Raw genomic sequence first — 115,343 nt, forward strand, 5'->3', positions numbered from 1 at the left:
CAAGGGGTGGAGCTGACCGGTACTAACGGGGGAAAGGCAATCACACAACACGCCATGTTGTTTTTGGCGTTGCCCGTATTGCGTCCTTCGGCTTGTTCCCCCGGCAGGGAGCATCCGTTTGGTCCACGGAACGAATTCGCGTCCATTGTCCGGTTCCCGAACCGCCATATGCCACCGTCCCCCCGGCGGGGTGGTGATAGGTTGAAGATTTGCGGCGACCATAGCCAAGGTGAGACGCCCGGTCCCATTCCGAACCCGGAAGCTAAGGCCTTGCACGGCGATGGTACTGCACCTGAGAGGGTGTGGGAGAGTAGCACGTCGCCGCTCCACACGATACGGTTCCCCCCGGTCGAGCCCCCACGGGCTCCCGGGGGGTTCCTCGTTTTTCCCCCCCCGCACGCACGCGCGGGCGGGCGCCACGGTACGGGACACGGGCGTCCCTCCCTCCCCTCCCCATTCGTCTTCGTCCACTCGTATTCCCCGTTCGCATCCATTCGAGCGTCCATCCGTTCCTTCCCTTCCCTCATCCCTTCCCTCCCCGTGTTCGTTCGCATCCGCTGGACCGCGTCCCGACCGTCGGACCGGGGGGGGGATCCGGATTCGATGATCGGGGGCGCGGTCCTTCCGCATGCGGGGGATCGGGAGCGCCATGACGACGGGCCCCGGCGCGAGGCGCCGGATCCCCATCGGGGCCGGGGGCGCGCCCGCCGGACGGCCCGCCGCGCCCGGGCAGGCCGCGGAGAACGGGGCCATACGGGTCCGGCGGCGGGGCGGACGGGCAGGGAAAACAGGGAAGGCCGCAGGGCGTCGTCCCTGGTTTATATAGGTGAGGATGGTGGTGGTTTGTCTATTGAGAGTATGTTCCATAACGGAATCCTCTCGGTGGGGTGAAAGCTGTGTCGTTGATCCTAGGGCACATGGCTTATGTGATTCGGAATGGGCGCAACGATGCGTCGCTTCTGAATTATGATATCGAGCTTCTTGTCATCTATGATGTTTTGCTGGCACTTGTCACAGTAGTTTAAGGTCTTGTTTTGAAGATATGTTTGCGCTGTTGTTCGGCGTGTTCGGTTGGCGGGGGCAGCGTAAATAGTTTTCGCAGTTAATCATGTTTGGGCGGAAGTCTGTAATTTCCTGCGTTTGGAATACTTAAATCTATTCGAGAGTTTCGCAAATATTTGCATATAGAACTTTCGCAACAACAATTTTAAGTATTTAGTTAAGCGATTTGACTTTCTTGAAAGTTAAACCATATAATCAAACAGTGCTTTGACTGAAATGCTAAAGCATTTACGAAACATGAAGATGTGTGTTCGTGCATGTCGCCAAAGGAGGAAGACTTTTGTATTCCCACATCCGATATTGAATAAGGAGATGCAGCAATGAAGTTTGAATACCATGTCAAACCAACCGGCAACGATGCTGCGTGCGGCGACGCGGAGCATCCGTTCGCCACGATTTCCAAGGCCGCGCAGATGGCCTCTCCGGGTGATACGGTAATCGTGCATGAAGGCGTATACCGCGAACAAGTCGATCCGAAACGCGGCGGTCTGAGTGAACATGAGCGCATCACCTACTGCGGAGCCGAAGGCGAAGCACGGCCGGTTATCAAAGGCTCGGAATGCGTGCAGGGCTGGACGGAATTGGCCGATCACCCGCATGTGTGGACGGTGATGCTTGATAATACGATGTTCGGGGATTTCAATCCATTCGCGACCCCGATTTTCGGTGACTGGCTGGAAATGCCCAAGTTCGGCAAGGATCCGGACAAACATCTTGGCGATGTGTATCTCAATGGTGTTTCCTTCTTCGAATCGACGACGTTGGAAGGCGTATACGATCCGCAACCGCGTGATACGGATGAGGATTTCGCGTTGAAGATTCCCTGCCCTGTGCCGGATGTGGACCGTACACGTTATGTATGGCATGCCGAAGTGGACGAGAATGCCGGCACCACAACGATCTGGGCGAATTTCCAAGGTGCCGATCCGAATGAGGAACTGGTGGAGGTCAGTGTTCGTCGCGCATGCTTCTTCCCCTCCCGCAACCATGTCAACTACATCACCGTGCGTGGCTTTGAAATGGCGCAGGCCGCTGGAGATTGGGCGCCGCCTACCTCGCAGCAGTGGGGCATGATCGGCCCGAACTGGTCGTATGGCTGGATCATCGAAGACAACGTGCTGCATGACGCCAAATTCTCCGCGGTGTCATTGGGCAAGGAAATCTCATCCGGCGACAACGAGTGGACGAAAACCGAGCGCAAGACCGGTTACCAGTACCAGTTGGAGGCCGTGTTCAAGGCCCGTCGCATCGGCTGGGAAAAGGGGCTGATCGGCGGTCATATCGTACGCAACAACGACATCTACGAGTGTGGACAGAATGCCATCGTCGGACATATGGGCAGCGCATTCTGCCGTATCGAGCATAACCATGTCCATCACATTGCGTTGAAGCGTGAATTCTTCGGATGGGAAGTCGCTGGCATCAAATTCCATGCCGCATTGGATACGGTCATTGCCAACAACAACATCCACGACTGCTCGCTGGGCATGTGGATGGATTGGCAGACGCAGGGCACGCGCATCACGTGCAATGTGTTCCACGATAACGTCCGTGACCTCATGATTGAAGTGAGTCATGGGCCGTATCTGGTGGACAATAACGTTTTCGCCTCGCCGGTGATGTTCCAGAACTGGTCGCAAGGTGGCGCCTTCGTCAACAATCTGATTTGCGGCGGCATTGAACCGCATACCGTCCCCGACCGTTCCACGCCGTATCACTATCCGCACACCACCGAGGTGGCCGGGTGCGCTGTGGTATCCGGCGGCGATGAGCGTTGGCTGAACAACATGTTCGCGCCGCAACCGGTGAAACCGACCGTCGGTGAATATGGTTTGTCCGCCTACAGCGATTGCCCGATGTCGATGCATGAATACCTGGAACGCCAGCGGGCCATGTGGGCAAATCCTTCGCAGGGTGGTGACGAGCACAATCCTCTGCAGTCTCTATACGCGGGCGGCAACATCTATCTGTCCGGCGCACAGGGGCTGAACAAGCAGGAAGGTGCGGCCGACGATTCGGAGCGCATGCAGGAGGACGCCCCGTTCTTCGGCGGCACCGCCTCCACGAGCGTTGCGTGCGATGAGCCCATGCCGGTGACATTGGTCGAAGAACCCGATGGACTGTACCTGCAGTGCACTGTGCCACAGGCCGTCGCCGATACCAGGATGCAGGTCGTCACCAGCGATATGCTCGGCGTGCCTCGCATCGTGGAGGAACGCTATGAACAGCCCGATGGCAGTGACTATGTGCTGGACACCGACTTGCTGGGACAAGCCTTGACCGCAACGGAACGCAAAGCCGGGGCGTTGAATGGTCTTGTCTCCGGAAAGAATCGCATCCGAATCTGGGAATGGAACAACTGATATGACAAATGCAACCGATACCAGCAAGACATTGGGCGAGTCCATGTTCGCACAGTGCGGATATGCCCAGGACGCCATCGATAAGCGCGTGTCACAGGTCTGGTATGAAATTTTCGAAGGTCCGAACAAATTCTATTGGGAGAACGACGAAGGTCTTGCCTATGTGATGGACACCGGCAACAACGATGTACGTACCGAGGGTATGAGCTATGCGATGATGATCGCCCTGCAATACGACCGTAAGGACGTATTCGACAAGCTGTGGGGCTGGGTAATGCGTCACATGTACATGGAGGACGGTCATCATGCGCATTATTTCGCATGGTCGGTCGCGCCGGACGGTACGCCGAACTCGAATGGTCCTGCACCTGACGGCGAGGAATATTTCGCGATGGACCTGTTCCTCGCCTCCCGTCGCTGGGGTGATGGCGAGGATATCTACGAATATTCCGCATGGGGACGCGAGATCTTGAGATATTGCGTTCATAAGGGCGAACGCTACGACGGCGAGCCCATGTGGAATCCCGACAACAAGCTCATCAAGTTCATTCCGGAAACCGAGTGGAGCGATCCGTCCTACCATCTGCCGCACTTCTATGAAGTATTCGCCGAAGAAGCCGACGAAGAAGACCGTCCATTTTGGCATGAGGCAGCCGCCGCAAGCCGTCGCTATCTGCAGGCGGCCTGCGACGAGCGGACCGGCATGAACGCTGAATACGCGGATTATGACGGAAAGCCGCATGTCGACGAGTCCAATCATTGGCATTTCTATTCCGACGCCTACCGTACCGCGGCGAATATCGGACTGGATGTAGCCTGGAACGGTCTGCAGGAAGTGCTGTGCGACCGCGTCGCCGCGCTGCAGCGATTCTTCCTGACCCACGACCGTACTAGCGTCTACGCCATCGACGGCACCGCCGTGGACGAGGTCGTGCTTCATCCGGTCGGATTCCTGGCCGCGACCGCGCAAGGCTCACTTGCGGCGGTGCATTCGGCCCAGCCCGACGCGGAGCATAATGCCCGTGAATGGGTGCGCATGCTGTGGAATACGCCGATGCGAACCGGCACGCGTCGTTACTATGACAATTTCCTCTATGCTTTCGCCATGCTGGCGTTGAGCGGAAAGTATCGGTATGAATGATGATTACCTCAACTAATCCTATGGTCTACACTAATCCTGTGGTCTACACGGATTTTCCTGATCCGGACATCATCCGGGTCGGGGACGTGTATTACATGGCCACTACGACTATGCATTTCACACCCGGGTGCGATATTCTGCGCAGCTATGACCTGGTGCATTGGGAATTCATTGCGCACGCATTGAATATCGTGGCGGATACCCCTGAAGAACGTTTGGAATGTGAAGGTGCCAACGCCTACGGTCGAGGCATGTGGGCGCCGTCACTGCGTTACCATCGAGGCACCTGGTATGTGTTGTTTGCCGCCAACGATACGCATACCAGCTATCTGCTGACGGCGGACGATCCATGCGGCCCATGGCGAAAGCGTGAGCTTGACGGCTTCTATCACGACAGCGGACTGTTCTTTGACGACGATGATCGAGCCTATGTCGTATATGGGCAGTCGACATTGCGCATCACGGAGTTGAATCCTGAATTAAGCGGGCCGATGCCGGGTGGGCTCGACCGGGTCATCGCACAGGACGATCCGCAGGCTGACCTTGGTTATGAGGGCAGTCACCTATACAAGCATGATGGACGCTATTACGTCTTCACCTGTCACTTCCCGAAAGGCAAGGGCAAAACAGAAGCCTGCTTGATAGCCGAATCCTTGGATGGCGCTTTCGAAGCGCGTGAAATTATCGACGACGACCTGTCCTTCCACGGTTACGGAGTCGCGCAAGGCGGTATGGTGGACACTCCGGACGGTGACTGGTATGCATTCATGATGCAGGACCGCGGCGGTGTGGGACGCGTGCCGACACTGATGCCGATGCGGTTCGGCGAGGACGGATTCCCCGTCATCGGCGAGAACGGCAAAGTGCCGCAGTCGGTCAGCGTGCCGGCTGCAAGCTGTGCCGAACCTGTCGCGCCCATCAACGGCAGCGAATTCATAGCCCGGCATAACGCCGAAGGCGGAGTCGATGCCAACTGTCTGCAGCCATACTGGCAGTTCAATCACATCACACATAACGAATACTGGTCACTGACGGAACGTCCGGGAGCATTCCGCCTGCATTCCGGACGCATCAGCTCGAATCTCAATCATGCATGGAACACGCTGACGCAGCGCACGATGGGGCCGGTGACGGTGGCCGAAGTCACCGTCGACGCGTCGACATTGCATGATGGCGACTTCGCCGGATTGGCGGCGTTCCAAGGATGCTATTCCTACATCGCGCTTACGCGAAGGAACGGCCGCACGATGCTGACCGTCCAATACAAGCCGGTGAATGACGATTCCATCTTCTCCGACGATGATTGGGACAGTCCAGCCGTAACGGATGCGGAAATCATGGCGAATGCGGATTGCATGCGCCTGCGCGCGGTATATGATTTCACCGATTGCAAGGATGAAGTGACGTTCTTCTACCGCGATGCGGATACGCCGGAATCCGAATGGCGTCCATTGGGGACAGCGCACCGGATGGTCTTCAAAATGGATCATTTCACAGGTTGCCGTATCGGATTGTTCCTGTATTCGACAAAAGAGACCGGTGGAATCGCCGATTTTTACGACTTTGCGTATTCGACGCCGAATACGAAGGAAGGAGGGCGATGAAGCGACAGGCCATAGTGGCGCAGGGAACTGTCGAAGGCTTGGCGGCTGAAGATCAGGGCATCACCGTGTTCCGAGGGGTCCCGTTCGCTCAGCCTCCCGTCGGCGGTCTGCGCTGGCGTGCGCCGCAGCCGGCCCTGCCATGGGATGGTGTGCTGCAAGCCTTCGATTTCGGGCCTACCGCGATGCAGCCGACGCCGGGCGCCTCCGATGATTTCTATGATCGTGAATGGGGCACCGATCCGGCCGTGCCGATGAGCGAGGATTGCCTCTACCTGAATATTTGGACTCCGGCATTACGCGGATATGGCGCGGATAGCATGGTAGCCTCCGAAAAGCTGCCGGTCATGGTCTGGATCTACGGCGGGGTCTATCAATGCGGCGGCACATTTGAAAAGGAATTCGACGGCACACATCTTGCCGCGAACGGCGTCGTTGTGGTCAGTGTGGCCTATCGTCTGAATGCATTCGGGTTTATGACGCACCCTTTGCTGCATGAGGAGGCCGTAGAACGCGGCGACGGCGAACCATATGCGAATTTCGGATTCCTGGATCAGCGTGCCGGAATCCAATGGGTGAAGGAAAACATCGCGAAGTTCGGCGGAGATCCGGAAAACATCACGGTTTTCGGTCAATCGGCCGGTGCCGCCAGCGTCTTGGCCCAGATCTGCTCGCCGATGAATCATGGCCTGTTTCAGAAAGCCATCATGCAATCCGGCTCAGGCCTAGGGCATTTCAATGCGCGGCAGGACACGCTGGAGCATGCGCAGGCCAACGGAATCCGTCTGTTCGAAGCATTGGGTGTCTCCACGCTGGAGCAGGCCCGTGCAATCCCGGCCCGAACAGTATTGGAAGCCGCCGAGTCCCTGCCTGTTCCACCGGACAGCGGACGTGAAGATGACTGGTCGATGATCGTCAATTGGGTGCCATGCGTGGACGGCCTGTTCCTTCCCGATCAGGAGGATCGTATTGTCGAGGGCTGCAGGGCCAACAACGTCGACATGCTGGTCGGCAACACGACCAATGAGTTCATCGTTTCGACTGAAGATGGGAAGCCTGTGCGTGTCGGCCAGCTCGGCAATCTCACGCTGATCCGCAAATGGACCGCAAGCGGTGGGACCACGCCATACTACTATCATTTCGATGTCGCTATGCCGGGGGATGATGCCGGAGCCTTCCACTCGTCCGATCTGTGGTTCTCCTTTGGAAGTCTTGCGAAATGCTGGCGTCCGTTCGTTGGATGGCATTACGATCTGGCAAGGCGAATGGGGCTGTACTGGACCAATTTTGCCGCCAATGGCGATCCCAACGGAACGGACCGTGACGGAACGCCGCTTCCTGTATGGGATCCTTGCATCGGTGAGGAATGCCCCGCCATGCATTTGTGCCAAGAACCGGGCATGCGGACGGATTGGCTTACCGAAACGGATCGAAAAGCATTCGGCATGTGACGGCATGCCGTTGATGTATACATACTGATATGTAAACAGGGACGGTCTTTGTGGATTGTCCCTGCCGCATAATGGGTTGCCGGCAAATAGACATGGTCGCCTATTACCGGCTGTAAATCCTGAAAAAGCATCTGATGAAAGAAACGTCATGCGCAATGATATCGGTAGTGCCCGAAGGGTTGCGCATTGTGGATCATGGCCGTCCATGGCGCGATGATCAGTTCGCTTCCATGAGGCTGCCACCGAGCCGGGGCGTGTCCGGATAGCGGCGGGTCGGCCATCCGTTCGCGGTGACGTAGCGGATTCCGGCGCATACGGGCATCAACGCGCCGTTCCCGTCCGGGAAGCCCGAATCACAAAGCGCGCAGGATTTCGGGCCTTATCACCATATGTTATTATTTCTTGAATAAAGGGGTTAATTTTTCATGCTTAAGGATGTGCGCTTCGGCACGCATCCAAACAAGCGCATCCGTTGCGGTTATTGTCTCACGATGGTTCGCGCGAAGCGATGAACCAGTAACATGTGCGGAGTTCTGGCATGGTCATACGTTTGACGCGGCTGATGACGGCGATTGCGCGTGATGTACGCCGTCGCGGGGATTTTGATCGCCGTGGCGATGGTATGCACGGTGGTTCCGCTGCTGATGCAGTATGCGTCGCAGACGTCCATGTCCACGTCGGCGTCTTCCGTCGAACAGCAGGTGCGACTGTGGCCGGAAAGCCGGATCGACGACGAACTGCGGGCGGCGCGTGCCTACAACCGCGATCTCGTCCGATCCGGACAGCCGGTGCTGGGAGCCCAGGCCGACCCGTTCAGTAATGGGGAACGCCTGTCCTCCCAGTCGGCGCAGGATCAACGCTACGGCAGGCTGCTCAACGAAGGTCACGGCATCATGGGCCGCGTGTCCATACCGAAGATCTCAGTGGATCTTCCCATCTACCATGGCACCGGAGACAAGCAATTGTCCTTTGGCTCCGGGCATCTGTGTGGCACGAGCCTGCCGGTCGGCGGCAACAACACCCATGCGGTCATCACCGGCCATCGCGGCATGGTGCAGGCGCAGATGTTCACCAGATTGGATGAAATGCGCGAAGGCGATTTCATCTACATCTCAACGATGAACAGGACCCTGGCCTACGAAGTCGATCGCATCACCGTAATCGAACCGACCGATACCTCGCAGCTGCGCATTGTTCCCGGGCAGGATCGGCTGACGTTGATGACCTGTACGCCATACGGCATCAATTCCCACCGGCTCCTGGTCTCCGGCCATCGTGTGAGCATGCCCGTTCCCGCCCCCGATCCGACCGATCTGCATGACGGCCGGACCGTCGGCGCATGGGTGTGCGGGTCGGTGCTCCTGTGCGGTTGGGGCGGCATTGTGGCGGTCCGTCGGCGCAAGCGTACGCCGGAAGGGCCGCCGCGCCATGCCGTTCGGGTGTGATTGGCGATTAAGGTCCGGCATGGTGATGCCGGCCATGTCTAACAATCTGGGCGCAGTTCAGTTTTTCTCGTTCAGTTTTTGGGGGCTTACCTGTGCATGCTTGGGGTATGACAAAGGGCCAGTCGGAATCGGCTGGCCCCAAGAGGAGATGTATGTGACGGGGAGTCGTCAGCGGTCAAGCTTGGACAGGCCGGCGGCGGTCAGTGCCGCGACGCAGACCTTGATGATGTCACCGACGACGAATCCCATGGAAGCGATGGCCACCACCTTGATGGAAATGCCGGTGAGCGCGGACTGCACCATGAAGCCGAGCGCGTAATCAAGCACGACACAACCGGCGAACGCGGCCAGCAGATACCGTGCGGCGGTCATCGCGGCGTGCTTCGCGGTATCGGTGCGAGCCTCGCCCTTCAGCACGGCGGTCAGCATCGCGGCCGGAAGGAAGCCGATCAGGAAGCCTGCGCTCGGGCCGATCAGAGCCAGGGTCGAAGCGCCACCGGCGAACACCGGCAGGCCGACCGCACCGGCGGCGAGATACATACCGACTGCGGCGCCCGCCTGACGCCAGGTGAGCATCAGACCCGCGAGCATGACCACGAAGGTTTGCAGGGTGATCGGCACGGGCGTGCCGGGAATCGGAATGCTGCCCGCGGCGCTGGCGGCCCACAGCAGCACGGCGAACATCACGGACTTGAGCACGGAACCGATACGACTGCGGGACAACGTGGTGAAACGCGCAGAAATCAAAGCGAACGTATTACGCATGAAACAGCCTTTCTAGGCGTGACAGATTAGGGGAATTCGTCAATTCCGAGTACAGGATACGGCTGTTTACCTACGGTAACGTTTGTGCAACCTCACAAAAGGCACGTGTCGATTTTGTGTTGTGTCAGATTGTTTTGACTTGCATACCGGCGTAAATAATTAACACTATGGCGTCAATTGTCAAAAAACTACTGATTGCAAACCGCGGCGAAATCGCTCTGCGTGTGGTGCGTACCGCTCGTGAAATGGGCATATCCACTGTCGCGATATATTCCGAGCAGGATCGCGAATCGCAATATGTCGATCTTGCCGATGAAGCGTTCCTGCTGAGCGGCGATACCTACAAGGACACGTATCTCAACGAGGATGCGCTGATCGACATTCTTCAGCGTACCGGTGCGAACGCGGTGCATCCCGGGTACGGATTCCTGTCCGAAGTGCCGAGCTTCGCCAGCAAGGTCGCACAAAGCGGTGCCATTTGGGTCGGCCCGAGCCCCGAAGCCCTGATCGAGCTTGGAGACAAGATCAGCGCCCGCCGCGTGGCGGCACGAGCCAAAGTTCCGCCGGTTCCCGGCTTGTCCGAACCGGTGAGCAGCGTCCGCAAACTGTTGGACTTCGCGCACACCTACGGCTATCCGGTCATGATGAAGCGCACCGATGGCGGTGGCGGCCATGGCATTACCGTCGTGAACGACGATGAGGAGCTGCGGAGGTTCTTCGCCAGCCATGATTCCTTGCAGGGCGGCGATCTGAACGCATATTTCGTAGAAAAGTTCGTGCGTGCCGCACGTCATGTCGAAACACAGTGCGGACGTGACTCCCACGGTAACTTCACCGTGTACTCCACCCGTGACTGCTCGTTGCAGCGTCGTAATCAGAAGCTTGTGGAGGAGGCGCCGGCGCCGTTCCTCAGCGACGCCATTATCGACACGCTCGGCGAGTATTCCCGCAGACTGTTCGAAACCGTGGATTATGTAGGGCTCGGAACCTGCGAATTCATGGTGACCGAGCAGGGCAAGGTCTACTTCCTTGAAGTCAACCCACGTTTGCAGGTCGAACATACCGTCTCCGAAGAGGTAAGCGGTCTCGATCTGGTACGAGAGCAGCTCACCATTGCAGACGGCGGCGAGCTGACCCAGGCACCGGCACCGCGTGGGCACAGCTTCGAACTGCGTATCACCTCCGAGGATCCCAACACCAACCTGACCCCGGCTGCCGGCGCGCTGGAACGCATCATGTGGCCTACCGGCCCAGGCGTCCGCATCGACACCGGTGTGGTCGAAGGCGACTCCGTATCGCCGAAATTCGATTCGATGATGGGCAAGGTCATTGTCACCGCGCAGGATCGCGAAACCGCAGTAGCCCGTGTGCGCCGCGTACTCGATGAGCTCGTGATCGAAGGCGTTCCCACACCGGTTCCGCTGTTCAAGGAGATCTTCCGCAACGACGATTTCACCGCGGAACATGGGCATGCCTTCGCCGTGCACACCAAATGGTTGGAAAGCCATTACCTCAATCGTGAGCCGGCGTCAGCCAAAACCGGTCAGCCGGCATCAGTCAGCGGTGCCGCAGCCTCCGAACCGTCCAATACCGGGCGTTCCGAAAGCTTCGTCATCGAAATGAACAACCGTCGCGTCACACTCACCGTTCCGCTCGATATCGTCGAAAATCTTACCGGTTCGGCGCGGTCTCGCGACGCCAAGCGCATCACCCAGCCGTTGCGCGGCGGCGTGCTGCAGCATGCCGGCGAAAAGAACAAGGGCGATAACGGCGACGCCGCCAAGTCCGGCGTCATCGCCTCCCCGATGCAGGCCGTCGTCACCCGCATCAACGTGGCGGAAGGCCAGGAGGTCGCCAAGGGCGATCTTATCGTGGTGCTCGAATCCATGAAGATGGAGAACTACGTGTACGCCCCCGCAGCCGGCACCGTGAAGAAGATCTTCGTCGGGCCCGCGAACGGCGTCGAAGCCGGAGACACGCTGGTGACGTTGGATGTGAGGGGAGGCAAGCAGTGAGCGACATTCTCGAAATCGCCGCCGCCCAGGCACAGGCCCGGCAGCCGTTGCGCCCGGCCGTGGCCAAGGCCGCGGAACTGGCCCGGAACGCCGAAGAGCGTGCTCGCACCAAGCAGCACGCCAAGCATAAGAACACTGCGCGCGAACGCCTTGATCTACTGTTCGACACCGGCACCTTTGAAGAGATCGGCAGGTTCCGCGGCGGCAATATCAACGACGGCAATGCCGGGGCCGCCGTTATCACCGGATTCGGTGAGGTCTATGGGCGTAAAGTCGCCGTGTATGCGCAGGACTTTTCCGTCAAAGGCGGTACGTTGGGCGCCGAGGAAGGCCGTAAGATCTGCCATCTGATGGATATGGCATTGGATCTGAAGATTCCGATCGTCGCCATCGTGGATTCGGGCGGTGCACGCATTCAGGAAGGTGTGGCCGCGCTGAACCAGTACGGTGAGATCTTCCGCCGCACCTGCCGTGCCAGCGGTTTCGTACCGCAGATCAGCCTGATCCTCGGCCCGTGCGCAGGCGGCGCAGTGTATTGCCCGGCGCTTACCGACTTCATCATCATGACCCGTGAGAACTCGAATATGTTCGTCACCGGCCCGGACGTGGTGAAGGCGGCCACCGGCGAAACGATCTCCATGGACGAACTCGGCGGCGGCGAAGTGCACAGCACCGTGTCCGGTGTGGCGCATTACCTGGCGGACGGCGAGTCGGACGCCATCGACTACGCGCGAACCGTGCTCGCATACCTGCCGTCCAACGCCGGACAGAAGCCTCCGGTGTACGCCTATGCGCCGACCCGTGCCGAACGTGATGTCGCCAAACGACTTGCCGGCATCGTGCCGGACAACGACCGTCAGCCCTATGACATGCTCGACGTAATCCGCTGCATCACCGATTACGGCGAATTCGTACAGGTGCATGAACTGTTCGGTGCATCCTCGATCGTCGGATTCGCCTGTATGGAAGGCAAACCCGTGGGCATCGTCGCCAACCAGCCGGCTGTGAACGCGGGCATCCTCGACGTGGACGCCTCGGAAAAGGTGGCACGTTTCGTGAGACTGTGCGATGCGTTCAACCTGCCCATCGTCACTTTGGTGGACACCCCCGGTTACAAGCCCGGATCCGATCAGGAGCACGCAGGCATCATCCGTCGCGGCGCAAAGGTGATCTACGCCTATGCCAACGCGCAGGTGCCGATGATCACCGTCACCCTGCGCAAGGCGTTCGGCGGCGCATACATCGTGATGGGCTCCAAGTCGATCGGTGCGGACATGAACTTCGCATGGCCCAACTCGCAGATCGCGGTGCTGGGCGCGGCCGGCGCGGTGAACATCATCCACCGCCATGATCTGAACAAGGCGAAAGCCGCCGGGCAGGATGTGGATGCGCTGCGCGCCAAGTATGTCGACGAATACGAGAAAAGCACGGTCAATGCAAATCTCGCGCTCGAGCTCGGTGCCATCGACGCCATGATCGACCCGGAACAGACACGCGAATCCATCGTGAACTCGCTGAAGCTGCTCGCCAACAAGACGCATGTGCGCCACACGGAAAAGCACCACGGCAACCAGCCGCAGTGACCGAGCGGAGAGCAACACCCGCATACGAGGACAGAGCCTTCGCATGAACGGCAGCACTCCATATCACGACTGAAGAATTTTGGAACACAAGTAAGGAAACACCATGAGCAACCCCTTCTTCCTCAACCGCCTTGCCAGCGAGCCGCACGCGCTTGCCTTTGCAGGCCAATCCACCCCATGGCCGGTTGCGCTCGCCGACGAGACGGCCAATCCCGTGCTCGACGAGCAGCTGCATGCCCACGTGCGGCAGGCACAGAACCTGCTGTACCCGGTAAGCGCCGACCTGCTGGCCACCACCGGCCGACCGGTCGATCTGTTCGGCTTTACACCGAACCCCGCCAAACTTGGAGCGGCGGCCAATGCGTCCGCCAGCGTGCCGGGCATCGCCTTGGCCCAGCTGGGTGCGCTTATCGATGCCGAAGAGCTCGGGTACAATCCTGCCGAAGCCAAGCCGGTGGCCGTGCTTGGCCACTCCCAGGGCATTCTTGCCGTGCACATGGTGCAGGCCATTCGCGAAGCCGGCAGCGTTGAGGCTGCCGCGCCTAGCATCGACGAGATTCTCGCCATCGCATCCCTGATCGGCATCGCCGGTACCCGCCAGGCACGCCAGCTTGGTCTGGCAGCACGCCATGGGGATGCGACCCCGATGCTGTCCGTCAAGGACATCACGCGTGCGCAGGTTGATGCGCTGATCGAGCGCGTGGACGGTGCTCGCGGCCCGATCGCCGTGGCCGTGACCAATTCCGCCACCCACTACGTGCTGTCCGGATACCCGGAGGATCTGGCCGCCTTCGGCGTGGAAGTGGCCAAGGAGCACAAGCGCCAGGCCAAGCTGCGTGAGGAGAAGGTGCGTGGCGGCCGCGTGTTCGACCCGGTGCTCGAATACCTTGACGTGACGTTGCCGTTCCACAGCCCGCTGATGGCCGACGCTGTTTCACAGACTGTTTCATGGGCTGAATCCTGCGATATCGACGCCTCCCATGCACGTGAACTTGCGGCTGAAGTGCTGCTTAACCATGTGGATTGGGCGGCTCGCGTCCGTGCGCTGATGAGCTCCACCGATCCGAGCACGCTGTGGGTGCTCGACTTCGGCCCGGGCAACACCGTGGGCAAGCTGTTCTCCACCGTTGCCCAGGGCACCGGCGTCGGCGTGGTGGAAGCCTCCACCGTGGTCGATCGCGCCAAGCTCGCCACGCTGGAATCCTCGCCGGAACGCACCCAGAATTGGACGCGTTTCGCACCCAGCATCATCCACACCTCCGCAGGCGACAAGGTGCGCACCGCATTCACCGAGCTCACCGGCAAGGCTCCGGTGCTGCTGGCAGGCATGACCCCGACCACCGTGGAACCGGAAATCGTGGCCGCGGCCGCCAACGCCGGCTACTGGGCGGAACTCGCAGGCGGCGGCCAGGTCACCGCCAGCGTGTTCGACCGTCATGTGGCCAAGCTCGAAGAGGAGCTCGAAGAAGGCCGCACCGTCGAATTCAACGCCATGTTCATGGACCGCTACCTGTGGAACCTGCAGTTCGGCTCCCAGCGCATCGTGCCGAAGAAGCGTGCCAGCGGCACCCCGATCGACGGCGTGGTGGTTTCCGCAGGCATCCCCGAACTCGATGAGGCCGTGGAACTCATCCACAACCTCAACGCCGACGGCTTCCCGTACGTGAGCTTCAAGCCGGGCACCGTTGACCAGATCCGCCAGGTGGTGCGCATCGCCAAGGCCGTCGCGCCAACCAAGGTGCTCATCGAGGTCGAAGGCGGCTCCGCAGGCGGCCACCACTCTTGGGAATCGCTTGACGATCTGCTGCTGAGCACCTACGCCGAAGTGCGCGAGCAGTCCAACCTCGTGCTCGTGGTCGGCGGCGGCATCGGCACGCCGGAACGCGGCGCCGACTACATCACCGGCGAATGGGCCACCGAATACGGCCGTCCGCTCATGCCTGTGGACGGCGTGCTTGTCGGCACCGCCGCCATGACCGCCAAGGAAGCCCACACCAGCCCCGAAGTCAAGCAGATGCTCGTCAACACCCCGGGCATTCCGGCCAAGGGCGATGGCAACGATCCGTTCGCCCCGCTGGGCGAGCAGTGGGTGCCGTCCGGCCAGGCCAAGGGCGGCGTCACCTCCGGTCTGAGCCACCTGCACGCCGACATCTACGAGCTGGAGAACTCCTCCGCCCGCTGCGGCCGTCTGCTGGTGCGCGTCATGAAGCACCCGGAGGAGCTGGAAAGCCGTCGCGACGAGATCATCGCGGCGCTGAACGCCACCGCCAAGCCGTATTTCGGCGATCTGAAGACCATGACCTACCTCCAGTGGGCCCAGCGTTTCGCCGACCTCTCCTTCCCGTGGGTGGACGAAACCTACGCCGATCGCTTCCTGCATCTGCTGCAGCGCATCGAAGCCCGCGTCACCACGCAGGAAAGCGGCGAATTCGCATCGCTGTTCGCTTCCCGCGCCGACGTCGAAGCCGATCCGAACGCCGCGATCGCCAAGCTTGCCGAAACCTACCCGCAGGCTGGCAAACTGACCGTCACCCCGATGGACGAGGCATGGTTCCCGGTGCTCGTACGCGAGTATCCGAAGCCGATGCCGTTCGTGCCGGTCATCGACAACGACCTGCTGCGTTGGTGGGGCCAGGACCAGCTGTGGCAGTCCGAGGACTCCCGCTATTCCGCCGATTCCGTGCGCATCATCCCCGGCCCGATCTCCGTGGCCGGCATCACCACCGTGGACGAGCCGGTGGCCGACATCCTCGGCCGCTTCGAAGCCGCCATAGTCAAGCGCGTGTCCGCCGAATCGGCGAGCGCCGACAAGACCGCCTTCGCCCAGTTGGGCGCGGCCGTCTCCGCCGAGGAATTCATCCGCAAATCCCCGAACATCTCCTGGGTCGGCCATCTCATGGCCAACCCGGCGTACGGCACCGCCAACGGCGACGCCAACTATGAAATCCGCAAGGTGGCCGTTGAAGGCAGCGTCGAAAAGTACGACCTCGACATCCATCTCGACACCTTCTGGGACAACGATCCGGACGGCGGCGCCTCCAAGCACGCCGTACGCGACATCGTCATTCCGCTGAACGTCGACGGCAACGAATCCGGCCTGTTCCCGGTCGTGGACCGCGACCGTCTGCCGGAGCACGTCTACCGCATGCTCGCCGACACCGCGGGCATCGGCAATACCGCCATCACCGGCGACAAGCTCACCGCCATGCCCGTTATTGAGCAGGTGGCAGACAAAGCCGCCCATCCGTTCGGACAGGCGCATACCAGCTACACGCTGTCCGCCAACCTCGGCTTCGACCATGAAGCGGCCACCGGCGGCGCGCTGCCGAGCAATCTGGTGCCGTCGCGCATCGCACCGGACGCACTCGTCGGACCGGCATGGCCCGCCATCTACGCGGCCCTCGGATCCGTATACGTCAACGGCTTCCCGGTGATCGAAGGCCTGCTCAACGCAGTGCATCTCGACCATCTCATCGAACTGGAAGTCAGCGAAGACGAGCTGCTCAAGCACACTGGCGAACAGATCGCACTGACCAGCTGGGCCGAAAACTACTTCGAATCGGCATCCGGCCGTGTGGTGACCATTCATGTGCAGCACGCCACCGAAGACGGCACCCTGCTGGCCAACGAAACCGAGCGTTTCGCCATTCGTGGCCGCGCATATTCCGACGCACTGCCGCCGGAAGCGCCGGACTACGGCGGAATCGAAGCGGAAATCGAAAGCACTCCGCGCCGACTGCTGCGCCGCGTCAAGGTGACCGCTCCGCACGAGATGACCGCCTTCGCCCGTACTTCCGGCGATTTCAACCCGATCCACACCTCGCATCGTGGCGCTGCCGTTTCCGGTCTTGCGGCACCGCTCGTGCACGGCATGTGGCTCTCCGCAACCGCGCAATACGCGGTGCAGGCGCTTGACGGCAAGGGTGCGCACTACGAAATCGCAGGCTGGACCTACAACATGTACGGCATGGTGCAGCTCGACGACGAAGTGGAAATCTCCGTCGAGCGTGTCGGACGCGTGGCACACTCCGGCATGGTGCTCGAAGTGACCAGCCGCATCGACGGCAATATCGTGTCTCGTGGCACCGCCATCGTACGTGCGCCGAAGTCCGCCTTCGTCTACCCGGGCCAGGGCATACAGCAGCAGGGCATGGTGCTCGACGAGCGTGCCAAGTCCCCGGCCGCACGAGACGTGTGGGAGCGTGCCGACAAGGTGACCTGCGAGAAGCTTGGATTCTCGATCCTCGCCGTCGTGCGTGACAATCCGAAGGAACTGACCGCCAACGGCGTGACCTACCGCCATCCGGAAGGACTGCTCAACCTGACCCAGTTCACGCAGGTGGCGCTCGCCACCGTGGCATTCGCCCAGACCGCACGTCTGCGCGAAGCCGGCGCCGACATTTGGCCGGCCTATTTCGCGGGTCATTCGCTGGGCGAATACAACGCCCTGAGCTCCTTCGCCGGCGTGATTCCGCTGGAAACCGTGATCGAACTCGTGTTCCATCGCGGTTCCACCATGCACCACCTCATTCCGCGTGACGAGAAGGGTCGCTCCAACTACCGCATGGGTGCGCTGCGCCCGAACCAGTTCGGCGTGGGCGACGACGGCGTGCGCGAGTACGTCGAATCCGTGTCCAAGGCGTCCGGTGAGTTCCTGCAGATTGTGAACTACAACCTCGCCGGTCAGCAGTACGCGGTCGCGGGCACCATCGCTGGTCTGAAGGCGCTGAAAGCCGATTCCGCCCGCCGTGTCGCCGAATATGGAGGCAAGCCGGCATTCATGCTGGTGCCGGGCATTGATGTGCCGTTCCATTCCACGCTGCTCAGGAAGGGCGTGCCGGAGTTCCGCGACAAGCTCGACGCCCTGCTGCCGCAGTACATCGACTACCGTGGCCGCCTGGTTGACCGTTACATTCCGAACCTGGTCGCCGCGCCGTTCGAAATGACCAAGGAATTCGCGGCCAAGATTCTTGAGGTCGTGCCGTCCGAGCGCATCAAGGCCGCGCTGGATGATCCGAAGGTGTGGGATTCCTATGCCGAAGACGATCAGAAACTCGGCCGACTGCTGCTGACTGAACTGCTGAGCTGGCAGTTCGCGTCCCCGGTGCGTTGGATCGAAACCCAGGCTCTGCTCTTCAGCTCCGCCGAACAGGGTGGCCTCGGTGTCGAGGAATACGTGGAGGTGGGCCTCGGCAATGCGCCGACGCTGGCCAACCTCGGTGCCAAGACCCTGCGTCTGCCGCAGTTCTCCGGTCGTGACGTGACTGTGTACAACGTCGGTCGCGACGAGGGTCGTGTATACATGACCGATTCCGATTCGCTGGTTGCGGAAACCGACGACGAGCCGATCGCGGAAAGCACGTCTGCCGCTGCAACCCCTGCCGCAGCCGCGTCTGCAGCTCCCGCTGCGGCTCCGGCTGCTGCCGCCGTGCCCGCCGCCCCCGCTGCGCCGGCAGGTGCGCCGTCCGGCGCCGCCGTCGCGGATATCGCGTTCAACGCATCCGACGCCATCGCCATGCTGCTCGCATACTCCGCCAAGGTTCGTCCGGATCAGATCGGTGATTCCGACACCACCGATACCCTGACCAACGGCGTCTCCTCGCGTCGTAACCAGCTGCTCATGGACATCAGCTCCGAGCTGGGTGTGGCCAGCATCGACGGTGCGGCCGAAGCCACGGTGAACGCGCTGAGCGCGTTGGTCGACAAGGTCGCCCCGAACTACAGGGCCTTCGGCCCGGTGCTGTCCGACATCGTGCGCGATCGCATCCGCGGTCTGTTCGGTGCCGCAGGTTTGAAGCTCGCACAGGTCGAGAAGCGCGTGATCGACACCTGGCAGCTCGGCGAAGGCTGGGCTTCCCACGTGGTCGCCGCACTGGTGCTCGAAACCCGTGACGGTGCAAGCTCCCGTGGCGGCGACCTGGCGTCGCTGCCCACCGAAGCCGCATCCAACGCCGCCGCGGCGAACGCCCTGATCGACGCCGCCGTGCAGAAGGTCGCCTCCGACAAGGGCGTGGCCGTCGCCATGCCGAGCGCCGGTGGTGCCGCAGGCGGTGCCGTGGTCGATTCCGCGGCGCTCGACGCGTTCGCGGCCAAGGTGACCGGTGCGGACGGCGTGCTCGTCTCCACCGCGAGGTTCGTGCTGAACCAGCTCGGCGTCGCTGCCCCGGTTGCCGAGGAGAACGGTGACGAGAACGCTGCCGTGGTCGCCGCCGTCGAAGCCGAACTCGGCTCCGACTGGCCGAAGCAGGTCGCCCCGCGCTTCGACGCGCGTAAGGCCATCCTGTTCGACGATCGCTGGGCGTCCGCACGTGAGGATCTGGCCCGCGCGTTCTACGACGGCAACGCCTCCGTGCTGTCCGGCAGCTTCGTCGGACTCGGCAAGGCAGTCGCCGCCGAAGCCGCATGGTATGCGGACAAGACCGAGGATGCCGAACTGAAGGCCGCTTACGGCCGCGTGGCATCCGAAGCGCTGGAACCCGTTTCCGACGATGCGGCGAGCAGCCGTTTCGCGGGTGATGTCGCCATCGTGACCGGCGTGGCCCCGAACTCCATCGCCGCGCAGGTCGTCAACGGCTTGCTTGCCGGCGGCGCGACCGTGGTCGCCACCTCGCACAGCTTCAAGCCGAGCGTGAAGGCATGGGCTAAGCAGACCTATCGCGAGCATGCGGCGGGCGATGCCAAGCTGTGGCTCGTCCCGGCGAACCTCTCCAGCTACCGTGACGTGGATGCGCTGGTGGATTGGGTCGGCAACGTCCAGAAGAAGACCTCCGGCGCGACCACCACGATCCTTAAGCCGGCCTACGAGCCGAGCCTGTTCTTCCCGTTCGCGGCTCCGCCGGTCCACGGCACTTTGGCCGATTCGGGCGAACTGTTCGAATCCCAGGCGCGTCTCATGCTCTGGGGCGTCGAACGCGCCATCACCGGTCTCGCCAAGATCGGCGCCGACACCGACGTCCAGCACAAGCTGCACGTGATCCTGCCGGGTTCCCCGAATCGTGGCATCTTCGGCGGCGACGGTGCCTACGGCGAGGTGAAGAGCTCCTTCGACGCGATCGTGAACCGCGCTCGCGCCGAAAAGGTGTGGTCCAGCCGTGTGACCTTCGCTCATCCGAAGATCGGCTGGGTGCGTGGCACCGGCCTGATGGGCGGCAATGATCCGCTGGTCGAGGTCGTGGAACGTCACGGTCTGAAGACCTATTCCACCGCTGAAATCGCAGTGAAGCTGCTCGATCTGGCCACCCGCGAATCCCGTGAAGCCGCAGTGTCCGCTCCGCTTGACGTGGATCTGACCGGCGGCTTGGGTTCCGAGCCGATCGATATCAAGGCGCTGCGTGCCGAAGCCATGGCCGATGCCGCTGCGGCGGCCGACGAAACGACCGTTGCCGACGAGGCCAAGCGCTCCGGCGCGACCATCAAGGCATTGCCGACGCCGCACGTTCCGCAACAGGCCCCGGTCGATCTGGCCGATTGGAAGAACGTCACAGCACGGCCGGAGGACGAGATCGTGATCGTCTCCGTCGGCGAACTTGGCCCGTGGGGCTCCGGTCGTACCCGCTTCGAAGCGGAACTCGGCATCCATTCCGACGGCGAGGTCGACCTGTCCGCCGGCGCCGTGCTCGAACTGGCCTGGAACATGGGTCTGCTCACATGGAACGACAGCCCGAAGCCGGGCTGGTACGACACCGACGGCAACCTGGTGCCCGAAGAGGACATCGCGGAACGCTACCACGACGAGGTCGTGGCACGTTCCGGCGTACGTCCGTTCGACGAGGGCATGGGCAACGACTACAAGGACGGCACCGACGAGGAGGAAGCGGAAGTCTTCCTCGACCACGATGTGACCTTCTCCGTGCCGACTCGTGAGATCGCTGAAGAGTACGTCAAGCTTGACGAAGCGCATACGAGCTTCGCAGCCGACGCTGAATCCGGCGAATGGAACGTGACCCGTCACGCCGGCTCCATGATCCGCGTGCCGCGCCGCGCCGCTATGACCCGTATCGTCGGCGGCCAGTTCCCGAAGGGCTTCGATCCGGTCAAGTGGGGCATTCCGGCCTCCATGGTCGGCGATGTGGACAAGATCGCCCTGTGGAACATCGTCACCACAGTGGACGCCTACCTGTCCGCAGGCTTCACCCCGGTGGAGATCCTGCAGGCCGTGCACCCGTCCATGGTCGCCTCCACTCAGGGCACCGGCTTCGGCGGCATGGCCTCCATGAGGAAGCTGTACCTCGACCGCTTCCTCAACCATGAGATTCCGACCGACATCCTGCAGGAAGCCCTGCCGAACGTCGTCGCGGCACACGTGATGCAGTCCTATATCGGCGGCTACGGCAACATGATCCAGCCGGTTTCCGCCTGCGCCACCGCAGCCGTCTCCCTGGAGGAAGGCACCGACAAGATCGCCCTCGGCAAGGCCGACTTCGTGGTCACCGGCGCGATCGACGACATCGGCGTGGAATCCGTGATTGGCTTCGGCAACATGAACGCCACCGCCAATTCCGAAGAGATGTATGCCAAGGGCATCGACGCGCGCTTCTTCTCCCGTGCCAACGATCGTCGCCGCGGCGGCTTCGTGGAATCCCAGGGTGGTGGCACCATCCTGCTGACGCGTGGTGACATCGCGCTGAAGCTCGGCCTGCCGGTCGCCGGCGTGGTCGGATTCGTCCACTCCTACGCCGACGGCGCGCACACCTCCATCCCGGCTCCGGGACTGGGTGCGCTCGCCGCAGGCATGGGCGGCAAGGACTCCAAGCTGGTGCATGATCTTGCCAAGCTCGGTGTCGCGCCGGACGACATCGCCGTGGTTTCCAAGCACGATACGTCCACCAACGCCAACGATCCGAACGAATCCGAACTGCACAACACGCTGGCTCACGCCATCGGCCGCACCGACGGCAACCCGCTGTTCGTGATCTCCCAGAAGTCGCTCACCGGCCACGCCAAGGGCGGTGCCTGCATCTTCCAGGTCAACGGCCTGACCCAGTTGTTCAAGTCCGGCGTGATTCCGGCGAACGCTGCCCTCGACTGTGTCGACCCGAAGCTCAAGCGCGACGACCACATGGTCTGGCTCAGGAAGCCGCTGCATGTCGGCTCCATCAAGGCGGGCCTGACCACGTCGCTCGGCTTCGGCCACGTCTCCGGCTTCGCCGCGATCGTGAATCCGGGCGCCTTTGAAGCCTCCGTGGCCAACACCGCTGGTGAGGAAGCGCTGAACGAATGGCGCGAACGCGCCAACGCGCGCTTGGCAGCCGGTCAGCGTCGCCTTGAGGAAGGCATGATGGGTCGCGCCGCGCTCTACGAGCCGATCGACAACCGCCGCTTCCACGAGGACAAGCGCGGTTACGACTCGCACGAGGTGGAGAAGGCCATGCTGCTCGACCCGGATGCGCGACTTGGCGCTTCCGGCTATTTCGAGGCCTGAGCACCGCCGTCGCCGGCTAAATCGGCTCGGTGACGCATAATGCGCTGTGGGCGCCCGATTCCGAGGATTCCATGGAATCCAACGAGTCGGGCGCCCACAGCGTATGTTTGTTTCATAGACGCCCGATGATCTGCAGCGTAAAAGCTCGGCAGGGCCGTGCAGGCGGGTGTGGGAAGTACATATTCAAGGAGAGAGACGAAATCATGTCACTGATGGGTCTTGGCCATGATGTGGTCGATATCAGTGGGTTTTCGCAACAATTGAACGAGCCGGGGGCACGGTTGCGTGCTTTGTTCTCCACGCGTGAACTACGTCAGGCGGCTTTGCGCGCGCGGATGAAGCATGATGACGAATCCCTCCATTTGGCCGCACGGTGGGCCGGCAAGGAGGCGGTGCTGAAAGCCTGGTGCGAGGCGATTGCGCAGCTGCCACGGCACACGAACGCGGGGGAGGGGAGCGCTCGGGCCGGCGAATACCCGTACACGCTTGATGATTTCCCGTGGCGTGAAGTGGAGATTCTCGACGATTCGCGAGGATGCCCACGGGTCATTCTGTCTGTGAAAGCATCCACGGCGTTGACGGATTCGTTGGGTGTGAACGAGCCGGGACCAGGGCAAAACCGCATGCCGGTATTCCATGTGTCTCTGTCGCATGACGGTTCCGTCGCATCCGCCGTGGTCATACTGCAGATGGAGGATCGGCCGGAAATCGACGGAATATAGGAAATATAGGGAGTGTAAGGGACACGTGAAACTACAGTGGGGGAACGTATGAACGCATTATCGACAGCATCGGAACCTGCCATGGGTTCAAGCCACGGCGCGTATAACGTCGACTCGCGTATGCCGCGCACCGAGCGCGTGACCAGTCGGGTCATCGTATACCGCAGCATCGATTCGACCAATATCGAGGCAGGCAGATTGCTACAGGACGGAACCCTGCAGTTGAACGGTGATTCGGTGGTGGCGATTGCCGCCGATACGCAAAGCGCAGGGCGTGGCAGGCTCGACCATGCATGGGTGAGCAGACCGGGCGAATCCTTCGCCGTCACCTTTGTGACGGCGGTGCCGCGCTGGCTGGCCTTGGATGCTTCCGTGAACGGCTGGCTGCAAATGATCGCCGGTCTTGCCGCCGTCGACGGATTGCGTGGCGCGATGCGGGAATGCGGCGCACAGTCGATCGCAACCGTGAACGACGATGCCGATGGCGCGGGTTTCATGCTGAAATGGCCCAACGACGTGTTCCTAGGCGGGCATAAACTCGGCGGCATTCTTTCGCAGATGGCCTCATTGCCAGTGGGTTCCATGACGGAAGGATATAACGACGACAACAAGGGCGCTGATCGTATCGCCATCATCTTCGGTATCGGGCTGAACCTCGCCATTGATGCCGAGTATCTTCCCACAGCCCAGTCCACATCGTTGCAGCTGCATTATGCGCCGCTGCCGGACGCCGAATCGTTGCGCGACATCATCGCGGCCGGCATCGTCGAATCGTTGCGTGCGCGGTTGCGTGGTTTTGCGGCGGACCCCCACAGGCAGGCGCAGGATCTGCGTGATGAAGTGGAGAAAATCTGCTACACGCTTGGGCGCCACGCCGTAGCGCATTATGTTGACGGCAGTGAAATGGAAGGTGAGGCGGTGGCTCTGAACGCCGATGCTTCGCTGGATCTACGCACTGCGGACGGTATCGTACACACCATTCGCACCGCCGATGTGGGCGTATTGCCCAAACCTTGTGTATAATGGCACACGTCTTTCACTGTCGTTATCGGCAGCCACAAGGCAACGCGGATGTAGCTCAATGGTAGAGCCTCAGTCTTCCAAACTGATTACGCGGGTTCGATTCCCGTCATCCGCTCCATTCGAACCCACCGACTGCGGTGGGTTTTGTTGTATGCGGCGACCATGCGCATGCCGGCACAGCCCGCCGATCGCGCACTTTCCGGTGGGAGCCGTTACTATGCTGGTGGTAAACGCAGAATACAAGATTTTTCGGGGGCGGCATGGCTGAAACCACACACGCTGAAACCACCAGTTCGGCTAATGAGGCGACGGAAATCATCGGCGGCAAGGTCGAGACCGTGGAGGTATCGAAGCATCCCGATCCCACCATTCCCGAAACCGAGCTTTCCCTAGCCGACATCGAACGCAGCAAATCGCACCCCAAGCGGTGGATCGCGTACATCATCGGCGTGCTCATCGCGGTGGTCGCGCCATACGGTGCCGGGCGCATGCTCGCCGTAGGACACACCGCATGGGTGGTCGAGCATTTCAACGTGCTCACGCCCCAAGGCATGGCATTCGTCTCCTGGACGGCCACGCTCGCGGCCCTGACCTGCCTCGGCTTGGCGGTGGTCGACTCCGCGCATTGGCTGTGGCGCATCCTGTTCGCGTTCGCGCTCGCCGCCGAACAGTTCATCGCGGGGCTCGCATTGCTGCGCTTCGACTTCTGGTATTCCACGTACGTGGTGTACGGTTCGGTCTCGCCGATCGCCAACGCGGCGAACCTCGGCATTATCGCGGCGGGCCTCGCCGTCGCGGCGTTCATCGCGGTCTGGATCGGGCTGCTCGTGGTGATCAGGAAGGATTCCCCACTCAACGTGCTGACCCGCTGCTGGGCTTCGTTCATCATGTTCTTCGCGTTCGAGGCGTGCGCACTGCTGATCGTGCTGTTCGGCGGCCTGCTGGGCACCGTCTGATCGGACCTGATCTGCGGTGCGATGCCGCGAATCGGCGGGCGCCCGGAACTCCCGACGGCAAGGTATGCTGTGATGTTGCGCTCAGCGCTGACGAGTTCAGCGTATTTCACGACGTACTCACATGAGATATGGCAAACTAGAGAGCGGTGTTTTGGAGTCACTGCAAACGCAAGAGAGGTTGATTCGTGGCTGAGAACAAAGAAGACGTGCTGCACGTCGAAGGCGGTCGCCCGCTGAACGGCACGATTAAGGTGCGTGGCGCGAAGAATTTCGTCAGCAAGGCCATGGTGGCCGCGCTGCTTGCACCCGGTACGAGCGTCCTGAAGAACGTTCCTGAGATCCGCGACGTGTACGTGGTCTCCGATTTGCTGCGTCTGCACGGCGTTGACGTGGCGTTCGACGGCAATAACGGCACCGTCATCATCGACGCGACCAACGTCAATCTGGCCGATGTGGCCGACGTGGACACCCTGTCCGGCTCGTCGCGTATTCCGATCCTGTTCTCCGGTCCGCTGCTGCACCGTCTGGGCGAGGCCTTCATCCCCGCGCTCGGCGGGTGCAACATCGGCGGCAGGCCGATTGATTTCCATCTGGACACGTTGCGCAAGCTCGGCGCCGACGTGAACAAGGAGCATCGCGACGGCATCCACATCACCGCGCCCCACGGCCTGCACGGCGCGAAGATCCATCTGCCGTACCCCTCCGTGGGCGCCACCGAGCAGACCCTGCTCGCCGCCGTCCTGGCCGAAGGCAAGACCGAACTGTCCGGCGCCGCCACCGAACCTGAGATCATGGACCTGGTCGCCGTCCTGCAGAAGATGGGCGCGATCATCTCCGTCGACGTCGACCGCACCTTCCGCATCGAAGGCGTCAAGGAGCTCAAGGGCTACACGCATACCTCCCTGACCGACCGCATCGAAGCCGCCAGCTGGGCTTCCGCCGCGCTGGCCACCCACGGCGACATTTTCGTCAAGGGCGCCACCCAGCCGGAGATGATGACCTTCCTGAACGTGTTCCGCAAGGTCGGCGGCGAATTCGACATCACCGATTCGGGAATCCGCTTCTGGCATCCGGGCGGCGATCTGAAGCCCGTCGCCATCGAAACCGATGTGCATCCCGGTTTCATGACCGACTGGCAGCAGCCGCTCGTGGTGGCGCTGACCCAGGCCAAGGGTCTGTCGATCGTGCATGAAACCGTGTACGAGAACCGTTTCGGCTTCACCAAGCCGCTGGTGCAGATGGGCGCGACCGTGCAGCTGTACCGTGAATGCCTCGGATCGCTGCCGTGCCGTTTCCAGCAGCGCAACTACAAGCATTCCGCGGTGATCTTCGGGCCGACCCCGCTCACCGGACGCGACATCGACGTGCCGGATCTGCGTGGCGGCTTCAGCCATCTCATCGCCGCACTGGCCGCCAAGGGGCCGTCCGACGTGCATGGCATCAGCCTGATCGACCGCGGTTACGCGGACTTCCGTGGCAAGCTCGAAGCGCTGGGTGCGAACTTCGACTGATATTCTCCGGGTCCGTGCCGTGCGGTACGGGCCCTCAGCATTGATGCGGATTAATGCGTAGCCATAGTGAACCCGTGGATATACGGGTTCCTGAATCTGCGAAGGAACCAACGAATCGAATCGGTCGCCCGCTAGGGCACCGTGTGGGGCACAATAGTAGGCATGGCATCCAAAGGAAAACCCTCGCCGCGTTCGGCGGTCAAACCGTTGAGCGACGAGCAGGTAGCGAAGCTCGCGCAGCAGCATCATCTCGTGGAACCCTTGCATGATCTGCCCAACGAGCCGCGCACCGTCAATGAAGCGGAGATCGCCGCGCAGAATCCCAAGGCGACCAGGCGTCTGCTCACCGGATGCGACGTGATGTTGCACAATCGCAGTAAGGTGCGCGCATGGGGATTGGAGAACATCCCCGAAACCGGCCCGTTCATCACCGCGGCCACCCATGTGACCATGTACGACGTGTTCGTGCCGATGGTTTCGTTATTCCATCAGGGCCGTCGCCCGAGGTACATGGCCAAAGCCGAGATGGCGACATGGCCGTTGATCGGCAAATGGTTCCAAGCCGTGGGCATGCAGCCCGTACGCCGCCGCAGTGGTCAGGCGCGGGCAATCGAGGAAACCTCCGTCGACATTCTCACCTCCGGCCGTCCGCTCACCGTATGGCCCGAAGGCACGGTGACCCGCGACCCGCAGAAGTGGCCGATGAGCATGAAGAACGGCGTGGGCATGATCGCCTTGGAGGCGTCCCGCCGCTGTGGCAAGCAGATCCCGCTGTTCTGCGCGGTGACCTGGGGCGCCGCGAGCATCAATCACCTGTGGCCTTGGCCCCGCAAGAACGTGGTCATGTGCTACGATGCCCGTCTTGATTACTCGGATCTGCTGGAGCATCAGGAGTCGTGGGGCGAATGGCCGAACGCCGAGGATGCCGACGAACTCACCCGTCGCATCCGCGTGCGCATGACCCGGATCATGGAGGAGATCCGCGGCGAGAAAGCGCCGGACGGGTATTGGGATTTCCGCACGATGAAGCGGGTCACCGACTGAGCTTGATTCCGCTGCCATGTGTGACGCCGAGCCGGTGGTTCACGCATGGGTCCGGAACGACGTATCGAATCATCCACACGCAAGGATAAGGAAGTGCGCAAATGACGAATGTTACCGTGCTGGGCGCCGGAGCATGGGGCACCGCCTTCGGGCAGGTGCTCGCCGACGCGGGCAATGACGTGACCATGTGGGCCATCGAGCCGGAGATCGTGGAGGGAATCCGCGACCATCACCGCAATGCCGTGCGTCTGCCGGTCGTGGACCGTCTGCCGGACAATATGACCGCGACCGGCGACCGTGCCGAAGCCGTGCGGAACGCCGAGATCATTGTGGTCGCCATCGCCGCGCAGTTCGCCCGCGTGGCGCTCGCCGAATTCAAGGGAATGATTCCCGAAAACGCGATCGTGGTGAGCCTGATGAAGGGCATCGAGCGCGGCACCAACAAGCGTATGGATGAGGTCGTGCGCGAATCCCTCGACCTGGATGCCGCGCATTTCGCCGCGGTGTCCGGTCCGAACCTGTCGAAGGAGATCGCCGTGCGCCAGCCGGCGGCCACCGTGGTCGGCTGCGCCGATCTGGGCAACGCCGAAAGAGTCGCCCGCGCCTGCACCACCGACTATTTCAAGGCGTTCGTCACCACCGATGTCATCGGCCTGGAAATGTGCGGCAGCCTGAAGAACGTGGTGGCTCTGGCCGTGGGCATGGCTCGTGGAGCCGGGTACGGCGAGAACACCGCCGCCATGATCGAGACCCGTGGTTTGGCCGAACTCACCGCGTTGGGCGAGGCCGCCGGCGCCGATCCGAAGACCTTCGCAGGTCTTGCCGGCGTGGGCGATCTTATCGCCACCTGCGGTTCCCCGTTGAGCCGCAACTACACTTTCGGCGCCAATCTTGGCAAGGGCCTGACCCCCGATGAGGCAGCCAAGGTCAGCAATGGTGTCGCCGAAGGCGTGCCGACCACGGCCGCCGTGGTCGCGCTCGGCGAACGGTACGGCATGCCCACGCCGCTGGCCAACGCCATGAACCGTGTACTTGAGGAAGGCATCTCCTGCGCCGACATGCTGGCGCAACTGTTCGACGGCAACATCACCGCCGAGTGAAAGGACCAAGAAGAATATGGCTAAGCAACGCATCATGGTGCTGTACGGTGGCCGTGCCGACGAGCATTCCATTTCCTGCATCTCCACCGCCGGCGTGCTGAAGGCGATTGATACCGAGCGTTTCGATGTCGTTCCCGTGGGCATCACCAAGACGGGCCAGTGGATCGTCGACGGCGAGGATCCGCGCGGTTGGAGTCTTGAGGGCGGTTCCCTTCCGGAAGTCGTCGCCACCCCCGGTTCGCGTGCGGTCACGCTGGACGTTTCCCGCGGCCAGGACGGTTTCTTCGCGGATGACCCCGACCAGCCCGGCCACGTGGTCTCCCTTGGCCATATCGATGCGGTGTTCCCCGTGCTGCACGGCGTGTACGGCGAGGACGGCACCGTGCAGGGGTTGCTGGAAATGATGAATGTGCCGTACGTCGGTTGCGGTGTGTTCGCGTCCGCGGCGTGCATGGACAAGCATTACGCCAAGATCGTGCTGAACTCCGCGGGCATCCCCACCGCGCCCGGCATTATGGTCGATGCGCGCAAAGCCACCGGCGAATCGGCGTATGAGGCGGTGAAGGCGGCCAAGCTCGCCTACCCGCTGTTCGTCAAGCCGTCCCGCGCCGGTTCCAGCTTCGGCGTGACTAAGGTCGAGCAGGTCGAGGATGAGCAGGCGCAGATCGCCGCCCTGGGTGCCGCCGTGGCCGAGGCGGGCAAGCATGATTGGAAGGTGCTGGTCGAGCAGGGCATCGATGCCAGGGAGATTGAATGCGCCGTGCTGTGTGCCGCTCCGGGTGACGAGCCCGAGGTCAGCTGGCCGGGTGAGATCGTGCTGGATCATCGCGATCAGGGTGATGATCAGTTCTACGATTTCGACTCCAAGTACATGGATTCCTCCGCGTCGCATGTGGAAGTGCCGGCGAACCTGCCGGTGAGTGTGCTCGAGGATGTGCGTGAGGTGGCCCGTCGCGCGTTCAAGGCGGTGGACGGCGCCGGCCTGAGCCGTGTCGACGCCTTCGTCACCCCTGACGGCACGGTGATGGTGAACGAGATCAACACCATGCCGGGATTCACGCCGATCTCCATGTACCCCAAGGCCTGGGAGGCTTCGGGAATCGGCTACACCGAACTCATCACGCGTCTGATCGAAGGCGTGCTGCGCTGAGTCGGCTGAACATACCAGCGGAAACAACAGTGGGGGGTCGTCCAACTATTCGGATGACCCCCCACTGTATATGTGCGGTGTGTGTTTTCTTGCGGTTTTCACGGTTTCCGAGAATCCTGCGTTTCCCGCGATTTTCGGACCTATGGGATCAGCGCACGGCTTTCCGCCCGGTCGGCAGGCAGTTCTCCAACAGCAGGGCGTAGACGCGGACGGCAAGCGCTGTGGCGTCATCATCCGTCAACGGACTGGTATCACGGTCCTCATTCATTTGCAGCCAGCGGTTCAGCATGCCCAGAATACCGCCGATGATGAAATCGAGCATCAGGTCGGTGCGCGAATCCACATCCTCGGGTGTGAGCCCCAACACGAGCAGTAGGGCTTCGCGCTCGTTGTCATGGAAGGCCGAATACAGTACGGGGTCGGTGTGCGGGCCGACGATCATGGTCAGACGGCCCGTGCGTTTGCGTTCCTCGTCGGTGGAGATGAGTTCGCCGACGTGTCTGCGCCAATGCTGCAGATCTGGCACGTTGCCTGCGCCGCCGCTTTGCAGCAGCGGTGAGCGGCTCACCTCATCATGGATAGCGCGGTAGGCCAGTTCGTCGAGCTTGTTGAAATGATAGTAGAACGAGTTTCTGTTCACGTTCGCTCTACGTACGATGTCGGTGACCGTGATGCTCCGGTAGTTGCGTTCGGTGAGCAGCTGCCAGAAGGTGTCGATCATGCGTTGGATGGCCGAAGGTGTGTCGCAATCAAGGCGAGGACGGGGCATCGTTGCTCCTTTGACAAATGTCCGATTAATGTTTCCAATAACTAGACATCAATACTACTAGCTGTTGAGACTATCTGGTGATATTTCGGTTTCGTGCCGTGGCGGCGGCCGCGAGCATACGCATGGCTTCCAGCAGATGTTTGCGCTCGTCCGGGGTCAATCCGACGATTGCACCGATCATGCTCGGCAACGACAACGGCATCGAGGCGATAAGCCCGGAGAACGTGGTGGCCCCGCTGGCGCGGATCACCTGGAAGAGTGCATCCACCGCATGTTCACGCTCCTCACGGGTCAGGCCGGTCATCCAACGGTTGAATGAGGAATTGAATTCGTGGGAGCTGGGCGCGATGTCGTTCACGCGCACGAAAGCGTCGCCGTCGACCTGCCAGGTGAACGCGAAATGCTGCATCAACCCTTCGCAGTCGGCCTTGACCACGACGCACGGTTCCGGCGTTTCCAACACCATGCCGATGATCGAGGAATCGGGCACGATCTTCGACACCCGTTCCACCGTGGACAGGTAGCGTTCGCCCGTCACCACGTATTCGGGGAATCCCGGACCGTCCAGCGAATACACCGCGCTGATGCGCTTGCGCACCGGCTCCGGGGCCTCCATCGCCGCGTATACCGCGGAGTTGCCGCCTTTGGAATGCCCGGTGAGGATCATGTTCCCCGGCCAGAGCTTCGCCACCGCGCACACGTATTCGGCGGCCATCCGCTGTGCGGGAACCGGATACTGGAAGGCCATGTTGAAATCCTCCTTCCAGCCGACCAGCGAATCGTCGGTGCCGCGGAATGAGAGGACGAGCGTGCCATCGGGCAGCAGGAAGGTGAGCGCCGCCGTCTGCGTCTGTTCTTCGGCGTCGAACCGTTCCGCGAACGCTCCCACGCGCAGGCCGGAGAACCGCGGGTTGTCGGCCACGGTGCGCACGAACGAATGGGTGATCGCCGGATCGGTGAAGTTGACGGCGTGCACCTGATGCTGGCAGGCGATGTCGGCGCCGCCGTGCAGCACCTCGTCCATCTGCTTGAGGGTGATGGGCGAGAACGGCGCACGGAACAGCGCCTTCACGGATCGGCCGACATGACGCCGGTCAAGGCGGAAGTTGCGCAGCCTGGCGAGCGGTGTGCCGTAGGCGTTCTGCTCGTCGTCCAGATCCGGGACGAGCGTGGGGATGTCCTCGTATGCCAGCTGCGCCAGAACCAGGGCGTCCACTTCGTTGAACGGGAGTTCCTCGAACGAACGCTGTTCCTCGCGCGCGTAATCGATGATATTGCCCACGACCGCTCCTTCAGCTTGCGTACACCGTTATTCTACGGTCGTCGAGTCAGACCGTGTGTCATTGCGCTTCCAGCAGCGCCATGGTCTCCCGGTAGCTGGGGCATACCGGGACGCCGTAGTCGCTGTTCTTGATGGCGAGCGATGCGGCCGCGTTGGCGATACGCACCGCGTCGGTGAGCGACCAGCCCTTCGCCAGCATCGCGCACATCACACCCGTATGGCAGGCTCCGGCGGAACGCGTGTGCACCGCTTTGGTGGGGAAACCTTCGATATGCTCCACTTGGCCACCGGGCTGGCGCACCCATGCGCCCCTCGACCCGGCGCGGACCACCAGCGGCGCGCGCAACGCGTTGCCGAGTTCGTCGCACAGCAGTTTCATCGACTTGTCGAAACCGCCGCCCACCGTCATCGTGGAGCTTTCGTCGATATGCACGCCCAGCCTGTCGGCGAGGGTACCGGCCTCCTGCCTGTTGCACGACCAGATCGGGCGGGCGAGCACCAGATCCTCGATCATCTTGTCGCTCACCTGGTTGAGCGCGTTCGTGGAGTTGAGCACCAGCGTCCAGTCGCGTTTGCGTGGATCGTTGCCCGCGCGTCGGATGAATGCGTCAAGACCGGCCGCCGTCTGATTCATGAGGGTGTTGCCGCCGATATGCACCACGGCGCCGTGGGGAGGATTGATGGCGTCGAAGGTGTGCTCGTCGCCATTCGCTTCGGCACCGTAATGCGCGATATAGGTTTTCCGGCCTTCCTCATCTTGGAACACCAGCCGGAATCCGGAATCCTCGCCGTCGAGATTCTCGCCGATATGGTCGATGCCGTTGCGGCGGAGCAGCATCCTGATCGCCGTCGCCCACACGCCGTCGCCGATCACGCCGGCATGCTGCGCCCTGACGCCCATACGACTGGCCGCGTCGAGGGTGCGGTAGCTGCCGCCCGGTGTGGGCTTGGTGTGGCTGGTCATCGCGAAATCGCCCGCCTGTGGCATATCGTCCACATCCAGCATGACGTCCATCCATACCTGTCCCAACGAAATCACGGTTGGTTTGTCGGCTGCGTTGCCGCCGTCGCGTCGGGGAATGATCGTGCCGAGTCGCATACTATCCTCCTTGATGGAATGTCGAGGAACAATCGGGTTATCCCAAGATATTGTCCAGAATTCTAAAACCGGAAACTGGAAGCTTGGTGGGAGCTTGCGCTGTGGACGAACAGGCGCGGCGATGTCCCGAGCTCATGACCTCATGCTCATTTGCCAATTGTCTGGGGTGGTTGTATAGTTGAGAAGTTGTGTGTTCAACCGCTCGGCAACGTGCGGTCTGAATTACGCAGACTTGCAAGTCAATGTAAATGTAGGGAGACCATCATGGCAGCTCGTTGTGCAGTGTGTGGCAGGGGTCCGCAGGTCGGATACTCCGTGTCCCATTCGCATATCCGCAACAAGCGCACCTTCCGCCCGAACCTCCAGCCGGTGCACACCACCGTTGACGGCGAAAACGTTCGCGTCCGCGTGTGCGTCAAGTGCCTCAAGGCCGGCAAGGTTCAGCGCGTGGCCGCGTGAGTGCGAGATACATCGCGTTGAAACCCCGTTCGAGTTCTGACTCGGCGGGGTTTTGCTTTATCTGACGGCAGTTGCGTGCGGCGACGGGCCCGTGAATGGCCGGGGCGGCCGGCATGGGTGTGGATACCGGGTGCGGATACTATGGGACGTATGAGTATTTCGTTGGACACCCCCATCAATTCGCTGCTGAGCAACAAGCGACGGGTATCCGCGTTGAAATCGTTCGGCATCGTCAGCGTCGGCGATGCGCTGACCTACTACCCGTTCCGCGTGGGCGATCCGGTGCCGCCGCGAGCCATCAGGGAGGCGCGTCCGGCCGAAGCCATGGCGTTCGCGGCCGTCGTGACGCAAAGCCGCGTCATCCCGATGAATGCGCGACGCGGCTACCGTCTCGAAGCGGTCGTTGAGGATTCCGCCTTCGCCGCCACCCGCCGGATGCCGGCGGGCATGGCCAGACTCGTGTTCTTCTCGAACCGCAGGAACTACGTTGATTGGATGGCCATGCGCCTCGCCACGGGCACGCAGGTGATCGTCAGCGGCATTCCCAGCGAATACATGGGCCAACTGCAGTTCACGCATCCGGATATCGTCACCGTCGCCCCCGCCGAAATCCAAAGCGTCGACGTGCAGCCGGGCGCGGCGACGCAGCCGCAGGCGCACACCAAACATTACGACGTGTCCTCAGTGAAGGAAGGACTTGATCACGTCTGCCGGCCACGGCCCGTATACCATGCGTCGGCGAGACTGTCGAGCGACCGCATCCACGAAACCATCGTCGGAATACTGAATATGGTGGGTGGTCGGGAAGCGGCCGACCCATCCTCGGTCGGAACCCCGCTGCAAGGTTTTGAAACCGAAGACGAGCAGCGCTTCGCCGCGGCGTTGGCCGAAGCCATCCCGGACATCCTCCCGGAAACCATCCGTGCGGAACGCGGCCTCATGCACCGCGCCGAAGCCTTCCGCGCCATCCACGACCCCATATCCGTCGAAGCCTTCCACAAAGGCATCAGCACGTTGCGCTACGAGGAGGCGTTCATCTGCCAGACGGCACTGCTGCAAGCCCGCAACGCCAGCGGCGCGACCCCGGCGCACCCGTGCGTCAGCGACGAGGAACAAGGCGAAGGGCTGGTAAGCCGATTCATCGCCTCGTTGCCGTTCCAGCTCACCGAAGGCCAGCGTCAGGTCATCGACAGCATCCGCGGCGACATGGCGAAGAACCACCCCATGCAGCGACTTCTGCAGGGCGAAGTCGGCTCAGGCAAAACCGTGGTGGCGCTCGCCGCCATGTTGCAGGCCGTCGAAGCCGGGTATCAGGCCGTGCTGGTCGCACCTACGCTGGTGCTTGCCGAACAGCACGCCGAAACCATCCGGTCCATGACGCAAGGCTTGGAATCACCGCAGATACCCGTCACGCTCATCACCGGAGGCATGAAATTGGCCGCACGTCGCAAGGCGCACGCCATGGCCGCCAGCGGCGAGCCCGGCATCATCATCGCCACGCATGCGGCGTTCTCCTCGACGTTCCAAGCCTCCAATCTCGCACTGGTGGTCATCGACGAACAGCATCGTTTCGGCGTGGAACAGCGCGAAAGTCTGCAATCCAAGCCGGTCGACGGCAGTACGCCGCACATGCTGGTCATGACCGCCACGCCGATTCCGCGCACCGCCGCCATGACCTGGTTCGGCGATCTCGACATCTCATGGCTCACCGAACTGCCGGGTGGCCACAAGCCGATCCGCACCTTCGTCATCAACGAGGATGACGGGCGCACCATGGCGAGCATGTTCTCGCATATCCGTGCGCGCATCGACGCGGGCGAACGCGCCTACATCGTGTGCGTCCGCATCGACGACACATCGAATGACGGGAAAGGCGGCACAACCGACGACGAGGCGACGCTTGACCCCTACGCCGTCGGCGATGACGAGGAGCAGGCGAGGCCGCCGCTGCACACGGTCGCGGAAATCGCGGAACGATTGCAAAAACTACCGCAATTCCAAGGCATTGGATTCGCCACGCTCACCGGGCGTGACAAGGATGAGGTCAAAACGCAGGTCATGGCCGATTTCGCGGCCGGCAAGACGCCCGTACTGGTGTCCACCACGGTGATCGAGGTCGGCGTGGATGTGAAACAGGCGAGCTGCATCGTGATCTTCGACGCGGACCGTTACGGGTTGAGCCAGTTGCACCAGCTGCGCGGGCGCGTCGGACGAGGCGGCACGAACAGCTGGGCGTTCCTTGTCTCCCGTGCCGAAGCGGGGTCTCCCGCCGAAGCACGATTGCAGGTCATCCACGATTCGCTCGACGGTGCGCAAATCGCACAGGCCGACTTGGAATTCCGCGGCGCGGGCGACGTGCTCGGCGACACGCAGTCGGGTATGCGGTCGAGTCTGAAACTGCTGCGTGTGGTACAGGACGCCGATATAATCGTCGACGCGCGTTCCCACGCCGAACAGCTGCTGGCCGCGGACCCGCAGTTGGAAGGCGACAAGCAGCTCGCCGGAGCCGTGCTCGACTTCACGCGCGGCAACGAGACATTCCTGACTAGCAACTAGGCTAAGGCGTATGCGCGTAATTTCAGGACGATTCAAAGGCATGGCGTTGGCGACGCCGAAACAGGGGACCAGACCCACCACCGACCGCACGAAGGAAGCGATCTTCTCGCATCTGGACTCGTGGGGCGTGCTGGACGACGCGAGGGTGCTCGACCTGTTCGCCGGCACCGGCGCCCTGGGCATCGAGGCATTGAGCCGCGGGGCACGTGAACTGGTGGCCGTGGAAGCATCGAAGCCCGCCGCGGCCTTGGTCGCGGGAACCCTGAAACAGTTGAAACGCAATCGGTCATGGACGGCTGAACTGCGTGCCCGGGTGCTGGTGCGCAAGGCCGAGGCGCTCGCGGCGGCAACGGCGGATGCGCCGTATGACGTGGTGTTCATCGATCCGCCGTATGCGTTCGAAACCGAGGCGTGCAACCGGTTGCTGGCCGATCTGGTCGCCAACGGATGGGTGGATGCGCGCGGCGTGATCATGCTGGAACGTTCCGCCCGATCCGACGATCCGACGGCACCTGAAGGCTGGGAAATCACCCAGTCGCGTGCCTACGGGGAAACCGCCGTGTTCTACATCGAAGCGGCGGAGAACGGTGAAGACGCGATATAGCCGTGTAAGGCACTACGGCGGAGATTGCCTATAGTCGCGGGGATATGGGAAGGCGTGACGGGGGATTGCCCGTCACGCCTTCGACGTTCATGCCCGATGGGGCCTGTGCCGCCTAACGTTTGCGCGGATGGTCGGCGCTGACCTCCCAGCCGAGCGCCATAAGGGTCTTACGGTCGGCCTTGTCGAGCTTCCTGCAATCCAACGCCTCGATCAGATCAGGGCGGATCTCGTTCGTCCGGGTCAACGCCTCATCGCGGCGGAACCGGTCCACCTTGCCGTGATCGCCCGACAACAATACGTCAGGCACACGAATGCCGCGCCATTCCGCCGGTTTCGTGTACTGGCGGTGTTCCAGCAGGGCATTGTCTCCCGTATAGGATTCCTCCACAATCGACTCGGCATTGCCCATGAACCCCGGAATCAGGCGCGTGATCGCCTCAAGCATCACCGATGTGGCGACCTCGCCGCCGTTGAGCACATAGTCGCCGATGGAATATTCGCGCACATCCACCCCACGCGTGCGGTAGTACTCGGGGATGCGTGCGTCGTAGCCCTCGTAGCGGCCGCAGCCGAACAACAGACGGTCGGCGTGGCTGAGCTCGGTGGCGTCGCGCTGGGTGAACAGGGGAGCGGAAGGGTTCGGGAAGATGAGCACCGGGCGCTTCGCGGCGGTCTCGGTTATCTCGGGCGCTTCGGTCGGCTCGGCGGATTCGTCGGCGGTATCAGGCTCGCCGCCGGTATCAGACGTATCGGACGTATCTGGCTCATCGGCTGTATCGGGCTCACGCAGATCCGCGCCCAACAGCTCATCAAGGCATTCCGACCACACCACGGGCTTCATCACCATGCCCGCGCCGCCGCCCACCGGCGTATCGTCCACCGAATGATGCACGTCATGCGTCCAATCGCGGAGATTATGCGTGTGCACTTCGAGGAGGCCCTTGGCTTGCGCCTTGCCGAACAGACTCAGGTTCAGCACGTCGAAATACTCGGGGAACACGGAAACGATGTCGATTCTCATAGTTTCCCAGAGTAACCGGAGTACAGGAATATGCGGGCGGCATCCGTGCGCCGGATGCCGCCCGCATAGGGATGATCGGGAGCCTGCGTATGTCAGTACACGCGGGTCAGATCGCGCGGATCGAGGATCGAGTCGAGGATCTCCGGGCGGATGCTTCCGTCACGGTCGGCGGCGGCACGTACCGTGATGCCCTTGGCCAACGCGTCCTTGGCGATCTGCACGGCCTTCTCATACCCCACGTAATCGATAAGCGACGTGGCCAGCGAGGACGAACGCTTCGCCTCCTCCAGGCCGACCTCCTTGTTCACCTTGATGCCGTTCACACAGCGTTCGCGCAGCGTGTCCATCGCACGGCCCAGCATATGCATGCCGTCAAGCAGCGCGTGCAGCATCACGGGCTCGAACGCGTTGAGCTGCAGCTGCCCGGCTTCCGCCGCGTAGGAGACGGTCGTATCCATGCCCATCACCATGAACACCGTCTGGTTCATGCATTCCGGAATCACCGGGTTCACTTTGCCGGGCATGATCGAGGAACCGGCCTGACGCGCCGGCAGTTTGATTTCCGCGAGTCCCGCGCGCGGCCCGCTGGCCAGCAGGCGCAGATCGTTGGCGATTTTGCCCAAGTGCAGCGCCGTGCGTTTGATCACGCCGGACAGCGTGACGAAATCGCTCACATCGCTGGTCGCGCCGACCGGATCGGCGGCCGGGCGGATCGGCAGACCCGTGAGCTTGGCGAGATGCTTGGCCACAAGTTCACGGAAGCGCACGTCGGCGCAGATGCCCGTTCCGATCGCCGTGCCGCCGAGGTTCACGACGCTCAGCGGTTCATGCTGGCGTTCGAGCATCGCGGCGTCGGAGCCGAGCTGGGTGGCGAACGCGCCGAACTCCTGGCCGAAGGTCATGGGCACGGCGTCCTGCAATTGCGTGCGGCCGATCGTGACCGCGGTCATCGTGCGCTGCGACAGGGAGGAGAACGAGGCGGCGAGCTTGCGGGTGCTGTCGATCAGGCCGCGCGAGGCGTCGATGAGCGCAAGGCGGGCGGCGGCGGGGTAGGAATCGTTGGTCGACTGCGACTTGTTCACCGTGTCGTTCGGGTGGATGATCTCGTATTCGCCGCGTGGGTAGTGGCCGAGCTCCAACGCCCGATTCGCGATGACCTCGTTGACGTCCATGTTGGTCGAGGTTCCGGCGCCGCCCTGGAGCACGTCGATGGGGAACTGGTCGTCGAGTTTGCCGGCGATCACGTCGGCGCAGGCGCGGTCGACGAGTTCGGCCTGATAAGCGTCGATGCCGCCGAGCTCGCGGTTGGCGCGTGCGCAGGCGCGTTTCACATTGCCGTAGGCGTGGATGATTTCCGGGTGGTCGCTGACGGTGATGCCGGAGACGGGGAAGTTGCTGATGGCGCGGAGGGTGTGGATGCCCCAGTAGGCGTTGGCGGGCACGGCCGCTGATCCGATGCAATCGTGTTCGATGCGCGTGGGTTGCGATTCGATAGCCGTAAGATCCGCGGATTCGACGGCCGTTGCGATACGTGCTGCGGTGTGCTGTGCTGCCAATGCCATGACGATGTCCTCTCGTTGCTTGTGGTTCGTTTTAGACGGATACCCAAAACACGGCTCACCTTAGGCGCAGGTTTTGTATCGTACAAGAGGTGGATATCCTTCGTATCCCATAGGATTACCCTATGACTATTACCCAGATACGAGCGTTCTACCTTGCCGCGACGTTGGGCTCCTTCACCGCAGCCGCGGAATACATGGGTCTCACGCAGCCGACGGTCTCCGAATTGGTACGCAAGGTGGAGGATCGTTACGGCATGGCGTTGTTCGTACGCCGAGGGCGAAGATTGGTGCTCACCACCGCGGGCCAGGCGCTGATGCCTTGGGCGAAACGCCTGCTCGACGCCGAACTGGGGGCGGACAGCACGCTGAACGCATTGGGCGCGGGCGAAGGCGGAACGGTGTCGTTCGGCATCCTGAAGAACGCCAACTACTATCATCTTTCCGAACTGGCGGCGGTGTTCCGCGAAGCGCATCCGAACGTGCGCATCCGGCTGCTGGGCCAGAACTCCTTCGAAGTGGCCGATGCCGTACGCAACGGCGTGCTCGAGGCGGGGCTGCTCTGCCTGCCGGTGCCGACCGAGGGACTGCATATCCAACCGTTGATGCGCCATGAGATCCTATGGGCCAGCAGCAAGCCCGAACGCTGCGCACAGCCGATGAGCCCGCTCGACATGCCCAAGGAGCCGTTGATCCTCTACGATGCACGGCATGGCGAGGAGGATCCGACACGTTTGCAGCTCATCCAGCAGGCGCAACGTTTCGGCGTGACGCTCGAACCCGATATCGAAGTCGAGTCGGTGGATGCGGCGATGTCGCTCGTCTCACGCGGTCTGGGCGATTCGATCGTGCCGCAGGCCGTGGCTCAGTCGGCGCATTTCCCGTCGAACATCCACGTCACAACGCTCCAATGCCCGATCTACGACACTTTCGCGCTGGTCCGGCGCGAGAATTGGGAGCTGTCGCCCATCGCCGCGCATCTCGCCGATCTCGCCGTCAACATGCTGCTTAACAAGGTGACCGGCGAAGCCGCCTGATGCGGGGCTTCGCCGTGCGTCACAGGCCGGGGATCAGCCCACCCGGAGGGTCGAGCGTCAGGTAGCCCTCCTCCAGATCGACCTGCGGCACCAATTCGTCCACGAACGGCACCAGCGCGGTCTTCTCCACGATTGGTGTGCCATCCGCCGCGGTACCGGTTTCGACCGGTTCCGCCAAACGGATCTTCAACAGCGATTGCGCGGGGGAGTCGATCACGTCGACCACCTTGCCGATCACCTTGCCCGCAGGCGCGCCGATCTCGTTGTCCTCCTCCATTCGCGCCTCAAGGCCGATGAGATCCTTCGGATACCATTCGTCGGCTTCGAGCATATCCTCCGGATCGTCGGCCTCGCCGTACAACTGGAGGCCGTTCAACGCCTCGGAGGCGTTACGGTCGTCGCACCCCTCCAGCTTGATGATCCATCGGTTCTTGAACGTACGGGAACGTTCCACCACATACCGCTGCTCGCCATCCTGCGAGAACAGTTCCGAACCGGGTGCGAAACGCCACTCCGGTTCGTCGGTGAACACCTGTACGGTGACCTCGCCCTTCATACCCTGGGCGCGGCCGATACGACAAACCCTCAGCAGCTCACGCTGCTGAGGGTTCTCATGCATGTTCTGATCTGCCATGCTGTGCAGTCTACCCCATCGGTACGGATGAGGCGCGGATTCGACGTGGAATCAGCGGCGCACATCCATGATGTCGACGCGGACCTTGTGGTCGCTCAACGCCTGCACCACCGTGCGGATCGCGTTGGCGGTACGGCCGGAACGACCGATCACACGACCGATATCCTCGGGATTCACGCGCACACGAAGCATTTCGCCACGCGCGTTCTCGCGGGACTTCACCGACACATCATCGGGAAAATCGACGACGTTCTTAATAAGGTGCTCCACAGCCTGTTCAAGCATGATCAGTCAGCCTTTCTCGTTTGCTTTGCGCTAGGGCTCAGCTCACTCGGCGTCAGCCGGGGCCTCTTCAGCGGCTTCCTCAGCCGGAGCCTCGGCTTCGGCTGCAGCGGCGGCTTCGGCCTCAGCCTTGGCCTTGGCCTCGGCCTCGGACTTGGCGGCCTTGAGCTTCTGGGCTTCAGCTTCCACGGCCTCGACGCGAGCGGCGGCATCCGGGCCGGCCACAGCGGTCTTCAGGGTGCCTTCGGCGCCGTCGATGCCCTTGAACTTCTGCCAATCGCCAGTGATCTGGAGGAGCTTCTTCACCTGCTCGGTCGGCTGAGCGCCGACGCCGAGCCAGTACTGGGCGCGCTCGGAATCAATCACGATGGTGGAAGGCTGGGTGTTCGGGTTGTAGGTACCGATCTCTTCGATGGCACGGCCGTCACGCTTCTGGCGGGAATCCATGATCACCACGCGGTAGAACGCGTAGAACTTCTTACCCATGCGCTTCAGACGAATCTTGGTTGCCAAAATGGCTCTCCTTATATGTAGGGGTGTGCGTTTCGTTTTCTGTGTGGGGCACGGAATCCGAAACCCACTCGTTCCTCACGGCACGGGGTGTAGAGGGCGCCGCGCGCACGTGAATAACTAGCCTATTATAGCGCGTGGGGGCGGACGTGGGCACCGGTATCCGCAGAGGCCGCGCCGAAGCGATTCAGTCGAGCGTGAGGGTCGCCGTGAGCGCGTAATGGTCGGTGCCGGGGATGATGAAGGATTCCACGTTGCTCGGGCGCAGGCCCGGGGTGAACAGGATGTGGTCGAGTTCGATGTGCGGCCATTTCAGCCAGCTGGGGAACGTGATGACGCGATGCGTCGCCTGGGTGCGGCTTGCGTCGCTGAAACCGGAGGCGAGCAGGGTGCGGAAGCTGGGGTGTTCGATGGAGGAGTTGAGGTCACCCATCACCACGACGATGCCTTGTGGGTCATTGCCTGTGGCAAGCTTCGCGACCGCTCCCAGGGACCTGATGCCCTTGGACCATTCCGGGCATCCGCGCATCGGCGACTTCGGGTGCGCCGACGCGAACGTGACATGGTGGACCCCGTCCGTGCCGGTATCGGGGGAGGGCAGCAGGTTCAACGTCATCGACGGCACATCCGCCGCGGGGATCTCGATGGCGCTGGCGGTGGAGCTGACGGGTGCGAACCGGGAGAACAGCATATTGAACCCGCCGTTGTCGGTGGGCTTGTCGTCGCCGGATTGATGGTAGGGCAGGACGCTGCCGAGGCCTGCCTCATGCAGACGGGAGATGAGTTCTGCGGTGGTCTCCTGGGTGGCGAGCACGTCGATGTGCCGTCTGCGCACCTCGCGCACGATGGCATCCGCATCGGCGCGGCCATGCCGGCAGTTCACCGTCATCACGCGCAGGGTCCTGACCGCCGCGTTCCGCCCGTCGCCATCGCCCAATGATGTTTCACAGAATGTTTCACGCGTGCTGGTCGGTTTCCAATACGGCCACAGCCGTGCCACCGATGCCACAGCGGCCAAGACGAACGCGTACATCGGTATCCACGCCTGACAGCATGCCGCCGCCACCGCCAACACCAGCGACGGCACCCATAGCAGCGGAATCAGCGCGATGAGATACGGCATCGGCATATGGGCCTCGGCTCTGGCGGGCAGACAGCTGAGCAGCAGCCAACACCACAGCAGTACGGCCAACACCATAAGCGCGATCGTCATACAACCCCCAGTCGGTCGGAATACGCGGACATTCTCGCCGCACGTCTTTGGGTATTCTAGCGGCTCGCTTGTGTGATATCTGTGTTCTCGGCCCGAAGAGGAACGATATAGGTGCTTTCGGCGTGAGATTGACCTGTCTGGAATACCAGGGGAATCGGGTGGCGAGGGTATGCAAAAGCCGGATGGAGAGTCGTTCCCCATCCAGCTTTTCCATACGCTACGGTCGTGCGGTCGATCAGCGACCAAACAAGCCCGCGACACCACCGCCAAGATTCGGCGGCAGATCAGGCATGCCGTTCTCGTCGGCATCGCCCATCAGATCCTGCAGGCCGGCGGGCAGCGCCGGGTTCTGCGGCTTCTTGGCGAACGCGGAACCACCGTTGCCGCCGGAGGGCTTGCCGGCCAGCTTGTCGCGCAATGCCTTCTCCTCGGCCTCGCGCTTCATCGGATTACCCGACTTGGAACCCTTCTTCTTCTTGCCCTTCTTGGCCTTCTTGCCCATGGCCGGGCCACCGAAACCAGGCAGTCCGCCGCCATTGTTATTCGACACGCGCTTCATCATCTTCGCGGCCTGCTCGAAACGCTGCAACAGCGCATTCACCTGGGAGACGGTCACACCGGAACCGAACGCAATACGGCGACGACGGGAACCGTCGATGATGCTCGGATCGCGACGTTCGGCCGGCGTCATGGAACGGATGATGGCTTCGGTACGATCGACCTCACGCTCATCGAACTGCTCAAGTTCCTTACGATGCGCCGCCATGCCGGGAATCATGCCCAGCAGGTTCTTCATCGGGCCGAGCTTGCGCACCTGCTGCAGCTGGTCAAGGAAATCATCCAGGCCGAAGGAACCCTCGGACAGCTTTTCAGCGGCCTTGCGCGCCTCCTCCTCATCGAACTGCTTCTGCGCCTGCTCGATAAGCGTCATGATGTCGCCCATATCGAGAATGCGCGACGCCATACGGTCGGGGTGGAAGACCTCGAAGTCCTTCAGCCCCTCGCCGGTGGAGGTGAACAGGATCGGCTTGCCGGTCACGGACGCCACGGACAGCGCCGCACCGCCACGGGCATCGCCATCGAGCTTCGACAGCACCACGCCGGTGAAATCGACGCCCTCATCGAAGGCCTTGGCGGTCTGCACGGCATCTTGGCCGATCATCGCATCGATTACGAACAGGATCTCGTTCGGCTGCACGGCATCACGGATATCGCGAGCCTGCTTCATCAGCTCCTCATCGACACCGAGACGACCGGCGGTATCGATGATCACCGTGTCATACAGCTTCTGCTTGGCCAGTTCCACCGCATCGCGCGCGACCTTCACCGGATCGCCCGTGGTCATGCCGGGAACCGTCACATCCTCGCCGCCATCGGACTGCACGCCCTTCTCCGGCGCGTACACCGGAACGCCGGCACGCTCGCCGACCACCTGCAGCTGCGTCACCGCGTTCGGACGCTGCAGATCGGCCGCGACCAGCAGCGGCGTATGGCCGGAATCCTTCAGCCAGTAGCCGAGCTTGCCCGCAAGCGTGGTCTTACCAGCACCCTGAAGACCGGCGAGCATGATGATGGTCGGCGGATTCTTCGCGAAATTCAGCGGGCGGTCCACACCGGCGCCCAGCACATCCGTCAGCTCCTCATTGACGATCTTGACGACCTGCTGAACTGGGTTGAGGGACTGGGAGACTTCGGTGCCGAGCGCGCGTTCGCGGATGCGGGCGGTGAAGGAACGGACCACGCTGAGCGCCACGTCGGCGTCGAGCAGGGCACGGCGGATCTCGCGGATGGTGCCGTCGATATCGGATTCGGAAAGCTTACCTTTGCTCTTCAGATGCTTGAACGCGCTGGAGAGCTTGTCTGTCAAAGAACTAAATGCTGCCATAATGTTCCCAAGTCTAGCCGCCGCGCGGGAAATATCCGGGCTGGGACGTGCCGGTGACCGGCTGCCGGCGGCATCGGGCGGACACGGTCGCATGCGGGATTCAGCGACCCATTTGGACGAAACCGATCATAAAGCGACCCATTTGGACGAAAAAGAGCCGGATTTCGTCCAAATGGGTCGCTTATTCGCGGGTGTCTGCCGCCCGCCGCTACTGCAGGGACCAGGTGGAGCCCTGCGGGCCGTCCTCGATGGCGATGCCGGCGGCGTTCAGCGCGTCGCGGATCGCGTCGGCCTTCGCGAAGTCCTTGGCCTTGCGGGCCTCGGCGCGAGCCTGCAGCTGTTCGGCGATCAGGGCGTCGAGCGCATCATGCTCGGAGGATTCGCCTTCCCCGGCGCCGCCCGCCGCGCCGCCGTTCGCCCACGGTTCGGCCAACGGGTCCAGACCCAAGGTGCCGAGCATCGCACGCACGTTGAGCAGCGCGGTGCGGACCTCGGCCTTGGCCTCGGCGGAATCGGCGTGATCGGCCAGCTTCGACAGCAGCGTGTTGCCGGAACGGATGGCGGTGAAGATGGCTGCGGTGGCGCCCGACACGTTGATGTCGTCGTTCATCGCGGCGACGAAATCGGCGGGCAGATCATCGGCGGGGACGGAGGCGACTTCGGCGCGCGTGGGCTGTTCGCCGACGGCGATGCCCGCACGTTCGATGAAGTTCGACACGCGTTCGTAGGCGGACTGCGCTTCGGCGAGCGTCTGATCGGACCATTCGAGCATGGAACGGTACTGCACGCCGCCCAGGGCGTAACGCACCACCCATGCGGAGTTCTCGGCCAGCACGGCCGGCACGGACAGGCCGTTGCCCAACGACTTCGACATCTTCTCGCCCTTGGCGGTCACCCAAGCCGAATGCATCCAGCGGGCGGCCGAGTCGTAACCGGCCGCGCGGGTCTGCGCCATCTCGTTCTCGTGGTGCGGGAAGCGGAGATCAAGACCGCCGCCGTGGATATCGAAACCGTCCTTCAGGTAGCGGTGGCTCATCGCGGAGCATTCGATATGCCAGCCCGGGCGACCCGTGCCGAACGGGGTGTTCCACCGTGCGTCGAGCGGATCGGAATCCTTCGGCGCCTTCCACAGCGCGAAATCACGCGGATCATGCTTGTCGGGAGACGCGTCCGCCGGATCGACCGGATTGTACTTGTCATCGCCCGCATTGTCGACGGACGGGCCCATCGCATCGGCCACTTCGGAGGCGGCGTCGGCCACAGCGGTCTGCTTCTGATGGGTCAGCTCGCCGTAATGCGGCCAGGATGCCACGTCGAAGTACACGTTGCCGGTCGGCTCTCCGTTCTCGTCGCGCACCACATAGGCGTGGCCGTTATCGATGATGCGCTGGATTATGTCGATCATGTCGGCCATGTGACCGGTCGCACGCGGTTCGACGGTCGGGGGCAGCACACCCAGATCGGCGTAGGCCTGGGTGAATTCGCGTTCGTAATAGTAGGCGCGCGCCCACCACTGCTGGCCGGCCGCGGCGGCCTTGTCAAGGATCTTGTCGTCGATGTCGGTCACGTTGCGCACGAACGTCACCTGATAGCCGAGCTTGAGGAACCAGCGGCGCACGATGTCAAATGCCACGGCGGCGCGGATATGGCCGATATGCGGCGAGGACTGCACCGTCGCGCCGCAGACATACATGCCCACTTCGCCCGGTTTGATCGGTGTGAATGCGCTTACAGCGTGCGATGCCGTATCGTACAGCTTCAATCCGGCGGCTGCCTTGGCCACGCGGGCCGAGACAAGCGTGCTCGGCATGACGGAAGCGTTGAAATCCTGCGGTTCCTGAGTGTTTGCCATAGCACCCCAGCCTAGGCACGAAACCAGACAAGGCCGGCAGGTGGTCTCACGTTACCATGGCAAACGTTTGCAGTTTACGTGGGTCGTGCCACAATAGGGGGTATGACGAAACCTCAGGTGTTGATTGTGCAACATGTCCCGTGGGAGAAGCCAGGTCGTATCTTCGACAGCCTGGACGACATGGAATTGCCCTATCAGATCGTGAACATCGCCGGGACGAAGAAGCCGGATCTGCCGAACTTCAACGACCTCGCCGGTGTGGTGGTCATGGGAGGCCCGATGGGGGCACAGGATTTCGACAAGTACCCGGGGCTCAAGGCGGAGGCGAAACTGGTACGCGCCGCGATCGCCGTGAACAAGCCGGTCCTGGGCATCTGTCTGGGGCATCAGATCATCGCCACGGCGCTTGGCGCCAAACTCAAACCGGGTAAGGAACCGGAAATCGGATTCGCACCTATCAAACGCATCGACAAACACGACTACTTCTCCATGTGGAACAAAACCATCGACGTGCTGCACTGGCACAACGACGTGGTATCGCTGCCCGAAGGCGCGCAGCCGCTTGCACGTTCCGCCAACACCAAGAACCAGGCCTTCAGATTCGGTTCCGCGCTCGGCCTGCAATTCCATCTGGAAGTCACCCCCACCCTGCTGGAGGAATGGCTCGACGAACCGAGCATGGTCAAGGAGCTGAAAGCGGCAGGCGGTTCGAAATCGAAACTGCGCGAGGACTTCGCCGCATACGATCCGCAGCTGCAGCCGCTCGCCGATCAGGTGTTCTCCGGTTTCGCCGCACGCTGCAACTCCTACGCCCATTCCCTGGCGCGGTGACGCATCGCCATCGCATATAGCCATCGCATATAGCCGCCGTACATAGCCGCCGTATATAAGGAGTACGGGGAATCGTCGGCGAATCGTAAGGCGTGGTGTTCCGCCGTACCACTACATTGGTGCATTATGCCGACTTATGATCTGGGACTTGAACACGTATCGCTTGCCTTCGCCACCAAAACCATCTTCACCGATGTGACGCAAGGTGTTTTCGAAGGCGACCGCATCGGCATCGTCGGCAGGAACGGCGATGGCAAATCCACGCTGCTGCACCTGTTCCGTGGCACGCAGGAACCTGATTCCGGCCGCGTGACCATGCGCAACGGTTTGACCTTCGGCATGCTCGACCAGCGCGATCCGCTCGATGACAACGCCACCGTGCGCGAAGCCGCGCTTGAAGGGCGTGAGGATTACGAATGGGCGGCGGAAACGAAATCGCGTGAAATCGTCGAAGCGCTGCTCGGCGGCATCAGCTTGGAAGCGAAGATCGGATCACTGTCCGGCGGCCAGCGTCGCCGCGCCGATCTGGCACGCCTGCTGCTCAAGGATTGGGACATCCTCGCACTCGACGAGCCCACGAACCATTTGGATGTCGTGACGATCCACTGGCTCGCCGAACATCTGAAGAACCGGTGGAGCAAAGGCCAGGGCGCATTGCTGCTCGTCACCCACGACCGCTGGTTCCTCGACGAAGTGTGCGAGTCCATGTGGGAGGTGCATGACGGCGAAATCGAGCCGTTCGAAGGCGGCTACTCCGCATACATGCTGCAGCGCGTGGAACGCGACCGTCAGGCCGACGTGCGCGAAACCAAGCGTCGCAATCTGGCCCGCAAAGAGCTCGCATGGCTGTCGCGCGGCGCTCGCGCACGTTCCACCAAGCAGAAATTCCATGTGAAGGCCGCGCGCGAACTCATCGCCGACGTGCCGCCCATGCGCAACACGCTCGAACTGAAGCAGATGGCCACGTCCCGCCTCGGCAAGCAGGTGGTCGACCTCATCGACGTGACGCAGATCTTCGAACACACGCAGGGCGAGGCATCCTTCGACCCCGACGTGGCCAGCATGGAGGAATCCGCGTCCCGTGTGGACGTGGTGCCGGCCATGTATGCCGAACCGCAGGTGCATGGTTCCGTCGAAGTCGCGGTCGACGATCTGGCCGATCCGCGACTGGTGGATGCCGGGGTGGCCGGCGCGCAGCAGGCCGCGGACAGCGCTCAGGCCGAAGCGGAGGAACGGCAGGACGCCGGGCATGAGGATGATGATCAGACCGCGCCCGAAGTCACTTCCGCCGCACAGAAGATCACCGTCACCGGGCGCAAGATCCTCGATGACGTGACCTGGCTGATCGGCCCCGGCGACCGTTTCGGCATCGTCGGTGCGAACGGTGCCGGCAAATCGACCCTGCTGAAGATCCTCGACGGCACGATCACCCCGACCGCGGGCCATGTGAATATCGGCAAAACCGTGAAGTTCGCGGTGCTGTCGCAACGCCTCGACGAGTTGGAGAAGCTCGGCAAATACAAGATCAAGGAAGTGCTGAGCCGTTACAAGCCGAGCTACATCGTGGACGGCAAGGAAACCACGCCCGGGCAGATGATGGAACGTCTCGGTTTCGAATCCGCGCAGCTCATGACGCCGATCAAGGATCTTTCCGGCGGTCAGAAGCGCCGTATGCAGTTGCTGCTCATCCTGCTGGACGAGCCGAACGTGCTCATCATGGATGAGCCCGGCAACGATCTCGACACCGACATGCTTGCCGTGATGGAGGATCTGCTCGACACTTGGCCGGGCACGCTGATCGTCGTCTCCCACGACCGGTATCTGCTCGAACGCGTCACCGATCAGCAGTTCGCGCTGATCGGCGGCAAGATCCGCCATCTGCCCGGTGGCGTGCAGGATTATCTGGATATGACCGAGGCCATCAAGAACGGCAAGGATCCGTTCGCGGACGAGAAGGCGGGCGGGCGCAGCAAGCGCAACGCTTCCGCCGATTCCAGCGGCTCTGCTGGTTCCGGCGACTCCAGTGACTCCGGCGACTCCGGCGAAACGGGCGCGGCGAAGGAACAAGGCAAGGCCCCCGCAACCCCGAAACTCAGTGGCAAGGCCTTTCATGAGGCTTCCCGCCGTGTTTCCGCAATCGAGCGCAAACTCGCCAAACTCGAAGAGCAGAAAGCCGATCTTGAGCAGCGGATGGCCGCCCATGATCCCAGCGACTATGAGGGCCTGAACAAGCTCAACGAGCAGCTGCAGGGAATCGCCGAAGAGTCTGAAACCCTGGAAATGGAGTGGATGGAGCTTTCCGAACAGCTGGAGTAGCCGTTACGCAGCGTTCTTCTTCAAATCTCGGCTGAAGGCTTTCGCGAAGTCGGCGGTCAGGCGACCCATCAGGACATCGTAACTGGTCTGATGGGGCGCCTGATGACTACCTAGCGAAGGAGATCGTCGAGTAGATTCTGTGCCAGATCCAGCGCACTGGTGATGCTGAATCCTGAGGGTTCGTGCGAGATTTCCATGACGTTGGTCGCCGGGTCGATGCTGTACCCTCCACGCGGCATGTGTTGGAACGTGCCGAACGTACAAGGTGCCACGCAACAGGAAATCGTGAATAAGACAACATTGCAGATGGTTCCAACACCGTATGCAACCAGAGGCCTGCCATCTTCCAACAGGAGAGCCGATGCGCCGTCGGCAATCAGCATGGGGCGGAACACGAACCACAGCAAGGCTAATTGCGCGATCGCATAGGAAAGGCCGGAGAGCAGCTCCTTGATAACGGACGGCGTTCCGCGGCGGAACATCATCGGGCGCGTGGGCGAATAGCTTTGCTCCCCGCGCAGTCCGGATCCGAGAAACGCATACCAGCAGGCGGCAGACGGAACGATTGTGAGAACGAACGCGAGTTTGGTATTCCAATCAATGCCATAAGACGCCGGCAACCCGGTTTGGGCGACGGTGTTTCCGATAATCAGGCAAGGCAATGCGCATTGCATCACGCAGATAAGGAGCTCAACGACCACAAGCAGCAGCTGAATGCGCGTATCGTGCGTGCGTGCGGTGAGGATGCGCGCATATCGCGGCCCGCTGGTTGCTGCGGAATCGGGTGTAAGACAAGCTGGGCATCCTCGTCGGTCATGGTGGCTGTATTGTTCGCGTCGGTTGTGTTGCTTGCATCATTCGCGGCGCCTGCGCAGCCGATGCAACACCCCAGCAGCATGAAGGAAAGCGCACAGCAGATGCCTCTTCGCAATGTGATGCATGTCTTGTTCATGAGATCCCCCTTGATCGTTTATCGGAACGGTCGGAACCGTTCTTGCATAACAGGGTATCACCGAGATTCTCGGAGATAAAACGGTTCTGGAATGCAGGGACTAACGGTTCCCGCGCCTGATCCCGGGGAGAAGCGGTATGCGCGGCCGAAGCCGCATGGAAACGTGAGGAGGGGCGCTTCCATGCGGAAACGCCCCTCCTCACGCAGACGACCGGAGACGGTCGGATGATCAGCGACCGGTGATCTCGGAGCCGAGCACCTTCTCGCTCAGCGCCTTCGGGCCGCGGGTCACGGCGACCGCGCCGGAACGCACCAGTTCGATCACGCCGTAATGTTCCAGCAGGCCGAGCAGCGCCTCGATCTTGTCTTCGGAACCGGTGGCTTCGATGGTCAGCGACTCAGGATTCACATCGACCACGCGCACGCGGAACATGCGCACGATTTCCAGCACGTCGGAACGGCAGGAGACATCGGCCGCGACCTTGATGAGCACGAGTTCGCGCTCCACGGTGGAACGCGGGTCGAGCTCCACGATCTTCAGCACATGCAGCAGCTTGTTGAGCTGCTTGATGATCTGCTCCAGCGGAATGGCGTCCACGTCGGCGGTCACCGTGATGCGGGAGATGTCCGGACGCTCGGTGGGGGAGACGGACAGCGAATTGATGTTGAACGCGCGACGCGCGAACAGGCCGGCCACGCGGGCCAGCACGCCGGGGCGGTTCTCCACCAGCACGGACAGCGTGTGGCGCTCGGAACCGGGCTGGGATGCAGGATATTGAGGCATGGGTTCTCTCCTCTCAGTTCTCGCCGGTGGTATCGTCGCGCAACGGCTTGATACCGGGCATGTACGTCACGTCATCATTGGAGGCGCCGGCGGCGACCATCGGCCACACCATGGCGTCCTTCCACACGCGGAAGTCAATCAGCACCGGGCGGTCGTTGATCTCGTTCGCCTTCTTGATGCATGCGATGGCGTCTTCCTTGCTGAACGCGCGCATGCCGACGCAACCGTATGCTTCGGCCAGCTTGACGAAATCAGGCACTTCGACGGGCATATCGCCGTTGGCTTCCATCTTCGCGCCATCCTCGCCGTGCGCTTCGCCGTCAAGCAGGTTGGTGGCGGAATAGTGCTGGCCGTAGAACAGCGTCTGCCACTGGCGGACCATGCCGTACACGGAGTTGTTGAGCAGGGCGATCTTCACCGGTGCGTGGTCGAAGAACGCGGCGGCCAGCTCCTCGGAAGTCATCTGGAAGGAACCGTCGCCGTCGATCAGCCACACCGGACGGCCGTTGCCACCGACCGCCGCACCGATGGCCGCGGGCAGGCCGTAGCCCATCGTGCCGAGGCCGCCGGAGGTCATCCAGGAGTTCGGACGCTTGAAATCGATCAGCTGTGCGGCCCACATCTGATGCTGGCCGACGCCGGTCACCCACAGCGTATCGTCCGCAGCCTGATCGGACAGCTGCTTGACCACCCACTGCGGTGCGAGCGAACCGTCCGTAGGCTCCTCCCACTTGATCGGGTACTTGGTGCGCCACTCGTCGATGGCGTTCCACCACGGCTTCAGGTTCGGCTTGCCATGAATGGCTTGGGAGCGTTCGATCTCCGGAATCAGATCCTTGAGCACGGTGGAAACGTCGCCCACGATCGGCACGTCGGGCTGACGGTTCTTGCCGATTTCGGCCGGATCGATGTCGATGTGGATCACGCGCGCGGCGGGGGCGAACGTGTCGAGCTTGCCGGTCACACGATCGTCGAAACGGGCGCCGATGGTGACGAGCAGATCGCAACGCTGCACCGCGCCGGTTGCCGCGATGGTGCCGTGCATGCCGAGCATGCCGAGCACCTTCGGATCGGAATCGGGGACGATGCCGCGGGCGGGAAGCGTGGTGACGATGGGAGCGTCGGTCAGATCGGCGAGCTGCTTGATCAGGTCGCCGGCCTTGGAACGGGTCGCGCCGCCGCCCACGTACAGCACCGGGCGGTAGGACTGCGAGAACAGCTTGGCGGCGTCGGACAGCACACGGCCATGCGCCTTGGTCGTCGGATTGTAACCGGGCAGGATCATGCGCTGCGGCCAGGAATAGTACATGTCGCCGGTCTGCGCGGTCTTGGTCACATCGACCACAACCGGTCCAGGGCGGCCGGAATTGGCTACGTAGTAGGCTTCGGTGAGCACGCGCGGAATATCCTGGGCGTTGGTCACCAGATAGGAGTGCTTCACCATCGGGTAGGTGGCACCCACGATGTCGGCCTCCTGGAACGCGTCGGTGCCGATGGCGTTCACGCCGACCTGGCCGGTGATGACGACCATCGGCACGGAATCCATATTCGCGTCGGCGATCGGGGTGATCATGTTGGTCGCGCCGGGGCCGGAGGTGACGATGCATACGCCCACCTTGCCGGTAGTCAGAGCATAGCCTTCAGCGGCATGGCCGGCGGCCTGCTCGTGACGCATCAGCATGAAGTGAAATTTCGTGTCGTCCTTGATTTCGTCGTACACCGGCAGGATCGCGCCGCCCGGAACGCCGAAGACATCGTCGACGCCCAGATCCTCCAAAGAACGAACCAGCGCCTGTGCGCCGGTCATTTTCTCACCATCGATAATGGTCTGCGTATCGTCGTGCGGTTCCTTGGGCACGGCGCTGAATGCCTGCAGAGGGGTAGGTAGAGCCATGGTTCCTCTCACATCTCTTTATGCTATGTTTCATGCGTCCGCCGGCTCGTGGCCGGACTGTTGCGCTTTGTCTTCCAAGTCTATTCAAAGAGCCAACATTTGCTTTGTGCGGCTTACGGTGTGGACATCCACGCCGCAAGCCGCACAAAGCAAAGGAAAATACGGGTATCTACGGGTGTCGGCTCAGTCGAGCTTCTTCCATGCGTCCGCCGCGGCGGCCAGCTGCGCCTTGCGCTTGGAGGTTCCCCTGCCCACGCCGAGGATCTCCTCCTCATCGCCCAGCGAGACGCGGGCGGTGAACACTTGCGCGTATTCCGGGCCGGAAACCGCCATATGGTATACCGGTTCGCCCTTGCCGAGCTGATGCGCCTTCACCGTCAGCGAGGTCTTCCAATCCAACGCGGGGCCTTCGGTGGCGACTTCGGCCAGCGTATCGTCGATCAGACGGTGCACCACCTCACGTGCGCCGTCGATGCCGTGTTCGAGGAAGGTCGCGCCGATCAGCGATTCCACGATGTCGCACAGGATTGAGCTTTTCTGCGCGCCACCCTGGGCCGCTTCGCCGCGTCCCAGCAGAATATACGGTTCCACATGCAGCTTGGTGCGGGCGATGGCGCTCAGCGCCTCCTCGCTCACGGCCTTCGCGCGCATCTTCGCCAGCTCACCTTCGCTCATATCCGGATGCAGACGGAACAGCGTTTCGGTGGATACGAGTTCCAGCACGGCATCGCCAAGGAACTCGAGACGTTCGTAATGCTTCGAACCGGGATGCTCGTGTGCGAAGGAACGATGGGTGAGAGCCTGGACCAGCAGATCGGGGCTGATGGTGGTGCCGAGCGCTTCCAGCAGTTCGCTGGTGGGGAGCTTGTCGTCGTCGCTGCGCCTGTAGGCGCGCACGGTCGGCTTGTGCTGTGCTTCGTCTGTCATGATCTTCTGTCTTCTGCTTCCTGCTATTTCCTGGGAGAAAAATGAAAAGCCCCGCCACCCGTCGATGGCAGGGCTTTATCCATGCTTGTCCAGCGTGACTCACTTGGTGTGGACCGACTGGATAGCCTCACGGTAGACGCGGCCGCGGAAGGAACCGCAGCTCGGGCAAGCAACGTGCGGCAGGGACGGAGCGCCACAGTTCGGGCAGCTCACGGTAGCCGTAGCGGTCGCCTTCCAGTTCGCGCGACGCGAATGAGTGTTGGCGCGCGAGGTCTTGTACTTAGGCAGTGCCATTTCAGTATCCTCTGTTTCGTTCGAACATTTGAGCTTAAGCGTTCAGTACTTTAACGCAACGTGCGTACAAATGCCGCTCGTACCCCTGCGTCGGCACGCGTGTCGCGCTCAGCCCTGCTGTTCGCTTTCCAGTTTCGCCTTGAGATCGGCCAGTCCGGCGAAGCGGATATCGGTCGTCTCATGGACATGGTCGGGGTTCTCGTTGAGATCCACGCCGCACTGGGAGCACAGGCCGCGGCAATCCTCGCGGCACAGCGGCTGCAACGGCAGCTCGTCAACCAACGTGTCGCGCAGCAGCGCTTCGAGGTTGGCGAACGCGCCGTTGTCGAACAGCGGGTAGGTGTCTTCGGACTCCTCCTCGCCGGCGATGATATCCACCTCATCCGGCTGGTTGCGGTTGTCACGCTCGTCCTTGTAGGGGAAGAACGCGGTGACGTGCGTGGTCCAATCGCGTTTGATGGGCTTCAGGCAGCGGGTGCATTCGGCGTGCACAGGAGCGTTGATGCTGGCGTTGAGAATCAGGCCGTCAACGATGGAATCGAACGAACCGTTGACGTGTACCGGCTCGCCTTCCTTCACGCCGATGACCTCGTCGCCGATGCCGCTGGGTGCGGGGAAATCGGCGTCGATCTGCTTGGATTGCCCGGGGCGCGACGCGACCTGCGCGACGGGAACGGTCCAAGGGGAATTTTCGATATGCGGCATGATGCTAAGCCTCCGGGTAGTCGTTCTGATCCACGTGCGGAAGTTGCTCGGCTGCGGCGCGCTGGCGTTCGTGCAGCACGTTCAGGCCGGCATCCACATCGCTGGTGAGTTTGGTCAATTGCTGGCGCAGGCCTTCCATCACCTTGGCGGAATAGTCGTCGGCGCCTTGCGTGAGATGATCCGCCTTGGCCTGGGCCGTGTTCAGTATGGTACGCGCCTTTTGCCGTGCCAAATCGGTCACGTTCTCCTGACCGGCGAGGAATTGCGCCTGGTCGTTGGCTTCCTTGATGGTGTCGGCGGCGCGGCTTTGGGCGGATGCGACGATGGCGTTGGCCTGGGTCTGCGCGCTTTCCAGACGGCGTTCCGCCTCGCGCATCAACGCGGATGCGCGTTCGAGCTGCACCGGCAGCATTTTCTTCAGCTCGTCGAGATTGGCCATGAGCGCATCACGATCGACCTTCACCAGACCGGGGGAGAAGAATCCGCCCTTCGCCTCGTTCAACGTGTCCTCAAGCTTGCCGATCACGTCGTATACGGTGGTGAACTCGTCGTGGCTCGGATCCTCATCGTCCTCGGCGTTCTCGCGCAGATCGGGCAACGGGAACGGCGATTTGAAGGAGGGTTCGCGATTCGCGGGCGCGTCGTCGTCGAACGCCGGTTCGGAGGCGACCGTTTCGCCCAACGGTGCACCCGTGCCTGCAAGCGGTGCGGGCACGGCTTCCGGCGCCGGCGCGGGAGGCACGGGTGCGGCGCCCGTCTGCGCAGGCGCGTTCTCGTTATCCGTCATGTCGACCACCGGATCACCGGTCAAATCCACATATCCGGTCGGGTGCTCGACATCGTTCTGCTCACTCATGGGAGATCCTTTCCTTCCGTAGCGCCTCTTCCAACATCGGTATCACGCAATCCGGCACCATGCCGGTCACATCGCCGCCGTGACGTGCGACATCCTTGACGATGGAGCTTGAAATATGCTCCAGCACGGGATTTGCCGGCAGGAACAGCGTTTCGATGCCGGCGATCTGACGGTTCACCAAGGCCATACCCAGTTCCGCCTCATAATCGCCGTTCTGACGCAACCCCTTCACGATCACGCTGGCGCCCACCTGTCTGCAATAGTCCGTGATCAGGCCGTCGGTGGACGAGACGACCACATTCCCGCAGCCTCGTTCCTCCAACGCCCTGCGGATGATGTCCACGCGGTCCTGCGCCGAAAACATCGGTGTTTTGGCCGCATTCACCGCGACCACCACATGCACTTCGTCGAAGAAGCGCGTGCTGCGCTCGATTACGTCAAGATGTCCGGCGGTCACGGGGTCGAACGAGCCGGGGCATACTGCTTTGGTCATACGAATAGCCTACCTCTTCATGCGGCAAGATACGGCGTACGCGACGCGGGAAGCGAGAAAACATTATGATGGAGTCGGAAATGGCCGAACGCGTAAGGAGCTTATCGCAATGAACACGTATCTCAATGGCGGCGATCCGCAGTCCACGCCGGATTCCGGCGCGGGCACGTCGGTTCTGGAGCGCCCCGAGGTCAAGGAGGAAACCCAGCGCTCCGACAATGGCGATGCGGACCGGTACGCGCACTACGTTTCGAAGGATCGCATCGCCGAATCGCGCATGACCGGCAGGCCCGTGGTGGCGTTGTGCGGCAAGATCTGGGTGCCGAAGCGCGACCCCTCCCAGTTCCCGGTGTGCCCGGATTGCAAGCGCATCTATGAGGAGATGTTCCGCTGAGATTTCCGGGCTTCCCCGGGTTGAGATTTCCCTCAGGACGAGCCGGGGCCCGTTCACGCATATGCCGTGCGTGAACGGGCCCCGACCGTTTGCGACAGTGCATGGTGCTGGACGATCAGCGCCGCGAGATCTCGTCGATGCGGGCGAGCTCCTCATCGCTGAACTCGGTGTTGCGCATCGCGCCGATGTTGTCCAGGATCTGCTGCGGCTTGGAAGCGCCGACCAGCACCGAGGTGACCGTGTCATCGTGCAGCAGCCAGGCCAACGCCATTTCGGCCAGCGTCTGCCCACGTTCGGCGGCGATGTCGTTCAGCTCGCGGATCTGCTGCAGACGTTCCGGCGTGAGTGCGGAACCTTGCAGGAACCGCGGGTCCAATGCGATGCGGCTGTCCGCCGGAATCCCATCGAGATACCGGTTCGTCAGCAGGCCCTGGGCCAGCGGTGAGAACGTGATCAGCCCCTTGCCCAGTCGTTTGGCGGTTTCCTTCAAACCGTTCCTCTCCACCGTGCGATCGAAGATGTTGTACCGGTTCTGGTTGATGACGAACGGAACATGCAGATCGTCAAGGATCGCGGTGGCCTTCTCCAACGTCGGGCCGTCATAGTTGCTCAGACCCACGTACAGCGCCTTGCCGCTGGTCACCGCCGTGGCGAGCGCCCCCATGGTCTCCTCCAGCGGGGTGTTCGGGTCCATGCGGTGATGATAGAAGATGTCCACATAGTCAAGGCCGAGGCGCGTGAGGCTCTGATCGAGCGAAGCAAGCAGGTATTTGCGCGAACCGAAATCGCCGTACGGTCCGGTCCACATCTCATAACCGGCTTTGGTGCTCACAATCAGCTCGTCGCGGTGATGGCCGAAATATTCGCGCAACAGCCTGCCACAGTTCTTTTCGGCGCTGCCGGGTTCCGGGCCGTAGTTGTTGGCCAGATCGAAATGCGTGATGCCGTTGTCGAAGGCGGTGAACACGAGCCGTTTCATATGCTCGTATGGGGTCAAGTCGCCGAAATTATGCCAGAAGCCAAGCGAAAGGGCGGGGAGTTTGAGGCCGGATTCGCCGCAACGGCGGTATTCCATGGAGTCGTAGCGGTTGGGTGACGGCGTGTATACGGTGGTCGGTTCGAGCATGATGCAATCCTTCATTGGATGATCGGATGGTCGAACCCATGGTAGCGCGGATTGTGCGGATTGTGCGGATTGCACAGATTGCACAGATCGCACAGATCGCGGTATGGGCGATAAGGAAACGGCTGCGAACGTCTTCAGGGCGCTCGCAGCCGTTTCGAGGGTAGATCACGTCACAGCACGGTGATTTCGGTGGGGATGACCGGATCGCCCTTCATGAGGCTTTGTGCGGTGATCGGCAGTTCGTTCAGCGCGGCGGCGCGGTAGTCATGCGCACGCATGATCGCGTCGTGACCCTGCCAGCTGGAATCGATCTGACCATGATCGACGTACTCCACCAGCAGATCCTTCCAACCCTCGTCCGGCGTGTAACCGGCGAGCTTCTCCTCGGAACCGGAGATCACATGCTCGGCGTCGGCCAGATTGTATTCGTAGGAACGGTAGGCGAGCTTGCGGCCCGGAGTGGTGGCCTTATCCTTGCTCTTCTTCATGACCGGTGCCATCACGCCGTCCGCGCCCTCACGCTCGGTGAGCTTGTACACCATGGCGCAAGTGGGGGCGCCGGAACCGGTGACCAGCATGGTGCCCACGCCGTAGGAGTCGACCGGCGCGGTCTGCAATGCGGCCAGCGCGTACTCGTCCAGATCGTTGGTGACGGTGATGCGCGTGTTGGTGGCTCCCAGCGCGTCCAGCTGGTTGCGCACGCGCTGCGCCAGGGAGGCGAGGTCGCCGGAATCGATGCGCACGCCGCCCAGTTCGGGGCCTGCCACCTCGACGGCGGTTTTCACGGCCTCCTCGATGTTGTACGTGTCCACCAGCAGCGTGGTGTTCCGACCCAACGCCGCGATCTGCGATTCGAAGGCGCTGCGCTCATCGTCATGCACCAGCGTGAAGCAATGCGCCGCGGTGCCGATCGCCTTCAAACCGTACAGCTGCGCGGCCAGCAGATTGGCGGTTCCCTGGAATCCGCCCACCACGGCGGCGCGAGCGGCCGCCACCGCGGACCATTCGTTCGTGCGGCGTCCGCCCATATCCATGCACGGGCGGTCCTTCGCGGCGCTCACCATGCGGCTTGCGGCGGAGGCGACCGCGGAATCATAGTTCAGGATCGACAGCACCAGCGTCTCCAACAGGGTGCATTCACCGAACGTGCCCTCGATCTGCAGGATCGGCGAGTTCGGGAAGAACATCTCGCCTTCGCGGTAGCCCTTGATGGACCCGGAGAAGTGGAAGTTCTCCAGCCAATCGATGGTTTCGGGGCTCACCACCTTGCGGTCGGCCAGGAACTTCAGGTCCTCGTCATCCAGATGGAAATGCTCGAGCGCGTCGAGAATGCGCCCGGTTCCGGCGACCACGCCGTAGCGCCGTCCCGCGGGCAGATGCCTGGTGAACACCTCGAACACGCATTTGCGGTTTGCGGTGCCGTCCTTCAGGCAGGCGTCCAGCATCGTGTACTCGTACATGTCGGTCATAAGGGCCGGCGAATAATCCACCATTCTTCCGTCCTGTCTCGTGGTGACTGATAGTCATTCAGACTTGATAGTTACTCAGACTGTATGTCTTAGGCCGCCCTTGCGCAATGGGAAGGCTCGCCACACGGAATGATGGGGCGACTGGTCGGATGGGAACCGCTGGATGGGAACCGCCGGTGCGGGCGTTCCGGCATGAGGATGAAGGCATGAGGACGGCGTGCGCGTAAGCTGGGGCGCATGGTTGAAATCACAGATATGTTGGGTGAACGTTCCATTGTCCGTGCGGATGGTCGCAAGGTCGACGAATTGCGACCGGTGCGCATCACGCGTCACTTCACGGACGCGCCGGAAGGCTCCGTGCTCATCGAATGCGGCAATACGCGCGTGATGTGCACGGCCACCTTCACCGCCGGCGTGCCGCGCTGGCGTAAGGATTCCGGACTGGGTTGGGTCACCGCCGAGTACGCGATGCTGCCGAGAGCCACCGCCGAGCGCACCGACCGCGAATCCGTCCGCGGCAAGATCGGCGGTCGTACGCACGAGATCAGCCGTCTGATCGGACGCTGCCTGCGCGGCGTGGCCGACATGAAGGCGCTGGGCGAGAACATGATCCAGATCGATTGCGACGTGTTGCAGGCCGATGGTGGCACGCGCACCGCTTCCGTGACCGGCGCGTACGTGGCGCTGGTCGATGCGCTGAATTGGGCCGAACAGCATCGTCATATCCGTTCCGCCAAGAAGGTGCTCACCGATTGCGTGTCCGCGGTGTCGGTCGGCGTGATCAGCGGTACGCCCATGCTGGACCTGCCGTATACGGAGGATAGCTCCGCCATGACCGACATGAACGTCGCCATGACCGGTTCCGGCACGTTCATCGAACTGCAGGGCACCGCCGAACATCGTCCGTTCACCCGCGAGGAGCTCGGCACGCTGCTCGACCTGGCCGAGAAGGGCAACAAGGAACTGCAGGCGGCCCAGCGTGCGGCGCTCGCCGAGGACTGATCGCCGGCAGCAGCACTGACGGCATCAGCATTGCCGGCATTGGAATCAATGACATCATCGGCGTTCAAGGAACGCTGAACGGTACCAAAGGAGACATCATGCGCATCATCGTCGCCACGCATAACGAAGGCAAGCTCAAGGAGATTCGCCGCATCCTCGCCGAGGATCTGGGCGAGACGGCCGAGCAGGTGGAACTGGTTTCCGCCGGTTCGCTGAACCTTCCCGACCCGGTGGAGGACGGCGTCACCTTCCAGGAGAACGCGCTGCTCAAGGCGCGAGACGTGGCCTCCCGCACCGGATGCCCGACCATCGCCGACGATTCCGGCTTGATCGTGGACGTGATGGGAGCCGCACCCGGCATCCTCTCCGCCCGTTGGGCCGGCGAACACGGCAACGACAAGGCCAACAACGCGCTGCTGCTGGCCCAGCTGGCCGATATTCCGGACGCCAAGCGTACCGCGCGTTTCCGTTGCGCCGCCGCGCTGGTGGTGCCGGGCGAAGCCGAATCCGCTCCGTACCCGATCGCATCCGAAACCGTGGAACTCGGCGAAATGCCGGGCGTGCTGCTGCACGAGCCGCACGGAACGAACGGTTTCGGCTACGATCCGCTGTTCGTGCCGGACGATCAGCCCGCATGCGCCGTCGAGGCGGGTGAACGACTCACCTCGGCCGAGATGACCCCGGAGGAGAAGAACGCCATCTCCCATCGCGGCAAGGCACTGAAGGCCCTGGTGCCGGCGGTCCGCGCACTGTTCTGACCTCCGCCGGTTCGCGCACCGCTCCGGTCTCCGCCAAAATCCACTCCCCATCCTCAAAATCGGACAAAATCCCCCTGTTTTTGTCTGATTTTGAGGAAGGGGATGGCGAGCGGGGTAGGGACTGCAGCCGCGTTATCCTCTCGACCCTCGAACTGTCCATCCTCAAAATCGGACAGAATTGGGCTGGTTTTGTCCGATTTTGAGGTGAAACAGGCGAATCGCGGGGCTCACACGCCCATCGCCGGGAACAGGCAGTGCGCGGCGGTCATCATGACCAGGCTCAGCACGGCGGTGATGGTCAGCGAGAATCCGGCGAGCTTGGCGTTGCCCAGAACCTTGTCGGTGAACAGCGTGGAGAACACGGCGATCGGTGCGAGGCAGCACAGCGCCACGGCTTCACGGATCGGTGCGGAGAAAGGCAGCAGGAGCCACGCCACGGCCGCGAACAGGATCGCGAACGGCACGCGCCATCCGATCACCGTCAGCACGTCCTTCACGTCACGGCGCGACGCGGGCAGATCCATCAGCATGCCCACCATCAGCATCGCGCAGAACGAGTTCGCATTCGACAGGGGCTGCACCATCGTGGCGATCCAACCGGGAATCTTCACTTGGGCGAGCGTGAGCACGATCATCAGCATGTACACGTCGAACGGCACCGACCCGAAGAATCCCTTCAACACGTTGCGCATCAACGCCCTTCGCGCCAAGCGGCGGGAGTCCTTGTCCTTCGGCTTGACATACGGCAGGGTCGGCGCGTCGCCGACATACTGTTCGCTCAACGTCTTGCCCGGCTGGATGTGCAGCAGCAGCTGCGTCATCACATTGGTGCCGGCCGCCACCATCACGCAATTGCCGATGTCGAACATCGCGGACGGCACGATGGCCGCCGTCCCCAGGAACGCGGAAACCACGGGGAAGCAGAAGCAACCCACGTTGAATCCGGAACCGTTGAGCATCATGAACGCACGTCTCGCCACGGGTTTGTGCATGGTGGTGAGGAAGATCACCACGGGTGGAATGGTGACGACGACCAGGCCGAACACGGAGATCCACAGCAGTTTGATCTCATGCGGATTCGTCGCGAACGAGTAGATGATCGCACCCGGCAGCACCAGATCGAAAATCGCCGTTTGCATGATCTTGTAGTCGCGTTGCCCGAAGAGACCGGCGCGTTTGAACGCGTAACCGGCCAGAATGATCAGCAGTAATGCGATGGGTTGGATAAGCGCCGACATCTTCTCGTTCCCTGTCTCTTCTTCGTCATGCGTTCCGGGCATCACGTCCTTGGTCACCGTCGTGGATCTGCGCGGAACCGATTGTCATCTTAGACGCGATGTGCTGGATGATCGCCGGTTCTTCCATAGTGGGAAGGGAAATCCAGCATTCGGGGAATGTTGCGATTCGAGGAAGGCCAAGCGATCGGATAGGTCGGATGATCGGAATGCGGATGACCGGAATGCAGATAAGTGGAATGCGGATAACCGGCAATACAAATAAGCGAAATACGACAGAGCCGCGATGATGCAAGGAAGTGCGCGAGATGGGACTTGAACCCACACGTCAAAGACACAGGAACCTAAATCCTGCGCGTCTACCAATTCCGCCACTCGCGCGTGCCATCCGCCATTGGCGGATATACAAAACCCTAGACGGGTGAACCCCATCTAGGGTGATGGAGCCACTTGTCAGAATCGAACTGACGACCTGCTCATTACGAGTGAGCCGCTCTACCGACTGAGCTAAAGTGGCGATGCTGGTGAATCGTATACACAATCCACGCACAAAACAATGAGTGTACCGGAAAATGTGGATTTGTCCAAATCGGATCATCCGGCACGTCGCATGATCGGCGATGGTGCTTTGGTGCCTCGCGCCCCGCCGCGACTGGCGGCATGGCTATTCTGTTAAACATGGCAACACGGTCAACCAGTCAACGAGCTTCACGCGCCGCCGACGTGCGGCACACGCCCGAACACGTCGCGAGCGGTATGCCCGCAGCGTCCGGCGGCAAGCGTCTGGTTTCGGTGGAAGTGCTGCGCCTGCTTGCCATCGTCTGCATCGCCGTATTCCATGCGTTCCTGCAACAGTACGTCCAAGCGATATGGATGGGCCCGCAGCTCTCCGCCGCCGACGCGGCCAACCCCGTGTCCGCGCTCGCGGCCTCCCGCGGCGCGATGTGGATCGTCGCCATGATCATGTACTGCGGCGCGTGTGGCAACCATATTTTCTTCATGATCTCCGGATTCTTCCTCATACCGCGCATGTGCGTCGCATGCCGTTCCGACGGTTACTGGAAACGGCAACTGCGATCCACCGGACGGCGCGTGGCGATGATCCTGGCCACGGTCGTGTTCTACCTGCTGCTCATCATGGCGGCAGGCCGCATGTTGGCATGGGAGCGGAATGCCGGTGGGCAGTCCAATCTCATCTACGAACTGGAATTCGTCTGGCTGTACCTGGTGTTCGTGGCGCTCGCGCCGGTGATCGCATGGGTGATGGGCAGGGTCGGCATCCGCGCGAGTGCGGTGCTGGCCGGCATCATGCTCGTTGCCGTCTACGCGCTGAACATCTATGTGGCGTGCACCTGGCAGGCGCAGTACGGGCATCGCAGCCTGTTGGATTGGCGTAAGCAGATGAGCGCGGTCAGCTATATCGCGTCGTTCATATTGGCCGGACTGCTCGGCTGGGCGTTGCGGGAGGTGAATGATCGTTCGACGTCCGGTCGTTCGGTATCCGGTCGTTCGGAGTCCCGCCGTCCGACGGCCCGACCCCTGTGGGCCAAACGTCGTTTCTGGACGCGCGGCATCGTCATCCTGATTGTGGCGGCGTGCGCGATCACGGGCGCTATGGCCATGAGGCCGACCTACGTCGCGTTGTACGCGCTGTCGTTCAAATCGACATCCCTGATCTCCTTCGCGCTCGCGGTCTGCGCGTTGATGGCCGCCGCGTGCCCACCGCGTCACACCCATGGCCGTGGCGTATCCGCCCGCGTCGAATCGGCGGTCGCGGCGCTCGCCTCGGGCATCCTTGGCTTCTATGTCGTGCAGACGCTCGCCCGTGTTCTGTGGGAGGCGGTCGATGCCCGTTTCCTGCAGCCGTTGCTGGTTGGTGCCGCGGCGCTGCCTGCGGGGTCGATGTCGGCATTCCTGGGGTTGCTGCGTTGGATCGCGTTGGGCGCGGTGTGTTCGCTCGCGTATGTCGTCGTGATCTGCCTGTTCGATCGTTTCGTTCGCCGCCCGCTGCTGCGCGCCGTTCATCTGTCGAAATGAGAGGGTACGCGCGGCCATCGCATGAGTACGTTTGCATCCTTGCGATTCCCCGCGTGTTGCGTGGTTGATGTGCGCTAATCGGCGGTGTGGTGAGCGTTTGTGGGCGATTATGTGCGCGGCTTGCGAACTTATGTGTTCATGTGTCCTCTTTTGTGAGTATCTTGGTACGTGGAAGGAGGCGGTGGCACACGCCGTATTCAGGGCTTGGGTCACTGCTTCATGGTGATGATGAAAGGACCAATTACACATGGCCATCAATCCTCCTGTTGATGCAACTAAGACCCCGGAATGGGCCGCCCTGCAGAAGCACTACGATGAGCTGCAGGCCGAAGGCGTCAGCCTCAAGAAGTGGTTCGCCGAAGACTCCGAACGCGTCGAGAAGCTGAGCTTCGAGGCCGGCGATCTGCACTTCGACCTTTCCAAGAACCTGATCAAGCCGGAGACCCTCCAGCTGTTCGCCAACCTGGCCAAGGCCGTCAAGCTCGAAGAGCGCACCAAGGCCATGTACACCGGCGTGCACATCAACAACACCGAAGACCGCGCCGTGCTGCACACCGCGCTGCGTCGCCCGGCCGAAGACGAAGGCAAGTACATCGTCGATGGTCAGGACACCGTCAAGGACGTGCGTGAGGTCCTCGGCCGCATCTACGCCTTCGCCGACAAGGTCCGCTCCGGCGAATGGACCGGCGTGACCGGCAAGAAGATCGAGACCGTGGTCAACATCGGCATCGGTGGTTCCGACCTGGGTCCCGTCATGGTGTACGAAGCGCTGAAGCCGTACGCCGACGCTGGCATCTCCGCCCGCTACATCTCCAACATCGACCCCAACGATCTCGCCGAGAAGACCAAGGGCCTCGACCCGGAGACCACCCTGTTCATCGTCGTCTCCAAGACCTTCACCACCCTGGAGACCCTGACCAACGCCCGCGAAGCCCGCACCTGGCTGCTTGAAGAGCTCAAGGCCGCCGGTGCCATCGACGGTTCCGACGAGAAGAATGCCGAAGCCATCAAGAAGCACTTCGTCGCCGTCTCCACCAACCTGGAGAAGGTCGCCGAGTTCGGCATCGACCCGAACAACGCCTTCGGCTTCTGGAACTGGGTTGGCGGCCGCTACTCCGTCGACGCCGCCGTCGGCACCTCCCTCGCCGTGGTCTTCGGCCCGGCCCGCTTCGAGGAGTTCCTGCACGGCTTCCACGAGATCGACGAATACTTCGCCAACACCCCGTTCGAGAAGAACGTCGTCGTGCTGCTCGGCATGCTGAACGTGTGGTACCGCAACTTCTTCAAGGTCGCCTCCCACGCCGTGCTGCCGTACGACCAGTACCTGCACCGCTTCCCGGCCTACCTGCAGCAGCTGACCATGGAATCCAACGGCAAGTCCGTGCGTTGGGACGGCACCCCGGTCACCTCCGAGACCGGTGAGATCTTCTGGGGCGAGCCGGGCACCAACGGCCAGCACGCCTTCTACCAGCTGATCCACCAGGGCACCCAGCTGATCCCGGCCGACTTCATCGCCTTCGTGAACACCCCGAACCCGACCAAGGACGGCGACCAGGATGTGCACGAGCTGTTCCTGGGCAACTACTTCGCGCAGACCAAGGCTCTGGCCTTCGGCAAGACCGCCGACGAAGTCCGCGCCGAGGGCACCCCGGAAGAGATCGTTCCGGCCCGCGTGTTCACCGGCAACCGTCCGACCACCTCCATCTTCGGTGTGGCCCTGACCCCGTTCGCACTCGGCGAGCTGATCGCCCTGTACGAGCACATCACCTTCGTCGAAGGCACCGTATGGGGTCTGGACTCCTACGATCAGTGGGGCGTCGAGCTGGGCAAGCAGCTCGCCAAGCAGATCACCCCGGCCATCTCCAAGGATGACGAGGCTCTGGCTGCTCAGGATGCTTCCACCCAGTCCCTGATCAAGTTCTACCGCGCACACAGGGAGTTCTGATTTTCAATCAGAACGCTGTGCTTAGCGACGCATGCGCTGCATGCTGCTACGGACAGTTCACTGGACTGTCCGTCACGGGAGTTCTGATTTTCAATCAGAACCCGCGCAGATATCATCCCGTTTCCCCTTTGGGGACGCCGGTCCATCCGGTGGGGGAGATAGCGAAAGGTCCGTCCGCAGACGCGGGCGGGCCTTTCCGCGTATCTGAGCGTATCTGAGCGCATGTCGCCGTACGTCAAAAGATGCCTGTAAACTTGAACGTTGATGTGCCGAGAGGCGGGACGCCGCATAATCCCGTTTCTCATCAGGTCCAGCCGCATGGTCGCAATGACCGGAATGCGGCGGATTGGCGCCACTCCGAAGGCAAACCTGAGGAGAACCGATAGGCATATGCGCCGCAAGGCGGCACGCGCAACGCGCGGCATATGCCCCAACCAGTGCACTGATATGCGGCAGTGACCGAGGAATAGCAATGGTTAACGCTATTGAAGCATTTGATGCCAAGCATCTGAAGCCGGCCGAGGAGATCCCGGAGTTCCGCGCAGGCGACACCGTCGACGTGAACGTGAAGATCCAGGAAGGCAACAACTCCCGTATCCAGACCTTCACCGGTGTGGTCATCGCCCGTCACGGCGCCGGCATCCACGAGACCTTCGTGGTCCGTAAGATCAGCTTCGGCACCGGCGTGGAGCGCCGCTTCCCGCTGCACTCCCCGGTGATCGACTCCATCAAGGTCGTTCGTCGCGGTCGCGTCCGTCGCGCCAAGCTGTACTACCTGCGCGCGCTGCGCGGCAAGGCTGCTCGTATCGTCGAGCGTCGCGACAACTCCAAGTGAGTTTTCGCCGCAATGGCATGATTCTCGGCCTGGAATCCTTCGGTTTCCGGGCCGAAATCATATTCAGCCGACAGTGAACATCGAGTGGGGGCAACGGTCATGGATAACACGGTCATGAACGACATGGGCAATGATTTGGGGAATGTCCCCGCCGATACGTGGCGCGGGGAGGCGCAATCCGCCGGAACGCCACGGCGCAGGCGGAGCCGCAGGCCGGCACATGCGGCCAGGAAGCAGAGCAACGATAGCTTCTCCGCGCGTGACGCCATACTGTTCTGCGGCGTCCCCGTACTGGTGGTGCTGTTGGTCCGTCTGCTGCTCATCGGCTGCTACACCATCCCGTCGCGGTCCATGGAAAGCACCATCGAACCCGGCGACCGTGTGCTCACCACCAAACTCACCCCGAAGATCTTCGGGCTCAAACGTGGCGATATCGTCGTATTCCATGATCCCGCGAACTGGCTCGCCGGCGAAACCGGTCGCGCGGCGAACGACGACTACCTCATCAAGCGCCTTATCGGCCTGCCGGGCGACACCGTCGAATGCAAGGGTGCGGGCCGGCCGATCACGGTGAACGGCGTGGCCATCGACGAAAGCGCGTACATCAAGGACGGCGTGCAGCCGAGTTCGTTCCCGTTCAAGGTGACCGTGAGCGCGGGGCATGTGTTCGTCATGGGTGATAATCGTTCCAATTCCGCCGATTCCCGTTTCCATCAGGATGATGGCGACGGTGGCTTGGTGCCGATGGGCAAGGTGGTCGGCGTGGCTGTGGCGCGGTACTGGCCGCTGAACCGTCTGTCGACGTTGAGCGGGCATCACGAGGTGTTCAAGGACGTGCCGGAAGGATCCGCATCGTGATCATCCCGACGCTTGATCTTGAACGTGAGCTCGCCGAACGGCAATACGATTTCGTCGTCGGCTTCGATGAGGTGGGGCGCGGCTCCCTTGCCGGTCCGGTCATGGTCGGTGCCTGCGCGATCCGGGCGCGGGATGTGCTCGACGGCGTGAAGGAGGTGCCGCCCGGCGTGGCCGATTCCAAGATGCTGACCGAACACCGTCGTGAGGCGATCTTCGATGAGCTGAAGGATTGGAGCGAAGCCTGGGCTGTGGGTTCCGCCAGTAATACGGAAATAGACGAATGGGGCATTTCCTATGCGCTTGGCGTGGCCGCATTACGTGCGTTGGCCGATGCGGAACGTGCGTTGGGCATCACGGACGATGGCATGCTCAAGGCCGATGGAACGTCGTCGCCGGTGACGGTGGGGGCGATCCTCGATGGTCCGAACGATTACATCACCAAGGCACTGAACACCTTCGACGCCCCGTTCGTGCCGGTTCCGGCCGACGTGACCACCAAGGTCAAGGGCGATCGGTCCTGCGCCACGGTCGCGTCCGCAGCCGTGATCGCCAAGGTCACGAGGGATAGGCTGATGGTGTCCATCGCGGGAAGCGATTCGAAGTACGCTCCGTACGAATGGGAGCATAACAAGGGGTATGGCTCCCAAGCCCATCGCGACGCCATTGCGGAATATGGGCCGACGTCGCTGCATCGTCTCACGTGGAAGCTCACCTGACATTCGTTCCGCCCGGTTGCGCATAGTGCGGGTTTCTGATGGGCGGGTCGTTTATGGGCCGAATCTTGCGGATATCCTGCACCCATTGGACAAGGAGCCGCCTTCTCGATGTGTTCTGCGGTAGAGTTGGAACCGCAATGAATGCAAGGTTCGGGAGGAAGTGAAGTATGGCAGCCGGGCGAAAAGCGAATAAACGCCCCTCGATGTTTGAAGTGGCCAAGCTTGCTGGTGTGAGCCATCAGACCGTTTCGCGAGTCATCAACAATTCCCCCGACGTTTCCCCGGCCACGCGTGCCAAAGTGCAGCGGGCCATCGAACAGCTTGATTATCGTCCCAGCAACTCCGCGCGAGCCTTGGCCTCGCGCAGGTCGCGCACCATCGGTCTTATCGCCGGCGGTCAGAAATTCTACGGCCCTATTTCGGCCATCGGCGCCATCGAATCGATCGCCCGCTCCCATGGCCTGTTCATGTCCGTGCTGCTGGTGCATGAGGCGTTGTGTACGCAGAAGGAGTTCGACGATCTATGCCGTACCTTCGATGAGCAGAACGTCGATGCGTTCATTTTCCTGACCCCAACGGATGTGATGTTCTCCGCGGCATGCCGTGCGCAGGTCAACCGCCCGCGCGTGCTCATCACCTCCACGCATGGCGGCATGGGCGTGCAGGAGGAGCTGAGGCTGCTGCGCCCGGCCGACCGTCGCAAGATCGCATTGGTCGGTATCGACCAGTGGGGCGCGATGGAGGATGTGATGCGTCTGCTCAAGGCCCGTGGGCATCGTTCCGCGCTGTATTTCGCGGGTCCGCGCGAATGGCGTGATGCGGCGACCCGCTTGACGGCGTGGAATAAGCTGTGTGCGGCCAATGCGGTGAATTCGGTCACCATCCAATGCGGTTCCTGGGATGGCAATGAGGCGTATGCCCGGATGAACCATGTGCTGGAGAATATCGGTCGTTCCGGCGGCAGGCTGCCTTCGGCGGTGGTCACGTCGAACGATGCGCAGGCGATGGCCGTGGCGCGTGCCATGCATGAGCATGGTGTGCGTATTCCGCAGGATGTGAGCCTGGTTGGTTTCGATGACATGCCCGGTGCGGATAACATGTACCCGCCGTTGACCACCGTGCGTCAGGATTTCGAGATGCTGGGCCAGCTGGCCATGCGTGAGGTGCTGTTCCTGCTGGGGGAGGGGGCCGAGCCCGGGTATGCCACGTCGCAGCATGGCGTGGGGTTGATTCCCACGAAGCTGATTCAGCGTAGTTCCGTGGGTATTGCCCCGAGCCGCTGATCGGCGCGGTCGCTGAGATCCGCCTGTGGTTGCCGTGCGGTTTGATGTGATACGGCATGGTTGCGCGGACTGAGGTCTGATGGTTGTTTTGTTTGCCCCGGCACGGCGGAGTCGTTTCCGCTGATGCCGGGGTTTTCGTATGCGCGGGAGCATCGTATTGAGAGCGCTCACGTAGATTCTGGTGAAAAATTTAAGATTTTTTGACAAAAAATGAGGCAAGAGTGCCAGAATCTGTCTGAAAAATGGCTATATGTGAACGTGTCACATTGCTCAACACGCCGTAAAAAGGGCTAAAAACAGGCTTTGTGAGATGCTTTGACATATCCGAATGTGAGCGATAACATTTCGAACTAGCGAACGGAAATCCTCATAGCAGACGGGAATCCGAGTCGCCGTAGCAAAGCCGCGAACCTGCCCCGGCCCCAAGCCGTGGGTCCCGTGTGAAGCGAAGCTGCTTCGGCAGTCACGACTGCCGGTTACGGAACAGAAAAAGGAACAATATGACTGAGAACGCTACGAGCGCTGTCAAGAAGCAGGGCTCAATGAAATACGTGGTCATCCTGGCGCTGAGCGCCGGCATGGCCGGACTTCTGTACGGTTACGACACCGTGAGCATCTCCGGTGCCATCGAATTCCTGCGTCAGGCGTACAACCTGTCCGCCGGCCTGCAGGGACTCGTGATCTCCTCCATCATGATCGGTGGCGTCGTCGGCGTCGGCTTCTCCGGCTTCCTCGCCGATAAGATCGGCCGCCGTAAGGTCCTCCTCATTGGCGCTGCCTGCTTCTTCTTCGCAGCCCTGTGGTCCGCCTTCACCTACACCCCGTGGACCCTGATCGCCGCCCGTATCGTCGGTGGCGTCGGCATCGGCCTGGCCTCCGCACTGGCCATCACCTACATCACCGAATGCGCTCCGGCCAAGTACCGTGGCACCCTGAGCTCCGCATACCAGCTGCTCACCATCCTCGGCATCTTCCTGACCAACGTCATCAACTTCGGCATCGCCAACGCGGGCAGCCTCGACTGGGGCATCAACTCCGGCTGGCGCTGGATGCTCGGCATCGGCTGCATCCCGGCGGCCATCTTCTTCCTCGCGCTGTTCCTCTCCCCGGAATCCCCGCGCTTCCTCATCCAGTCCGGTCGTGAAGAGGAAGGCTTCGCCATCCTCGAGAAGATCGGTGGCACCGACGAAGCCCGTCGCGAAGTCGCCGACGTCAAGGCTTCCATCGAACGCGACAAGAACGGCAAGCTGACCGACCTGTTCAAGAAGCCGCTGCTCATCCCGTTCCTCATCGGCCTGCTGCTCGCCGCCTTCAACCAGGTTGGCGGCCAGAACGCCGTCTCCTACTACGGCCCGACCATGTTCAAGGCCGCTCTGGGCAACAACATTCCGAACGTCGAATTCCTGTGCTCCTCCCTCGTCGGTCTCGTCGAGCTGATCTTCACCGTTGTGGGCATGGCCCTCATCGACAAGGCCGGCCGTAAGCCGCTGCTGGTCACCTCCGCCGCCGGCATGGGTGTCTTCGCCGCCATCATGGCCTTCGCCTTCCACGCCAACATCGGCTGGCTCGTCGTCGCCGGCGCCTGCGGCTTCATCGCCTGCTTCGCCTTCGGCCTCGGCCCCGTCACCTGGGTCATGATCCCGGAGCTCTTCCCGACCTACATGCGCGGTCGCGCATCCGGCCTGTGCACCGTGCTGCTGTGGGGCATCAACTTCTGCGTCGGTCAGTTCACCCCGATGATGTTCGAAGGCTGGGGCGGTTCCGGCACCTTCATCTTCTGGATGATCATGGACTTCATCGGCGCCATCTCCATCGCCAAGTTCGCTCCCGAAACCAAGGGCAAGACCCTTGAGGAAATCCAGGCCCTCTGGACCAAGTGATCCCGCGAACGCGAATCCAACACAACAAGTAACAAGACAAAGGAATCGATATGGTCGACATTGACGACGCTCCCCAGCAGATCGCGGAAAAAATTCGTGGCGGTCGCACCGCACTCGGCATCGAATTTGGTTCCACCCGAATCAAGGCTGTGCTGATCGACGACACGTACCGCACGATCGCCTCCGGCGACTACCAGTGGGCAAGCCATCTGGAGGATGGCCTGTGGACCTACTCCCTCGACGAGGTCTGGAAGGGCCTGCAGTCCGCCTACGCTTCCATGGCGAACGACGTGTACAACGCCTATGGCGAACGACTGACCTCCATCGGCCATATCGGTTTCTCCGCCATGATGCACGGCTACCTCGCCTTCGACAAGGCGGGCGAACTGCTCGTGCCGTTCCGCACCTGGCAGAACACCAACACGCACGAAGCCCACGAGAAACTGTCGGAACTGTTCCAGTACAACATTCCGGAACGCTGGTCCGTGGCACACCTCTACCAGGCCGTGCTGAACGGCGAAGAACACGTCGGCAAAGTGGACTACATCACCACACTCGCCGGCTATGTGCACTGGAAGCTCACCGGCAAGAAGGTTCTCGGCGTGGGCGACGCTTCGGGCATGTTCCCGATCGACCCGGCCACCAAGACCTACGAAACCGAATTCCTTGACCGTTTCGACGCGCTGGATGAGATTGCCGGCCAGCCGTGGAAGATCGAGGATCTGCTGCCGGTTCCGCTGGTCGCCGGAACCCCCGCCGGTGAGCTGACCGCCGAAGGCGCCAAGCTGCTCGACCCCACGGGCACCCTGCAGCCGGGCATCGTCCTGGCCCCGCCGGAAGGCGACGCCGGAACCGGCATGGTCGCCACCAACTCCGTGCGCGTCCGCACCGGCAACGTGTCCGCAGGCACCTCCATCTTCGCTATGGTCGTGCTCGAACACAAGCTGGAACGCCTGCACCCCGAAGTCGACCTGGTCACCACTCCGGCCGGCGATCTGGCCGGCATGAGCCACGCCAACAACTTCACCTCCGACCTCAACGCCTGGGTGAGGATGTTCAGCGAGTTCGCCGAAGCAATCGGCCACCCCGTCGACGCCGGCACCCTGTTCGGCACCCTGTTCCGTGCGGCCATCAGCGACAAGGCCGACAAGAACGCCGGCGGACTGCTCAACTACTGCTTCTACTCCGGCGAATTCCTTGCCGGCCTGCCCGAAGGCCGCCCCGTGCTGGCACGCGGCCCCGAATCGCACTTCACGCTGGCCAACCTCATGCGCGCCCAGCTGTTCAGCGCGTTCTCCCCGGTCAAGATCGGCATGGACGTGATGACCAAGGACGAAGGCGTGCAGATCGACTCCCTCGTCGGCCATGGCGGCATCTTCACCACGCCGAAGGTCGCGCAGAAGATTCTGGCCGCCGCATTCGACACCCCGATCAAGGTGATGGCCACCGCCGCCGAAGGTGGCGCCTGGGGCATGGCCGTGCTCGCCGACTACCTGTGGCACGCACCGTGCCCGCTCGACGAGTACCTCGACACCCGCGTGTTCGCCGACGCCCAGTCCACCACCGAGGAACCGGACGCGCAGGACGTGGAAGGCTTCGAAGACTTCTTCGCCCGCTTCCAGCGCGGCCTGTCCATCGAAAAGGCCGCCATCGAAGCGATCGGTCTGGAAACCAAGTAACGGACGACGTACAACCCTTAGGAGAGGAAGACAAAATGGCAACTTTGGCTGATTACGGTCCCGAAGTCCGCGCCGAAGTCAAGCAGGTGCGCGAGATCGTCGCCACGCTGCACGAACAGCTCATCAAGTGGAACCTCGTCGTGTGGACCGCGGGCAACGTCTCCCAGCGACTGCACACCGCCGACCTGATGGTGATCAAGCCCTCCGGTCTGCGCTACGAATACCTGACCCCGAGCTCGATGGTCGTCTGCGACCTCGACGGCAACGTGGTCGATGGCGCCGAAGCCCCGAGCTCCGATACCGCCTCCCACGCATACATCTATCGTCACATGCCCGACGTCTACGGTGTGGTGCACACCCACTCCACCTATGCGACGGCCTGGGCCGCCACTGGCCAGAACATTCCTTGCGGTCTGACCATGATGGGTGACGAATTCGGTGGCCCCGTACCGGTAGGTCCCTTCCGCCTCATCGGTTCGGAAGCCATCGGCGAAGGCGTCGTGGAGACCTTGAAGCAGTATCCGAAATCCCCTGCCGTGCTCATGCAAAACCATGGTCCTTTCACCATCGGCAAGGATGCGGAAGCTGCCGTCAAGGCCGCCGCGATGACCGAGGAAGTGGCGCACACCATGTGGGCCGCCAAGCAGCTTGGCGATATCATCCCGATCCCGCAAGAGGACATCGACAAGCTCAACGACCGTTACACCAACGTCTACGGCCAGCACTGAGCCCCGGAAACGAAACGTTACATCCAAACACAACGAAGTAAAGGAAACAACAATGGCAATGGAAAACCCCTTCGAAGGTAAGGAAATCTGGTTCGGCGTCGGTTCGCAGGACCTGTACGGCGAGGAAGCGCTGCGCCAGGTGGCCCAGCAGACCGGCGAAATGGTCGACTTCCTCAACGCGACCGGCAAGATCCCGGCCAAGATCGTCCTGAAGCCGACCCTGAAGTCCTCCGACGGCGTCAAGGCCTTCATGACCGAAGCCTCCGCCAACCCGAACGTCATCGGCGTCATCACCTGGTGCCACACCTTCTCCCCGGCTAAGATGTGGATCCGCGGTCTCGAAGTGCTGACCAAGCCTCTGCTGCAGCTGGCCACCCAGCACCACAAGGAGATTCCGTGGGAGACCATCGACATGGACTTCATGAACCTGAACCAGGCCGCGCACGGCGACCGTGAGTTCGGCTACATCGTCTCCCGCCTCGGCATTCCGCGCAAGATCGTCGTCGGCCACTACACCGATCCGGAAGTCGCCGAGAAGGTCGGCACCTGGGCTCGCGCCTGCGCCGGCTGGGACGCCTCCCAGAACATGAAGGTCATGCGTTGGGGCGACAACATGCGTAACGTCGCCGTCACCGAAGGCGACAAGACCGAGGCCGAGCGCGTGTTCGGCGCCTCCATCAACACCTGGGCCGTCAACGAACTCGTCGCCGCGTACGACAAGGTCAAGGACGATCAGGTCAAGGCTCTCATCGAGGACTACAAGGCCAAGTACGACGTTGCCCCCGAGCTGCTGGACTCCCGCTACGATGAGCTGTTCATCGCAGCCAAGGAGGAAGCGGCCATGGTCAACATGATGCGCGAGAACGGTTGCACCGCCGCCGTCGACAACTTCGAAGACCTCGGCACCCTGCCGCAGCTGCCGGGCGTCGGCCCGCAGCGCTTCCCCTCCGAGTACGGTTGGGGCTTCTCCGCCGAAGGCGACTGGAAGACCTCCGTCCTCGTGCGCATCGGCGCCGTCATGGGCTACGGCCTTGAAGGTGGCGCCTCCCTCATGGAGGACTACTCCTACAACTTCGCTCCGGGCAACGAGCTCGACATGGGCTCCCACATGCTCGAGGTCTCCCCGGCCATCGGCACCATCGAAAAGCCGAAGCTGGCCATCTACCCGCTCGGCATCGGCGGCAAGTCCGACCCGGTCCGCCTCGTCTTCTCCGGCAAGCCCGGTGACGCCGTCGTCGTCTCCATGGCCGACGAGCGCGAACGCTTCCGCCTGCTCATGGACGAAGTCTCCGTCGTCGCCCCGCAGGGCTCCCTCAAGGAACTCCCGTGCGCCCGCGCCGTCTGGAAGCCGAAGCCGGACCTGAAGACCGCCGTCCAGTGCTGGATCACCGCCGGCGGCTCCCACCACACCTGCATGACCACCTCCGTCGGTCGTGAAGCTTGGGAGGACTTCGCCCGCATCGCCGGTGTCGAACTCGCCGTGATCGACGAGAACACCACCGCCCGCCAGTTCGAAAAGGAGCTGGAGATCAGCGAAATGTACCACCGTCTCAACAACCGTCACTGACATGATGGAGCGTCAACTGCATTGCTCCTCAGTCGCGGTACCTTCGTACCGCTTCCTTCGGGGCGCTTTGCTGACGCACGCATCATGTCAGTGACGGGACCGTCACTGGGTGATGATGGAGCGTTAACGGCACGGGCGGAAGGTTCGACGTACCTTCGTACGCCTTCGCCTTCTGCCGCACCGTTACCGCACGCATCATGTCAGTGACGGGACCGTCGTGACGGATCCCAATGTTGACGTGATAAAAGCCCGGCTTCGTGCCGGGCTTTTTCTATTGCATCGTTCCCGGTCTTGTGTCGAAGCGGCAGGGGCTCGTCGCGGCACTTGACCGGGGGAGCGGTTCGGCGGAAGCGGTCGGAAATCCGCTGTATGAAGGAGACGACGGCGGGTTTCTCATTTTTTGAAAACGCGGGCGTTCACTATGTGACCAGCCGAATCCTTGCCTCCGAGGCGCGTGTAGAACAGTGGGCAGCACAGCGGGGTGCGGCACCGCTGTCAGTCTGGGCCACAAGCCCGCATGCGGTTGTCGCATACCCTGCCGCGCACCCGGCATACCGCCATAGGTGCGTAAGAGAACGAAAAAATTTCGTTGCAAGAAGGGGTTTGGACTCATGTCCGCAACTGCAACAACCGCGTCACCGGCCACCAAGCCGGTGAAAAAGGACTCCGTGCCCGGAGATCATCGCCGCATCGATGGTCGGCACCGCCATCGAGTTCTACGACAACTACTGCTATTCCATCGCCGCCGCCAGCTACTTCGGCGCGATTTTCTTCGCCAACGTCACCGATCCGGTCCTCGCCCAGATCATGGCATTCACCACTTTCGCCGTTTCCCTCCTCGCCCGCCCGTTCGGCTCCATGCTGTTCGGCCACTTCGGCGACAAAATGGGCCGCAAGAAGACCCTGGTGATCGCCCTGCTCACCATGGGCATCGCCACCTTCCTCGTCGGCTGTCTGCCCGGCTATGAGCAGGTCGGCGGCGCGTCGATCATCATCCTGTGCGTGTGCCGCGCCTGCCAGGGCGTGGGCCTCGCCGGCGAATGGTCCGGCGCCGCGCTGGTCGCCACCGAGAACGCGCCGAAGGAGAAGCGCGCCCTGTACGGCTCCTTCCCGAACCTCGGCGCCCCGATCGGCTTCTTCTGCGCTTACGGCCTGAACTTTCTACTCACCACCCATCTCGGTCAGGCCCAGATGGGCGCCTGGGGCTGGCGCATCCCGTTCCTCGCATCCGTGGTGCTCGTGGCCATCGGCCTGTACGTGCGTGCCCGTATGAGTGAAACCCCGGTGTTCCGCCAGGCCTCCGAGCAGCATCGCACCTCCAAGCACCCACTGCACAATCTGCTGCCCTACTGGAAGGAAGTCGTGCTCGGCACCCTCGCCATGGGCATCACCTACACGCTGTTCTACGTGCTCGGCACCTGGTCCCTGTCCTACGGTGTCAGGGGGCTCGGCTTCCAGCAGAGTGAATACCTGCTGCTGCAAATGGTTTCCGTGGTGTTCTTCGCCATCTTCATCGTGGTCTCCTGCATCTACGCCGACAAGGTGGGCCGTAAGAAGGTGCTCTTCGTCGTCACCGCAGCCACCTTCGTGTTCAGCTTCTTCACTCCGTTCCTGCTCGTGCACTCCGCCAGCCACGTGCTCATCTTCCTGTGCCTTGGCTTCGTGCTCATGGGTGGTCTGTTCGGCCCCTGCGGCGCTTACCTGCCCGAGCTGTTCCCGGTGAGCGTGCGCTACTCCGGCGCCGGTCTGAGCTATAACCTCGCCGCCATTTTCGGCGGTGCCTTCGCTCCGACCATCGCCCAGGCGCTGGTCAACTCCAAGTTCGGCATTACCGGCGTGGGCTGTTACATGGCCGTGATGGCCGCCGTGGCCCTGCTCGCCCTGTTCCTCATCCGCGAAAGCAAGGACAAGGATTACACGCTGTGATTCACGTGCGCTGAACGTCGGTCACCGATCATCGCAGTCGAACGGTCGCGACCCCACCTGGGGCCGTGGCCGTTTTTTATGTGCGAGTCGAACCCCTAACCGTTCCGGAATGCATGCGGAACACCGGAAAACGGGTTTAGCTCCAATGATTCCAAGTCTTAATGGTTAAGAAGATTCTGATTAAGCAAAACGTATAAAGAGGCGTGAAACAATTCGTGAAACATGGTGTGTGGGTGGGGCGAAGGTCGGGAAAACCGTTGCCGCCAGCATAACGGCGCTGTGATGAGTAAACTGGTGCTGATACCGTCGTTCAATGCAATTGTGAGGATTGGCCAGCGATATGCTCATCATGTTCGTATGCACAGGCAATATCTGCCGATCGCCCATGGGCGAGCTATTGTTCGGCAAATACCTCTCCGGAACCACTATTCGTGTGACCAGTGCGGGAACGAGGGGGCTTCAGCAGCATGAGATAGACCGGAACAGCGGGCGACTCATGCGCAGCGTGGGCATCGAATCCAGCGGATTCCGTTCGCGACGTCTCACCAAGGCCATGGCCGAGGAAGCCGATCTCATTCTGTGCTTCGAAAAGAATCAGCGCAAGGACATCGTCACCTTGGCGCCGAATGCGGTGCGCTACACCTTCCTGGTGGACGATTTCGCCAACATGTGCCGATACTGCGCCCAGCAGGGGTTGATTCACGGCACCACCATCCAGGAACGCTTGATGTCGGCCGTCAGTGTATCCACGATGATCCGTCCCATGATTCCCGCGCCAAAGGATATCGAGGACCCGCTGGGCAAGCCGTTCATCAAGTTCGCGGAAGTCGGCAACGAGCTCAATCGTGATCTGTGCACGATCCTGAACGCCATGAAGAGGCGTGATGTGGTCGATCCGGCACCCGTGCGGCAGCAGATCGTATAACGCGTATAAGCGTGTATAGACGTATGGCAAATCATCGTCTATCGGTGTGAAACGATGTCGCTAAGATAGGGGGGGGCAAACGGTAAGCGTGCTGTTTTGTCAACAACGGCAGTAGAATGGCTCAAAGATTGGAGAGCGTTTTATGCAAAAGACTTATGTCCGAACGGGCAGGGGGATTGGGGAGTCGTGAATTTTACCAATGTGCTTCGTGCCGTCAAAAAACATTGGGTGACGGAGATTGTCCTGTTCTGTGTGGTGGTCGGTGCTGTCGTGGGATGCACGCTGACCATGACCCCGCAGTACAAGGCGACTGCAGAGTTGTTGATCCAGGCCAGCTCGTCCTCCTCGAACGCCACGGATGCGACCTCCCAGTCGCAGGCATTCTCCGCTTCCAGCGTTTCATCCGTCTCTTCCTTGTGTCCGGATATTCTGCAGTCGGATTCCGTGCTGCAGTCGGTCATCGATAATCTTGGCCTGCATAGCAATGTCTCCCAGCTGAGGCAGAGCGTATCCGCGGTCGTCGATGAGAAATCGCCGGTGATCCAGATCATGGCTCTTTATCCGGATTCTGATCAGGTGGTCAAAATCGTCGAGGAGTCCACTCGGCAGTTGAATAAGCAGCTGTCCAGTACGCTGGGTTCTTCGGTTAAAGTGACGTTGCCCACCATTCAGCAGCCGGTGAAGCCGTTGGTGCCGTCTTCCCCCAATGTGCCGGCCTGTATTGCCATTGGCATCATCGCCGGTCTGATCGTTGCTTTGCTGGGTGCGGTCATCCGGGAGATGTCGGATAAGGGCGTCAATGAGACGAGCGATATCCAAGCGATTATCGATAGCCCTATTTTGGCGTCGATTCCGAAGGCACATACCGTTTCCGATGGTACGCCTGCCGTGATCGTAAAGCCGCGTGGTCATGCCGCCGAGGAATTCCATCGTCTTACCACCAACGTTTCCTTCGTGACACCAAATGAGTTGAATCAGTCGAACGTCTTGATCGTCACATCGTCGAATCCTCGTGAGGGTAAGACGACGGTGGCCGTCAACCTCGCCGCATCCTTTGCCGAGAAGGGCAAGAGCGTTCTGTTGATTGACGGTGACGTGCGGCATCCTTCCGTGGCGAACGCCCTTGATTTGAATAATGGTATCGGTTTGGTCTCCCTCCTGGCAGGGGATGTCTCCGCCAAGGATGCCATTCAGACGTACTGGAAGCCGTATCTGCATATCCTGCCTTCCGAGGATCAGAATACGACGTCCGGCATAGTGCTTGGCTCTGATGCCATGAAGGACCTCATCGACCAGGCATCCAAGCGCTACGATGTCGTGATTGTGGATACCGCACCCATGACGGTTGCCAACGATGCGGTTGTGTTCGCCAAGCAGGGCGGGGTTCTGATTATGGTTGTCGGCCAAGGTGTTGCTCAGAAGAAATCCTTGCTCGATGTGACGAAGGAACTTAAGATGTCGCGGACCGAGGCGCGTGGCATCGTCTTCAACATGGTTGCGGTAAGTAATGCCGGTCGGTCGAGCCATTACTACTACGAGGATCATTCCGAAGAAAGCCGTTCGGATCGAAGGAAGAAGAGGAAATCCTCCGGTTTCGGTAAGAAAAGGCGGTAGTGGTTCTCATCGACAATAAGGAATAAGGCATATGGCGATGGTGAAACTGTGGTATCGCTTTGCCGGGATGCTTCTGAAGGTTCTGTACACGATCATCTACGGCAAATCGATTCGATGGGGTAAAGCGTTCCACTTCCGCAGGGGTTTGCAGTTGACGGCCGAGCTGGGCGGCACCATCACTATTGGAGACAATGTGTTCTTCAATAATGATTGCGCTGTGCACGCTATCGAGGAGATTCGCATAGGCAGCGAGACCATTTTCGGAGAGAACGTTCGCGTATATGACCATAATCATCGTTTCGCGGACGTCGATGAGGCGATCAAGGGACAAGGTTATTCCACGGCTCCGGTCATCATCGGAGAACACTGCTGGATCGGCAGCAACGTTACCATCATCAAAGGTGCCCGTATCGGGGATAATTGCGTGATTGGGGCGGGATGCGTCATTGACGGGGATGTCCCGTCGAACACCGTGGTCCGTCTTGAACAACGTCAAATCAGGGAAGAGGTGCATCATGTCTGAATATGTTCCGCTCCGTGTATTGGTTCTTGACACGGTCATGGATCGTGGCGGCGCCGAAACCATGATGATGAATTACCTGCGTCATTTCAATCGTGAGAAGGTCACGTATGATTTTCTGGTCAACCGTGATTACCATGCCGCCTATGAGGATGAAATAGAGGCCCTCGGCGGTCGTATATACCGCATGTGCCCGATGTATCCGCAGTATTTTGGCCGCTATAAGCGCGAATTCCGTGAATTCCTTGGTCAACATCCGGAATATCGTATTATCCATTCGAATCTTGAGGAGCGCAGCTATTTCCCGTTGCGTATAGCTGCCGAGTGCGGCGTGCCGGTCCGTATCGCGCACGCGCACAACCGCCCGGTCGGATTCGACTTGAAATCCGTGTTCCGTGAATATTTTCGCATGCGCTTGCCCAAGTATGTGACGCATATGTTCGCATGCGGCACCGAGGCTGGGGATTGGTTGTTTGGTGAGGCGAACCGCGGCAAAGTGATTCAGCAGCGCAATGCCATAGACACCCGTCAATACCGGTACGATCCGGCAATCGCCGAACAGGTGCGCCATGAGTTCAGGGTTGATGATCGGGAAACCTTCGTGGTCGGGCATGTGGGAAGGTTCTTTCCCCAGAAGAACCATGTTTTCCTCATCGATATTTTCGCTGAAGTGCATCGCCAATGCCCGAATAGTGTGTTGTGGCTTGTGGGCGGCGGCGAGACGAATGATGAGTTGAAGAACCGGATCAAGGCCAAAGTCGACGAGTTGGGCCTGCATGATGCGGTTCGATTCCTCGGGGTTCGTTCTGATGTGGATCGTCTGCTGCAGGGAATGGATTCCTTTGTATTGCCGAGCTTGTACGAGGGGCTTCCCGTTACGATGATCGAGGCGCAGGCGTCCGGCTTGCCTTGCACGATCTCCGATCGAGTGCCTGAGCAGTGTGATGTGACAGGCAATGTACAGATCATTGGTTTGGACGATGATCCGCGGCATTGGGCGGAACGTATATTGGATCAACATCGTCGGTGGCACGATGTCAATCGTGGCGAGGGAGCGTCCTTGGTGGCGGGGAAGGGATTCGACATCCAATCCAATGCCGAATGGTTGCAACGATTCTACGTGGATGAGTTGCGGAGGAAGCAGGAGTATGCGCAAGGATCGAAGACAGATGAACGATGAGCTGCTGGAGGAAGAGCAGGTTGGTTGGTGGGAGAACCGCAACAAGAACACCGCGCTGATTCTGACCTTCGTCACCATGCTTGTCGCGAAGCTGTTGTCCATGATGCTTCCGGCGAGGTTCTTCTACGATAATCGTCGTATTCTCGGTATGTCCATCGGTGACCGTGGGGTCAAGGCGTGGTCTGGAAGCTATGAGACGGCGGCGAACGTGTTCCGTTCGATCAATGTGCTGGGATTGACCACGTTGACGCAATGGAGCTGGATTCTGGGATTGGCGCTGACCGTGCTGATCTTCTTCATGATTCTCCGGCTTCCGGAACCGGATATGCCGCAGGTGGTCTTCCTTCTCGCTTGTGTTGGATTGCTGAACATCTATATTTTCGACATCGGCAAGGATGTCATACAGTTCGCGTTCTTCTTCGCGGTGTATCTTGTCCTGTTGCTTCCACTGCAGAATTCCATGGTCAAGATTCTGCTGGCGGCCGTCATCCTGTATTTTGAAAGCAAGGTGTTCCGTGAGTACTACATCCTGATCGCGGCGCTTGTCGTGGCGATGTATTGCATCCTGGTGATGTTCCGGCAGGCGAAGAAGCTATCTCCCCATGGAAAAATAGTGGCGATGATCGTCTCGATGTATTTGCTGGTGTGCGCCGTCATGGTCGTTTCCCGTGTGGTGATGCCGGGGGCCTACCAGCAAATCATGACGGTTCGTAGCGATAGCCTTGATGGGCGTTCCAGTGATGTGGCGAGCGCCACGTTGATCAACAACTGGATTGGCGGCAACAATACCACCAGTCTGCCGTTGTTCCTGATCAATTATCTGATCAACGCGCTGCGCATGATGCTGCCGTTCGAGTTGGCGGTGAGAAGCCTGCAATACCTGCCGTTCTTCTTCTTCCAGTTGGCGGTCACCGTATATCTGGCCCACTTGTTCGGTAAGATCAGCGAAATCGAGGATGAGGTGCAGCTTCTCGCCGTGGCGGTGTTCCTCGGTTATCTGCTTGCATCGGTGATTTTCGAACCTGACTTCGGTTCCTGGGTACGCCATGAGTCGGCCACGTTCCCGGTGCTTCACCTTCTGGTGATGTCCCGAAACCAGAGGATTCGGGAATGGAAGGTGTCGCATGCGAGACATGCGGAATTGCCAAGGGGTTCCCATAGCGCTGTCTCGAAGGGCTGAAACTTATGCATGTTGGTTTTTTCTCCGGTGACATCACGCGTTCGGGAGGGACGGAGAACGTGTCCGTCATGATCGCGAACAGGCTCGTGGCACACGACGGTTATGAGGTTTCATTCGTCAGCCTGTTCGAGGAGCGTCCGGAACCGTTTTTCGCGATAAATTCCAAGATTCGGCGATTCGCGCTTTATCCGACTGCTGTGCATGGTATTCGGCACTATGCCGATACTTGCAGGCGTCTGCGCAATGTCATTCGTGCCCATCGGATCGACGTGTTGGTGGATATCGACGGCATTCTCGACATGTATTCGTTGCCGATCAGACGCGGGACGGGTGTGAAGGTCATTTCTTGGGAGCATTTCAATTACCATCAGAATCCGGATGTCCCGTATCGTAAAATCACCAGGCGGTGGGCGGCGCGCAGCGCTGATGCCATCGTCACGCTTACTCAGGCGGACAAGAAGCTGTACGAGGAGCATCTCAGAATACGCCGGCGGATATACGCGATCCCGAATCCGATGCGGGTTCCCCCGACGGGCGGGGATTACGATCTTGATTCCCGGATGATCGTCAGTGCGGGTCGCCTTACCTACCAGAAGGGTTTCGACTTGCTGATCGATGTCGCCTCCGAAGTGCTGCCGGCGCATCCGGATTGGCAATGGGTGGTTCTGGGAGACGGCGAGGACCGCGAGGCGTTGGAGCGGAAGACCATCGACGAGGGACTTGAAGGTCGTCTCATATTCCGGGGCCGTGTGACGGATATGGACGAGTATTACCGCCATGCCTCCATGTTTGTTCTGACATCACGATTCGAAGGGTTGCCGATGGTGCTTTTGGAGGCCAAGGCTCATCGGATTCCCATCATCGGTTTCGATTGTGAAACCGGACCGTCGGACATAGTGACGGATGGCGTCAACGGTTATCTGATTCCATGTTTCGACACCGAACGGATGTCCATGTCGGTGGAGGAACTCATCACGAATCCGCGGAAGAGATCCGATATGGCATCCCACGCACTGGACGATGCCGAACGCTTCGACATGGACACCATCATCCGATCATGGATCCAAGTACTGAATGAGGTAACGCAATGAAGACCGCATTGATCACCTACCACGCGGCTCATAACAACGGTTCGTTCCTGCAGGCGTTCGCCACGCAGAAGGCCATTGAACGGCTTGGCCACGAATGCGACATCATCGATTTCTCCACTCCACGCCAACGGTACCTGTATGACGTGTACAAGAAAGTGTCCGGCCCGAAGGACATCGCCAAAAACCTGTATGCATTCCTCCACCACAGGCTGATTCAGCAGCGATACGATGATTTCGTATCCCTGCAGCATACGGCGCTGAACCTCACGCCGAAATCCTATGATGCCGTCGAACAGCTGGAGGAGCTGAACGGTGCATACGACGTGTTCGTATCCGGCAGCGACCAGATCTGGAACATGGATGCATGGGACTATTCCGACGCTTACGCACTGAGCTTCGTGCACGGTGGCCGTAAGATCTCCTATGCTTCCAGCATGGGAGGGCATATCCTCGACAAGCGTGGCGATCAAGCGCTCGCCGACCATTACGCCCGATTGCTGGCGGACTACCAGCACATTTCAGTACGGGAGTCGAGCGCGCGGGAATATCTGCAGCCTCTGGTGCATCAGCATGTCGAGCAGGTGCTTGACCCGACCCTGCTGCTCGACGAGGATGTCTACGACTCCATCACGGCGGGGAAACTCGTGCAGGAGCCGTATATCTTCTACTATGCGATTGATTCCATCGAGCTCAATGATTCCGCCGCCAAGGCGGTGCAGGCGTTCGCACGGAGCAAGGGGCTTCCCGTATACGTGATGTTCACCGGCAATAAATCCTATGGCTTGAGGAAGTATGGGTTCCATCTGCTCGAGGCGGCGGCGCCGAACCACTACTTGAGCTTGATCAGGAACGCCGCCTACGTGCTTTCGGCTTCCTTCCACGGAACCGCTTTCTCCATCAAATTCAAAAAGCAATTCTACGTGGTGCGCGGCAAGCATGACGGCAAGGTCAACATGGATGATCGTATGAGTTCATTGCTGAGGTTGTGCGGACTTGATGCCCGTCAGCTTATCGAGGGCGAGACGTGGGAGGACGGGCCCATCGATTACGGTTCGGTCGGCGGAAGACTGGATGGGGAAATCGAACGATCCATGGCGTATCTGGATAATGCATTGGGAGAGTGAGCAGTATGGTTGATGGTTCGGATCCGTTGGTCAGCATCGTCGTGCCGGTATTCAAGGTCGCGTCGTTGCTGGACAAGTGTGTGGATAGTCTGGTCGGACAGACTTATGCGAATATAGAGATTTTCCTGGTGGACGATGGTTCGCCGGATGACAGTCCGCAGCGTTGTGATGCATGGGGTGAGCGTGACCCGCGTGTGCATGTCATCCATAAGAGGAACGAAGGCGTGTCCGTGGCACGTAATGCCGGTTTGGATGCCGCACGGGGAGAGTATGTGTGGTTCGTCGATGGCGATGACTATGTCTCATACCATGCCGTCGAGGAACTGGTGAAGCGGGCGGAGCGCACTCGTGCCGACATCGTCTTCTGTTCGAACGCGGAAAGCGTATTCAAAGACGGTAGGTACACCGTGACTCGGCATAACCGGCTGCTGGATTTCGATACCGCGACGAATTCCGAATTCGTGGAGCATTTCGCGGCCCTGAGCGACGCCCAGTACGTGTGTCCGCCGTGGAACAAACTGTTCCGTAGATCGTTCCTGTCGGACAATGACGGACGTTTCACGCCGGGTGTGCTTGTCGGTCAGGACTCGCTGTTCAACTTTCCGTTGTATGCCAAGGCGCAGCGTGTCAGCTGCGTGCCGCAAGCGTTGTACTACTATGTCATCCGTTCCGGAAGCGCCGTCAGTTCCTTCAACCCGGGATGGTTCGCGGCCCGCAAACGTGTCCACGCCGAACTGTTGCCCGTCATCTCTCGATGGAATCCCGAATATCTCAACCGGCATGGGAATCGCCTGATCAAGAATCTCGACATCATCATCGGAGCCATGTATGCGGGGCAGCGGAAAGTCCAGGGCAAGGAACGTCGATCTCTGCTTGACGGCATCGTGCATGATCCGGTTGTCGCGGAGCTGCTGGCGGATACCAAGCCGGTCGGACGCCGAAACAAGCTGACGGCCGCCGTGCTTCGCACGCGTTCCACGCTCATCGTCTCCTGGTACGGCAGAGCCCTCGGACTGATGAAGATCATCAAGAAAACCTTGAAGAAGTAGATTGTCATGGGTGAACCGATGAAAGTCAGCATCATCGTACCGGTCTATAACGTCGAGGCATATCTGGATCGATGCCTGAGCAGCGTAGTCAAACAAACGTATCGTGATCTCGACATCATCGTCGTCGACGACGGTTCCACCGACGCCTGCCCCGGAAAATGCGACGAGTGGGCGGGGCATGACGAACGTGTGCGAGTCGTGCACAAGAAGAATGGGGGACTGTCGTCCGCGCGCAATGCGGGGCTCGACACCATGACGGGTGAGCTGGTCGCATTCGTGGATAGCGACGATTGGATCGAACCGGACATGATCGAGCGCATGGTTCGTTGGAAGAACGAGCATCACGCCGATATCGTGCAATGTGGTGTGCTGAAGACCTTTGAGGATGGTCGTGCGAAATCCATGGAGGGCGACCGTGCCGCCCGTACGTTCACGGGAGACGAGGCTCTGCACGCATTCCTGTACCACAGGGATCGTATGACCAGCGCCGTGTGGAACAAGCTGTACGATGCCCGGCTGTTTCGGGACGGGGATGGCCGGCTGCGTTTTCCGAGCGGGCTCAACAGCGAGGATTACTACATGATGTGCCGTCTGTATGGACGTATCGGAACCTTGTATTATGAACCGCAGCCGTTCTACCACTACTGTGTGAGGAAGGACTCCATATGCCGGTCCGGCATCAACCCACATAGTTTCGATAAGATCGCCATCGCCGATGATTGCCGGGATTACCTGCGTTCATGCGGTTATCCGGATCAACAGGCATTGGACTATTTCGTGATGCAGGGACACTACGACGTCCTGTATACCCTGCTGCGCAATCATGCCGATGCGCGGTTGATCGGACGGTATCGCAGAGAGCTCGCCGTTGCCGCGAAACCGGTATATGGGAATGCCTCGGTCGGTCTGTCGAAGAAAGCGCGCATCCTGCTGATCTCCCACATGCCTAGGCTGTATTATCGGCTGACCGCGCGTTGATTGCATTCATTGATTCCATTCATAGGTAGAGAGCGGAGGATGAAATGATGAACGAGCCGGTGCGCGTACTGCAATGGGGGATGACGGAGGGACTCGGCGGGTTGGAGACGTTTATGATGAACGTCTACCGTCATATCGATCGCAGCAAGGTGCAGTTCGATTTTCTGCAGTCCCATGATGCGGGGCCGCTTGTGTATGAGAGGGACATCGAACGCCTCGGTGGCCGTGTCTACCGCGTGATGTATTCGGAACGTGAATCCCTCATCCGTTCGCGTACCTGCCTTGCCGATTTCTTCAAGGAACATCCCGGCTACGCGGCGGTTCACGTCAACGCGAACTTCCCCTATGCGTTCCCGTTGAAATACGCGAAACGGGCCGGCGTCCCCCTGCGTATCCTGCATTCGCACAATATCGGCAGCGCGGCGAGACACGACCAGGGGAATTTCCTACGCAGAATGATGTGGCAGGCACGCACGGCCAAGGTCGGTCACGAAATCGATGTCTATCCGAACCGGTATCTCGCATGTTCCGATATGGCGGCGGACTACATGTTCCCGGGCAAATCGTACACATGGGTGCGCAACGGCATCGAAACCGACAGATTCGCATTCGATGGGGAAGAGCGGAAGAGGACGAGAGACGAATTCGGCATCGGAGACGACACGACGGTGATTGGATTCTGCGGTAATTTCCGGGAACAGAAGAACCCCGTTTTCGCCGTGGAGATTTTCGCGGAGTACGTGAAGGTCAACGCTACCTCCATACTGCTTATGGTTGGGGATGGCAGGCTGCGATCGCAGACCGAGCATCGGGCCGAGGAGCTCGGCATCGGAAGCAAGGTGAAGTTCCTGGGTGTCCGTGATGATATGAATCGTTTGTATCAGGCGATGGACGCTTTTGTGCTTCCATCGCGGTTCGAAGGTCTGGGCATTGTGTATGTGGAGGCCCAATGCGCCGGATTGCCATGCCTCGCCAGTGCGGATGTCGTGCCGCAAGCCGCCAAGGTCACCGACTTGCTCGATTTCGTGCCGCTGGAGGATACCGCGTATCAGTGGGCGGAGAGACTTCGCCGTTCCCTGGAGGTTCATACGACCCGCGTCGGACGTGCCGGGGACGTTCGTGCCGCCGGCTATGACATACAGGATGTGGCCGACCGATTGCAGTGTTTGTATCTATCTTCCGGTGTGACGTCGAACGACGTCCAGTGATGATGGCGTGAGACTGCCCTATCCGGGAGGCATCGGGCCTGTATGGGGTGGAGGGTGATGGCCTCGGTTCTTTGACGAATCCGATGTTTCCGGCTGAACGCGGCGGTCGATGCCGCCGCGTTCAGCCGGAAAGGCTCATCCCCATATCGCGTATACGACGAGATCCTTGTCGAGGGTCACCGATTCTCCGGATCGATAACTTATGCCGCTTCCGTCCTCCTTGGTATTCCATTCCTTCAGGGACGCCATACCGTTACGGTATCCGTCCTGTTGGGTCGGCAGCGTCGCTCTGGTGCCGGATTTGGCGATGACCTGTCCGAACACCTCGAGCGGCGCCGATCCCTGGGTGTTGACGCACGTGATCGTATTCGTCTTGTTCTTCGTCGAATCCACGGTATCGTATATGGTCTGCTCCGAATCGGAGGGATCCTGATATACACGGACGTAATCGATTTGCGTTTCGAACGGCAGGCCGCTCGTATCGACGTCCGAATCCTTGGAAGCGCCGCCGTTGAGAATGAAGTACTGGGGGTCGCGGAAGGACTGCATCTTGTTCATCGAGCCCTTCATGTTCTTTGTGAAGTCCCCGGCATCCGTGATGTCGATGGATGAAGTCTCCTTGCCATCCAGATAGAACGTCATGGTTTCCGGAGTCCACAGGAATCCCAAGGTGTGCCATTCATCCTTCGCCAGGGTGGTGTGCCCGCGTGTCGGGCTGTGCGAGGCGTAGTCGCCGCCTCCCCTGGGGAGGGCCCATTTATGCAGGGCGTTTTTGACGGTGCTGCCGTCGCCGTTCGTTTCGAAGATATCGGTTTCGGCGAAGCCGGCGTTGTCCTTTCGGTCGTTGACATCCGTATCGCTCGCGGACCACCATGCGTCCCAGGAACCGTCAGTTCCATGGAAACGCATGCGTACCTCTGCATAACCATACCGCATGGCCATATGCACGGGATTCCGGTAATGCTGTATTGGATCCTGCGTGGGTGCTACCGTCGCGATGGCCTTGGGGGGAACGATATTGCCGTTCTCCAGTGTCGTCCGCAAATGCACCATGCCATCGGCGACCCAGACGTGATTGGCGTCGCCCTGCATGGTCCTTTTTGCTTGTTGCCAATCGACGAGGGACCATTTCGATGTGTCGAGTTGCGTGCCGTCGAATTCATCGGACCAGACCAATCGATAGCCCTTGGGTGCGCCGGACAGGGATGTCTTCTCTCTTTTCTCCGATTGGGTCTGCGGTGTGTGCCTGCCGGGGGTGTTTCCGATGCCGCAGCCTCCCAATCCTGCAATTACCATGGTGATGGACATGAACAGACCGATTATTCGATTTCGTTTGCCGGATCCAATTCTCACTGGATTTCCCCCTTCCGATGTGAGCTAGTTATACCAGATAAATACGGCGAGTCTGACGCCCTAAGTATTATCTACTCCCAGAGAAGAGTATAGGAATATTGACGACATATTGTGAGGGATTGCCAGCCAATGGGTGGAAATAAACGTGTTCTTATTAACATGGTTGCGAACCTCGTCGCGTTCGGTGTGCAATTTGGCATCAATTTCTTCCTCACTCCGTATATCATCAACTCGCTGGGAAGTGAATCGTACAGTTTTATCCCGCTGACCAGCAACATCGTCGGCTATATGAACATCATCACGGTCGCTTTCTACTCCATGACCGGACGTTTTCTGGCTGTGGCGGTCGGTGAGGAGGATTACGAGAAGGCGAACCGGTATTTCACCTCGTCGACCATCGCCAATTGCGCGCTGTCGGCCGTTCTGGTCATTCCGGGTCTGTTGATCGCCCTGTCCATCAATCACATCATCAATATTCCAACATCGTTGGTCGATGATGTGAGATTGACCTTCGTGCTGTCCTTCGTCAATATGCTGATTTCGCTCAGCTGTTCGGCCTACGGCGCTGTGTATTTCGCCACGAACCGATTGGATATCAATGCGCGGAGAAACATCGAAAGCAACATCATGCGGGCATTGCTGCTCGTCGTGTTGTTCACGGTTTTCCAGCCGAAGATATACTTCCTGAACGCGACCATGACATTCGTGGTGCTGTTCATAGTCGTCGTGAATATCCATAACACGCATAAACTACTGCCGTTCCTCCACCTGAAGAGAAAATATTTCAGTATCGGTTCGATCAAGGAGATTCTTTCCAGCGGCATCTGGAATTCACTGAATCAGGCCAGTTACGTTCTTCTGGGCACGTTGGATCTGCTGCTCGCCAACATCTTCGCCAGCAGCACGGCGAGCGGCGTATATGCGGTCGCCAAGACCGTGCCGAATTTCGTGCAATCGATAATCAGTGTCATACTGCCTGCTTTCACGCCGTATTTCACGTTGCTGTTCGCGAAGAGGAAGCATGAGGAACTGCTGAGGAATGTCGGTTACGGTATACGATTCATAGGCTTCATCTGCGCCGTTCCCATCGGATTCCTATTGGAATTCGGCTCGGAGTTCTTCCACCTGTGGGTTCCCGCACAGGATTCCGCATTGCTTCATAATCTGTCATCGGTTACGCTGGTCGCTTTGGCGTTGAGCTGTGCCGTGATAGTCATCGATAATGTCTTCACCGCCACAAACAAGCTCAAGGTACCTGCATACGTGCTGTTCGGCTTGGGAATCCTGAACGTGTTCGTAGCGCTGGTGCTTATCAAGTGCTCGCCTCTTGGCATATGGGCCATCCCGTTCGCGGCGCTGTTCACGACGATTGTCAGGAGCGTCGCGTTCACACCGTGGTATGGCGCCAAATGCCTTGGACTGCCGTGGTATGCCTTGTATGCGCCTTGCGTGCGTGGTTTCGTGTGCACCATAACGATGACGGTGGTGTGTGTGGCATACCGTTACCTCACGCCGGCTTGTGATTCATGGCTTCTTCTTATCATCGCCGGAGTGGTCTGCAGCATCATTGGATGTCTGATCAATCTCTTCCTGATCTTCAACGCGGATGAACGGAAGAAGGTCATTGATCTTCTGACGTGGCGAGGAAAAATAGCCGATCCCGTGAGCTGTACAGAGAGCTTTGATAAAGGAGATGAGACAAGATGATTACCACGAAGACGGAACTTCGACGGGTTCTGGATCAGGAAAAACCATTATACATACCGACTGACTGTGGCGATCGATGGTATGCATACCTCATCAACAAACCGTGCGTCAAGATATGGCACTGGCAGAAGCTGTTGCGTAAAAGCGAGTACTGGTTCAATAACCGTCATCGTTCGCCACTGCATTATCTGCGATTTCTTTGGATATACCGTCGCAAGAACAATGCCGGTAGGCGTTTGGGAATCGAGATATCCGAGAATACGTTTGACGTCGGGCTCAAGATTCATCATGAGGGCAATATCGTGGTCAACGGGAATGCGACGGTGGGTAGGAATTGCATTCTCCATGGGACGAATTGCATAGGGAATCGTGGGGTCGGCGAGGGAACGTTCGATACTCCGGTCATTGGGGATAATGTGGATTTCGGTGTAGGCGCCTGCGCAATCGGCGGCATCACCATCGCCAGCGACACCATTGTCGGAGCCGGTGCCGTTGTGGTCAAATCGAGTCTTGAGCCGGGGGTGACGCTTATCGGTGTGCCGGCAAGACCTGTGCGACGGACTGAACAGTAGAACAAACAGAAAGGGAAAGACAATGAAGAAGCTATTGTTTATAGGTGTGTCTGCAGCGACCGCGCAGGCAGTCCGATATGCCCATGAAATCGGTGCATATACCATTGTGACGGATTACTTGCCGATCGATGAATCCCCGGTCAAGAAACTTGCCGATGAAGCCTGGCGTATCGATATCTTCGACATCGACACATTGGAGAAGAACATACGCGAGGAAGGTGTGACAGGTGTTTTCGCGGCGGCGAATGACAACTGCCTCAATACCGCCCGCGTGCTGGCCGAACGTTGCGGCATGCCGTTCTATGCGTCTCCTGATGCATGGAGGGCTGGACGGGACAAGGTTTTCTTCAAGGAGAAGTGCCGTTCCGCCGGAGTGCCGGTGCCGGCATTGTATCCGTATGCCGAAGGGGATGTCCTTCCCGACGAAGCGTTCCCGGTCATCGTCAAGCCGACGGATGGCGTCGCCAATCGCGGTGTCCGTGTTTGCTTCGACAACGACGAGTTAACGTATGCATACGTCGCTGCGAAGGATGTGTCGGAGAAAGGCGAGGTCCTTGTCGAGCAGTACCTGACCGGTCCGATGAAGCAGCTGGTCTATCTGCTTCGGGATGGTGAGCCGGTATTCCAGTTCGGATTTGAACTAGTCGTTCTGGACAGGGATGAAGACGGGAAAATCGGTTTTTCGGATGTCGACATTTTTGACGTCTCCACCGCGGAGAGCCGGAAGCGGGGCGGTTCCGCGCAAACTGGGAAAATGCCCATCATCATCGTGAAGCCCAACCTGGAAAAGGAACTGCATGTCGACCATGAGGCGATACGCAGGATGGCGGAATCCTTGCATGCCACGGATGGTGTTATGGGCCTTCAGGGCATCGTCCATGATGGCGAGTTTCGTATCTTCGAAATGAACTATCGACTTGACGGCTGCATGTGTTGGAAGGTGGCCGCCAATGTCGGGGGACTGGACCAAGTGAAGGTCATGGTCAACCATGCGTTGGGAATTCCGACTTCCGCGGAGGAGTGGGAACGGTCCATGGATCCGGACCAAGTCGCGTGCATGTACGGGCAGAATATCGGCAATGGGATAATCGCGTCCATTGAAGGACTGGACGCGATTGAGAGGATGGAGGGCATATCCTTGCTTTTCACGCATCACCACATTGGTGATGCGCTGCACTTCGAATCGAACACGATGGATAACCTTCAATTAGGCTTTGCCGTTTATGCGCACACTCCCGCGGAATTGTTGGACAAACTGGAACGGATTCAGGCCCTGAGCTCCGTCAAGGATACCGAAGGGCATGAGATGCTTATTCCCCGACCGCTTGTCTGACCGACTGCCGGTTTGATGCGTGCGGCCCATCCGGATGAACGGATGGGCCGCACGCATATCTCAGCTCAACAACCAAGGGTCGACTTGCATCGGATGGCCGAGATCCTTGAAGAAGTTATGTTGGGCATGATAGCCTTTCATTCCCTTTTCCCGGCCATAATGCACATACCGGATGGCCATGTTGATCGGCGGACAATAGTATTTGATCGTGATGATCAGGCGCACGATGAAGCTGCGCTTGCGATAGAACTCCTTGTAGAGTTTCTTCAGTTTTCGCAAGTCGAGGCTCCTTAAGCATGAGACGCAGTCATGTTTCTTGTATTTCCCCACAAGAATGGCGTGGAAGCGTCCCTCCGAATAGGCATCGAAGCGCTTGTAGTAATCGCAGATCGCCTTGTCCTGGCTGAGGGAGAACGTCAGATCCTCCTTGAACCGTGATGTCCATGACCCCGGTGTGAGCACGCGGTAGCAGCATGTCTTATCCGCGAAGCAATAGGCGTTGCCCTTGGTCATCAGATAATTGCGGAGAGGCTCGTCTCCCACTTGGCCGGCGGTCATGAGCTCCATCGGAACCGTGAGGAAATCGCGCGTCCTCACCAGAACGCTGGCAGTGGCGGGAAAGTCGTCGAATCCCTGAATGATCTCCTCCGGGGTGAATGTGCGGCTGGAGGCGGCGTTGATCCGCTCGCGGATCACGGTGCCGTGGGAGTCCACATCATAGGCGTTGCTGAAGCAATATGAGCATTCCGGGTGGGCATTCATATAGTCCACCTGTTTTTGCAGTTTGTCGGGATCGCACCAGAAATCATCACCTTCGCATATGGCGAGATAGGTACTGTCCTTCAGCAACGTCAACAGGTCGAAGCCTCCAATTTTCCCCTGTGAGTATTGATTCTCCCTTTCGATGAGCGGAACGATGACATCCGGATGATGATCGGCGTACTCCCTGATGATATCACCGGTGCCGTCGGGAGAGGCGTCATCGTGGATGATGAGGCGATACGGGAAATCGGTTTTTTGCTCCAGGGCCCCATCTATTGCCTTACCAATGTATTCATGATGGTTATACGTCATCATGAGAATAGATACAGTGACATCGGTGCGAGTTTTGGAGTTGTTTTCCACGATGGGCATTGTGTTCTTTCCCCTCGTATGTGCATACGGCCAATCGCCCATAGTTTAAAGCCGAAGTGTGACATATGTGAATCCGTAACGGAGAGAGTAATTGAAAAGTTGTATACTGTGAGCGACGTACTAAGAAGAGCGAGGTTTCCAATCTTGAGACTTGGGGTGATGCAACCGTATTTTTTCCCGTATTTGGGTTATTGGCAGATGATCCATGCTGTGGATAAATACGTCATTTTCGATGATGTCAATTACATCAAACGAGGATGGATTGCAAGGAATCGAATCAAAGCGAATGGGCAGGCGATACGGTTCGGCATAGCCGTGCGTAAGGTAAGCCAAAACCGTCTGATCACCGAACACGAGCGTATGGCATCCCCCGAAGAGGCGGGGAAGCTACTCCATGAGTTGGATATGGCTTACCATAAGGCTCCGTATTACGATCAGGTCATGCCCCTTATGGAACGGATACTGGGTAATACGGAGATCAATCTCGCCGATTATCTTTCGTACGAAATCATGCAGGTGTGCGATTACCTGGGCATTTCGACGCCGATTCTGCGTTCCTCGCGTATGGAATACGATCACTCCGGGAACGGACAGGACAAGATTCTGGACTTGTGCAAGGTGACGGGTTCCGACTCGTACGTGAATGCGATCGGCGGTCGGGAACTGTACGATCATGATCGATTCCGCCGTGAGGGGGTGGAACTGAGCTTCCTGAAAATGCGGCAAGTTCAGTACGAGCAGGGTGAAGGGGAATTCATCCCCTCGCTTTCCATCATTGATGTGATGATGAACAATTCACATGAGCAATTGGATGAGTTGCTTTCGCAATACGATTTCGTGAGCTGACCGCAACGGATTGCCATAGGAGATGAGAGAGAAAACAATGAGCAATGACGGAGTCATTCTGGTGGCACGTTCCTCAATGCCATCCTTTGAGGAGTACACCGAGGAGATAAAGGGGTTCTGGGAAACCCATTGGCTGACCAACGAGGGTGCGGAGCATCAGCTATTGGAGGGACAGTTGCAATCGTATCTCGGCGTTCCCAATGTTTCCCTGTTCGTCAACGGGCATTCCGCATTGGAAGGCGCCATTGAGGCACTTGGGATTACAGGTGAGGCCATAACCACGCCGTTTTCGTTCGCTTCCACGACCCATGCATTGGTACGCCGGGGAGTGACGCCGGTCTTCTGCGATATCAGACGCGACGACTTCACTATGGATCCCGAGAAGATCGAGTCGCTGATCACCCCTCGTACCACGGCCATCGTTCCCGTGCATGTGTACGGGAACATGTGCGACGTGGAGGCGATACAGCGCATTGCGGATAAGCATGGCCTCAAGGTGCTGTATGACGGTGCCCATTCATTCGGCGTGACCAAGGATGGTCGCAGCTCCGCGACATTCGGCGATGCGACGATGTATTCCTTCCATGCGACCAAGGTGTTCAACACCATCGAGGGGGGTGCCGTATGCTACCGCGATTCCTCTTTGCGTCCTGTCCTGCACAAGATTCGTAATTTCGGCATCACCGGTCCGGAAACGGTGGAATCGGTCGGTGGCAATGCCAAGATGAACGAATTCTGTGCCGCTATGGGCGTCTGCAATCTGCGTCACGTTGATGAGGAAATCGCGAAGCGGCGTAAGGTGCTTGCCAGATACCGTGAGAATCTGTCGGGCATCGATGGCATCATCCTGTCGGTCGAATCGGGCACTGGAACCCAGACGGGTGTGGCAACGAATGCTTCGTACATGCCGGTTGTTTTCGATGAATCGGTGTGTGGCGTGACGCGTGATGAAGTGGCGTTTGCCTTGGCGAAGCGCAACATTTACGCGAGGAAATACTTCTATCCGCTGATCAGCGACTACGCCTGCTACAGTGGTCGTTTCGATCCGTCGAAGACTCCGGTGGCGCAGTGGGTGGCGCAGCGGGTGCTCTGCCTACCGATGTTCGCCGATCTTGATTTGGACAGCGTAGACATGATCTGCGATATCATTCGGTCGTTGACGAAATGACCGAATTCGCGTGAGGGCGGAATCCAACGGCGGGAACCTGCTTCTGAGTGCTTGGTTTCCGCCGTCAGCGTTTCAAAATCAGCTTCTTGAGACGCTGATAAGCGAAGGGGCACCAGTACATGCACAGGTAGGATATCCGGTCTTTCATCGGAAGGATGCGCAGAATCCGCGCCGGTGGAAGAGCACGGAATAAGGCAAGTATTCCCTCGATACGCCTGCGGACATCAGGTTGTGACCACGACAGTTGCGTTGCGCGGTAGAAACCCGTCATGACAAAACGGAATGTGGTCGGCACGAGATTCGCATAGCCGTTGAGCAGGAAGAATCGCAGCCGTTCGATGCGGGCTTCGATGACATCAAGATTCCGAATCGAATAGGCGGTATGCATGATGCTTGTCGCGTTGTCGACGTAATGGTAGAGTCTGTCCGGAACGAGAACCACTGAATCGCAGTTCGTGACGATATGGTGGAATGCGAATTCGTCTTCGTGAAGCTTGCCCGACGGATATCGGTACGTTTCCCAGATTTTGGCTTTATACAGTTTGTTCCAGGCAAGAACGAATTCCATGTGACGATAGATGCCTTCCATGCACTGATGGGAGTCGATATTCATCTCATGCTCCACGAACGGTGTTTCTTCTTTTGGATGGCAATGCTCATCCTCGTCGACATACGAGCAGATGACCATATCGGCGTTGTTGCGTTGCGCCGCGGAAAGCAATGATTCGATATATTCGGGCTCCACGTAATCGTCGCTGTCCACGAATGCGAGATATTCACCGGTCGCTGCGTCGATACCGGTGTTGCGTGCTTCCGAAAGCCCGCGGTTTTCCTGATGGATGACGCGAATGCGCTGGTCTTTTTCGTTCCATGCGTCGCACTTTCCCGCGGACGCATCCGGTGACCCATCATCCACGAGGATGATCTCGAGATTCGGATAGGTCTGTGCCACCAGGCTCGCTATACACCGGTCGAGAACGTGTTCCACGTTGTAGACGGGAACGATGATGCTGATCAGGGGAGTGGCGGCCATATCATATCCTTACGAAGAAACCGGAGAAATGACTATCGTTGTCTATCGTTTTGCGGGGCTCAGGCGTGACTAGCCAAGATAGCTCTGCTGTATATCCGACAGCATCTTCTTTACGGTGAATTTATCAAGATACGTTTCACGCACTTGTTGTGCGGGGAAATGAGTGTTGTATACCTTGAGCACCATTTCCGCACCTTTCTCGACATTCTTGATCGGGAACAAGTAGCCGTTGACTCCGGGGCGTACGGCCTCGTTATTGCCTGTCACATCGGTGGCTACGATTGGTACTCCGGCCCGCAGTGATTCGACCAGGGAATAGGGAAGTCCCTCATACAATGAGGTCAGCAAATAAATATCGAATGCTGCGACGATACGCTCCGCGTCATTCCTGTAGCCAAGCAGATGCACGTTGGAGGAAAGCCCGTTTTCCTCGATAAAACGGTTCGCATCGTTGCGCAGCTCTCCGTCGCTAACACAGACGAAGTGCATGCGGGGGTGAGCGCTGATTACTCTCTGGGCTATCTTCAGGAACATCGTCGGATCCTTCTGCGCCGTCAGACGTACCGTGGAACCCACGATAATTGAGTCTTCCGGCAGCTTATCCAGTCCCAGAAGCGTGAGCGCTTCCTGTCTGGACGGGATGGCGGTGTCGGGGATTCCGTTGTATACGACTTTGAACTTATCGGGGGTATCAAGCCTGTGTTCAAGTGCCAAAGTGCGTTCCCCGGCAGAAACGTTGAACGTACAGGTGGTGAACATATGACTGAAGATACGTTCGAGAAGGGCGAACAGACGCTTTTTCCGAGCGGAGAACTCCCATGCTTGGAAGGAATAGGCATGCGGGGAGTAGAACACCTTATCGACATGAAGACCGGCGGTGGCGAGTCTGCCGACAGTGCCTGCGATGGAACTATGGCAGTGCACGATATCCGGTTCCACCTGTTTGATGATGGACCGTAGTTTTCTGATTGCATGCAGCGTGGCATGAGGATTCAGGGATCTCGTCAGGTAGGGGGCGGGAATCAGCGTGGCATGCTCGTTCATTGTTGGTATCCATTTCCGGTAATAGTCGTCGATGCGGCTGGTGCCGTATACCACGGTTACTTCGAATTTGGATGAATCAACTCCGTTGACGATGTCAATCACATTACGTCCGCAGCCCCCCATCGCTTCATGAATGATGAGGAGTTTTCGTTTCCCTGTGATTGAGCCTTCTGCTGTCTCTCTACTCATAAGGTGCGCCCCCTTTGATGCCTTCTTCTTCGGTACACTGTATTTCGGGGTGCGGATTTCGAGGGGGCTTGTATAATCGGGGTAGCTCAACGGACAAGACAAGGGGAAGACAGGGGTATGGCCGAGGAATTTGATGAATGGCCGGAAGTACAGACTTCGCACGATGACCGTGATACCGGTCCTAGGGACTTTGATTTTCCGCTGGCTGTTGCCCAAGAGGGATCCACGGATGTGGAGCATGGTGTTGCGGATGTCATGCCTTCGGAAGGGGACGAGGGGAGCAAACGCTCTTTCGTGTACAAGCATCGTCGCGAACTGGCGGTTGTGATTGCGCTTATCGTTGTAGCCGCCGCTATAACCGGTGCCTTGGTCGGAGTTCGTCAACATGTGGACGGCCGGGAAGTACTGAGCTCATGCCAGCAGTCCGCAAGTATCTATCAGGCCGGCGTTAAGAGACTGGAGAAGACCGTGGCCGCCGCTTCCGATGCGTTAGCTATTACGGAGGATCAAGTTCAGGACAATCAGACCGTCCAGAATCTCAGGACGGCTGTAGACGCTGCGAAACGTAATCGGAAACCCGATGCAGGTTGCAATGCTGCGTCCTTCGTGGATGCCAACCGAAACCATGATATGGCGTTCACTAAGGCCACTCAGGCACTCGGAAACGAGGTCGAGAACATTCTCAGCGCACAGTCAGCTGTCATGGAATCGAAGACGGCACGTGATGTTGCAGTGGCGAAAGCCGATCTCGCCAACAAGGTCACCGAGGGGCAGACCGTGCTAGGAACCGTGAAATCCAACGATTTGACGGCACGCCAGGATTTGTCGGCCATGATGAACGAAGCCCAGCAGCTTGCATCCAGCACGCTCGATAGCACGGATTCCTATGTCACCGAACTGAATAAATTGCAGGCAGCCATCGACAAATACAGTTCCACTGCCATACAGTAACGCTGGGGAAAGCAGCATATAGACAAAGGAATAAATTTGTTGGAGCGTGATCAGTGGAACGCAGTGAACGGCATGCACCCGAACATAAGCAACATGCAACGGAATATGATCGAGGCATGGCGAAAGGGTTCGCACGTTCGCGTGGTATCGGAATCGCATTATGGGTCGTTATGGCGATTGTGCTTTTTGTCATGGCGCTTCGTGTCATGCCGGTTAGCTTCAGCAATGTGGAATGCGTCCCCCTCATCGTGGCATTGACACCGTGGTTCGTTATTCCTGCAGGCATCGTTGCGGGCATCGCGCTCGCTACTCGACGTCGGGTACTTGCCGTCATCGGCCTAGTGTGCATTGTGGCCCAGGTGTGCTGGCACTGGGGATATATCGTTCCTGCGGAGCGACTGTCGGACGAGGCCCGTCAGGCGGTTGAGCACAGCAAGGTCGATACCAGTGATCGTTATGCCAGGATTATGACACTCAACACCAAGAACGGTCTGGCGGATGCTGAACGGATTGTGCGTATCGTGCGCGATGAGCATGTGGAAGTGTTGGCATTGCAGGAGGTTACATCCCACTTGATGGACCATTTGAATGATGCTGGGTTGCCGTCCTTGCTGCCGTATGCGAATGTGGCGAAGAGATCATCGAATGACAATGGTGGCATAAATATGCTATGGAGCGCCGCACCCATGAGCAATGCGACGGACGGTCTTATTCCCATTGATGCGTCCAGTATCCCGGCATCCAGCATTGATTTCGGTGGGGTGACGGTCCGCTTCGGCTCGGTTCATTTGTCTTCGCCGCGTCCAAGCATTCAGGGGTTGTGGAATGGGGGGATGAACAGCATCTCCCAGCTGCGGAACGATAGTGGCAAGTATGTGCTGATGGGCGATTTCAACGCGGTTTGGGATCATGCGAGTTTCCGTTATCTGCTCGGTAACCGTTTCCTCGATGCGGGGGAGCGTGCGGGCAGTGGGTTCCATATGACCTACCCGGCGAATAAGAAATTGCTTGGGTTTATACCTGTTCCCACGTTTTCTGAAATCGATCACATTGTGCATGATCGCGGTGTGGTTGTAGGTGATCTTGAAGCGCGTAATATTGCCGGATCCGATCACAAAGCGTTGCTGGGAACGTTGGAGATCGAAGCGGCTAATTAGACGATTGCCGGAATTTCTTTCAGTTTTATCAGCGTTGGAAAACAACGAATTAGACAATCTTTTTTACCATGTATCATTAAATCCATATATCAGATAAGATGCGCCACGGCATTTGATAACGTACTCATTGCAGATTAAACTTTTTATTCGGTCTGTTCAACGATGTGCCGCCGGATAAAGGAAAAGATGGAAGAGAGCAACAAAGCGGAACTGGGGCAAGTGACCCAGCGTAGATTGACGAGTGTCGGCTATTGGCGATTTTCGGTCAATGCCGCGCTCACGCTGCTTGATATGGTGATGTTCTGCGTCGCCTCGGCCGTGGTGATCAACGTGCGGCATGAAATCGATATATATTCCTTCCGGTTCGGGTTCCCCATCAACCTGTATATATACCTGTCTGTTTGCGCTCTGATCTGGGCGTTCTGCATGCATACGGCCGGCATATACCACCGTCATGTGATGGGTGACGGATATCAGCTCAACGTATTGCTGACCAAAGGTGCTATGTTCGCCGCGGTGATGACATGCGCATTCAATTTCATCATGCGCATCACCATGTCGTTGGCGGCTATTGTGCTGTCGTTCGTATTCGGCCTGCTGCTCACCATGGTGGAGCGATTCATTATGCGGGCGGTCATTACGAACGGTCGACGGAAAGGGCGCTATTCCTATGCCACGGTGGTGGTGGGATCGCCCGACGGCATTGAGCACGCACTCGAATTCCTCGCGCAGAAACAACAGCTGAACTACCGCCCGGTGGCCATATGTCCGATTCGGCTGAATCCCGTCACCGGATTGGTTGAAGCCGACGATGATATCAGCGGATTGAGCAAGCGCGTCAAAAACGTTCTCGGCATGGGCGTTCCGATCATGACCTACAGCGACGATTTCGCCGAACACGCCGTCAGCCTGCACGCACAGACGGTGATGGTCACCGATGTGATGTACCGTTTCTCCGATAATTTCAACACTTTTGCGTTGGGCGTGGAATCCATGAATCTGGAAATCGCGCTCGTCACCTCCGCCGTCGACATCAGTGGCCATGAAACGCAGTTGCGTGTGATCCAAGGCACCACGGTGATGACGATCTGCCTGCCGCAGTATTCTCCGGCGGCCATGCTGCAGAAGCGCATATTCGATATCGTGGTATCGGCCATTGCGCTGGTGTTCATCGCGGTCATCACCGTTCCCGTGGCGACCGCCATCAAGCTCACCGACGGTGGCCCTGTCTTCTACAAGCAGACCCGTGTGGGCAGACGCGGCAAGACGTTCAAGATGATCAAATTCCGTTCCATGGTGGTGAACGCGGATGGTATGAAAGCGAAGCTTGCGCAGCAGACCGGGCAGGAGAACCGCTTCATCTTCAAAATGGAGAACGATCCCCGTATCACCAAGGTCGGTCGCTTCATCCGACGTTTTTCCATCGATGAGCTTCCGCAATTCTGGAATGTCTTCGTGGGAGACATGAGCTTGGTGGGCCCGCGCCCGCCGCTGCCCGAGGAAGCCGACCGCTATAATCAGCTGTATGCGACTCGAATGCTTGTTAAACCGGGAATCACCGGTCCCTGGCAGGTTTCCGGGCGTTCCAACCTGAGCAGGCAGGAATCCGAGAACCTGGATGTTGGCTACGTGCAGAGCTGGTCGCTGCTGGGCGACTGCGTGATTCTGCTACGTACCGTTGGAGCGGTGTTAAGCCACAAAGGAGCGTACTAGTCGTTATAGTTAAGGTGGGCCTGTACGTTGAACGTGTCTAAATAGTGTAGGTGCTGCATAATTTACGCGTCTGCCTACTAGGAAAGGAACAACAATGAGGGATTTTGATTCGTTGAGGATTGCGGTCGCCGGCACGGGTTACGTGGGTCTGTCGCTGGCGACGCTGTTGTCGCAGCACCATCATGTCACCGCGGTCGACATCATCCCGGAGAAGGTCGAGAAGATCAACAAGCGGATCAGCCCGATCCAGGACGAGTGCATCGAAAGGTACTTCGCGGAGAAGGAGCTGGACCTGACCGCCACGCTGGACGGGGAGAGCGCGTACGCGGACGCGGATTTCGTGATCATCGCGGCACCGACGAACTACGACAGCAAACGCACCTTTTTCGATACGTCCGCCGTCGAGGCCGTGATCGATCTGGTCATGAAGGTCAACCCGGACGCGATCATGGTGATCAAGTCCACCATCCCGGTCGGCTACACCAGGTCGATCCGCGAGAGGACCGGCTCCGGGAACATCATCTTCAGCCCGGAGTTCCTGCGCGAGAGCAAGGCCCTGTACGACAACCTGCATCCGAGCCGCATCATCGTGGGCACCGACCCGGATGATCCGCGTCTGGTCGAGGCGGCGCATACCTTCGCTGCGCTGCTGCAGGAGGGCGCCATCGAGGAGGACATCAGGACCCTGTTCATGGGGTTCACCGAGGCCGAGGCCGTCAAATTGTTCGCGAACACATACTTGGCGCTGCGCGTGAGCTACTTCAACGAGCTGGACACGTACGCGGAGTCGAAGGGGCTGAATACGCGCCAGATCATCGACGGCGTGTGCCTGGACCCGCGCATCGGCACGCACTACAACAACCCGAGCTTCGGCTACGGCGGTTACTGTCTGCCGAAGGACACGAAGCAGCTGCTCGCCAACTACCGGGATGTTCCGGAGAACCTGATTGAGGCGATCGTGGAGTCGAACCGCACGCGCAAGGACTTCATCGCGGACCAGGTGCTGGAGAAGGCCGGCGGGTACGGGTACGACGATAACAACGAATATGATGCGGCGGCCGAGCGTCAGGTTACGGTGGGCGTATACCGCCTGACGATGAAGAGCAATTCGGATAACTTCCGCCAGTCCGCCATTCAGGGCGTGATGAAGCGTGTGAAGGCGAAGGGCGCTAGTGTGATCGTGTACGAGCCGACTCTGGAGGATGGTTCCACGTTCTTCGGCTCGTTCGTGGTTAACGATCTGGACGAGTTCAAGAAGCGTTCTGACGTGATCGTGGCGAACCGTTACAACGCGGCCGATCTGGACGACGTGCAGGACAAGGTCTACACGCGCGACTTGTTCAAGCGCGACTGAGGTTCCTCCCTATGCGCTGCACGACATTGGTGACGGCCGCCCGGAGGACCTGCTCGGCTTCGTGACGATTCTGCAGGAAGAGCTGGTCCGTGTGGGTGTGCTCCCGGAGGATTACGATTTCGGGACCCGCATGGCTTGCCCCCATGCAACTGGGCGATGTTCCTGTCACCTATGCGGACACGAAGGTGCTGGAGGAGGATTTCGGATACCGTCCGTCCATCACATTGCGTGAGGGGCTGCGCAAATTCGCTGAGTGATACGAGTCCTTCTATATGCAGACGGTACGGGTGATCGTGTAGCTGATCCATGCATGATTTCCCGTTTGATTTGCGGGGATGATTGAATAATTAATATATCGTAAACAGTCAGTCGTAGATGGGAAAATATGGTGCAATTGCATGATGTGAGGGTTCTCCATATCACTAATAATTTGGGGTATGGAGGGGTTCAGAAAATCATCTATGAACTTTGCGATACCACTCGGCATAGTCTATCGAATGTATGCGTTGCTTCCTCCGGCGGCGTTTACGTTGATCGTCTTCGGAAAATCGGAATACAGCATTATCAGATTCCCGACGTGAGTAGCAAGAACCCAAAGGATATCATCTCGATAATCAGGATTCTTTCGAGAATCGTTCGTGAGCAGAACATTAATGTGATTCAATGTCATCATCGTATGGCGGTTCTTTTCGCGAAGATGCTTCATACGGATGCGCATATCATCTACGTCAATCACACTACATATTCGGATAAAAGGCTGCTCACCAGACTGATTCTCAGGAACGTGCCGGTCGTGGCCGTGGGAGAACAGGCAAAGAACAACGCCGAGAATTTCTTCCACGTGCCGGGAAATCGCATAGCGGTGATTCCCAATGCGATAGCTGAATATGATGGCGAATTCGTCCAAGTTCCTCAAATCGAAGAAGAACGAGGTAAAGGGAAATTCATCGTCACCAATGTCGGGCGCCTCCACCCGCAGAAGGGCATGCATTATTTTGTTGAGGCCGCAGCGAAATGCATTGATGATGGTCTGAGCATCGCCTTTTTCATAGTCGGCGATGGGCCGTTGCGCGGGGAACTTGAACGTCAGGTCGCAGACCTTGATCTTGCGGATCATGTTCATTTCATGGGCTTCCGTGAGGATGCGACAAATGTCATGTACCAGAGCGATGTGCTGGCCATGTCCTCCCTGTATGAGGGGCTTCCCCTGACTCCCATCGAAGCCTGTTCCGTAGGGAAAGCGGTCATTGCCCCGGATATCGAGGGTGTGCGCGAAGTCGTGCAGAATGGCATCAATGGAATTCTGTATGAACCGAAGAACCCGGATGCGTTGTTCAGTGCCATCAAAACCCTGTACAGGGATCGCGATCTTCTGAAAACCTACGGGGGTCAAGCGGAACTAGTGTTCAGGCGGAAATTCGGCATCCAGCCGTTCAAGGACGCCTACCTCAAGTATTACGAAGCGTTGTGAAGGGAACCTGATCATGGCAAAACATAAAGTATGTTTCGCATCTTCGTCCGGTGGACACTTTGAACAACTTCTGATGCTGAAACCGTTGATGGATGTATACGACAGCTTCATCGTCACGGAGAAAACCGATTACGACGTGGACATCGCCAAGCGCGTGTACTACCTGAAGCAGGTGAACAGGCATGAGCGGAATTTCCTTCCGCTGATGTTCGTCAATTTCCTCAAATCATGCCGGATAGTGTTCAGGGAAAAGCCTGACGTCATCATCACTACGGGTGTGCTTGCGATTATTCCGCTGTGTCTGGTGGTTAAGATTCGCGGCGGAAAGGTCGTATATATCGAGTCGTTCGCGAAGGTCAATAGCCCGACCTTGACGGGAAAGCTCATATACAAGTTTGCGGATCAATTCTATGTGCAGTGGGAGAGCATGAAAAAGTTCTATCCCAATGCGATATATCTGGGCGGAATCTATTAAGGCGGAACATGATTTTTGTAACTGTCGGATCTCAGAAATTTCAGTTCAACCGGTTGATACAAAAGGTTGATGATCTGGCCGCTTCCGGGGAGATAACCGATAAGGTTTTCTTCCAGATCGGTGTTAGCGATTACATGCCGAAGCATGGTGAATACAGCCGTTTCCTGGACCGGGACGAATTCTCCGAGATAAGTGGGAAATGCGATATTGTCATAACGCATGGCGGTACGGGTGCGATTATCGGCGCCGTGAAGCGGGGCAAGAAGGTCATCGCAGTTCCCCGTCTGGCGAGGTACAAGGAGCATGTGGATGACCATCAATTGCAGCTTTTGCACCAGTTCGACGAAATGGGTCTCATTCTCCCGTGTTATGACGTTGATGGCTTGGCAGAGGCCTTGAGACAGGTGAGGGGAATGACCTTTAACGCGTATGAGTCGAACACCGATACAATCGTTCGTTCCATCGAACGGTTCATTGATGGCGAATAGCCGCTGAACGTGTACTGAATGTCATCGAATCGTGAGGAAGTTTGGAGAGCTCTTTGAATAAGCAGCTGAGCATCATCATCCCGGCGTTCAATGCGGAAAAGAACCTGCGCAGGTGCTTGGATTGCCTCCTGTCGCAGGCCGATGGATCCTGCCAAGTCATCGTGGTTAACGATGGATCGCGTGATGGCACGGGGGATATCTGTGCGTCGTACGGCGGGAAAATCACCTATATCGATAAGCGGAACGGTGGTGTGAGTTCGGCGCGTAATGCGGGTTTGAAAGCGGCGTTGGGCGAATATGTCACCTTCGTCGACAGTGACGATTTCGTGAGTGATGATTTCGTCGCCCTGGCGCTGGGGGAGATGACGACGCATAAGGATGTCTACTTCTTCCTGCATCGGCAAGATGATGCGAAAACGCAAATCGAACCTGTTCCTTTCGGGAATGAGCCCGGCAAAGAGGACATCATCCGATACACGCTCTTCTCCAAGGAGAATCCGAATCCCAACATGAATTTCCGTTCCGTCTGGGGCAAGATGATTCGAAGGAGCCTGCTTGACGAACATTCGATTATCTTTCCGGAGGGTCTTGCGCTTGGGGAGGATATGGTCTTCATGCTGTACGTGTATTCGGCCATGAACACATACTCCTTCGTCAATAAGGTCGCCTACCACTATTTCTTCCTCAATCCGGATTCCGCCACTAATCGTAGCAAGCCCAATATGGAGGCGATTATCGAAGCGAATGATGCGGCTTTGTCGACATGGATGAGGGAAGAGAATAATACGGAATATGATTTATATTATTATTCCTACCGTTTGAATGATGTAATTCTGATGTTGAAATTCAGATGGATGTATATGTTGAAGCATGACGGAATCAAAAAAACGATTCATGCGATTTCAGATTTTCTGAATCGTCTTGATTTTGATATGCGATATGATGCGGTGCGGAATAGTGGGCTAATCGGTCATTGCCCGGCCGCCCAGCGCATAATATATTATGCGTTTAGGGAAAGGCTATACCCGGTTATATTCTGTATAGGCAAATTGAAATACTGATGATTTGCATTGAGGGTTGATGGCATCGCGGGGTGATGCGTGGATGGTAATGGAGTAATTGTGCTGACTTTCCTTGTGTATGGGGCCATAGTCGTCATCGGTCCGCTCCTGATGTACTTTTCGTTGTCGCTCCGTGACCTTGTCCTCAGCAGGTTCGGAATCGTCGGTGTCTCGGCTTTGCTGAGCATTCCGCTGATGTTGCGAGGCTTCACCGGAACCGATTCGCTCCAGTACTATACGTTGTACCAGTATGGTTCGTATCTTTGGGAACGTGAGAATTCGATCGAACGCGGGTATTCGTTTTTGATGGATGCCAGTCATGCGATGCGCCTGTCCGCGTACGGTTTCTTCTTTGTGATCGCGTTCCTGACTATATGCATGTTCATGATCACGTTGAATACGGTGAAGGGCTGCATAAATATTTATGCATCATGTTTCTATTTCATTACGTGTTTCTATTTCAATATGTTTAATATTTCAAGGCAGATGCTTGCGGTTTCTTTTGTTATATTCGGCCTTGTACTTTTATCAAAAGACAACATCATTCCGTCAATAATTTGTTTCGCAGTCGGAAGCTTGATGCATGTTTCGGCGGTTATCGCCTTCCTCAGCATTGCCATATATTATTTGCTGAAGAAATGCAATAACAAGGTCGTTGTCTCCGTAACATTGCTGATCGTATTGGTGTTCATCTTCAACAGGCGACTTCTTGCGGATCTTGCCGGCATGCTGTTCAATACTGTGTACTATTCAGGATATTTCGCTGCCGAAACCGTCACTACAAGGCGCATCATCAGCAAGATGATTATCAATGCGCCGCTTATCCTGCTACTGCTTTTGAATCTTAAACGGAAGCGCGATGTACGTTTCCTGTCTCTTGTCGCATTAGTGGGAATATTCCTAACCACTATGGGTGACGCGACGGGACGAATCGGTCTGAATTTCTCTGCCGTCGGCATCGTCGCATATGGAATGGCCTTGCAGGAGGATGTCGTGTTCAACGCAGGCAGAAGCTCAATCAGAAAAGAGCCGTTGACCGTGCTGTTCCTGTTGTATTGCTTCGCCATCTTCATGATGAACACCGTGTTTGGTCACTACGGTGAGGTGATTCCGTATATGCCGTTCTTCCCGCCGCAGCCCGCCTGAGTCTTTCGCTTGGCGGCGTGTTTCAAACGTGTGGGCGCTGCTCCCAATACCAATATCAGTTTGTTGAACCGGATGCGATGGAGGCATAGATGAGAAGCCAGAAGAAGGCTGGTGCATTGCTGGGATATGCCAATATTCTTGTAAAGAATTTGGTGAACCTGATTTATGTGCCGCTGCTCCTGCACTTTTTGGGGCAAGGTGACTATGGCGTGTTCCAGATGACGAACAGCGTCGTATTCGCGCTCTCACTCCTGTCTGCGGGCTTCTATGGCAGCTATGTGCGCTTCTACATGCGTGAGCGGGCGAAGGGCGGGGATGATTCCAGTCCGGGCATACGCAGGCTTAACGGCATGTTCCTGTCCGTCTATCTTGTTGTGGCTTTGCTGTGTCTGATCGGATGCGCCCTCATGGTGGTGAATGTACGCAGCCTGTTCTCCGGCGGTTTGACCGCCGATGAGGTTTCGCTCGCCCGAACACTGCTGATGATCATGGGCGTCAATATCGCGGTCACGATGGTGTCCACGCCATTCGATTCGTACATCGTGGCGCATGAGCGATTCGTGTTTCAACAATCCAGACAGCTGTTCACCGCACTGGCGCAGCCGTTCCTCGCATTCCTGCTTCTGTGGTGTGGTATGGGCGCTGTAGGCGTCGCCTGTGCGCAACTGTCGATTTCATCGGTCCTGCTCGTGATGAACATCGTGTTCGCCGTGCGCAAGCTGGCCATGCGGTTCACGCTTCGGGGCTTGGAATGGTCCTTGTTCAAAGCCGTGGCGGTATTCAGTTTCTGGATTTTCCTGAATCAGATCTTCGATTTGGTGAACAACAACGTGCCGAACTTCCTGTTGGGCGCGATGGCCAGTTCCGCCGCGGTGGCGGTGTTCTCGATAGCCGTGCAGATCAGGAACATCTTCTTCTCCATGTCGACCACCATGTCAAGTGTTTTCACGCCGCAGATCAACCGCATCGTCGCGGAATCCGACGATAATACTGTGCTCACCAAGCTCATGACGCGTGTGGGACGGTATCAGATGGTCATCTTCTGGTATCTGTTCGGCGGATTCGTCGTTTTGGGACGGTATTTCGTGCGTATCTGGGCCGGCGAGGCAAATGCTGACGCGTATTGGCTGTGCCTGATCATGGTATTGCCCCTCATGATTCCCCTCACGCAGAATACGGGCATCGAGATCCAGAGAGCGAAGAACAGGCATAAGGCCCGAAGCCTGATCTACATTCTCACTTCCGTGATCGATATCATCATCAGTGTCGTCTTCATCCCGATTTGCGGTTATTGGGCTACGGCCATCGGCTATATCGCGAGCATCACTCTGGGCACGGGACTGTTCATGAACTGGTATTACCAGACGCATGTCGGCATGGATATGTTCTATTTCTGGAAGCATATGCTGCCGACCCTCGGTCTCGCATTATGCGTGATTGGAGTCTGTCTGCTCGGCACCTGGTTTATGCCGGTGAACTCGGTGCTGATGTTTGTGGTCTGGGGCATTATTTATTCGGTGCTGTATTTGTCGGGAGCAATGAGGTTTTCCCTGACGAAGCAGGAACGAGCCAAGGTTGTCGGAAAAATAGGAGGGAAAGCGAAACGATGAGCGGAGCTAGCGATATCGAACAGGTGATACGATCCGCCGACGCCGATGCGGCTGACGGAACCGCGACCTACTGCGTCGGGTGTGGTTCCTGCGCGTATATCGATCCCGCGTTCAGGATCATCAGGAACATGGATGGCTGCTATCAGGCTTCCATGAACGGGAACGCCCAGAATATGGAAGCCGTTGCCAATGTATGCCCGTTTGCCGGTTCCGTGAATGAGGATGTGATCGGTGAAGATCTTTTCTCGAAGCAGGAGGGGGTGCATCACGACCAGTATCTCGGGTATTGGCTCAATGCTTACGTGGGATATGCATCCGCGGATGGATGGCGTTCTCGTGGCAGCTCCGGCGGCATGGTCAGCTGGCTTGCGGCGAAAATGCTTGAGGATGGCCTTGTGGATGCCGTGGTGCACGTCAAGGATGGCCCCGACCCCGAACATATGTATACGTATCAGGTTTCCCACAGCGTTGACGAGTTGAAAACCGGTGCGAAATCGAAGTATTATCCGATCGAAATGAGCGAAGCGCTCTCTTACGTACGTGAGCATGAGGGAAGATATCTGTTCATCGGCATTCCCTGCTTCGTGAAGGCGGTACGGCTACTGTGCCGTGAGGATGGCATTCTTAATGAGCGCATCAAATATTGCATCGGATTGGTATGCGGACATCTGAAATCGGATTTCTTCGCGAAAAGTGAGGCATGGGAGTCCGGTGTGCCGCTGGACGATATCGCCCGCGTCGATTTCCGCCACAAGACTCCCGGCAGTCCGGCATCCGATTACGCGGTCGAAGTACGCCGCTCCGGCGGGGGAGAACCCGTCATCAAGCGTACGGCGGAACTTTCCACCACGAACTGGGGGCTCGGCTACTTCAAATACAATGTATGCGACTATTGCGATGATGTGCTTGCGGAAACCGCGGATGTAACGTTCGGCGACGCTTGGATCCCGAAATATGTGAATGATGGTGAAGGCTGCAACGTCATCGTCGTGCGCAATAGGGATGTACAAGACCTGTTCGACCGACATCGTGACGAGCTCGTACTGCATGACTCCGATTCCGCTGAAGTATATCAATCCCAGGCTGGTGGTTTCCGTCATCGTCGTCAGGGGCTCGCCTACCGTCTGCACGTTCATGAACAGCGTGGGGAGTGGACCCCGACCAAGCGCGTCAAGCCGTCGTTGGAAGGCATCGGCGAACGGCGTCAGCAGATTTATGCGATGCGCACTGCACTCAAGAACGAAAGCTTCGTGGCGTTCCGTAAGGCCGTTGATGCGAATGATTTCAACGAGTTCAAGAAGACCATGAAACCGATTGAGCGAGCCTACACCCGTCTCAGCGTGCCGCTGAAGAAGAGGCTGGTGATTGGCTGCAAAAAGACGATGAAGCGTGTGCTGCCGTCCGGCTTGACAGGCAAGCTTAAGTCCATGCTATCGTACCATCAATAGTGAGCCTTATATCCATGCCGTGGATATGGCGATACGAATACGGAACGGCTGCGGCCGGGGATTGCGCTCGCGAATCCCCGGCCGCAGCCGCTTGAGTCAATGCCGGTGATTATTTACCGTTGGATGGCATTATCCAACCATTGCTTCGATGAATGTTGCAATTGGGCCAGTCGTTCGTTGATCTTCCGATGATCGTATGTGGGAATCTCCATCTCGTCACTCATGCTGGTCGTAAGATCGAATAGGTTGAACAGGGTCTGCATTCGGGAATTCATGTTGCTCACGCCGCTGCTGTTCCGGTTATAGACCTTGAAATCCTTGCCGAAGATGATGGAGAAGCAGCAGGCATGGTAGGAATCCGTGAAGACGTACTGTGCTTTGGAGAACAGCTCGACGAACTCACGGGGGCCAGCGGCGAATGTTTCCGGATCCGACTTGTCATTTATGCGGCGGACGCGAAGTCCGTGCTCCTCGGCGTAACGGTCTATTGTGCGCTTCTGCTCCGGGGATGGCGTTCCAAGGAAGTACGTCAGCACATAGCGGTCGTCATCACGCACGAAGCCCGGCATGATGCGCTTCCAACGTTCCGCGGAAACCATCAGGGTCGGATCCAGCACGACGGTCGCATGCTGTGCGGAATTCTGCTCGACGAGTTCCTTGGCGCGTTCCTCACGGACCGATATGGAGGGGATACGGTTCAGATACCGTTCGAATACGGGTTTTCTCTCATCCGCGATGCTGTCCAAGCCAATGCTCGCAGCATAGGTCAGCAATTGCTCGGGTGCGAAGTCGGAACCGAGCCGAAGCGCCAGATCCTTGTCGGACAGGCCGAATGTGTAATTCCATACCTGATCGGAACCGATAACCGCTTTCTTGACATGGATGTTCCGCCATGCTTGCAGACCGCGCGTGGTGGAGTCGACAAGCAGATTATCGGGCACATACTTGCGAGTGAACGACGAAAAACGGGAGTTCCGTATCGCCTTTACGTGGTTGCTCTTTCCCGACGCATATCGGATCGAATTCATGGTCAGTTGCTTGGCTTTTTTGAAGATATAACGCATGCGCCCGTGAATCTTGAAATTACCGACCTGCAGGTCGACCGTCGTAACCGGGCCGTATTCCTTAAGAACCTCTTGTAGGGCATAGTTCTGCAAACGGTTTCCGTAGTTGCCTAAATCGTTGATGGTGAGAATGCAAAGATAATCCCCGCGAGAGCGCATTGGGTCTCCTTCTGGCTAATCGTATGATTCCGATTATTGCATGGTACGGCGATAATCATAAGGGTTGTATGGTCGTTTCGGTATGAATTTCGTATGCCGATTATCACCTGTGATTATGGAATATGGAAAATAAATGATGATGAATAATTGACGATTATTATTCGTGTCAATTAAAGTCGCTTCTTTGCATGAAGAAGGTCCGTGCTGCTTATTGATAAACAACACGGACCTTCTTTTATCTGTGTTCAGCTAGAACCGCTGATGCGCGGCTGATCAGCTTACGGTCACCTTCACATCGGTATAGTTGGTGCCACGGGCCGACCAGACGCGGACGGTGGTGGAACCAGCGCCAATGGCGTGGATGGTGCCGTCGCCGTCGGCGAATGCCACCTTTTCGTCCCATGCGTCGAAGATAGCCAGCTTGAACGGGCTGCTGGAGGGGGTGACGGTGTAATTGAGTTTCACCGAGTCGCCCACCTTCATGGTCAGCGACTGCTGGTCCACTGCGATGGTCGGGATGGAATCGTAGCTGTAGGCATCAACCGTGACGGGCACGGAAGCGGTCTGATCCTGGTACTTCACGGTCACAACGCCGGTGGTGGCACGGGTGCCCCACACCTTGAAGGTGCGGCCGGGATTGTTGGTCGCGGTCAGATACGAACCGCTGACGGACCAGGTGATCTGGTTCGGGTTCGCATCGGCGGGCAGACCGCTCACCGTGAGCTGCATGGTTTCGGGAGCGACGCTGTGCGTGGGACCCACGATGGTCAGCGAGCTGGATGTTTCGGTCACGGTTACGGTGACCGTGGCGGTCTTGGAGCCCGCCTTCGCGGTGATGGTCGCGGTGCCGGCCTTCACGCCGGTGACCTTGCCATTCGCCACGGTCGCGACGGCCGTGTCGGACGAGGTCCAGGTCACGGTCTTGTACGTCGCGTTGGACGGGCCGACCGTCGCGGTCAGCTGGGCGGAAGCGCCCTTCTTCACGGACAGCTTGCCGTCGGTCGCGCCGGAGACCGTCACGGACGTGACGGGCACGATGTCGTCGCCGGTTACGGTGACGGTCACGGACGCGCTCTTGCCGCCCGCGGTAGCGGTGACCGTCGCGGTGCCGGCCTTCACGCCGGTGACCTTGCCGTCTGCCACGGTAGCGACCGCCGCGTCCGAGGACTTCCAGGCGACGGTCCTGTCGGTCGCGTTGGACGGGTTCACCGTCGCGGTCAGCTGGGCGGAAGCGCCCTTCTTCACGGACAGCTTGCCCGCGGCCACGCCGGTGCCGGAGATCGTCACGGACGTGACGGGCACGTCAGGGTCCTCCCCCGCTGAGCAGGTGGGAACGACGCCGGAGATGACCTGGCCGCTGGCAACGGCCATGCTCGAGCCGGACGCCCAGTAC

General features: G+C 59.5%; 89 protein-coding genes, 3 tRNA genes, 1 rRNA gene and 1 pseudogene (1 of these 94 running past the window's edge). 63 read left to right on the top strand and 31 right to left on the bottom strand.

From position 1 onward, the window contains the following. Positions 1–210 precede the first annotated feature (210 nt). From rrf to BUB29_RS08165, 6 genes are all read left to right on the top strand, one after another. Positions 211–327 (top strand): 5S ribosomal RNA (gene rrf, locus BUB29_RS08140). A gap of 1,055 nt (positions 328–1,382) precedes the next feature. Next, a complete protein-coding gene (locus BUB29_RS08145) occupies positions 1,383–3,425 on the top strand; it encodes a right-handed parallel beta-helix repeat-containing protein (RefSeq protein ID WP_033523380.1) in 2,043 nt (680 codons plus the stop codon). Between the two features lies 1 nt (position 3,426). Then, positions 3,427–4,566: a family 8 glycosyl hydrolase gene (locus BUB29_RS08150; RefSeq protein ID WP_033523379.1), complete on the top strand. Its 1,140-nt coding sequence runs from the start codon at positions 3,427–3,429 to the stop codon at positions 4,564–4,566. Further along, on the top strand, positions 4,563–6,170 hold the full coding sequence (locus tag BUB29_RS08155; RefSeq protein WP_033523378.1) for a glycoside hydrolase family 43 protein: 1,608 nt from the start codon (positions 4,563–4,565) through the stop codon (positions 6,168–6,170). The genes BUB29_RS08150 and BUB29_RS08155 overlap by 4 nt, the downstream gene beginning before the upstream one ends. Continuing rightward, a complete protein-coding gene (locus BUB29_RS08160) occupies positions 6,167–7,618 on the top strand; it encodes a carboxylesterase/lipase family protein (protein WP_033523377.1) in 1,452 nt (483 codons plus the stop codon). Before BUB29_RS08155 ends, BUB29_RS08160 begins: the two co-directional genes overlap by 4 nt. A 611-nt stretch (positions 7,619–8,229) precedes the next feature. Beyond that, entirely contained in the window at positions 8,230–9,063 is an 834-nt protein-coding gene (locus BUB29_RS08165) for a class C sortase (RefSeq protein WP_267895174.1), read from the top strand. 168 nt (positions 9,064–9,231) lie between these two features. On the opposite strand, the gene BUB29_RS08170 is transcribed toward BUB29_RS08165, so the two are convergent. Next, positions 9,232–9,828: a biotin transporter BioY gene (locus tag BUB29_RS08170; RefSeq protein WP_033523376.1), complete on the bottom strand. Its 597-nt coding sequence runs from the start codon at positions 9,826–9,828 to the stop codon at positions 9,232–9,234. Positions 9,829–9,995: 167 nt separating this feature from the next. Here BUB29_RS08170 and BUB29_RS08175 point away from each other — a divergent pair, with 167 nt between their 5' ends. The 11 genes from BUB29_RS08175 (at position 9,996) to BUB29_RS08225 (ending at position 30,353) form a co-directional block, all read left to right on the top strand. Next, positions 9,996–11,843: an ATP-binding protein gene (locus BUB29_RS08175; protein ID WP_033523375.1), complete on the top strand. Its 1,848-nt coding sequence runs from the start codon at positions 9,996–9,998 to the stop codon at positions 11,841–11,843. Beyond that, positions 11,840–13,426, top strand: a complete 1,587-nt coding sequence (locus tag BUB29_RS08180) for an acyl-CoA carboxylase subunit beta (protein WP_033523374.1) — start codon at positions 11,840–11,842, stop codon at positions 13,424–13,426. The genes BUB29_RS08175 and BUB29_RS08180 overlap by 4 nt, the downstream gene beginning before the upstream one ends. Before the next feature lie 103 nt (positions 13,427–13,529). Further along, the gene (locus tag BUB29_RS08185; protein WP_033523373.1) at positions 13,530–22,847 is read left to right on the top strand and encodes a type I polyketide synthase; all 9,318 of its coding nucleotides are present in this window, start codon (positions 13,530–13,532) and stop codon (positions 22,845–22,847) included. A 203-nt stretch (positions 22,848–23,050) separates the two neighbouring features. Beyond that, positions 23,051–23,569: a holo-ACP synthase gene (locus BUB29_RS08190; protein WP_193349163.1), complete on the top strand. Its 519-nt coding sequence runs from the start codon at positions 23,051–23,053 to the stop codon at positions 23,567–23,569. A gap of 81 nt (positions 23,570–23,650) precedes the next feature. After that, positions 23,651–24,592, top strand: coding sequence for a biotin--[acetyl-CoA-carboxylase] ligase (locus BUB29_RS08195; protein ID WP_234356088.1), 942 nt, complete (start codon positions 23,651–23,653; stop codon positions 24,590–24,592). A gap of 44 nt (positions 24,593–24,636) precedes the next feature. Continuing rightward, positions 24,637–24,710: transfer RNA gene (locus BUB29_RS08200), tRNA-Gly, on the top strand. 142 nt (positions 24,711–24,852) lie between these two features. Continuing rightward, entirely contained in the window at positions 24,853–25,548 is a 696-nt protein-coding gene (locus BUB29_RS08205; RefSeq protein ID WP_033523372.1) for a hypothetical protein, read from the top strand. A gap of 185 nt (positions 25,549–25,733) precedes the next feature. Beyond that, positions 25,734–27,059 carry a UDP-N-acetylglucosamine 1-carboxyvinyltransferase gene (gene murA, locus BUB29_RS08210; RefSeq protein ID WP_033523371.1) on the top strand — a complete coding sequence of 442 codons (1,326 nt, stop codon included), beginning with the start codon at positions 25,734–25,736 and terminating at the stop codon, positions 27,057–27,059. Between the two features lie 162 nt (positions 27,060–27,221). Then, entirely contained in the window at positions 27,222–28,103 is an 882-nt protein-coding gene (locus BUB29_RS08215) for a lysophospholipid acyltransferase family protein (protein ID WP_033523370.1), read from the top strand. A gap of 101 nt (positions 28,104–28,204) precedes the next feature. Further along, a complete protein-coding gene (locus BUB29_RS08220; protein ID WP_033523369.1) occupies positions 28,205–29,203 on the top strand; it encodes an NAD(P)H-dependent glycerol-3-phosphate dehydrogenase in 999 nt (332 codons plus the stop codon). Positions 29,204–29,219: 16 nt separating this feature from the next. Next, positions 29,220–30,353: a D-alanine--D-alanine ligase family protein gene (locus BUB29_RS08225; protein ID WP_033523367.1), complete on the top strand. Its 1,134-nt coding sequence runs from the start codon at positions 29,220–29,222 to the stop codon at positions 30,351–30,353. Between the two features lie 148 nt (positions 30,354–30,501). Here BUB29_RS08225 and BUB29_RS08230 read toward each other — a convergent pair whose 3' ends face one another. From BUB29_RS08230 to BUB29_RS08240, 3 genes are all read right to left on the bottom strand, one after another. Further along, a complete protein-coding gene (locus tag BUB29_RS08230; protein ID WP_033523366.1) occupies positions 30,502–31,122 on the bottom strand; it encodes a TetR/AcrR family transcriptional regulator in 621 nt (206 codons plus the stop codon). A 70-nt stretch (positions 31,123–31,192) separates the two neighbouring features. Further along, on the bottom strand, positions 31,193–32,404 hold the full coding sequence (locus tag BUB29_RS08235; RefSeq protein ID WP_033523365.1) for a DUF2974 domain-containing protein: 1,212 nt from the start codon (positions 32,402–32,404) through the stop codon (positions 31,193–31,195). A gap of 58 nt (positions 32,405–32,462) precedes the next feature. Then, positions 32,463–33,503: a PfkB family carbohydrate kinase gene (locus BUB29_RS08240; RefSeq protein WP_051915185.1), complete on the bottom strand. Its 1,041-nt coding sequence runs from the start codon at positions 33,501–33,503 to the stop codon at positions 32,463–32,465. Positions 33,504–33,767: 264 nt separating this feature from the next. Here BUB29_RS08240 and rpmB point away from each other — a divergent pair, with 264 nt between their 5' ends. From rpmB to rsmD, 3 genes are all read left to right on the top strand, one after another. Next, a complete protein-coding gene (gene rpmB, locus BUB29_RS08245) occupies positions 33,768–33,962 on the top strand; it encodes a 50S ribosomal protein L28 (protein WP_033523364.1) in 195 nt (64 codons plus the stop codon). 150 nt (positions 33,963–34,112) lie between these two features. Then, positions 34,113–36,518, top strand: coding sequence for an ATP-dependent DNA helicase RecG (locus BUB29_RS08250; RefSeq protein WP_073117626.1), 2,406 nt, complete (start codon positions 34,113–34,115; stop codon positions 36,516–36,518). Between the two features lie 10 nt (positions 36,519–36,528). Then, on the top strand, positions 36,529–37,122 hold the full coding sequence (gene rsmD, locus BUB29_RS08255; protein WP_033523362.1) for a 16S rRNA (guanine(966)-N(2))-methyltransferase RsmD: 594 nt from the start codon (positions 36,529–36,531) through the stop codon (positions 37,120–37,122). Between the two features lie 112 nt (positions 37,123–37,234). On the opposite strand, the gene trmD is transcribed toward rsmD, so the two are convergent. Beyond that, positions 37,235–38,143, bottom strand: coding sequence for a tRNA (guanosine(37)-N1)-methyltransferase TrmD (gene trmD / locus BUB29_RS08260; protein ID WP_033523361.1), 909 nt, complete (start codon positions 38,141–38,143; stop codon positions 37,235–37,237). A gap of 92 nt (positions 38,144–38,235) precedes the next feature. After that, on the bottom strand, positions 38,236–39,705 hold the full coding sequence (locus BUB29_RS08265) for an aspartate ammonia-lyase (RefSeq protein ID WP_081888440.1): 1,470 nt from the start codon (positions 39,703–39,705) through the stop codon (positions 38,236–38,238). A 122-nt stretch (positions 39,706–39,827) separates the two neighbouring features. Between BUB29_RS08265 and BUB29_RS08270 the strand changes: the two genes are divergently transcribed. After that, positions 39,828–40,739: a LysR family transcriptional regulator gene (locus tag BUB29_RS08270; protein ID WP_033523360.1), complete on the top strand. Its 912-nt coding sequence runs from the start codon at positions 39,828–39,830 to the stop codon at positions 40,737–40,739. 19 nt (positions 40,740–40,758) lie between these two features. Here BUB29_RS08270 and rimM read toward each other — a convergent pair whose 3' ends face one another. The 6 genes from rimM to cysS all read right to left on the bottom strand — a co-directional run bounded on the left by rimM (position 40,759) and on the right by cysS (position 47,115). Further along, positions 40,759–41,373: a ribosome maturation factor RimM gene (rimM, locus tag BUB29_RS08275; RefSeq protein WP_033523359.1), complete on the bottom strand. Its 615-nt coding sequence runs from the start codon at positions 41,371–41,373 to the stop codon at positions 40,759–40,761. Positions 41,374–41,424: 51 nt separating this feature from the next. Beyond that, positions 41,425–41,658 (bottom strand): RNA-binding protein, encoded by a 234-nt coding sequence (locus BUB29_RS08280; RefSeq protein WP_033523358.1) that lies wholly within the window; start codon positions 41,656–41,658, stop codon positions 41,425–41,427. A 42-nt stretch (positions 41,659–41,700) separates the two neighbouring features. Beyond that, positions 41,701–42,168 (bottom strand): 30S ribosomal protein S16, encoded by a 468-nt coding sequence (gene rpsP / locus BUB29_RS08285; protein WP_033523357.1) that lies wholly within the window; start codon positions 42,166–42,168, stop codon positions 41,701–41,703. 184 nt (positions 42,169–42,352) lie between these two features. Beyond that, a complete protein-coding gene (locus BUB29_RS08290; RefSeq protein ID WP_033523356.1) occupies positions 42,353–43,378 on the bottom strand; it encodes an endonuclease/exonuclease/phosphatase family protein in 1,026 nt (341 codons plus the stop codon). 235 nt (positions 43,379–43,613) lie between these two features. Next, positions 43,614–45,263, bottom strand: a complete 1,650-nt coding sequence (ffh, locus tag BUB29_RS08295; RefSeq protein WP_033523355.1) for a signal recognition particle protein — start codon at positions 45,261–45,263, stop codon at positions 43,614–43,616. Positions 45,264–45,471: 208 nt separating this feature from the next. Further along, positions 45,472–47,115, bottom strand: a complete 1,644-nt coding sequence (gene cysS, locus BUB29_RS08300; protein WP_033523354.1) for a cysteine--tRNA ligase — start codon at positions 47,113–47,115, stop codon at positions 45,472–45,474. A 102-nt stretch (positions 47,116–47,217) separates the two neighbouring features. On the opposite strand from cysS, the gene BUB29_RS08305 reads away from it, so the two are divergent. Both BUB29_RS08305 and BUB29_RS08310 read left to right on the top strand, forming a co-directional pair. Beyond that, positions 47,218–47,946, top strand: a complete 729-nt coding sequence (locus tag BUB29_RS08305) for a type 1 glutamine amidotransferase (RefSeq protein ID WP_033523353.1) — start codon at positions 47,218–47,220, stop codon at positions 47,944–47,946. 126 nt (positions 47,947–48,072) lie between these two features. Beyond that, positions 48,073–50,262 carry an ABC-F family ATP-binding cassette domain-containing protein gene (locus BUB29_RS08310; RefSeq protein WP_033523352.1) on the top strand — a complete coding sequence of 730 codons (2,190 nt, stop codon included), beginning with the start codon at positions 48,073–48,075 and terminating at the stop codon, positions 50,260–50,262. Between the two features lie 110 nt (positions 50,263–50,372). Here the strand turns inward: BUB29_RS08310 and BUB29_RS09855 are convergent, their stop codons facing one another. The 8 genes from BUB29_RS09855 to coaD form a co-directional block, all read right to left on the bottom strand. Then, a complete protein-coding gene (locus tag BUB29_RS09855) occupies positions 50,373–50,936 on the bottom strand; it encodes a hypothetical protein (protein ID WP_156098212.1) in 564 nt (187 codons plus the stop codon). A 507-nt stretch (positions 50,937–51,443) separates the two neighbouring features. Next, positions 51,444–51,998: an acetolactate synthase small subunit gene (gene ilvN / locus BUB29_RS08320; protein WP_033523350.1), complete on the bottom strand. Its 555-nt coding sequence runs from the start codon at positions 51,996–51,998 to the stop codon at positions 51,444–51,446. A gap of 13 nt (positions 51,999–52,011) precedes the next feature. Then, complete coding sequence (locus BUB29_RS08325) at positions 52,012–53,892, bottom strand: acetolactate synthase large subunit (RefSeq protein WP_033523349.1); 1,881 nt, start codon at positions 53,890–53,892, stop codon at positions 52,012–52,014. A gap of 183 nt (positions 53,893–54,075) precedes the next feature. Beyond that, positions 54,076–54,819: a ribonuclease III gene (gene rnc, locus BUB29_RS08330; protein WP_234356089.1), complete on the bottom strand. Its 744-nt coding sequence runs from the start codon at positions 54,817–54,819 to the stop codon at positions 54,076–54,078. Positions 54,820–54,918: 99 nt separating this feature from the next. Beyond that, the gene (gene rpmF, locus BUB29_RS08335) at positions 54,919–55,113 is read right to left on the bottom strand and encodes a 50S ribosomal protein L32 (RefSeq protein WP_073117627.1); all 195 of its coding nucleotides are present in this window, start codon (positions 55,111–55,113) and stop codon (positions 54,919–54,921) included. A 108-nt stretch (positions 55,114–55,221) separates the two neighbouring features. After that, complete coding sequence (locus tag BUB29_RS08340) at positions 55,222–55,818, bottom strand: YceD family protein (protein ID WP_033523348.1); 597 nt, start codon at positions 55,816–55,818, stop codon at positions 55,222–55,224. 4 nt (positions 55,819–55,822) lie between these two features. Beyond that, the gene (locus BUB29_RS08345) at positions 55,823–56,674 is read right to left on the bottom strand and encodes an ATP synthase subunit B family protein (RefSeq protein ID WP_033523347.1); all 852 of its coding nucleotides are present in this window, start codon (positions 56,672–56,674) and stop codon (positions 55,823–55,825) included. Further along, positions 56,667–57,167, bottom strand: a complete 501-nt coding sequence (coaD, locus tag BUB29_RS08350) for a pantetheine-phosphate adenylyltransferase (protein WP_033523346.1) — start codon at positions 57,165–57,167, stop codon at positions 56,667–56,669. The genes BUB29_RS08345 and coaD overlap by 8 nt, the downstream gene beginning before the upstream one ends. A 109-nt stretch (positions 57,168–57,276) precedes the next feature. On the opposite strand from coaD, the gene BUB29_RS08355 reads away from it, so the two are divergent. Then, positions 57,277–57,561 carry a DUF3039 domain-containing protein gene (locus BUB29_RS08355; RefSeq protein WP_033523345.1) on the top strand — a complete coding sequence of 95 codons (285 nt, stop codon included), beginning with the start codon at positions 57,277–57,279 and terminating at the stop codon, positions 57,559–57,561. A 115-nt stretch (positions 57,562–57,676) separates the two neighbouring features. On the opposite strand, the gene BUB29_RS08360 is transcribed toward BUB29_RS08355, so the two are convergent. Together BUB29_RS08360 and BUB29_RS08365 are read right to left on the bottom strand one after the other, a co-directional pair. Continuing rightward, complete coding sequence (locus tag BUB29_RS08360) at positions 57,677–58,687, bottom strand: aldo/keto reductase (protein ID WP_033523344.1); 1,011 nt, start codon at positions 58,685–58,687, stop codon at positions 57,677–57,679. Positions 58,688–58,857: 170 nt separating this feature from the next. Beyond that, complete coding sequence (locus tag BUB29_RS08365; protein ID WP_033523343.1) at positions 58,858–60,180, bottom strand: nicotinate phosphoribosyltransferase; 1,323 nt, start codon at positions 60,178–60,180, stop codon at positions 58,858–58,860. 213 nt (positions 60,181–60,393) lie between these two features. Here BUB29_RS08365 and rph point away from each other — a divergent pair, with 213 nt between their 5' ends. Both rph and BUB29_RS08375 read left to right on the top strand, forming a co-directional pair. Beyond that, positions 60,394–61,158, top strand: a complete 765-nt coding sequence (gene rph / locus BUB29_RS08370) for a ribonuclease PH (RefSeq protein ID WP_033523342.1) — start codon at positions 60,394–60,396, stop codon at positions 61,156–61,158. Between the two features lie 98 nt (positions 61,159–61,256). Next, the gene (locus BUB29_RS08375) at positions 61,257–61,916 is read left to right on the top strand and encodes a non-canonical purine NTP pyrophosphatase (protein ID WP_033523341.1); all 660 of its coding nucleotides are present in this window, start codon (positions 61,257–61,259) and stop codon (positions 61,914–61,916) included. 227 nt (positions 61,917–62,143) lie between these two features. On the opposite strand, the gene BUB29_RS08380 is transcribed toward BUB29_RS08375, so the two are convergent. From BUB29_RS08380 to BUB29_RS08390, 3 genes are all read right to left on the bottom strand, one after another. Then, positions 62,144–63,154 (bottom strand): AEC family transporter, encoded by a 1,011-nt coding sequence (locus tag BUB29_RS08380; RefSeq protein ID WP_033523390.1) that lies wholly within the window; start codon positions 63,152–63,154, stop codon positions 62,144–62,146. Between the two features lie 297 nt (positions 63,155–63,451). Then, positions 63,452–63,532, bottom strand: a tRNA-Leu gene (locus BUB29_RS08385). A gap of 60 nt (positions 63,533–63,592) precedes the next feature. After that, positions 63,593–63,668, bottom strand: a tRNA-Thr gene (locus BUB29_RS08390). Between the two features lie 161 nt (positions 63,669–63,829). On the opposite strand from BUB29_RS08390, the gene BUB29_RS08395 reads away from it, so the two are divergent. The 21 genes and pseudogenes from BUB29_RS08395 (at position 63,830) to BUB29_RS08495 (ending at position 89,474) form a co-directional block, all read left to right on the top strand. Further along, positions 63,830–65,188, top strand: a complete 1,359-nt coding sequence (locus BUB29_RS08395; protein ID WP_159046690.1) for an acyltransferase family protein — start codon at positions 63,830–63,832, stop codon at positions 65,186–65,188. Positions 65,189–65,435: 247 nt separating this feature from the next. Further along, positions 65,436–67,133 carry a glucose-6-phosphate isomerase gene (gene pgi / locus BUB29_RS08400; RefSeq protein ID WP_033523339.1) on the top strand — a complete coding sequence of 566 codons (1,698 nt, stop codon included), beginning with the start codon at positions 65,436–65,438 and terminating at the stop codon, positions 67,131–67,133. A 472-nt stretch (positions 67,134–67,605) separates the two neighbouring features. Then, positions 67,606–67,968, top strand: coding sequence for a 50S ribosomal protein L19 (gene rplS, locus BUB29_RS08405; RefSeq protein ID WP_033523338.1), 363 nt, complete (start codon positions 67,606–67,608; stop codon positions 67,966–67,968). A gap of 99 nt (positions 67,969–68,067) precedes the next feature. Beyond that, on the top strand, positions 68,068–68,826 hold the full coding sequence (gene lepB / locus BUB29_RS08410; RefSeq protein WP_033523337.1) for a signal peptidase I: 759 nt from the start codon (positions 68,068–68,070) through the stop codon (positions 68,824–68,826). Next, positions 68,823–69,542 carry a ribonuclease HII gene (locus BUB29_RS08415; protein ID WP_107315196.1) on the top strand — a complete coding sequence of 240 codons (720 nt, stop codon included), beginning with the start codon at positions 68,823–68,825 and terminating at the stop codon, positions 69,540–69,542. Before lepB ends, BUB29_RS08415 begins: the two co-directional genes overlap by 4 nt. Positions 69,543–69,709: 167 nt before the next feature. Beyond that, entirely contained in the window at positions 69,710–70,825 is a 1,116-nt protein-coding gene (locus BUB29_RS08420; RefSeq protein WP_033523335.1) for a LacI family DNA-binding transcriptional regulator, read from the top strand. A gap of 500 nt (positions 70,826–71,325) precedes the next feature. Next, entirely contained in the window at positions 71,326–72,705 is a 1,380-nt protein-coding gene (locus tag BUB29_RS08425) for a sugar porter family MFS transporter (protein ID WP_033523334.1), read from the top strand. A gap of 50 nt (positions 72,706–72,755) precedes the next feature. Next, positions 72,756–74,384 (top strand): xylulokinase, encoded by a 1,629-nt coding sequence (locus BUB29_RS08430; protein WP_033523333.1) that lies wholly within the window; start codon positions 72,756–72,758, stop codon positions 74,382–74,384. A 35-nt stretch (positions 74,385–74,419) separates the two neighbouring features. Continuing rightward, on the top strand, positions 74,420–75,112 hold the full coding sequence (locus tag BUB29_RS08435) for an L-ribulose-5-phosphate 4-epimerase (protein ID WP_033523332.1): 693 nt from the start codon (positions 74,420–74,422) through the stop codon (positions 75,110–75,112). Between the two features lie 52 nt (positions 75,113–75,164). Further along, positions 75,165–76,679: an L-arabinose isomerase gene (gene araA, locus BUB29_RS08440; RefSeq protein WP_033523330.1), complete on the top strand. Its 1,515-nt coding sequence runs from the start codon at positions 75,165–75,167 to the stop codon at positions 76,677–76,679. A 611-nt stretch (positions 76,680–77,290) separates the two neighbouring features. Next, a pseudogene (locus BUB29_RS08445) lies at positions 77,291–78,605 on the top strand (MFS transporter). A gap of 340 nt (positions 78,606–78,945) precedes the next feature. Then, positions 78,946–79,530, top strand: a complete 585-nt coding sequence (locus BUB29_RS08450) for an arsenate reductase/protein-tyrosine-phosphatase family protein (RefSeq protein WP_033523328.1) — start codon at positions 78,946–78,948, stop codon at positions 79,528–79,530. Between the two features lie 186 nt (positions 79,531–79,716). Beyond that, positions 79,717–81,144, top strand: coding sequence for a polysaccharide biosynthesis tyrosine autokinase (locus BUB29_RS08455; RefSeq protein WP_033523327.1), 1,428 nt, complete (start codon positions 79,717–79,719; stop codon positions 81,142–81,144). Between the two features lie 31 nt (positions 81,145–81,175). Next, the gene (locus BUB29_RS08460; protein ID WP_033523326.1) at positions 81,176–81,667 is read left to right on the top strand and encodes an acyltransferase; all 492 of its coding nucleotides are present in this window, start codon (positions 81,176–81,178) and stop codon (positions 81,665–81,667) included. Beyond that, positions 81,660–82,844, top strand: a complete 1,185-nt coding sequence (locus BUB29_RS08465; RefSeq protein ID WP_051915181.1) for a glycosyltransferase family 1 protein — start codon at positions 81,660–81,662, stop codon at positions 82,842–82,844. The genes BUB29_RS08460 and BUB29_RS08465 overlap by 8 nt, the downstream gene beginning before the upstream one ends. Further along, positions 82,813–84,024 (top strand): hypothetical protein, encoded by a 1,212-nt coding sequence (locus tag BUB29_RS08470; protein WP_143155191.1) that lies wholly within the window; start codon positions 82,813–82,815, stop codon positions 84,022–84,024. Before BUB29_RS08465 ends, BUB29_RS08470 begins: the two co-directional genes overlap by 32 nt. A gap of 5 nt (positions 84,025–84,029) precedes the next feature. Then, the gene (locus tag BUB29_RS08475; protein ID WP_033523325.1) at positions 84,030–85,115 is read left to right on the top strand and encodes a glycosyltransferase family 4 protein; all 1,086 of its coding nucleotides are present in this window, start codon (positions 84,030–84,032) and stop codon (positions 85,113–85,115) included. Beyond that, a complete protein-coding gene (locus tag BUB29_RS08480; RefSeq protein ID WP_033523324.1) occupies positions 85,112–86,239 on the top strand; it encodes a polysaccharide pyruvyl transferase family protein in 1,128 nt (375 codons plus the stop codon). Before BUB29_RS08475 ends, BUB29_RS08480 begins: the two co-directional genes overlap by 4 nt. Positions 86,240–86,244: 5 nt before the next feature. Further along, a complete protein-coding gene (locus tag BUB29_RS08485) occupies positions 86,245–87,288 on the top strand; it encodes a glycosyltransferase (RefSeq protein ID WP_033523322.1) in 1,044 nt (347 codons plus the stop codon). A 6-nt stretch (positions 87,289–87,294) separates the two neighbouring features. Continuing rightward, positions 87,295–88,266: a glycosyltransferase family 2 protein gene (locus tag BUB29_RS08490; RefSeq protein ID WP_033523320.1), complete on the top strand. Its 972-nt coding sequence runs from the start codon at positions 87,295–87,297 to the stop codon at positions 88,264–88,266. A 44-nt stretch (positions 88,267–88,310) separates the two neighbouring features. Then, positions 88,311–89,474: a glycosyltransferase gene (locus BUB29_RS08495; protein ID WP_033523318.1), complete on the top strand. Its 1,164-nt coding sequence runs from the start codon at positions 88,311–88,313 to the stop codon at positions 89,472–89,474. 135 nt (positions 89,475–89,609) lie between these two features. Here the strand turns inward: BUB29_RS08495 and BUB29_RS08500 are convergent, their stop codons facing one another. Continuing rightward, positions 89,610–90,782, bottom strand: coding sequence for a glycoside hydrolase family 16 protein (locus tag BUB29_RS08500; protein ID WP_033523316.1), 1,173 nt, complete (start codon positions 90,780–90,782; stop codon positions 89,610–89,612). A 204-nt stretch (positions 90,783–90,986) separates the two neighbouring features. Here BUB29_RS08500 and BUB29_RS08505 point away from each other — a divergent pair, with 204 nt between their 5' ends. From BUB29_RS08505 to BUB29_RS08515, 3 genes are read left to right on the top strand one after another with little or no spacing between them, the layout of a single operon-like run. After that, positions 90,987–92,534 (top strand): MATE family efflux transporter, encoded by a 1,548-nt coding sequence (locus BUB29_RS08505; RefSeq protein ID WP_033523315.1) that lies wholly within the window; start codon positions 90,987–90,989, stop codon positions 92,532–92,534. Continuing rightward, complete coding sequence (locus tag BUB29_RS08510; protein WP_033523313.1) at positions 92,531–93,106, top strand: LbetaH domain-containing protein; 576 nt, start codon at positions 92,531–92,533, stop codon at positions 93,104–93,106. The genes BUB29_RS08505 and BUB29_RS08510 overlap by 4 nt, the downstream gene beginning before the upstream one ends. Positions 93,107–93,128: 22 nt before the next feature. Continuing rightward, the gene (locus tag BUB29_RS08515; RefSeq protein WP_033523312.1) at positions 93,129–94,439 is read left to right on the top strand and encodes an ATP-binding protein; all 1,311 of its coding nucleotides are present in this window, start codon (positions 93,129–93,131) and stop codon (positions 94,437–94,439) included. Between the two features lie 60 nt (positions 94,440–94,499). Here the strand turns inward: BUB29_RS08515 and BUB29_RS08520 are convergent, their stop codons facing one another. Continuing rightward, complete coding sequence (locus tag BUB29_RS08520) at positions 94,500–95,573, bottom strand: glycosyltransferase (RefSeq protein WP_051915176.1); 1,074 nt, start codon at positions 95,571–95,573, stop codon at positions 94,500–94,502. A gap of 159 nt (positions 95,574–95,732) precedes the next feature. Between BUB29_RS08520 and BUB29_RS08525 the strand changes: the two genes are divergently transcribed. Beyond that, a complete protein-coding gene (locus BUB29_RS08525) occupies positions 95,733–96,419 on the top strand; it encodes a WbqC family protein (protein ID WP_200784151.1) in 687 nt (228 codons plus the stop codon). 37 nt (positions 96,420–96,456) lie between these two features. Next, positions 96,457–97,587, top strand: coding sequence for a DegT/DnrJ/EryC1/StrS family aminotransferase (locus BUB29_RS08530; RefSeq protein WP_200784152.1), 1,131 nt, complete (start codon positions 96,457–96,459; stop codon positions 97,585–97,587). Between the two features lie 64 nt (positions 97,588–97,651). On the opposite strand, the gene BUB29_RS08535 is transcribed toward BUB29_RS08530, so the two are convergent. Both BUB29_RS08535 and BUB29_RS08540 read right to left on the bottom strand, forming a co-directional pair. Continuing rightward, on the bottom strand, positions 97,652–98,620 hold the full coding sequence (locus tag BUB29_RS08535; protein ID WP_033523309.1) for a glycosyltransferase family 2 protein: 969 nt from the start codon (positions 98,618–98,620) through the stop codon (positions 97,652–97,654). 69 nt (positions 98,621–98,689) lie between these two features. Further along, complete coding sequence (locus BUB29_RS08540; RefSeq protein WP_083537431.1) at positions 98,690–99,853, bottom strand: glycosyltransferase; 1,164 nt, start codon at positions 99,851–99,853, stop codon at positions 98,690–98,692. Between the two features lie 117 nt (positions 99,854–99,970). On the opposite strand from BUB29_RS08540, the gene BUB29_RS08545 reads away from it, so the two are divergent. The 11 genes from BUB29_RS08545 to BUB29_RS08595 all read left to right on the top strand — a co-directional run bounded on the left by BUB29_RS08545 (position 99,971) and on the right by BUB29_RS08595 (position 112,727). Then, positions 99,971–100,804 carry a hypothetical protein gene (locus BUB29_RS08545; protein ID WP_033523307.1) on the top strand — a complete coding sequence of 278 codons (834 nt, stop codon included), beginning with the start codon at positions 99,971–99,973 and terminating at the stop codon, positions 100,802–100,804. Positions 100,805–100,920: 116 nt separating this feature from the next. Continuing rightward, positions 100,921–101,961 (top strand): endonuclease/exonuclease/phosphatase family protein, encoded by a 1,041-nt coding sequence (locus tag BUB29_RS08550; protein WP_143155192.1) that lies wholly within the window; start codon positions 100,921–100,923, stop codon positions 101,959–101,961. Positions 101,962–102,147: 186 nt separating this feature from the next. Further along, positions 102,148–103,674 (top strand): sugar transferase, encoded by a 1,527-nt coding sequence (locus BUB29_RS08555; RefSeq protein ID WP_033523305.1) that lies wholly within the window; start codon positions 102,148–102,150, stop codon positions 103,672–103,674. A gap of 112 nt (positions 103,675–103,786) precedes the next feature. Next, positions 103,787–105,028, top strand: coding sequence for a nucleotide sugar dehydrogenase (locus tag BUB29_RS08560; RefSeq protein ID WP_033523384.1), 1,242 nt, complete (start codon positions 103,787–103,789; stop codon positions 105,026–105,028). A gap of 385 nt (positions 105,029–105,413) precedes the next feature. After that, a complete protein-coding gene (locus BUB29_RS08565) occupies positions 105,414–106,499 on the top strand; it encodes a glycosyltransferase (RefSeq protein ID WP_073117629.1) in 1,086 nt (361 codons plus the stop codon). Positions 106,500–106,512: 13 nt separating this feature from the next. Next, on the top strand, positions 106,513–106,974 hold the full coding sequence (gene pssD, locus BUB29_RS08570; protein ID WP_033523304.1) for a PssD/Cps14F family polysaccharide biosynthesis glycosyltransferase: 462 nt from the start codon (positions 106,513–106,515) through the stop codon (positions 106,972–106,974). Positions 106,975–106,982: 8 nt separating this feature from the next. Next, entirely contained in the window at positions 106,983–107,462 is a 480-nt protein-coding gene (gene pssE, locus BUB29_RS08575; RefSeq protein ID WP_033523303.1) for a PssE/Cps14G family polysaccharide biosynthesis glycosyltransferase, read from the top strand. Positions 107,463–107,515: 53 nt separating this feature from the next. Continuing rightward, positions 107,516–108,523 carry a glycosyltransferase family 2 protein gene (locus BUB29_RS08580; protein WP_159430618.1) on the top strand — a complete coding sequence of 336 codons (1,008 nt, stop codon included), beginning with the start codon at positions 107,516–107,518 and terminating at the stop codon, positions 108,521–108,523. Positions 108,524–108,583: 60 nt separating this feature from the next. Then, on the top strand, positions 108,584–109,669 hold the full coding sequence (locus tag BUB29_RS08585; RefSeq protein ID WP_033523301.1) for an EpsG family protein: 1,086 nt from the start codon (positions 108,584–108,586) through the stop codon (positions 109,667–109,669). Between the two features lie 89 nt (positions 109,670–109,758). Further along, a complete protein-coding gene (locus BUB29_RS08590; protein WP_033523300.1) occupies positions 109,759–111,279 on the top strand; it encodes a lipopolysaccharide biosynthesis protein in 1,521 nt (506 codons plus the stop codon). Then, positions 111,276–112,727, top strand: coding sequence for a Coenzyme F420 hydrogenase/dehydrogenase, beta subunit C-terminal domain (locus tag BUB29_RS08595; protein ID WP_051915169.1), 1,452 nt, complete (start codon positions 111,276–111,278; stop codon positions 112,725–112,727). The genes BUB29_RS08590 and BUB29_RS08595 overlap by 4 nt, the downstream gene beginning before the upstream one ends. Positions 112,728–112,840: 113 nt before the next feature. On the opposite strand, the gene BUB29_RS08600 is transcribed toward BUB29_RS08595, so the two are convergent. After that, positions 112,841–113,950, bottom strand: a complete 1,110-nt coding sequence (locus tag BUB29_RS08600; RefSeq protein ID WP_033523299.1) for a polysaccharide pyruvyl transferase family protein — start codon at positions 113,948–113,950, stop codon at positions 112,841–112,843. A gap of 273 nt (positions 113,951–114,223) precedes the next feature. Then, on the bottom strand, positions 114,224–115,343 hold part of the coding region annotated (locus BUB29_RS08605) for an Ig-like domain-containing protein (RefSeq protein WP_143155194.1) (this coding region is incomplete at its 5' end). The annotated region continues 297 nt past the right edge of the window; 1,120 of 1,417 annotated nt are visible.

It is taken from the genome of Bifidobacterium merycicum DSM 6492 (genome assembly GCF_900129045.1).
Classification (GTDB): domain Bacteria; phylum Actinomycetota; class Actinomycetes; order Actinomycetales; family Bifidobacteriaceae; genus Bifidobacterium; species Bifidobacterium merycicum.

What these genes read in the sequence shown, in the direction of transcription:
- BUB29_RS08590 (WP_033523300.1), top strand. Translation starts at nt 109,759, where the DNA reads ATGAGAAGCCAGAAGAAGGCTGGTGCATTGCTGGGATATGCCAATATT.
- rimM (WP_033523359.1), bottom strand. Translation starts at nt 41,373, where the DNA reads ATGGCAGATCAGAACATGCATGAGAACCCTCAGCAGCGTGAGCTGCTG.
- BUB29_RS08355 (WP_033523345.1), top strand. Translation starts at nt 57,277, where the DNA reads ATGAACACGTATCTCAATGGCGGCGATCCGCAGTCCACGCCGGATTCC.
- BUB29_RS08375 (WP_033523341.1), top strand. Translation starts at nt 61,257, where the DNA reads ATGCGCATCATCGTCGCCACGCATAACGAAGGCAAGCTCAAGGAGATT.
- BUB29_RS08345 (WP_033523347.1), bottom strand. Translation starts at nt 56,674, where the DNA reads ATGAGTGAGCAGAACGATGTCGAGCACCCGACCGGATATGTGGATTTG.
- BUB29_RS08475 (WP_033523325.1), top strand. Translation starts at nt 84,030, where the DNA reads ATGCATGTTGGTTTTTTCTCCGGTGACATCACGCGTTCGGGAGGGACG.
- BUB29_RS08480 (WP_033523324.1), top strand. Translation starts at nt 85,112, where the DNA reads ATGAAGACCGCATTGATCACCTACCACGCGGCTCATAACAACGGTTCG.
- BUB29_RS08195 (WP_234356088.1), top strand. Translation starts at nt 23,651, where the DNA reads ATGGGTTCAAGCCACGGCGCGTATAACGTCGACTCGCGTATGCCGCGC.
- BUB29_RS08360 (WP_033523344.1), bottom strand. Translation starts at nt 58,687, where the DNA reads ATGCTCGAACCGACCACCGTATACACGCCGTCACCCAACCGCTACGAC.
- pssD (WP_033523304.1), top strand. Translation starts at nt 106,513, where the DNA reads ATGGCAAAACATAAAGTATGTTTCGCATCTTCGTCCGGTGGACACTTT.
- lepB (WP_033523337.1), top strand. Translation starts at nt 68,068, where the DNA reads ATGGATAACACGGTCATGAACGACATGGGCAATGATTTGGGGAATGTC.
- coaD (WP_033523346.1), bottom strand. Translation starts at nt 57,167, where the DNA reads ATGACCAAAGCAGTATGCCCCGGCTCGTTCGACCCCGTGACCGCCGGA.
- rsmD (WP_033523362.1), top strand. Translation starts at nt 36,529, where the DNA reads ATGCGCGTAATTTCAGGACGATTCAAAGGCATGGCGTTGGCGACGCCG.
- rpmF (WP_073117627.1), bottom strand. Translation starts at nt 55,113, where the DNA reads ATGGCACTGCCTAAGTACAAGACCTCGCGCGCCAACACTCATTCGCGT.
- BUB29_RS08150 (WP_033523379.1), top strand. Translation starts at nt 3,427, where the DNA reads ATGACAAATGCAACCGATACCAGCAAGACATTGGGCGAGTCCATGTTC.
- BUB29_RS08525 (WP_200784151.1), top strand. Translation starts at nt 95,733, where the DNA reads ATGCAACCGTATTTTTTCCCGTATTTGGGTTATTGGCAGATGATCCAT.
- rpmB (WP_033523364.1), top strand. Translation starts at nt 33,768, where the DNA reads ATGGCAGCTCGTTGTGCAGTGTGTGGCAGGGGTCCGCAGGTCGGATAC.
- BUB29_RS08185 (WP_033523373.1), top strand. Translation starts at nt 13,530, where the DNA reads ATGAGCAACCCCTTCTTCCTCAACCGCCTTGCCAGCGAGCCGCACGCG.
- BUB29_RS08205 (WP_033523372.1), top strand. Translation starts at nt 24,853, where the DNA reads ATGGCTGAAACCACACACGCTGAAACCACCAGTTCGGCTAATGAGGCG.
- BUB29_RS08145 (WP_033523380.1), top strand. Translation starts at nt 1,383, where the DNA reads ATGAAGTTTGAATACCATGTCAAACCAACCGGCAACGATGCTGCGTGC.
- BUB29_RS08490 (WP_033523320.1), top strand. Translation starts at nt 87,295, where the DNA reads ATGGGTGAACCGATGAAAGTCAGCATCATCGTACCGGTCTATAACGTC.
- BUB29_RS08450 (WP_033523328.1), top strand. Translation starts at nt 78,946, where the DNA reads ATGCTCATCATGTTCGTATGCACAGGCAATATCTGCCGATCGCCCATG.
- rplS (WP_033523338.1), top strand. Translation starts at nt 67,606, where the DNA reads ATGGTTAACGCTATTGAAGCATTTGATGCCAAGCATCTGAAGCCGGCC.
- BUB29_RS08380 (WP_033523390.1), bottom strand. Translation starts at nt 63,154, where the DNA reads ATGTCGGCGCTTATCCAACCCATCGCATTACTGCTGATCATTCTGGCC.
- BUB29_RS08230 (WP_033523366.1), bottom strand. Translation starts at nt 31,122, where the DNA reads ATGCCCCGTCCTCGCCTTGATTGCGACACACCTTCGGCCATCCAACGC.
- BUB29_RS08470 (WP_143155191.1), top strand. Translation starts at nt 82,813, where the DNA reads ATGCGCAAGGATCGAAGACAGATGAACGATGAGCTGCTGGAGGAAGAG.
- BUB29_RS08265 (WP_081888440.1), bottom strand. Translation starts at nt 39,705, where the DNA reads ATGGCATTGGCAGCACAGCACACCGCAGCACGTATCGCAACGGCCGTC.
- BUB29_RS08340 (WP_033523348.1), bottom strand. Translation starts at nt 55,818, where the DNA reads ATGCCGCATATCGAAAATTCCCCTTGGACCGTTCCCGTCGCGCAGGTC.
- BUB29_RS08425 (WP_033523334.1), top strand. Translation starts at nt 71,326, where the DNA reads ATGACTGAGAACGCTACGAGCGCTGTCAAGAAGCAGGGCTCAATGAAA.
- BUB29_RS08155 (WP_033523378.1), top strand. Translation starts at nt 4,563, where the DNA reads ATGATGATTACCTCAACTAATCCTATGGTCTACACTAATCCTGTGGTC.
- BUB29_RS08595 (WP_051915169.1), top strand. Translation starts at nt 111,276, where the DNA reads ATGAGCGGAGCTAGCGATATCGAACAGGTGATACGATCCGCCGACGCC.
- BUB29_RS08240 (WP_051915185.1), bottom strand. Translation starts at nt 33,503, where the DNA reads ATGCGACTCGGCACGATCATTCCCCGACGCGACGGCGGCAACGCAGCC.
- rnc (WP_234356089.1), bottom strand. Translation starts at nt 54,819, where the DNA reads ATGACAGACGAAGCACAGCACAAGCCGACCGTGCGCGCCTACAGGCGC.
- BUB29_RS08280 (WP_033523358.1), bottom strand. Translation starts at nt 41,658, where the DNA reads ATGCTTGAACAGGCTGTGGAGCACCTTATTAAGAACGTCGTCGATTTT.
- BUB29_RS08435 (WP_033523332.1), top strand. Translation starts at nt 74,420, where the DNA reads ATGGCAACTTTGGCTGATTACGGTCCCGAAGTCCGCGCCGAAGTCAAG.
- BUB29_RS08530 (WP_200784152.1), top strand. Translation starts at nt 96,457, where the DNA reads ATGAGCAATGACGGAGTCATTCTGGTGGCACGTTCCTCAATGCCATCC.
- trmD (WP_033523361.1), bottom strand. Translation starts at nt 38,143, where the DNA reads ATGAGAATCGACATCGTTTCCGTGTTCCCCGAGTATTTCGACGTGCTG.
- BUB29_RS09855 (WP_156098212.1), bottom strand. Translation starts at nt 50,936, where the DNA reads ATGCAATGCGCATTGCCTTGCCTGATTATCGGAAACACCGTCGCCCAA.
- araA (WP_033523330.1), top strand. Translation starts at nt 75,165, where the DNA reads ATGGCAATGGAAAACCCCTTCGAAGGTAAGGAAATCTGGTTCGGCGTC.
- BUB29_RS08160 (WP_033523377.1), top strand. Translation starts at nt 6,167, where the DNA reads ATGAAGCGACAGGCCATAGTGGCGCAGGGAACTGTCGAAGGCTTGGCG.
- rph (WP_033523342.1), top strand. Translation starts at nt 60,394, where the DNA reads ATGGTTGAAATCACAGATATGTTGGGTGAACGTTCCATTGTCCGTGCG.
- BUB29_RS08515 (WP_033523312.1), top strand. Translation starts at nt 93,129, where the DNA reads ATGAAGAAGCTATTGTTTATAGGTGTGTCTGCAGCGACCGCGCAGGCA.
- cysS (WP_033523354.1), bottom strand. Translation starts at nt 47,115, where the DNA reads ATGGCAAACACTCAGGAACCGCAGGATTTCAACGCTTCCGTCATGCCG.
- BUB29_RS08250 (WP_073117626.1), top strand. Translation starts at nt 34,113, where the DNA reads ATGAGTATTTCGTTGGACACCCCCATCAATTCGCTGCTGAGCAACAAG.
- pssE (WP_033523303.1), top strand. Translation starts at nt 106,983, where the DNA reads ATGATTTTTGTAACTGTCGGATCTCAGAAATTTCAGTTCAACCGGTTG.
- BUB29_RS08535 (WP_033523309.1), bottom strand. Translation starts at nt 98,620, where the DNA reads ATGGCCGCCACTCCCCTGATCAGCATCATCGTTCCCGTCTACAACGTG.
- BUB29_RS08175 (WP_033523375.1), top strand. Translation starts at nt 9,996, where the DNA reads ATGGCGTCAATTGTCAAAAAACTACTGATTGCAAACCGCGGCGAAATC.
- BUB29_RS08540 (WP_083537431.1), bottom strand. Translation starts at nt 99,853, where the DNA reads ATGAGTAGAGAGACAGCAGAAGGCTCAATCACAGGGAAACGAAAACTC.
- BUB29_RS08215 (WP_033523370.1), top strand. Translation starts at nt 27,222, where the DNA reads ATGGCATCCAAAGGAAAACCCTCGCCGCGTTCGGCGGTCAAACCGTTG.
- BUB29_RS08395 (WP_159046690.1), top strand. Translation starts at nt 63,830, where the DNA reads ATGGCAACACGGTCAACCAGTCAACGAGCTTCACGCGCCGCCGACGTG.
- BUB29_RS08505 (WP_033523315.1), top strand. Translation starts at nt 90,987, where the DNA reads ATGGTTGCGAACCTCGTCGCGTTCGGTGTGCAATTTGGCATCAATTTC.
- BUB29_RS08325 (WP_033523349.1), bottom strand. Translation starts at nt 53,892, where the DNA reads ATGGCTCTACCTACCCCTCTGCAGGCATTCAGCGCCGTGCCCAAGGAA.
- BUB29_RS08545 (WP_033523307.1), top strand. Translation starts at nt 99,971, where the DNA reads ATGGCCGAGGAATTTGATGAATGGCCGGAAGTACAGACTTCGCACGAT.
- BUB29_RS08290 (WP_033523356.1), bottom strand. Translation starts at nt 43,378, where the DNA reads ATGACGATCGCGCTTATGGTGTTGGCCGTACTGCTGTGGTGTTGGCTG.
- BUB29_RS08310 (WP_033523352.1), top strand. Translation starts at nt 48,073, where the DNA reads ATGCCGACTTATGATCTGGGACTTGAACACGTATCGCTTGCCTTCGCC.
- BUB29_RS08550 (WP_143155192.1), top strand. Translation starts at nt 100,921, where the DNA reads ATGGCGAAAGGGTTCGCACGTTCGCGTGGTATCGGAATCGCATTATGG.
- BUB29_RS08500 (WP_033523316.1), bottom strand. Translation starts at nt 90,782, where the DNA reads ATGTCCATCACCATGGTAATTGCAGGATTGGGAGGCTGCGGCATCGGA.
- BUB29_RS08190 (WP_193349163.1), top strand. Translation starts at nt 23,051, where the DNA reads ATGTCACTGATGGGTCTTGGCCATGATGTGGTCGATATCAGTGGGTTT.
- BUB29_RS08600 (WP_033523299.1), bottom strand. Translation starts at nt 113,950, where the DNA reads ATGCGCTCTCGCGGGGATTATCTTTGCATTCTCACCATCAACGATTTA.
- BUB29_RS08420 (WP_033523335.1), top strand. Translation starts at nt 69,710, where the DNA reads ATGGCAGCCGGGCGAAAAGCGAATAAACGCCCCTCGATGTTTGAAGTG.
- BUB29_RS08430 (WP_033523333.1), top strand. Translation starts at nt 72,756, where the DNA reads ATGGTCGACATTGACGACGCTCCCCAGCAGATCGCGGAAAAAATTCGT.
- BUB29_RS08565 (WP_073117629.1), top strand. Translation starts at nt 105,414, where the DNA reads ATGGTGCAATTGCATGATGTGAGGGTTCTCCATATCACTAATAATTTG.
- BUB29_RS08510 (WP_033523313.1), top strand. Translation starts at nt 92,531, where the DNA reads ATGATTACCACGAAGACGGAACTTCGACGGGTTCTGGATCAGGAAAAA.
- BUB29_RS08495 (WP_033523318.1), top strand. Translation starts at nt 88,311, where the DNA reads ATGATGAACGAGCCGGTGCGCGTACTGCAATGGGGGATGACGGAGGGA.
- BUB29_RS08555 (WP_033523305.1), top strand. Translation starts at nt 102,148, where the DNA reads ATGGAAGAGAGCAACAAAGCGGAACTGGGGCAAGTGACCCAGCGTAGA.
- ilvN (WP_033523350.1), bottom strand. Translation starts at nt 51,998, where the DNA reads ATGCCTCAATATCCTGCATCCCAGCCCGGTTCCGAGCGCCACACGCTG.
- BUB29_RS08485 (WP_033523322.1), top strand. Translation starts at nt 86,245, where the DNA reads ATGGTTGATGGTTCGGATCCGTTGGTCAGCATCGTCGTGCCGGTATTC.
- BUB29_RS08225 (WP_033523367.1), top strand. Translation starts at nt 29,220, where the DNA reads ATGGCTAAGCAACGCATCATGGTGCTGTACGGTGGCCGTGCCGACGAG.
- BUB29_RS08465 (WP_051915181.1), top strand. Translation starts at nt 81,660, where the DNA reads ATGTCTGAATATGTTCCGCTCCGTGTATTGGTTCTTGACACGGTCATG.
- BUB29_RS08305 (WP_033523353.1), top strand. Translation starts at nt 47,218, where the DNA reads ATGACGAAACCTCAGGTGTTGATTGTGCAACATGTCCCGTGGGAGAAG.
- BUB29_RS08520 (WP_051915176.1), bottom strand. Translation starts at nt 95,573, where the DNA reads ATGCCCATCGTGGAAAACAACTCCAAAACTCGCACCGATGTCACTGTA.
- BUB29_RS08270 (WP_033523360.1), top strand. Translation starts at nt 39,828, where the DNA reads ATGACTATTACCCAGATACGAGCGTTCTACCTTGCCGCGACGTTGGGC.
- BUB29_RS08365 (WP_033523343.1), bottom strand. Translation starts at nt 60,180, where the DNA reads ATGGTGGATTATTCGCCGGCCCTTATGACCGACATGTACGAGTACACG.
- ffh (WP_033523355.1), bottom strand. Translation starts at nt 45,263, where the DNA reads ATGGCAGCATTTAGTTCTTTGACAGACAAGCTCTCCAGCGCGTTCAAG.
- BUB29_RS08460 (WP_033523326.1), top strand. Translation starts at nt 81,176, where the DNA reads ATGGCGATGGTGAAACTGTGGTATCGCTTTGCCGGGATGCTTCTGAAG.
- BUB29_RS08220 (WP_033523369.1), top strand. Translation starts at nt 28,205, where the DNA reads ATGACGAATGTTACCGTGCTGGGCGCCGGAGCATGGGGCACCGCCTTC.
- pgi (WP_033523339.1), top strand. Translation starts at nt 65,436, where the DNA reads ATGGCCATCAATCCTCCTGTTGATGCAACTAAGACCCCGGAATGGGCC.
- BUB29_RS08170 (WP_033523376.1), bottom strand. Translation starts at nt 9,828, where the DNA reads ATGCGTAATACGTTCGCTTTGATTTCTGCGCGTTTCACCACGTTGTCC.